99 protein-coding genes, 14 pseudogenes and 1 riboswitch (2 of these 114 running past the window's edge) are annotated in these 115,343 nt (G+C 57.7%); of the genes and pseudogenes, 39 read left to right on the top strand and 74 right to left on the bottom strand.

The window, feature by feature from the left end:
• The 11 genes and pseudogenes from cysN to QA644_RS34980 form a co-directional block, all read right to left on the bottom strand.
• On the bottom strand, positions 1-1,093 hold the 5' portion of the coding sequence (cysN, locus tag QA644_RS35030) for a sulfate adenylyltransferase subunit CysN (RefSeq protein ID WP_283074211.1). 800 nt of this gene lie to the left of the window's left edge; the window shows 1,093 of its 1,893 coding nt (coding positions 1-1,093); the start codon lies at positions 1,091-1,093; the stop codon falls past the left edge of the window.
• Positions 1,093-1,992 (bottom strand): sulfate adenylyltransferase subunit CysD, encoded by a 900-nt coding sequence (gene cysD, locus QA644_RS35025; protein ID WP_283074210.1) that lies wholly within the window; start codon positions 1,990-1,992, stop codon positions 1,093-1,095. The genes cysN and cysD overlap by 1 nt, the downstream gene beginning before the upstream one ends.
• A 5-nt stretch (positions 1,993-1,997) precedes the next feature.
• Entirely contained in the window at positions 1,998-2,759 is a 762-nt protein-coding gene (locus tag QA644_RS35020; RefSeq protein ID WP_283074209.1) for a sulfotransferase, read from the bottom strand.
• 173 nt (positions 2,760-2,932) lie between these two features.
• Positions 2,933-3,985, bottom strand: coding sequence for an NADP(H)-dependent aldo-keto reductase (locus tag QA644_RS35015; RefSeq protein WP_283074208.1), 1,053 nt, complete (start codon positions 3,983-3,985; stop codon positions 2,933-2,935).
• Positions 3,986-4,013: 28 nt separating this feature from the next.
• Positions 4,014-4,802, bottom strand: a complete 789-nt coding sequence (locus QA644_RS35010; RefSeq protein WP_283074207.1) for an ABC transporter permease — start codon at positions 4,800-4,802, stop codon at positions 4,014-4,016.
• 3 nt (positions 4,803-4,805) lie between these two features.
• Complete coding sequence (nodI, locus tag QA644_RS35005) at positions 4,806-5,720, bottom strand: nodulation factor ABC transporter ATP-binding protein NodI (RefSeq protein ID WP_040114452.1); 915 nt, start codon at positions 5,718-5,720, stop codon at positions 4,806-4,808.
• Positions 5,721-5,725: 5 nt separating this feature from the next.
• The gene (gene nodU / locus QA644_RS35000) at positions 5,726-7,435 is read right to left on the bottom strand and encodes a nodulation protein NodU (protein ID WP_283074206.1); all 1,710 of its coding nucleotides are present in this window, start codon (positions 7,433-7,435) and stop codon (positions 5,726-5,728) included.
• Positions 7,436-7,468: 33 nt separating this feature from the next.
• Positions 7,469-8,129 (bottom strand): annotated as a pseudogene (nodS, locus tag QA644_RS34995) (nodulation methyltransferase NodS).
• A complete protein-coding gene (nodC, locus tag QA644_RS34990; protein ID WP_283074205.1) occupies positions 8,104-9,462 on the bottom strand; it encodes a chitooligosaccharide synthase NodC in 1,359 nt (452 codons plus the stop codon). The pseudogene nodS and the gene nodC overlap by 26 nt, the downstream one beginning before the upstream one ends.
• Positions 9,463-9,474: 12 nt before the next feature.
• Positions 9,475-10,134: a chitooligosaccharide deacetylase NodB gene (gene nodB, locus QA644_RS34985; protein ID WP_283074204.1), complete on the bottom strand. Its 660-nt coding sequence runs from the start codon at positions 10,132-10,134 to the stop codon at positions 9,475-9,477.
• The gene (locus QA644_RS34980) at positions 10,131-10,721 is read right to left on the bottom strand and encodes a NodA family N-acyltransferase (RefSeq protein ID WP_283074203.1); all 591 of its coding nucleotides are present in this window, start codon (positions 10,719-10,721) and stop codon (positions 10,131-10,133) included. Before QA644_RS34980 ends, nodB begins: the two co-directional genes overlap by 4 nt.
• A 329-nt stretch (positions 10,722-11,050) precedes the next feature.
• On the opposite strand from QA644_RS34980, the pseudogene QA644_RS34975 reads away from it, so the two are divergent.
• Positions 11,051-11,200 (top strand): annotated as a pseudogene (locus QA644_RS34975) (LysR family transcriptional regulator); the annotation flags it as partial.
• Between the two features lie 148 nt (positions 11,201-11,348).
• Here QA644_RS34975 and QA644_RS34970 read toward each other — a convergent pair.
• On the bottom strand, positions 11,349-11,981 hold the full coding sequence (locus QA644_RS34970) for a helix-turn-helix transcriptional regulator (protein ID WP_283074202.1): 633 nt from the start codon (positions 11,979-11,981) through the stop codon (positions 11,349-11,351).
• Between the two features lie 783 nt (positions 11,982-12,764).
• On the opposite strand from QA644_RS34970, the gene QA644_RS34965 reads away from it, so the two are divergent.
• Together QA644_RS34965 and repC are read left to right on the top strand one after the other, a co-directional pair.
• A complete protein-coding gene (locus QA644_RS34965; RefSeq protein ID WP_283074201.1) occupies positions 12,765-13,238 on the top strand; it encodes a protein psiB in 474 nt (157 codons plus the stop codon).
• A gap of 990 nt (positions 13,239-14,228) precedes the next feature.
• Positions 14,229-15,521: a plasmid replication protein RepC gene (gene repC / locus QA644_RS34960; RefSeq protein WP_283074200.1), complete on the top strand. Its 1,293-nt coding sequence runs from the start codon at positions 14,229-14,231 to the stop codon at positions 15,519-15,521.
• Between the two features lie 270 nt (positions 15,522-15,791).
• Here the strand turns inward: repC and QA644_RS34955 are convergent, their stop codons facing one another.
• Positions 15,792-16,295 (bottom strand): helix-turn-helix transcriptional regulator, encoded by a 504-nt coding sequence (locus QA644_RS34955; protein WP_283074199.1) that lies wholly within the window; start codon positions 16,293-16,295, stop codon positions 15,792-15,794.
• A gap of 1,065 nt (positions 16,296-17,360) precedes the next feature.
• Here QA644_RS34955 and QA644_RS34950 point away from each other — a divergent pair.
• A complete protein-coding gene (locus QA644_RS34950; RefSeq protein ID WP_283074198.1) occupies positions 17,361-17,936 on the top strand; it encodes a hypothetical protein in 576 nt (191 codons plus the stop codon).
• Here QA644_RS34950 and QA644_RS34945 read toward each other — a convergent pair.
• From QA644_RS34945 to fixL, 3 genes are all read right to left on the bottom strand, one after another.
• Entirely contained in the window at positions 17,933-18,589 is a 657-nt protein-coding gene (locus tag QA644_RS34945) for a helix-turn-helix domain-containing protein (protein ID WP_283074197.1), read from the bottom strand. The two genes, QA644_RS34950 and QA644_RS34945, sit on opposite strands and share 4 nt — an antisense overlap.
• Before the next feature lie 172 nt (positions 18,590-18,761).
• A complete protein-coding gene (gene fixJ, locus QA644_RS34940) occupies positions 18,762-19,376 on the bottom strand; it encodes a response regulator FixJ (protein WP_283074356.1) in 615 nt (204 codons plus the stop codon).
• Positions 19,369-20,886, bottom strand: a complete 1,518-nt coding sequence (gene fixL, locus QA644_RS34935) for an oxygen sensor histidine kinase FixL (RefSeq protein ID WP_283074196.1) — start codon at positions 20,884-20,886, stop codon at positions 19,369-19,371. The genes fixJ and fixL overlap by 8 nt, the downstream gene beginning before the upstream one ends.
• A 258-nt stretch (positions 20,887-21,144) precedes the next feature.
• Here fixL and hemN point away from each other — a divergent pair, with 258 nt between their 5' ends.
• Both hemN and QA644_RS34925 read left to right on the top strand, forming a co-directional pair.
• Positions 21,145-22,497, top strand: coding sequence for an oxygen-independent coproporphyrinogen III oxidase (gene hemN, locus QA644_RS34930; RefSeq protein WP_283074195.1), 1,353 nt, complete (start codon positions 21,145-21,147; stop codon positions 22,495-22,497).
• Complete coding sequence (locus tag QA644_RS34925) at positions 22,494-22,682, top strand: hypothetical protein (protein ID WP_283074194.1); 189 nt, start codon at positions 22,494-22,496, stop codon at positions 22,680-22,682. Before hemN ends, QA644_RS34925 begins: the two co-directional genes overlap by 4 nt.
• A 128-nt stretch (positions 22,683-22,810) precedes the next feature.
• On the opposite strand, the gene QA644_RS34920 is transcribed toward QA644_RS34925, so the two are convergent.
• The 9 genes from QA644_RS34920 to ccoN all read right to left on the bottom strand — a co-directional run bounded on the left by QA644_RS34920 (position 22,811) and on the right by ccoN (position 32,228).
• The gene (locus QA644_RS34920; protein ID WP_283074193.1) at positions 22,811-23,494 is read right to left on the bottom strand and encodes an OmpW family protein; all 684 of its coding nucleotides are present in this window, start codon (positions 23,492-23,494) and stop codon (positions 22,811-22,813) included.
• A gap of 472 nt (positions 23,495-23,966) precedes the next feature.
• Complete coding sequence (ccoS, locus tag QA644_RS34915) at positions 23,967-24,116, bottom strand: cbb3-type cytochrome oxidase assembly protein CcoS (RefSeq protein WP_074070766.1); 150 nt, start codon at positions 24,114-24,116, stop codon at positions 23,967-23,969.
• 47 nt (positions 24,117-24,163) lie between these two features.
• On the bottom strand, positions 24,164-26,407 hold the full coding sequence (locus QA644_RS34910) for a cation-translocating P-type ATPase (protein ID WP_283074192.1): 2,244 nt from the start codon (positions 26,405-26,407) through the stop codon (positions 24,164-24,166).
• Positions 26,404-26,898, bottom strand: coding sequence for a FixH family protein (locus tag QA644_RS34905; RefSeq protein ID WP_283074191.1), 495 nt, complete (start codon positions 26,896-26,898; stop codon positions 26,404-26,406). The genes QA644_RS34910 and QA644_RS34905 overlap by 4 nt, the downstream gene beginning before the upstream one ends.
• Complete coding sequence (gene ccoG / locus QA644_RS34900) at positions 26,895-28,469, bottom strand: cytochrome c oxidase accessory protein CcoG (RefSeq protein ID WP_283074190.1); 1,575 nt, start codon at positions 28,467-28,469, stop codon at positions 26,895-26,897. Before ccoG ends, QA644_RS34905 begins: the two co-directional genes overlap by 4 nt.
• A 373-nt stretch (positions 28,470-28,842) precedes the next feature.
• The gene (ccoP, locus tag QA644_RS34895; RefSeq protein WP_283074189.1) at positions 28,843-29,706 is read right to left on the bottom strand and encodes a cytochrome-c oxidase, cbb3-type subunit III; all 864 of its coding nucleotides are present in this window, start codon (positions 29,704-29,706) and stop codon (positions 28,843-28,845) included.
• A 1-nt stretch (position 29,707) separates the two neighbouring features.
• Positions 29,708-29,860: a CcoQ/FixQ family Cbb3-type cytochrome c oxidase assembly chaperone gene (locus QA644_RS34890; protein WP_040114206.1), complete on the bottom strand. Its 153-nt coding sequence runs from the start codon at positions 29,858-29,860 to the stop codon at positions 29,708-29,710.
• An 8-nt stretch (positions 29,861-29,868) separates the two neighbouring features.
• Complete coding sequence (gene ccoO, locus QA644_RS34885; protein WP_283074188.1) at positions 29,869-30,600, bottom strand: cytochrome-c oxidase, cbb3-type subunit II; 732 nt, start codon at positions 30,598-30,600, stop codon at positions 29,869-29,871.
• Positions 30,601-30,611: 11 nt separating this feature from the next.
• A complete protein-coding gene (ccoN, locus tag QA644_RS34880; RefSeq protein WP_283074187.1) occupies positions 30,612-32,228 on the bottom strand; it encodes a cytochrome-c oxidase, cbb3-type subunit I in 1,617 nt (538 codons plus the stop codon).
• 404 nt (positions 32,229-32,632) lie between these two features.
• Here ccoN and QA644_RS34875 point away from each other — a divergent pair, with 404 nt between their 5' ends.
• Positions 32,633-33,094, top strand: a complete 462-nt coding sequence (locus tag QA644_RS34875; protein WP_283074186.1) for a pseudoazurin — start codon at positions 32,633-32,635, stop codon at positions 33,092-33,094.
• A gap of 501 nt (positions 33,095-33,595) precedes the next feature.
• Here the strand turns inward: QA644_RS34875 and glmS are convergent.
• A complete protein-coding gene (gene glmS / locus QA644_RS34870; protein WP_283074185.1) occupies positions 33,596-35,416 on the bottom strand; it encodes a glutamine--fructose-6-phosphate transaminase (isomerizing) in 1,821 nt (606 codons plus the stop codon).
• A gap of 507 nt (positions 35,417-35,923) precedes the next feature.
• On the opposite strand from glmS, the gene QA644_RS34865 reads away from it, so the two are divergent.
• Positions 35,924-36,091, top strand: a complete 168-nt coding sequence (locus QA644_RS34865; protein WP_283074184.1) for a hypothetical protein — start codon at positions 35,924-35,926, stop codon at positions 36,089-36,091.
• A gap of 826 nt (positions 36,092-36,917) precedes the next feature.
• Here the strand turns inward: QA644_RS34865 and QA644_RS34860 are convergent.
• Positions 36,918-37,364, bottom strand: a complete 447-nt coding sequence (locus tag QA644_RS34860) for a nuclear transport factor 2 family protein (RefSeq protein WP_283072282.1) — start codon at positions 37,362-37,364, stop codon at positions 36,918-36,920.
• 279 nt (positions 37,365-37,643) lie between these two features.
• A pseudogene (locus QA644_RS34855) lies at positions 37,644-38,397 on the bottom strand (carbonic anhydrase).
• A 426-nt stretch (positions 38,398-38,823) separates the two neighbouring features.
• Here QA644_RS34855 and QA644_RS34850 point away from each other — a divergent pair.
• Positions 38,824-39,027: a cold-shock protein gene (locus tag QA644_RS34850; protein WP_239600024.1), complete on the top strand. Its 204-nt coding sequence runs from the start codon at positions 38,824-38,826 to the stop codon at positions 39,025-39,027.
• Between the two features lie 129 nt (positions 39,028-39,156).
• Here the strand turns inward: QA644_RS34850 and QA644_RS34845 are convergent, their stop codons facing one another.
• The 3 genes from QA644_RS34845 to QA644_RS34835 form a co-directional block, all read right to left on the bottom strand.
• Positions 39,157-39,741, bottom strand: a complete 585-nt coding sequence (locus QA644_RS34845; RefSeq protein ID WP_283074183.1) for a hypothetical protein — start codon at positions 39,739-39,741, stop codon at positions 39,157-39,159.
• A 34-nt stretch (positions 39,742-39,775) separates the two neighbouring features.
• Complete coding sequence (locus QA644_RS34840; protein ID WP_283074182.1) at positions 39,776-40,384, bottom strand: hypothetical protein; 609 nt, start codon at positions 40,382-40,384, stop codon at positions 39,776-39,778.
• A gap of 144 nt (positions 40,385-40,528) precedes the next feature.
• Complete coding sequence (locus QA644_RS34835) at positions 40,529-40,966, bottom strand: SyrB-like regulator (RefSeq protein ID WP_283074181.1); 438 nt, start codon at positions 40,964-40,966, stop codon at positions 40,529-40,531.
• A 783-nt stretch (positions 40,967-41,749) separates the two neighbouring features.
• Between QA644_RS34835 and QA644_RS34830 the strand changes: the two genes are divergently transcribed.
• The 4 genes from QA644_RS34830 to QA644_RS34815 all read left to right on the top strand — a co-directional run bounded on the left by QA644_RS34830 (position 41,750) and on the right by QA644_RS34815 (position 47,820).
• Positions 41,750-42,001, top strand: a complete 252-nt coding sequence (locus QA644_RS34830) for an acyl carrier protein (protein ID WP_283074180.1) — start codon at positions 41,750-41,752, stop codon at positions 41,999-42,001.
• Between the two features lie 10 nt (positions 42,002-42,011).
• Entirely contained in the window at positions 42,012-43,223 is a 1,212-nt protein-coding gene (locus QA644_RS34825) for a beta-ketoacyl-[acyl-carrier-protein] synthase family protein (RefSeq protein WP_283074179.1), read from the top strand.
• Between the two features lie 455 nt (positions 43,224-43,678).
• Positions 43,679-44,674, top strand: a complete 996-nt coding sequence (locus tag QA644_RS34820; RefSeq protein WP_283074355.1) for an efflux RND transporter periplasmic adaptor subunit — start codon at positions 43,679-43,681, stop codon at positions 44,672-44,674.
• Positions 44,675-44,679: 5 nt separating this feature from the next.
• Complete coding sequence (locus QA644_RS34815; protein WP_283074178.1) at positions 44,680-47,820, top strand: efflux RND transporter permease subunit; 3,141 nt, start codon at positions 44,680-44,682, stop codon at positions 47,818-47,820.
• 484 nt (positions 47,821-48,304) lie between these two features.
• On the opposite strand, the gene QA644_RS34810 is transcribed toward QA644_RS34815, so the two are convergent.
• Complete coding sequence (locus QA644_RS34810; protein ID WP_283074177.1) at positions 48,305-48,511, bottom strand: hypothetical protein; 207 nt, start codon at positions 48,509-48,511, stop codon at positions 48,305-48,307.
• Between the two features lie 531 nt (positions 48,512-49,042).
• On the opposite strand from QA644_RS34810, the gene QA644_RS34805 reads away from it, so the two are divergent.
• From QA644_RS34805 to QA644_RS35320, 5 genes and pseudogenes are all read left to right on the top strand, one after another.
• The gene (locus QA644_RS34805) at positions 49,043-50,014 is read left to right on the top strand and encodes an ATP-binding protein (RefSeq protein WP_283074176.1); all 972 of its coding nucleotides are present in this window, start codon (positions 49,043-49,045) and stop codon (positions 50,012-50,014) included.
• Positions 50,015-50,025: 11 nt separating this feature from the next.
• Positions 50,026-50,580, top strand: coding sequence for a hypothetical protein (locus tag QA644_RS34800; RefSeq protein WP_283074175.1), 555 nt, complete (start codon positions 50,026-50,028; stop codon positions 50,578-50,580).
• Positions 50,562-50,963 carry a hypothetical protein gene (locus tag QA644_RS34795; RefSeq protein WP_283074174.1) on the top strand — a complete coding sequence of 134 codons (402 nt, stop codon included), beginning with the start codon at positions 50,562-50,564 and terminating at the stop codon, positions 50,961-50,963. Before QA644_RS34800 ends, QA644_RS34795 begins: the two co-directional genes overlap by 19 nt.
• A gap of 82 nt (positions 50,964-51,045) precedes the next feature.
• Positions 51,046-51,561, top strand: a pseudogene (locus QA644_RS34790) (IS630 family transposase); the annotation flags it as partial.
• 670 nt (positions 51,562-52,231) lie between these two features.
• Positions 52,232-53,242, top strand: coding sequence for a hypothetical protein (locus tag QA644_RS35320; RefSeq protein ID WP_349254150.1), 1,011 nt, complete (start codon positions 52,232-52,234; stop codon positions 53,240-53,242).
• A gap of 218 nt (positions 53,243-53,460) precedes the next feature.
• Here the strand turns inward: QA644_RS35320 and QA644_RS34780 are convergent, their stop codons facing one another.
• Positions 53,461-54,699: a Fic family protein gene (locus QA644_RS34780; protein WP_283074172.1), complete on the bottom strand. Its 1,239-nt coding sequence runs from the start codon at positions 54,697-54,699 to the stop codon at positions 53,461-53,463.
• A gap of 730 nt (positions 54,700-55,429) precedes the next feature.
• On the opposite strand from QA644_RS34780, the gene QA644_RS34775 reads away from it, so the two are divergent.
• On the top strand, positions 55,430-56,491 hold the full coding sequence (locus QA644_RS34775) for a hypothetical protein (RefSeq protein WP_283074171.1): 1,062 nt from the start codon (positions 55,430-55,432) through the stop codon (positions 56,489-56,491).
• Positions 56,492-56,951: 460 nt separating this feature from the next.
• Here the strand turns inward: QA644_RS34775 and fdxB are convergent, their stop codons facing one another.
• From fdxB to QA644_RS34745, 6 genes and pseudogenes are all read right to left on the bottom strand, one after another.
• Positions 56,952-57,263 carry a ferredoxin III, nif-specific gene (gene fdxB, locus QA644_RS34770; protein ID WP_283074170.1) on the bottom strand — a complete coding sequence of 104 codons (312 nt, stop codon included), beginning with the start codon at positions 57,261-57,263 and terminating at the stop codon, positions 56,952-56,954.
• Positions 57,260-57,463, bottom strand: coding sequence for a CCE_0567 family metalloprotein (locus QA644_RS34765; protein ID WP_283074169.1), 204 nt, complete (start codon positions 57,461-57,463; stop codon positions 57,260-57,262). Before QA644_RS34765 ends, fdxB begins: the two co-directional genes overlap by 4 nt.
• 24 nt (positions 57,464-57,487) lie before the next feature.
• Positions 57,488-57,971: pseudogene (locus tag QA644_RS34760) on the bottom strand (NifX-associated nitrogen fixation protein).
• Positions 57,968-58,348 (bottom strand): annotated as a pseudogene (gene nifX / locus QA644_RS34755) (nitrogen fixation protein NifX); the annotation flags it as partial. The pseudogenes nifX and QA644_RS34760, both read right to left, overlap by 4 nt.
• A gap of 2 nt (positions 58,349-58,350) precedes the next feature.
• Positions 58,351-58,857: pseudogene (locus tag QA644_RS34750) on the bottom strand (AAA family ATPase); the annotation flags it as partial.
• A gap of 457 nt (positions 58,858-59,314) precedes the next feature.
• Positions 59,315-60,283 carry a LysR family transcriptional regulator gene (locus QA644_RS34745; protein WP_283074168.1) on the bottom strand — a complete coding sequence of 323 codons (969 nt, stop codon included), beginning with the start codon at positions 60,281-60,283 and terminating at the stop codon, positions 59,315-59,317.
• A 743-nt stretch (positions 60,284-61,026) separates the two neighbouring features.
• Between QA644_RS34745 and QA644_RS34740 the strand changes: the two are divergent.
• Positions 61,027-61,437: pseudogene (locus QA644_RS34740) on the top strand (LysR family transcriptional regulator); the annotation flags it as partial.
• 38 nt (positions 61,438-61,475) lie between these two features.
• Here QA644_RS34740 and QA644_RS34735 read toward each other — a convergent pair.
• Positions 61,476-62,102 carry a helix-turn-helix transcriptional regulator gene (locus QA644_RS34735; protein ID WP_283074167.1) on the bottom strand — a complete coding sequence of 209 codons (627 nt, stop codon included), beginning with the start codon at positions 62,100-62,102 and terminating at the stop codon, positions 61,476-61,478.
• 692 nt (positions 62,103-62,794) lie between these two features.
• Here QA644_RS34735 and QA644_RS34730 point away from each other — a divergent pair.
• Entirely contained in the window at positions 62,795-63,070 is a 276-nt protein-coding gene (locus QA644_RS34730; RefSeq protein ID WP_283074166.1) for a hypothetical protein, read from the top strand.
• 234 nt (positions 63,071-63,304) lie between these two features.
• Positions 63,305-63,520 carry a hypothetical protein gene (locus tag QA644_RS34725; protein WP_283074165.1) on the top strand — a complete coding sequence of 72 codons (216 nt, stop codon included), beginning with the start codon at positions 63,305-63,307 and terminating at the stop codon, positions 63,518-63,520.
• Positions 63,521-64,393: 873 nt separating this feature from the next.
• Here the strand turns inward: QA644_RS34725 and QA644_RS34720 are convergent.
• From QA644_RS34720 to QA644_RS34695, 6 genes are all read right to left on the bottom strand, one after another.
• A complete protein-coding gene (locus QA644_RS34720) occupies positions 64,394-65,692 on the bottom strand; it encodes an NAD(P)/FAD-dependent oxidoreductase (protein WP_283074354.1) in 1,299 nt (432 codons plus the stop codon).
• A 69-nt stretch (positions 65,693-65,761) separates the two neighbouring features.
• Complete coding sequence (locus QA644_RS34715; protein WP_283074164.1) at positions 65,762-66,337, bottom strand: NAD(P)-binding protein; 576 nt, start codon at positions 66,335-66,337, stop codon at positions 65,762-65,764.
• A 251-nt stretch (positions 66,338-66,588) separates the two neighbouring features.
• Complete coding sequence (locus tag QA644_RS34710; RefSeq protein ID WP_283074163.1) at positions 66,589-67,797, bottom strand: beta-ketoacyl-[acyl-carrier-protein] synthase family protein; 1,209 nt, start codon at positions 67,795-67,797, stop codon at positions 66,589-66,591.
• Complete coding sequence (locus QA644_RS34705) at positions 67,798-68,073, bottom strand: acyl carrier protein (RefSeq protein WP_283074162.1); 276 nt, start codon at positions 68,071-68,073, stop codon at positions 67,798-67,800.
• Between the two features lie 88 nt (positions 68,074-68,161).
• Positions 68,162-70,003: an acyltransferase family protein gene (locus tag QA644_RS34700; RefSeq protein WP_283074161.1), complete on the bottom strand. Its 1,842-nt coding sequence runs from the start codon at positions 70,001-70,003 to the stop codon at positions 68,162-68,164.
• A 292-nt stretch (positions 70,004-70,295) separates the two neighbouring features.
• On the bottom strand, positions 70,296-70,886 hold the full coding sequence (locus QA644_RS34695; protein WP_283074160.1) for a NodA family N-acyltransferase: 591 nt from the start codon (positions 70,884-70,886) through the stop codon (positions 70,296-70,298).
• Between the two features lie 309 nt (positions 70,887-71,195).
• Here QA644_RS34695 and QA644_RS34690 point away from each other — a divergent pair, with 309 nt between their 5' ends.
• The gene (locus tag QA644_RS34690; protein WP_283074159.1) at positions 71,196-72,140 is read left to right on the top strand and encodes a LysR family transcriptional regulator; all 945 of its coding nucleotides are present in this window, start codon (positions 71,196-71,198) and stop codon (positions 72,138-72,140) included.
• Positions 72,141-72,152: 12 nt separating this feature from the next.
• On the opposite strand, the gene QA644_RS34685 is transcribed toward QA644_RS34690, so the two are convergent.
• Positions 72,153-73,109, bottom strand: a complete 957-nt coding sequence (locus QA644_RS34685) for a patatin-like phospholipase family protein (protein ID WP_283074158.1) — start codon at positions 73,107-73,109, stop codon at positions 72,153-72,155.
• A 1,065-nt stretch (positions 73,110-74,174) separates the two neighbouring features.
• On the opposite strand from QA644_RS34685, the gene QA644_RS34680 reads away from it, so the two are divergent.
• Together QA644_RS34680 and QA644_RS34675 are read left to right on the top strand one after the other, a co-directional pair.
• A complete protein-coding gene (locus QA644_RS34680) occupies positions 74,175-75,569 on the top strand; it encodes a pitrilysin family protein (protein ID WP_283074353.1) in 1,395 nt (464 codons plus the stop codon).
• Positions 75,566-76,909 carry a pitrilysin family protein gene (locus QA644_RS34675; RefSeq protein ID WP_283074157.1) on the top strand — a complete coding sequence of 448 codons (1,344 nt, stop codon included), beginning with the start codon at positions 75,566-75,568 and terminating at the stop codon, positions 76,907-76,909. Before QA644_RS34680 ends, QA644_RS34675 begins: the two co-directional genes overlap by 4 nt.
• 340 nt (positions 76,910-77,249) lie before the next feature.
• Here QA644_RS34675 and QA644_RS35315 read toward each other — a convergent pair.
• Positions 77,250-77,342, bottom strand: a pseudogene (locus tag QA644_RS35315) (ATP-binding protein); the annotation flags it as partial.
• Between the two features lie 51 nt (positions 77,343-77,393).
• Positions 77,394-78,395 (bottom strand): transcriptional regulator NodD2, encoded by a 1,002-nt coding sequence (nodD2, locus tag QA644_RS34670; protein ID WP_283074352.1) that lies wholly within the window; start codon positions 78,393-78,395, stop codon positions 77,394-77,396.
• Between the two features lie 125 nt (positions 78,396-78,520).
• Between nodD2 and QA644_RS34665 the strand changes: the two genes are divergently transcribed.
• From QA644_RS34665 to QA644_RS34655, 3 genes are all read left to right on the top strand, one after another.
• On the top strand, positions 78,521-78,805 hold the full coding sequence (locus QA644_RS34665; protein WP_283074156.1) for a hypothetical protein: 285 nt from the start codon (positions 78,521-78,523) through the stop codon (positions 78,803-78,805).
• A 368-nt stretch (positions 78,806-79,173) separates the two neighbouring features.
• The gene (locus tag QA644_RS34660) at positions 79,174-80,025 is read left to right on the top strand and encodes a sterol desaturase family protein (RefSeq protein ID WP_283074155.1); all 852 of its coding nucleotides are present in this window, start codon (positions 79,174-79,176) and stop codon (positions 80,023-80,025) included.
• Between the two features lie 691 nt (positions 80,026-80,716).
• Positions 80,717-81,661, top strand: a complete 945-nt coding sequence (locus tag QA644_RS34655; RefSeq protein WP_283074154.1) for an IS110 family transposase — start codon at positions 80,717-80,719, stop codon at positions 81,659-81,661.
• Positions 81,662-81,769: 108 nt separating this feature from the next.
• Here QA644_RS34655 and QA644_RS34650 read toward each other — a convergent pair whose 3' ends face one another.
• Both QA644_RS34650 and QA644_RS34645 read right to left on the bottom strand, forming a co-directional pair.
• Positions 81,770-82,648, bottom strand: coding sequence for a hypothetical protein (locus QA644_RS34650; protein ID WP_283074153.1), 879 nt, complete (start codon positions 82,646-82,648; stop codon positions 81,770-81,772).
• A gap of 537 nt (positions 82,649-83,185) precedes the next feature.
• Positions 83,186-83,278 (bottom strand): annotated as a pseudogene (locus QA644_RS34645) (transposase); the annotation flags it as partial.
• 482 nt (positions 83,279-83,760) lie between these two features.
• Between QA644_RS34645 and QA644_RS34640 the strand changes: the two are divergent.
• Positions 83,761-84,057: a hypothetical protein gene (locus tag QA644_RS34640; RefSeq protein ID WP_074070734.1), complete on the top strand. Its 297-nt coding sequence runs from the start codon at positions 83,761-83,763 to the stop codon at positions 84,055-84,057.
• A 386-nt stretch (positions 84,058-84,443) separates the two neighbouring features.
• On the opposite strand, the gene QA644_RS34635 is transcribed toward QA644_RS34640, so the two are convergent.
• The 13 genes from QA644_RS34635 to QA644_RS34575 all read right to left on the bottom strand — a co-directional run bounded on the left by QA644_RS34635 (position 84,444) and on the right by QA644_RS34575 (position 97,054).
• Positions 84,444-85,460, bottom strand: coding sequence for an AraC family transcriptional regulator (locus QA644_RS34635; RefSeq protein ID WP_283074152.1), 1,017 nt, complete (start codon positions 85,458-85,460; stop codon positions 84,444-84,446).
• 671 nt (positions 85,461-86,131) lie between these two features.
• A complete protein-coding gene (gene msuE, locus QA644_RS34630; RefSeq protein WP_283074151.1) occupies positions 86,132-86,692 on the bottom strand; it encodes an FMN reductase in 561 nt (186 codons plus the stop codon).
• Positions 86,693-86,809: 117 nt separating this feature from the next.
• Positions 86,810-87,406: a DsbA family protein gene (locus QA644_RS34625; protein WP_283074150.1), complete on the bottom strand. Its 597-nt coding sequence runs from the start codon at positions 87,404-87,406 to the stop codon at positions 86,810-86,812.
• Positions 87,407-87,467: 61 nt separating this feature from the next.
• A complete protein-coding gene (locus QA644_RS34620) occupies positions 87,468-88,502 on the bottom strand; it encodes an LLM class flavin-dependent oxidoreductase (protein WP_283074149.1) in 1,035 nt (344 codons plus the stop codon).
• A 17-nt stretch (positions 88,503-88,519) separates the two neighbouring features.
• Complete coding sequence (locus QA644_RS34615) at positions 88,520-89,458, bottom strand: ABC transporter substrate-binding protein (RefSeq protein WP_283074148.1); 939 nt, start codon at positions 89,456-89,458, stop codon at positions 88,520-88,522.
• Between the two features lie 70 nt (positions 89,459-89,528).
• Entirely contained in the window at positions 89,529-90,473 is a 945-nt protein-coding gene (locus QA644_RS34610; RefSeq protein ID WP_283074147.1) for an ABC transporter substrate-binding protein, read from the bottom strand.
• A gap of 92 nt (positions 90,474-90,565) precedes the next feature.
• The gene (locus tag QA644_RS34605; protein ID WP_283074146.1) at positions 90,566-92,341 is read right to left on the bottom strand and encodes an amino acid ABC transporter permease/ATP-binding protein; all 1,776 of its coding nucleotides are present in this window, start codon (positions 92,339-92,341) and stop codon (positions 90,566-90,568) included.
• A 35-nt stretch (positions 92,342-92,376) separates the two neighbouring features.
• Positions 92,377-92,928 (bottom strand): GNAT family N-acetyltransferase, encoded by a 552-nt coding sequence (locus QA644_RS34600; RefSeq protein ID WP_283074145.1) that lies wholly within the window; start codon positions 92,926-92,928, stop codon positions 92,377-92,379.
• A gap of 8 nt (positions 92,929-92,936) precedes the next feature.
• A complete protein-coding gene (locus QA644_RS34595; RefSeq protein ID WP_283074144.1) occupies positions 92,937-94,133 on the bottom strand; it encodes a M20 aminoacylase family protein in 1,197 nt (398 codons plus the stop codon).
• A 17-nt stretch (positions 94,134-94,150) separates the two neighbouring features.
• Positions 94,151-95,500: an LLM class flavin-dependent oxidoreductase gene (locus QA644_RS34590; protein WP_283074143.1), complete on the bottom strand. Its 1,350-nt coding sequence runs from the start codon at positions 95,498-95,500 to the stop codon at positions 94,151-94,153.
• A gap of 22 nt (positions 95,501-95,522) precedes the next feature.
• Positions 95,523-96,515 carry an MsnO8 family LLM class oxidoreductase gene (locus tag QA644_RS34585; RefSeq protein ID WP_283074142.1) on the bottom strand — a complete coding sequence of 331 codons (993 nt, stop codon included), beginning with the start codon at positions 96,513-96,515 and terminating at the stop codon, positions 95,523-95,525.
• 61 nt (positions 96,516-96,576) lie between these two features.
• Positions 96,577-96,843 (bottom strand): hypothetical protein, encoded by a 267-nt coding sequence (locus QA644_RS34580; RefSeq protein ID WP_283074141.1) that lies wholly within the window; start codon positions 96,841-96,843, stop codon positions 96,577-96,579.
• Positions 96,812-97,054 (bottom strand): hypothetical protein, encoded by a 243-nt coding sequence (locus QA644_RS34575; protein ID WP_283074140.1) that lies wholly within the window; start codon positions 97,052-97,054, stop codon positions 96,812-96,814. The genes QA644_RS34580 and QA644_RS34575 overlap by 32 nt, the downstream gene beginning before the upstream one ends.
• Before the next feature lie 94 nt (positions 97,055-97,148).
• On the opposite strand from QA644_RS34575, the gene QA644_RS34570 reads away from it, so the two are divergent.
• Both QA644_RS34570 and QA644_RS35310 read left to right on the top strand, forming a co-directional pair.
• Positions 97,149-97,991 (top strand): calcium-binding protein, encoded by an 843-nt coding sequence (locus QA644_RS34570; protein WP_283074139.1) that lies wholly within the window; start codon positions 97,149-97,151, stop codon positions 97,989-97,991.
• A 192-nt stretch (positions 97,992-98,183) separates the two neighbouring features.
• Positions 98,184-98,370: riboswitch (cobalamin riboswitch) on the bottom strand.
• Positions 98,334-98,759, top strand: a pseudogene (locus QA644_RS35310) (5-methyltetrahydropteroyltriglutamate--homocysteine S-methyltransferase); the annotation flags it as partial. Its footprint overlaps the riboswitch before it by 37 nt.
• Here QA644_RS35310 and QA644_RS34560 read toward each other — a convergent pair.
• A pseudogene (locus tag QA644_RS34560) lies at positions 98,760-99,086 on the bottom strand (hypothetical protein); the annotation flags it as partial. It abuts the pseudogene before it with no gap.
• Positions 99,087-99,275: 189 nt separating this feature from the next.
• Between QA644_RS34560 and QA644_RS34555 the strand changes: the two are divergent.
• Positions 99,276-99,380, top strand: a pseudogene (locus QA644_RS34555) (IS110 family transposase); the annotation flags it as partial.
• Positions 99,381-99,677: 297 nt separating this feature from the next.
• Complete coding sequence (locus QA644_RS34550) at positions 99,678-99,929, top strand: WGR domain-containing protein (RefSeq protein ID WP_074070721.1); 252 nt, start codon at positions 99,678-99,680, stop codon at positions 99,927-99,929.
• A gap of 388 nt (positions 99,930-100,317) precedes the next feature.
• On the opposite strand, the gene QA644_RS34545 is transcribed toward QA644_RS34550, so the two are convergent.
• From QA644_RS34545 to QA644_RS34535, 3 genes are all read right to left on the bottom strand, one after another.
• Complete coding sequence (locus QA644_RS34545) at positions 100,318-100,605, bottom strand: hypothetical protein (protein ID WP_283074137.1); 288 nt, start codon at positions 100,603-100,605, stop codon at positions 100,318-100,320.
• A gap of 108 nt (positions 100,606-100,713) precedes the next feature.
• On the bottom strand, positions 100,714-101,034 hold the full coding sequence (locus QA644_RS34540; protein ID WP_283074136.1) for a hypothetical protein: 321 nt from the start codon (positions 101,032-101,034) through the stop codon (positions 100,714-100,716).
• Positions 101,035-101,340: 306 nt separating this feature from the next.
• Positions 101,341-102,564 carry an ROK family transcriptional regulator gene (locus QA644_RS34535; RefSeq protein WP_283074135.1) on the bottom strand — a complete coding sequence of 408 codons (1,224 nt, stop codon included), beginning with the start codon at positions 102,562-102,564 and terminating at the stop codon, positions 101,341-101,343.
• A 556-nt stretch (positions 102,565-103,120) separates the two neighbouring features.
• Here QA644_RS34535 and QA644_RS34530 point away from each other — a divergent pair.
• From QA644_RS34530 to QA644_RS34515, 4 genes are all read left to right on the top strand, one after another.
• Positions 103,121-104,347, top strand: a complete 1,227-nt coding sequence (locus QA644_RS34530; protein WP_283074369.1) for a DegT/DnrJ/EryC1/StrS family aminotransferase — start codon at positions 103,121-103,123, stop codon at positions 104,345-104,347.
• 85 nt (positions 104,348-104,432) lie between these two features.
• On the top strand, positions 104,433-105,101 hold the full coding sequence (locus tag QA644_RS34525) for an HAD-IA family hydrolase (RefSeq protein WP_040114161.1): 669 nt from the start codon (positions 104,433-104,435) through the stop codon (positions 105,099-105,101).
• 210 nt (positions 105,102-105,311) lie between these two features.
• Positions 105,312-105,815, top strand: coding sequence for a GNAT family N-acetyltransferase (locus QA644_RS34520; RefSeq protein ID WP_283074134.1), 504 nt, complete (start codon positions 105,312-105,314; stop codon positions 105,813-105,815).
• Between the two features lie 280 nt (positions 105,816-106,095).
• Positions 106,096-106,815 (top strand): GntR family transcriptional regulator, encoded by a 720-nt coding sequence (locus tag QA644_RS34515; protein WP_074070718.1) that lies wholly within the window; start codon positions 106,096-106,098, stop codon positions 106,813-106,815.
• Between the two features lie 724 nt (positions 106,816-107,539).
• Here QA644_RS34515 and QA644_RS34510 read toward each other — a convergent pair.
• The 6 genes and pseudogenes from QA644_RS34510 to QA644_RS34485 all read right to left on the bottom strand — a co-directional run.
• Positions 107,540-107,743, bottom strand: a pseudogene (locus QA644_RS34510) (methyl-accepting chemotaxis protein); the annotation flags it as partial.
• A 181-nt stretch (positions 107,744-107,924) separates the two neighbouring features.
• A complete protein-coding gene (gene ugpC, locus QA644_RS34505; protein ID WP_283074133.1) occupies positions 107,925-109,091 on the bottom strand; it encodes a sn-glycerol-3-phosphate ABC transporter ATP-binding protein UgpC in 1,167 nt (388 codons plus the stop codon).
• Between the two features lie 78 nt (positions 109,092-109,169).
• Positions 109,170-110,195 (bottom strand): Gfo/Idh/MocA family oxidoreductase, encoded by a 1,026-nt coding sequence (locus QA644_RS34500; RefSeq protein ID WP_283074132.1) that lies wholly within the window; start codon positions 110,193-110,195, stop codon positions 109,170-109,172.
• Between the two features lie 31 nt (positions 110,196-110,226).
• Positions 110,227-111,057, bottom strand: coding sequence for a carbohydrate ABC transporter permease (locus QA644_RS34495; RefSeq protein ID WP_283074131.1), 831 nt, complete (start codon positions 111,055-111,057; stop codon positions 110,227-110,229).
• A gap of 1 nt (position 111,058) precedes the next feature.
• Positions 111,059-111,988 carry a sugar ABC transporter permease gene (locus QA644_RS34490; RefSeq protein WP_183927306.1) on the bottom strand — a complete coding sequence of 310 codons (930 nt, stop codon included), beginning with the start codon at positions 111,986-111,988 and terminating at the stop codon, positions 111,059-111,061.
• A 71-nt stretch (positions 111,989-112,059) separates the two neighbouring features.
• Positions 112,060-113,526 carry an extracellular solute-binding protein gene (locus QA644_RS34485; protein ID WP_283074130.1) on the bottom strand — a complete coding sequence of 489 codons (1,467 nt, stop codon included), beginning with the start codon at positions 113,524-113,526 and terminating at the stop codon, positions 112,060-112,062.
• Between the two features lie 271 nt (positions 113,527-113,797).
• On the opposite strand from QA644_RS34485, the gene QA644_RS34480 reads away from it, so the two are divergent.
• Both QA644_RS34480 and QA644_RS34475 read left to right on the top strand, forming a co-directional pair.
• Positions 113,798-115,057, top strand: a complete 1,260-nt coding sequence (locus QA644_RS34480) for an ROK family transcriptional regulator (RefSeq protein ID WP_283074129.1) — start codon at positions 113,798-113,800, stop codon at positions 115,055-115,057.
• 23 nt (positions 115,058-115,080) lie between these two features.
• A protein-coding gene (locus tag QA644_RS34475) for a hypothetical protein (RefSeq protein WP_040114153.1) crosses the window boundary here: on the top strand, positions 115,081-115,343 show its 5' portion. The gene runs 49 nt beyond the window's last position; only the first 263 of its 312 coding nucleotides appear in the window; its start codon is at positions 115,081-115,083; the stop codon falls past the right edge of the window.

Below are 115,343 nucleotides of genomic sequence, written 5' to 3'. Positions count from 1 at the left end.
TCAGCGCCGTGACCGTTGCGCTGACGCTGTCCGTTTCCGTCCGCAGGATACAACTTCGCCCGGGAAGCATGGGATTAGCGCCGAACCAGATGACATGTGCCTGGAACTGATCCGCTACAAACGGTCTCGATGAGGGTGCTACCAGCATGTTTCCGCGCGAGGCATCGACCTCGTCCGAAAGGACGAGTGTCACGGCCTCGCCCTCGGCCGCGGCGGCCAAGCTCCCGTCGAAAGTCACGATCGCCTTGACTGACGAACGCTGCCCGGAGTTTGCAACGACGACCGGATCCCCAACCGAGATCCCGCCCGAAGCCACCTGCCCGGCATACCCGCGGAAATCCGCATTGGGCCGCATCGCCAGTTGAACCGGAAAGCGGAACGGCCTTTCCTCAACGGGCGGGTCGAGTTGCACCGTTTCGAGGTACTCGAGAAGTGCTGGCCCCGTGTACCAGGGTGTGTTCTGTGATGCCGAAATGACGTTGTCGCCGAACCGCGCGGAGATCGGGATGGGCTGGATGCTGGCAAAGCCCAGTTCCTTGGCAATGACCATGTAGTCGGCGACCATTTCGTCGAAGACCAATTGCCGGAAGTCGACGAGGTCGATCTTGTTGATCGCCACGACGACATGGCGGATGCCGAGCATCGACGCAATATAGGAGTGGCGCCGCGTCTGCTGAAGGATGCCCTGGCGGCTGTCGATCAAGATTATAGCCAGGTCGGCCGTCGAGGCGCCGGTCACCATGTTGCGCGTATATTCCTCATGGCCGGGAGTGTCGGCGACGATGAACTTTCGCTTCGACGTGGCGAAGTAACGGTAGGCGACGTCGATGGTGATGCGCTGTTCACGCTCCGCCTCGAGCCCATCGAGAAGCAGGGCGAGGTCGATCTCCTTCCCGTTGGCGGCACCGACGCGCCCGAGATTTGCCAACTGATCCTCGAAGATCAGCTTCGCGTCGTAAAGCAAGCGTCCGATCAGCGTCGATTTGCCGTCGTCGACCGAGCCACACGTGATGAACCTCAGGATGGACTTTTTGTCGTGCTCGGTCAGATGCGCCTCGATGTCATGCGGCGGCACAGTTTGAAGATACGACATCAGAAGTACCCCTCCCGCTTCTTTTTCTCCATCGCCCCGACTTCGTCCGAGTCGATCAGGCGGCTTTGCCGTTCCGACGTGCGCACCGTCAGCATTTCCCGCAAGATGTCCGGAACCGTGGCAGCGTCGGATTCAACTGCGCCGGTCAGCGGATAGCAGCCGAGGGTGCGGAAACGCACCAGGCGCTCCGCGACCTCTTCTCCAGGCTGGATCGGCATGCGGCCGTCATCGATCATGATCAGCGCGCCGTCACGCCGCACCACCGGCCGGCGCGCCGCGAAATAGAGCGGCACGATCGGAATGTTCTCGCGCAGGATATATTGCCAGATGTCGAACTCGGTCCAGTTGGACAGCGGGAAGACTCGCATCGTCTCGCCCGGCCCGACGCGCGCGTTATAGGTCTTCCACATCTCGGGCCGCTGATGCTTCGGATCCCAGCCATGCTGAGCGTTACGGATCGAGAAGATGCGCTCCTTGGCCCGCGACTTCTCCTCGTCGCGCCGCGCTCCGGCGAGCGCTGCGTCAAAACCGTATTTCTCCAGCGCCTGCCTGAGCGCCGTCGTCTTCATGGCGTGGGTGTGGACGTTGGACCCGTGGGTGAAAGGTCCAATTCCCTGATCGATGCCGTCCTGATTGACGTGCACCAGAAGTTCGAACCCGAGTTCGCGTGCCATCCGGTCACGGAACTCGATCATCTCCCGGAACTTCCATTTGGTGTCAACGTGCAAGAAGGGAAAAGGTGGTTTGGCCGGGTAGAACGCCTTCATCGCCAGATGCAGCAAAACCGATGAGTCCTTGCCGATGGAATAAAGCACAACCGGGTTGGAAAACGTTGCAACGACTTCTCGAAGCACATGAATTGCTTCCGCTTCAAGACGTTGGAGGTTGCCAAGAGACATACTGATTATCCCTTTGGGACTAATGCGTCATCAATCTCGAAGAATCTCGCGTAAGGTCCGTCTGCGAAGTGGCGCCGCAACGCGTCGAAATTCTCTACCGTTTCGTCCAGCGGCCGCGATTCCTGGCGCTCAAGGATCGCGCGGCCAGAAAGCTGATGCGATGGAACGCCCAGAAAATCCCAAATCGTTGCCAAGCATGCGGCGGGTTCACGAAGGAGTCTCTCGTACTCGATCTCAAGTAAGCTGGCCGAAGCGAACGAATGCTCGACCCGAGCGTGGAAATCGTCGGCGGCCTTGAAGTAGGCCTCGCAGGAGGCGATCGGCAACTCGACCCGTGGCGGCGGAGCCGCATCGTCATCCGAACTGAATTTCAGCCATTGGCGGCTTTGCCTTGCCTGCACCAGCGACCGCAGGGACTCCAAGGTATTTCTGCGAGACAAGAAAATGACCTTGAGCTCCGGCCAACGGGACAGCTCGTCAAAAAAGCCCGGACGTTCCTGAAACTGAGGTTCGTTGATCTTGCACCCAACATGCGTCACCTTCTTGTCGCTACGCACGGGGAAGCGCAAATAGGCGAGCTCGAGGAGCTCGCGATCGCTGCGTAACAGGCGATCCTTATCGGGCCAATTTGTATCATACGTGTTGAGTAACTCGCCGTTGCTCAACACGTTCGGATGCTCGTTTAGCAACGCTTCGAGATAGTGCGTTCCAGTCCTTGGCATCCCAAGGATCGCAAATGGTTCAGGTGATAGTGCGGAGTGGGTCATTGCATGTGTTCCCAACATAGTTCGCGAAGGTGTGGGTGGCGAGCCAGCACTAGAATCTCGGGCCGCGCAGATCGGCGCGAGTTCTCAACCCGCGTGTCTCTTTTGGCAGTTCTCAAAAACGGTCACGGGACCAACCGGCGGCGTCACTTTGCACGAGGAGGCCGACATTCGGTTCATGGCGACGGCGTTCCATAACGCTGATAGATCGATTGGATTCCATCCAGGACTTCGCGCGACAGGCTGACTTCGACGCTGGCGATGCTGTGCTGCAGTTGCTGCACGGAGGTGGCGCCTACCAGGGTGCTTGCAACAAACGGCCGGCTTCTGACGAATGACAACGCGCCGTGCACCGGATCGATGCCATGTTCCCGGAAGAGCGTCGTATATGCGAGTGCCGCGTGCTGCGCCCTTTCACTACTGTAGCGGAAGAACCGTCCGAACAGGTTCAGGCGCGAGCCAGTTGGCCGCTGGCCCCCCAAGTATTTGCCAGTCAGCGTGCCCATTGCGAGCGGTGAATACGCCAGGTGCCCCACCTGTTCACGCAGCGCCATCTCGGCAAGGCCGTTCTCGAAATCCAGGTTGAGTAGATTGTATGGATTCTGCATGCTTATCACGCGGGCTAACCCCCATGAGTCGGCGTAATGCAGGAACCGGGCAAGGACCCAAGGTGTTTCGTTGCAGAGCCCGATGTGACGAACGCGACCGCTTTTGACGAGCGCGTCCAAAGCCTCCAGCGTCTCCAGGATAGGGACCGTGTCGTCGTCGAGTTCATACTGGTGGTCGATTGACTGGAAGACGTTGGTGCTGCGGTCAGGCCAATGCAGTTGGTAGAGGTCGATATAGTCCGTCTGGAGCCTTTGGAGGCTGGCGTCCACGGCCTCGAACAGATTGGCGCGCGTATCGCTGACGCGGCCGTCGCGCACGTATGGTAAGTACGCTTTGCCTGCGCGAGCAGGCCCTGCGGCCTTTGTCGCAAGCACGACGTCTTGCCTGCGACCATTCTTGCGTATCCAGCTCCCGATATAACGTTCCGTCAGTCCATGTGTCTCGACGCGGGGTGGCACAGGGTACATCTCTGCGGTATCGACAAAATTTATGCCCGCATCCAGGGCTGCGTCCAGTTGCGCGTGCGCCTCGGCTTCCGTGTTCTGCTCTCCCCAGCTCATGGAGCCCAGGCCAAGCATGCTTACTTTCAGGCCGCTGCGGCCCAGTTCGCGAGACTGCATCGCGCATCTCCTTCTTGTATGGGTGGCGTCAAGGCATCAGACGCCGACGAAACAGTGCCGCCGACAGGAAAAACGGCAATACCGCGTAGATGCAGAGCGCGCCGATATGCAGGCCCATGCTGTCGGCCGGACGGCCAAGCATGGCCGGACGAATGAGGTCGATTGCATGTGCCAGCGGCAAGAAACGTGCTGCCTGCTGGAAAACGTCGGGCAATTGAGTGATTGGAAAGACCGCGCCACACAGGAACAACATGGGTGTGAGGACGAGCGTCTGGTAAAACACGAAGTAGTCGTAACTGGGAGCAAGCGCGGTGATGACCATTGCCAGGCTCGCGAAGGCTAACCCGGTGAGCGCGATGACTGGCAGCGCATAGAGGATGGACGGCCACGCCGCATAACCCAGCACGGCGGCAACAATTGTTATTCCGGTACCGGCGAGAAAGGCCTTCGTGGCTGCCCACGCCAATTCGCCAAGAACGATGTCGCCCAGCGTAAGCTGTGTGTAGAGGATTGCTTCCCATGTGCGCTGAGCGTGCATGCGAGCGAAAGCCGCATAAATCGTCTCGAAGGTCGCAGAGGTCATTGCGCTTGTCGCGACCATGCCGCCTGCCAAAAACGCCACATACGGAGTACCGTCAACGCGACCTACAATCACTCCGAGGCCAAAGCCGAGACCGAACAGGTAGATCATAGGATCGGCCAGGTTGCCGAGAATTGACGCGAGCGCGACCTTCTTCCACGCCAGATAGTTGCGGCGCCAGACTGCGATCCAGTTCCAAGCGTTGGCGGGCAGTGCCGCGGCACACAGTTCACGCATCGTTCATTTCTCCATCTCGCGCCCGGTCAGCCGCAAAAAAACATCCTCGAGATTTGGCGGCCGCTGCAGAAGACGCAAACCCGCATGCCCGCGCAGTTGCAGGCGCACCTGTTCCGGATCGGGCGCATAGCAAAAGAGTGTCTCGCCACTCACCTCGATACGCTGCGCATAGGGGCTGATGAGCGAACGCAGTTCATGCGGATTGCCGCCGTAGATCTCGATCACCTGGCACCCGATCTGCTCGTCGATCAGCGCATGAGGGCGGCCTTCGGCGATCTTGCGACCTCTTTCGAGCACGCACAGCCGATCGCACAACCGCTCGGCCTCTTCCATGAAGTGGGTCGTCAAGATAATCGTTATGCCGCGCGCCAGTAGGGAACGCAGGCGCTCCCAAATCAGGTGGCGCCCGTGCGGATCGAGCCCGGTGGTCGGCTCGTCCATTACAAGCAACTGCGGATCGTTGATCAACGCACGCGCCAGCGTCAGGCGCCGCTTCATGCCGCCGGACAGTTCAGAGACGCGCGCATGGGCCTTGCTCTCCAGGCGGGCGAACTCGAGGAGCGACGGGATCACCGCTTCGACCTCGCGTGTGCTCATGCCGAAGTAGCGCCCGAACACCAATAGATTTTCGCGCACAGTAAACTCGAGGTCGAGATTGTCGAACTGCGGGACCACGCCGATGCGCGCGCGGGCCAAGCGAGCGCGAGCCGGCACCGGCACGCCGAGCACCGTAATCTCCCCCGCATCAGGCGATGTCATGCCGAGGACCATTCGCGCAATCGTGCTTTTGCCCGCGCCGTTCGGTCCCAGCAGGCCGAAGCATTCCCCTGCGGCAACGCGGAACGACAACCCGTCGACAACCACCTTGTCCTCATATGTCTTGCTTACGCCCGCAAGATCGATTGCTACCGTGGACATTGCGTTCATCTTACCGTGAAGGTCGCGTCGTCTGGCGATCGCTCAGTTACCTGCGTTTTCGTGAACAGCTGGCCGTCGCACCATATGTGTTCAACGCGTCCCCACTCGCAGGCTGCAGCTGCATCCGGGAAAAAGCCACGTCCATGGTAATTGGCACTCGTGTTGCAAAGCAGCGGAATGCCCGTGAGTTTTTCATATTCGACGAGTAGCTCGGCGACTTTGTGTTGAGAGCCTCTGGATATCGTTTGAAGTCGCGCAGATCCGTCGAGATGGACAACAGCAGGGATTTTGTCCTGCCATTCCATTCGCGTGTCGTGATCGAACAACATGTAGGGATCCGGCGTTCCGGGGCTGAATATTTCCGGCGCACGGTCCTCCAGGCATATCGGCGCTACAGGCCGGAAGTGTTCGCGAAGTTTGACTTCGTTCAGAAAATCCTTCATTTCGGGCGAAGTCGCGGCTGCGAGAATGCTTCTACCTCCTAACGCCCGTGGTCCAAGCTCGGCGCGCCCGGAAAGGAAAATGACGGGCTTGTTGCCGGCGAGGATGCTGGCGAGTTCCGGCATACTGCACGGCGTGGCCTCCCATCCGGGCGGCGCATGGCCACTTTGCAGGACCGGGCCACTGTAGACCGACCATTCCAGCGGTATGAAGCCTTGCTGCGCCACCATTGCGCTGCAAGCGGCGCCGATTGCCGAGCCGCTGTCATTCGGAAAAGGCGGTACCCAGACGGAATCGAAAAGGCCCGACCCCCGCAGTGCACTGTTCCATTTGATATTGAGGCCGCAGCCGCCGGCTATACATAAATTTTGCTGTCCCGGAAACGGATGGCGCTTCAAGGCAATTGTCATTTCGCGGACGAGGAGACGCTCAAGGAAGAGGTGAAACGATGCCAGCACGTCTTCGGGTGGCTTTTCTCCCAATCGGAGGACGCTGGCATCGAAGAAATCATGCACAGCCGCAAGCGTCGTATCTGCGCTGTTGATATCCGCGCGGTAACGACGGGCAGGCTCGGTGTTGGCCGCAAAGCGCTCCTCGTAGAGCTCCTGAAACACCGCCACGATGTCTTCATCAACCGACCCAAGTGCTATATAGGCCATCAGCTTGCCGGCGACACCTAGATCCCAGCCACCGCGGCTCGCCCGCTTATAAGGTCCGAAATAATGGCCTGCGGCAGCGTAGGCTTGGCCTATCACCGGGAACAGGCATTCGAGGAACCGCGCGCCCCGGCCGTCCACATAATAGAGGCGCGGAAAGATGCAGCCATCCCACACCAAGCAGAACGCGGGTTGTCCGGCCGTCGCAAAGGGGCTGGTGCAGTATGCGGAGGCCACATGGCCCGTCACATGGGGATAGCTCTTATAAGGAAAAACCCGGTCATCCAGCAGCAAGCCGGAGCCGTCGAGGCAATCGAGAACGCCCTCGGCATGGCGTTCAACATAAGGCGCCCCCTTGAGTGTTAGGGGAACCACCCCACTGAGGACCTGGAACTGCGACTCGTCCTCACCGTCCCAGCCGTCGATAACGAATTGATCAACATCGCACGCATTCAGACCGTGTTCCGCCAAAGCGGTGACAACAGCGTCGAGATTGTCGATCGTTTGATATCGTGGATTGTTGTCCCGCTTCTCCTGCTCAATGCAGAAGACGAGCCGTCCGTCTTCGATAAGGGCGATCGCCCCGTCATGGGTCAGCTTGATACCACAGATGCGCATAGTGTCTCCATGTCTAGTCGACCGTTCGATTCATCAGGAACCGGAAACCGGATTCCGGAAACGGGCGAGCAAGCAGTCTTCGTTGATCGATTCACCCCGGCACTCAAGACGCTCTACCTCGATCAAGGTTTCGTTCAACATGGCGATGACCGTCTCAGCACCGGCAGCGTGACCCCAGCGCCGGCAATTGGCATCGCGTGCCGATCCGAAAACCAGGTGCCCGCCTGGCGCAAGCAGTCGCATCAAATTGCGGACGGCCGCGCGCATCTCGGCTATGTCTCCGACATAGTAGAGAACCTCCGCCACAACGATCAGGTCGAACAGCTCGTCAGCCGAAAACTGCTGAACATCGGAGACTATCCAGCTGATGTGCGGCGGCTCCTTCATCCGTCGGCGTGCTAGAGCAATCGCTCGGGGCACGACATCGATCACCGTGAGCCGTTGGCAGGAGGGCGCTAGTCTCTCCGTGAATGCGCCGGCAGCGCACCCCACTTCGAGTGCATTTGTGATAGAACCTTGGTCAAGAGACAGTCGGAGCATTTGCGTGTGACGCTCGCGCTCGAACGGATTGCCGTCGAGCCGCCACGGATCGTCTGCGGCCAGTTCCCGACTCAGCAATTCATGATTCATGTTCTGGGTCAAACTCGTCCACCTAGGTAAAGTAACTATCACTCGTCGCTGCAAACGACGTCAGATGTCATTGGCCTCGCGGAATCCCGCGCGAGACTGAACCTGCGAAGCGGAGTCGCACGGCTCGAGTATTCGGCAGTCCCTGATTCAGGGATCGGACTTTGGATGGGGCTCTGCTTTCCCACCTTGTTTGAAGGGTTGGCAGTAGAACCGCGCGACAGCCAATCGCTATTGCTCAATGTGCACAACGCATAGGCTTTCAAGGGCAGTAGGAGAAAGATGTTGATGAATGTGTGCAGCGAAAAGCCCAAAAATCGAAGTTGGCGAGCACGAAACGCTACAACGGTGCAGCGAATCATCGTCATGGATACAATCATCAGGCATGTCCACCAAGGGACGGTGTCTGTCAGTGCGAGCTCTGCAAGCCCAGTTAGTACCGATAGCGCGAGAAGCAGTGGCCCGAGATTCTGTCCGACCACGTCCAACGTGAGATAGCGATCGAGGCCGGGCAGTAGGCGCAGCCCAAGCAGCGTGTCCCGGAACGTGCTGCGTGCCCAGCGAAGTTGTTGGCGCAGATACGGTCCTAGTCTGTCCGGAACGACTGTAGCCGCGATAGCGCCTGGAACGTACTCGGTTCGAAATCCTGCCCTCAGCATGAGGATAGTGAGATGGCGATCCTCGCCGAAGTCGCTTGGCTTGCCCCGAAAAAATTGCGACTCGTATTGATCGAGCAGCGAAAGGAGCGCGGACCGGCGATACATAGCACATGGGCCGCAGCAGCACATAACGGCACCGAAGCGAGCCTGTGCCGCACGCTCCTCGTTGCAAGCCAGCCAGTACTCCATATCGATCAACCGGGTCAACCAAGTGTCGCTCCGATTACTGGCCGTCAACTGCCCCATGGCCGCGCCGACCGCTGGATCTTGCATCTTCGGTACGAGCTTCGCGATGACGTCGGACGCGAGTATCGTGTCTGAGTCGACGTTCAGCACCAAATCTCCGGAGGAGCGGCGTATCGCGGCGATCTGCGCCTTGCGCTTTCCAACGTTCTCGGGAAGCAGAATGATTGTGAACATAGGATCGAGCGCGTAGGCGGTATGTACAGGTGCGACAGCGTCGCGATTTCTGGAACCGTCATCAACCACATAGACTCGGACGTCCCCGGCGTATTCCTGGTTTGCAATGGAAGCCAGACACTCCGAAAGCGTGCGCGGGTCTTCGTTGAAACAGGGGACGATGACATCCACACTCGGCAGCTGGTCGAAGCCGATCAGGTCCTCCGACTCTGATGAATTGTTTGCCGGCGCAGCGTAAACGACCTGCATGCTTTTATAAGCAGTCGAGAGCAGCGCATAGAGTGAAATGGCGACAGTGCTAGTTGTGTCAAGCAGATTCATGGAATATCGCTTTCAGTGGTCTTGAGGAAGCGCGCTGATTACAAATCCGCGGTCATGCAAAGCTGGAATGATGCTAGATAGCGCCGCGATGGTCTGGTAGCGCAGACTGGCGTCAGTGCCCGGTTGCAACTCGCTGGGAGGGCATCCGTCGTGCAAGAGCACAATTGCGCCCGGCCGGATAGAGTCGAGCACTGCATCGACAATGGCGTCCACCCCGGGAAGAGACCAATCTCGCGGATCTACCGACCAATGGACGGCGGCCAGTCCAGCGCTCGCCGCCGTAGTGAGCACTTCTTCGGTCCAGATCCCATATGGTGCGCGGATGTGCCGCACTGAGGCTTGCGGGGACGCCATTGTGATGGCTCTGTTCGCCTCGAGTATTTGACGTTGCACTTCGCCGGGTTCGCATGTGGACAAGTCCGGATGCGTCATCGTGTGGTTAGCGACTTCGTGCCCTTCTGAAATCATTCGTTGGATCAGTTTTGGCTGATCTGCCGCGTACTCGCCGATGACGAAGAAAGTCGCCGGTACCCGGTGTTCAGCCAACACGTCGAGAACTTCAGGTGTGCAAAATGGATAAGGACCGTCGTCGAACGTCAAATAAACGCTGCGCTGGCCGGTGCCGTCAGCGCACTCGCTGGGCACTTCGGATAAGCAATCGAGGTGTGTCATAGCTCTGGTCCGTTCCGATCGATCATCGTACCGGTGGGCCAATCGGACATCGAACGTCCAACTGGCAGAACGATGACCAGTGGATCCTCGACGCGCGTGGGCGGCAGATCGACACGCGCGTGTGGCAGCGTGGACCTTACGCTTATTCCCGACAACACGGTCACCAGGCCGTGTCGGCCGAACCTCTCAATATGTTTCCGCAGCTCTGGCCGAACCGTGCCGAAAGCGAATGGAACTTGAAGCTCCTGCAGTGTCGGAAACATGACATGGATCGAATGGGCGATTCCGAGTCCCTCAAGATTCGGACGGACCCCATACAAGCCTAGTTCAGCCACCAGCTGGTCGACTCCGTCAACCTTGATGAAACGGCGCAGCAATCCCATATGAGCCGCCACGCCACTTGAGTCATAGGCGATTGCCCGAAGTTCAGGTCTTGCTCCGGCCCAGCTTTGACTACCTTCGAACGGCTTTGCATTAAAGACCCCAGTCGGCCCATAGGTTTTGCGAAAGAACTCGGCAAGTTCTACATGGTCGGCGAGTTCCAACTCGTTTTCCCAGCACAGCCTCCACCGCACCTCAGAGCGCATGCAAAGACCTCCTTTTTCTTGCTGTTGTTTTGAAGCACGCATTGTGCGATCGAAGCAGCGGTCCGTTCGCTGCACGTCAGACACTGTCGCCAGAGATCGCGATATCAGCCAATCGGGATGGTAGAACTTTTCGACAGTACTCGCGCTTGAGATGATAAGCTCTCTCAATACTTCCGACCTTCCTGAGCCGTTCGTAGACTTATGCCGACTTACTTGTCCGGCAATTGCCAAACTTGTCGGGTTATCGACATTTTCCTAATGCATCATCGGGAGATTGGTAAAATTGATTGTTTGGATGGCATGCATCCACGTTATGGATAGATGGAAACATGCGTTTCAAGGACTTTGACCTGAACCTCCTCGTTACGCTCGACGCGCTGATGACCGAGCGTAACCTCATGGCGGCGGGACGCAGCACCAACTTAAGCCAGCCGGCCACCTGTGCGGCCTTCGCCCGGTTACGCGCCTGTTTCCGCGATTGAGCTGTTACGATGAATGGCTAGGAATTTGTCCCAACGCCGCGTGCGCAAGGCTCGCCTCGGCAGCCTGCGACGGCGCGGAGCGTTTGGTCTTGGTTTTCTGATAAAACTTCATCCGGGACCGACGCCGTTCTATTTTTTGACGCTGTCATCTGCTTCCCGTTTCGCCATCGACTGCAGTGGCGCACGAAGGCGCGGCGTTCGCCGCACCATCGCCGCTATCGCCACAGGTCTCTTCTATGCGGCTTAGTAAGCTGAAAACATCCCGTAAAATCTCTTCATCAAAAGTGCGCAACTTCTCGATAGTAGCCAACAGCAGAACCGCTTTGGTTTCAGTCTCGCCCCAAAGGTGGCGTGCTGCCGGCGCGATAATCTCTTCCGGAGTTGCATCCAAAACCTCACAGAGATGAATCAGTCGGCCCACCGTGAGACGGGAGACTTTATTTTCGTAGCGGCCGTAAACCTGCTCGCTGATACCAAGCAAGGGCGCTAGTTTCGAGCGAGGCAGTTTTCGCTTATTGCGCGCTTCGCGAAGGCTGATACTGATTTGTTTTTCCAATTCGGCGCTAAGTGCAATCTGCCCGTCAAAAGGTTTTCGATAGACCGGCTTGTCTATGCCCGGATCATCGACTTGTTGCAAACCGAGTTCATTAATCCATTGCTTCAATGATGGTCCTGACATTGCTCCGACTGAGGTTGATGCTCCAAGCTCTTTATACGGAAAAGTGATGTGCTTGGAACCATTAATATCGCGATTTCGATCATATTTGGCGCGTTTCAATGTGGCGGAGCCCCATTCTCGCGGCATCGTGCGTATAAAATTATATTTGTTATCAATGATATATATGCCTGGCACACCGGAGTTGCTTCGTGTTCGGAATGTCCAGTTGCGCCAAATTGGTTACCAATGCATTTGGTGAGGCTTGGCGAAAATTGTCGTGCATTTCGTCGTCTAGCACCAGGCACGTCCTTTTTGACAGGCATGGTGGCCTTTTGCCTTACACCCGCATGGACCCTTCTCGATTCACGGCCATTCACTGACGGCTGCGTGCGTCGGCTGTTGGACGGCGATGTCCACAGGCCTGCTTCAGAAAGACGACGGCCGGAGTGGCGGTTCGTTGATTGCCGACAAAGGCGGCGGCCATGAAAGGCGGAGTTTTTCCAACTGCCATGGATTGAATTGTGCAATCAAGTTCTCAAAGGACAGTGGCTCCGTTATCTACCTTGGATTGCACACCAACTGGGCGATATACCTTGATCGAAATAATCGCTCGAAAACTCTTAACAGAACTTTTGTTTACAAAATTGGCGCAGTCAGGATGCAGCCTCGCTCCTGTTTTCATCGCGATATCGCCGGGAATATTGTGTCTTTTCAACATTCCCTAATATTGTTTTCCCCAGCCGCGGGCAAATCAATTTGGCGCATAAGCCGTTTGCACAACCGGATGAAAATCAGCATATTGCGGCATGGCGTTGCTATGCAGGGTTGGTCACGCAAATTGCTGAACCTCCCTTGTCATGCGTTAGAGGACGAGATCGCTTTAAGGAAATTGAGGGCCACGACATGAACAATATCGCATACGTATTGGAGTCGGATACGACACTCTTTCGAGCTGTTGAGCTTCAAATTGGCATCAGCTTTTCGCCAATCTATGATTTGGTTGGTAGTTCACTGATCGAGATGATCCGCTTTGACGATATGCACTCGCTATTCTTAGATGAAGAAGCATTGCGAGATGGGCTCACCGCCTTCACAGTTTTCGATGGCTGCCTCAAACCTCTTGCCGGCAAAATCGTTCTTGTCGGAGGCGACGGAAGGGAGCCTTATCACTCCCCCCTGATAACGATTGCAGACGCGGCGGCACGTTTCCAGTGTTGCCGCCCGGTGCTCGACCCGGTTTTTGTGGAACCTGATGACGTGATGTCGAACGGCCTCATTTTTCCGAGCGCATTGGCGGGACTGCAATTCCGCATCGATCGTCGCCCCCCGATACTTGTGGAGGGGCCGCATGATGAAAATCGCGGTTCGGGAAAATAATACCTTCTCCATTCGCGGGAACTTTCGCAGGCGTGGCGGCAAAGGATATCGAGCCGAAACTTAACGGCTCATCCAAATCGGCGATCCATTGCCGAACTTGGCCGACTGGCGCAACGGCTAAAATGGATTCGCCGAGTGGAATGGAGCCGTGGGAAAGGGCGAGCACCGATTCGGGAGCTCGAAATGAAAGCCCTGCGTACTGTCACGCCCACTCATCCAACCGCGTTGGGCAGCGGAACCCAATGTGTGAATTGAGTTTATCATGGGTCTCGCTGTCGAAGCAAAAGCGCATGTGAATTTCGAGTGTCGCTCGCCGATCTGAAAGCACGCAAGGAGAAGGCGGGCAGAGCCGTCCAGCGGAGGCCGCTCCGTGCGCCAATGACTGGGCCAATGCGTCCAAGCGATTCGTCAGCCGTGCAGTGGATCGTTGCCTGACTCGAAGAGCTGACGCCAAGCAGGCCTACCACTCGCGTGGACCTGTGTCCCACTGCTCAAACAATAAGTACGACAGGGGGAACTTTGCTTTCCCTTGCGTCGATGGTCATCGACTCGAACTGCAGGCGCCGAAGGCCCCGAAACTGCCGCCCCCCGTCATCAATACCGCGAAGCAAAATGGATCGTCGCGAATGCAATTTTCGTGCGCACTGTCCATCCAAAATACTCATAAAATTTAGACGTATAGGTGCTGTATAGGTCAAGCTCGCATCGTGCGGCAACCCATACAAGCCCCGCATCTTGCGCCAAATTGCTTTGTTGCGATATGCTTTCTCGTATTCAACACAACGGTTCCGACGCGTAAGTCGGGCTTGAAACGGAGATGATGAAACCGACCAGAAAAAGAAAAACCGCTCCCGAAGAAATCCGGAAGCGGGTCTGTAAGAGAATAATTTAAGCCAAAACCTTTCTCGCAGACCCATACTTCCTTGTCAACAGAAAACACCGTTTCGGTGAACGGCGGAGCTTTACCTGGTCCTCAACGGAGACGAGGGCATGGAAGATATCATCGCGTATCGGCGGCCAGTAGGCCGCAGGATAACGCCTCAACGCACCGAATTCCGCCGACTCGCACAATCGGCCGAAATCGGAACGGTGACACGCGCTCAACTGGCAGTGCTTGTTCAAAATCTGACCTGCACAGGGGTGATAAATGGGACAGAAAGCCATCTTTTGCTGGCATTGATCAACACCGCTCCCGCCGAGTCTTTCGATCGATCGGGGCGACCGATTGTGTTCAAATCGAACCGGCAATTGGCTTTTGAGATCGGCCGTTCAGTTGGTCGGGTCAGCCGAATGCTTTCCCGCCTTTTCGATGTGGGTCTGATCACGACGCAGGACAGCGGGAATTACAAACGATATCCGATCCGAAACGCTGATGGCGAGATAACGGATGCGTGCGGAGTCGACCTTCGAATTCTGATCGTGCGTTATGCCGAGCTTCATGAGCTCGTGAAGGAGGTGCGTGCGGAAAAGAAGGCAGCAGAGGCCGCGCTTCGGCGCTATCGAGGAGCGTTGCGCAATACCCGTTATGCCCTCGCTGCTGCTGCTGATCTTGGCGCAGCAGCGCGCCAACGTGTCGCCGGTCGCATCGAGCGCATCAGCAGTTATGTGGAAGTGCCTGCCAAGGCACCAAGCGAGTTGCTGCGCCGCGCTACATTCCTTCTTGAGTGGACCATCGATCGGCTGATGCAGCTCGCTCCCCGATATCGAAGTGAGCCCGCCGCTCGAAAAACGACATGCGTGTATGTCGAAAACGGCATGCACAAACAGATTACACTCTCCTATCAATCTAAACGTAGTAATGATGAGCAATGTCTGGCTCACGCCGAAGAACCTAATTTCTCGAAAGCTGGCGCCAGCAAAGGGGCTTTTGAAAAAAGTCTGGGGAGCCGGCAGAGCTCAGTCAACGAGCAATATGATCAGCGGAAAGCGCTGGTTGCTCTTCAGGAAGTCTTGCGCGCAGCGCCGGCGCTTAGGGAGCTTGGGTACAAACCCAACACCTGGGCGGATCTGGTCCGGCTGACACCGATGTTGTGCCGCTATGCCGGGATCTCGGAGGATGCCCGCCGCCGCGCTGTCGAGAAGATGGGTGAGCAGCAAGCCGCCGTGGCAGTGGCGATTACCCTTGAAAAAACAAATCGCCAGGACGTCAGCTCGCCGGGCGGATATTTGCGGGCAATGACTGAGCGAGCCGCCGCGGGCAAATTATACCTTGCCCGCTCTGTTTTCGGGCTCGCTGCCCGCAACTCCCTGGAGGCCAAACATCGAGACATCGGGCAAACTTAGCAGGTCAGTTCGCCGCTTCGCCCTCGGGGATGGCCTTGCCAACCGGCAATGATTTTCGCACGCACGTCCAGAGGGATCGACGGCGACCATCAATATCGGGTTTTCGGGCAATCGGCGTATGCGGTGATCAAACGGAAATGAAGAGTGCAAGGCTTGTTGTTGGGGTTGGGGTGTCTATCCCGGCAAACCGACGGAAACACGTCGGCTGCTACATCGATAAGCACCAATACCGCCAGCTGGTCGACCGGGGCTTCATAGTACAGATCAAGCTCACTTGGCGGTCTCCGTTCCGCCATTGATCCCTCTTTCGTTCTGGTTTTCATCGGGGATCATTCGCTGCAAGAGCCGAATGAGATCGCGCGTCGTGTCGCTCGGAAGGCTCCTAAGTATCCGAGCCAGCGTTAGACAATCCTCTGCTTCCTCTGGTGTTCGCCCCCAAAGATGGGGCGCAGCTTCAAAGATCATATCTATAGGCATGAAGCCGAGAATCTCGCAGAGATGAATCATCCGAGTGACAGTCATTTTGGAAAATGCCCGCTCGTAACGTCCGTACACAGGTATCGACAGACCAAGCATTGGGGCAACGTCGGCGCGAGAGAGGCCTTGAGCTTCGCGCGTTTTCTTCAGAAATGCGCTGATCAGTTCCTCCATGTGCCCCAGGGTTGTAATTCTGCCATCAAAACCGGGCTTTCGATAGATTGGCTTGTCAACTTCTGGATCGGCGGTGCTGACGAGGCCTCTTGAACTTCTGTAACTTGCTAGATCTTCCGTCACCGCCCGTCCCTTTTTTCCAGCCACTCGTTGGTTGGCATGCACCAGCTTGAACCGATTTGAATCACTTTGTCACCGCCACATTTCAGTCGTTTCTTATACCTTTTGGAGATTTTTTGAGTTATAGCAATTTTTGAGGTCTTAGCCAAATTGCTTCAGTAATCCACGCCCCACGAACACAAATCAGGGGCGCGGAAATTGGTCGCTTGGTTCTGGAAAAGATCCGCCGGTCTTTGCTGCAAACGCCATCCAATCATCTAGATTAACTTGAATTTTGGTCCAAATTCACGTTTAGCCCTTCGGCCAGCTCAGGGTCGCCTTCAGCCGTTATCGTCGATCTCGATATTCATCACCCATGCGAAGGACCGATCCATTTCCGTGTCCATTGATATCCCATTTGGCTAGCTGGGAAAGCCCGGCCATGGCCTGAGCATCACTCGGCCAGGGGGCCTTATCGGCTCTCACTCTTGCAATCCCTGTAAGTCAATTTGATTTCTGAAAACTCCGCCTCGTTCAACTAAGAGGCAACCGAAAGAAAGCGCTCTATAGATCCAAGACGCGGCCGAAGGAAAGGCAAAAATTCAGCGTGATCTAAATGAGATTCGTGAAAACTGCGGTATGAGGAAGCAACCTACGCGCTATCACCCCGGCTTTCGTGATGAGAAATCAAAGAACGTAGGATATCGATTTATAATCACTTTTCACCGGGTATATGGTCGAAGACCTGATTGCCCGCCACATCATCGTCACCGGCCTGTAAGACGATTTTGCCGCCGTGGTGAGGCTTGGCCCACAGGGCGCCACCGACTTCAGCCCTGCCGACGATCTGGCACTCGCCAATTCTGTGCGCTCAAAGCTGTGATCGCCGTCGCCTCGGCTCGCGGGTGCCCATCGGGAGCATGAGGCGCTGAAGCCCAGGCAGGCGGTGGAGCATTGTCTATATCAGCATCGGCTGCATCGCCAACGCAGTCCTTTCTTTCGACGTCCTATACATGACGCTGACGTGCATGCCAGCGTCCATGAAGGCGCGGCTAGCAAGGTATCGGCGATCTGCTTAACGCATAGATGATGTCGAAAGCTCCGCCGACAGCATATGACGAAAGCGGCATAAGCATCTGTGGATCGTCGTCGAAAGTCCCTATTCAATGGCTACCCGATGCGCTGATCGCCTGGTTTGGCGAGCACGGCGTGGCCATGGAGCAGATCGGTCTTGACGCAGTGGCTCGGCTCCATGCCGGGATGACAAAGGCGGGTCCGGCGGTCGAACTGATCGAGACGCGCCACGTGCGTGCGGCCTTCAAGACGATGCCCGTGGAGACCGACAAGAAGGATGCGCGGGGTATTACGCAGATGATGCGGCTTGGCTGGTTCAGAGCAGTCCACTGCAAATCTCTTCCAGCCCAGGAAGTGCGCGCGCTGCTGACCGCCCGCAGGTTCATTCAGGGCAAGCTTCACGACATCGAGATGAGCTTGCGGGGCATTCTGCGAGGCTTCGGCCTCAAGGTGGGGCCGACGACGCGGCGTACCTATGCGGCACGGATCCGCGAGCTGATTGAAGGTCATCCGACCTTGGAGGCGATTGCCGCGTCGCTGCTTCCTGACACGGATCAAAGATACCGACGGACCGGCATAATGGAGGGCTAAGATCGCAGTGCGGCCCGATGACAAAGCGAACGGAGCGCGTCCGGCTTTATGATGTCGACTGTCCTCACATGTCGCAGGGCGATCACCTTCCGCTCCTTCAACTCGGTCATGGCACGCGATACGGTCTCGATTGTCAGGGCGAGATAGTCCGCAATGTCCTGTCGCGACATCGGCAATCTTAGCTGCCGAACACCACCTAGACGGTCGGAGAGATCCATCAAGAATGCGGCGACGCGTTCAACCGCACATTGCCGCCCGATAACCAAAAGATGTTCCTGAGCACGCTTCATGCCGACCAATGCAAGTGCAAGAAGTTCCGGCGAATGCTCCTGGATAGGGCGCCGCGCAAACACGATTATTCTTGTCTCGGCGATAGCCTCGGCAAAAAAGCGATGCTTTGAGGCCGCTTCAAAGCCGAACGTCTCCCCTGCGAGATGGAAGGAAACAACCTGCCGCCGTCCGTCCGAGATGAGGCCGTATTCACGGACAGCTCCGGCACAAACCTGATAGCATTTATCCACTCTATCGCCTTCGGCATATATGACTCGGCCGCCCTTATATGTCACAACGAGGTGCGCCCCGGGAAATTGTGCCCGCGCAACGTTCTCCGGCATTACGACACTCTGCGCTGCGGGTTTGAAAGTGGCATGCATGTCGTATTCCTCATGGTTTCGGGGAAGATTGCCAGTTCTTGCCACGGCGAAAAACTCGGTTACCTCACTACGGGAAATTACTTAGACGGGACGCCGTGCGGTTTGCGCCAGCGAGCCCCATTAAAAAGGCCTGCGGCACGACGGCGCATTGCGCGAGGTCGACACCGCGAAACTAAGAAGGCCCGAAACCGGCAGCGAGAGCCATGCGCACGAGATGTGGGAGGTTTTTTGCTTTCATTTTTGACATGGCGCGGGCGCGATGCACCTCCACCGTGCGGGCACTGATATCGAGATCATGGGCGATCGATTTGTTCGGAAAGCCGGCCACTACGGCACAGAGCACCTGGCGCTCTCTCTCGCTCAGGGTTTGGAGGCGCGTTTGAATGTCGGTGATCTCGTCGGCGTCGGGCCCTGGAACGATGAGATGTTCTGACGCTCGTTCGATTGCCTCTATGATCACGGTGTCCTCGAAAGGCTTTTCGATGAAGTCGACTGCGCCCGCTTTCATGGCCTCGACTGCCATCGGTACATCGCCATGTCCGGTAATCACGATGGAAGGGATGGGGATCTTTTTCACACCGAGTTGCCTGATGAGATCGAGACCCGAGATCTCCGGCATCCTGAGGTCAGTGACCAGGATTCCGTTATGGATGCTCGGGGCGAAGGAAAGAAACGAGGCGGCCGATTGATGCAACTTCACGGCATAGCCGTTGATGGCCAGCATGAAGGCAAACGATTTCCGCACCGGCTCTTCGTCGTCGACAATATGAACTGTGTAGTCAGTCATTTCCACCCGTTCGTCCTTCCCCATAGGCGGGCAGCGTGAACCGGAACGTAGCTCCGCCAGCCGCATTTTTCGAGACTGTCATTTCACCACCATGGGCTTCGACAATCCGTTTCGAGATCGAAAGGCCGATGCCCATTCCGCTTGCCTTGGTCGTGACGAACGGCTTGAAGAGGTCCGCGGCAATTTCTTCCGGAATGCCTCCGCCGGTGTCTTCCACAATGACGGCGACTTCGCCGGCATCGGTGGGCATCGTGCGGATCGTGAGCTCGCGATAATCGACATGGCGCATCGCCTCGATGGCGTTTCGCATCAGATTGATGAGGACCTGTTGGATCTGAACACGATCGACCATCACCATCTCAGCACCGGGCAGGTATTCGAACACAGTCATGACGCCGTTCGCGCGGGAACCGACGAGCGCCAGCGCGCCCGCTTCCTCCACCAGTTTGCGAATGTCTTCGAGTGCCTTTTCCGTTTCGCCTTTCGTGACGAACTCCCTAAGACGTTTGATGATCTGTCCCGCCCGCAGGGACTGGCTCGCAATCTCTTCCAAGGCACCTCGCACTCTCGTTGCGAGGGTGTTGTCCATGTCGCGCAACAGCCTCGTACACCCCTGAGCGTAATTTGCGATCGCTGACAAGGGCTGGTTCAGTTCGTGTGCAAGCGTCGATGCCATTTCGCCCATTTCGCTCAGGCGGGCCAATCTCGCCAATTCAGCCTGAATTTGTTCGAAGCGAGCGGCAGATTCTTCTCGCTCCGTCAGGTCTCTGATGAAGCCTGTGAAAAACCGTTCACCGCTCGATTTCATCTCGCCCACGGTTAGCTTCATGGGAAAGGTCGATCCATCCTTCCTGCGCCCGTCGACAACACGATCGATGCCGATGACGCGCTTCTCGCCGGTTCTAAGGTACCGTTGCATATAGCCGTCGTGGTCGCCTCGATAAGGTTCAGGCATCAATACTCGCAGGTTCTCGCCGATGACTTCCTGTTCCGCATACCCGAACTGCCGGACGGCGGCGGCATTGAAGGAAACAATCGTGCCATCGGCCGCAATGACCACCGTCGCGTCGGGCAATGTGTCCAAGATCGATCTCAGATGCGCATCGCGGGCCGCCACGAGAGTTTCCATCTTGGCGATGGCGTGTCTCGTCGCCTGGAGCGACTTTCCCAGACAAGCAATCAGAAACACCGACGCGCCAAAGAAGACCAATTCGACGCCAGTCGGATCGACGGCATCATGCCATCGCTGAACAAAGATAGCTGCGGCAAGCGACGCTGCCGCAGTAAGCACGACTGGCTTCAAGCCGCCGACCATTGCGACGATCAGAATTGCGGGGATAAACGAAAACAGAATAAGCCTGTCGCCGATAAGCTCCGAAAGTGCCAATCTCAGTGCAAGAATAACCAATGGAGCCGCGGTGACGATAATATAGGTCGCGATCGGCTTGCCTCGCCACCTGACGAACATCCTGCTGAGTCGCGTCCTCCCACCAACGCTTTGTGAATGCATTCCGTGATCCACCATAGGATTAGTTACTGTGGCTACGCCGCCTCTCGACTGGCAGAGCGCAATTGAGCCGCATGCTTTTCATAGACCATGCTGCTGCCATCAGTCATCCCGCCATTTGCCTATGTGTCCGCGCTCGACCGCGGAGATAAATCACCGGAAGCCCGAAGCACTCCTTTGTTTTCGATCAACGAACTAAGCGAAGCGCGCACCTAGAATGCGACACAATGCCCAAGCACCCTCTGGAGAGAAGGATTTCAAATGCAATCGGCTCTTGTTGCAAAATATGGCGAGGAGCGCTTGCCTCGCTATACCAGCTACCCGACATCGCCGTGCTTCTCACTCGGTATTGATGCCAGCACCTATGACGACTGGCTTACCGCCATCCCTCTGGAGAAGGCGGTGTCTCTTTACGTGCACATACCGTTTTGTCAGTCGATGTGCTGGTATTGCGGCTGTCATACGACCGTCACGCGCGGCGACCAGCCGATCCTCAACTACCTGCAAATGCTGCGAGAGGAGATATGCCTTGTATCTGAAAGGACGAAGGCGCCACTCAATATCCATCATCTGCACTTCGGTGGAGGAACGCCAACAATCATGGGGCCGCAAAAAATGCTGGGCCTGATTGGGCTTCTGCAAGAGCATTTCGACTTCACCAGTACCAGCCAGATCGCGTTGGAAATCGATCCAAGGACGCTGGAGGAGGAGATGGCGGCGGTTCTCGGGGAAGCGGGGGTCCACCGAGCAAGCCTCGGGGTGCAGAGCTTCGATCCGGTGGTGCAGAAGGCGATCAACCGGACTCAAAGCGATGAACAGACGATGCAGGCGGTGTCTCGCCTGCGTCGGGCGGGCGTCGACAGCATCAATTTCGATCTTATCTACGGTCTGCCGCACCAGACGGTCGAATCCTGCATCGAGACGACCAAGGTCGCCATCGAGATGCGCCCTGACCGTTTGGCCGTCTTCGGCTATGCGCACGTACCTTCCTTCAAGAAGCATCAGCGACTGATCGACGAAGGCGCGCTCGCCAACGCGGAAAGCCGTCTTGCCCAGGCGGAGGCAATCGCGGAAAACCTTCTTGCAGCCGGCTATCGCCGCATTGGGCTCGACCATTTCGCTTGGCCGGGAGACAGTCTAGCGGTTGCACAGGCAAACGGCCAACTGCATCGCAACTTTCAGGGATACACCACCGACGCCTGTGAGACGCTCATCGGTTTCGGTGCATCGGCAATTGGCCGCATGGCAGGCGGCTACGTCCAGAACGAGGCACTCCCCGGTCGCTACGCGCAGCGGATCGCATCCGGGCGCTTTGCGACAATGAAAGGCTATCGCTTGTCGGCCGAGGATCGGCTGCGAGCAAACGTCATCGAGCGCCTGATGTGCGACTTCCAAGTCGACATCCCGGCCCTCGCGGCCGAACATGGCTTCGATTCTGGCGCACTTCTCGACGATAATGACAGGCTCACCATGCTGGAAAGCGACGGAATTCTTGAAAACGCGGGCGGCGTCATTCGTTTGCGGGAAGAAGGGCGATTTCTGATCCGCGCCGTTGCTGCCGCTTTCGATTCTTATCTGCTGCAATCGGCGCGGAGCTACAGCAAGACGGCTTGAAGTTCCTCTCTGCACTGCCGGAACCATGCCGGGCTCTGGTTCGCGACCTGCCCCAACTCGCCAACCGGTTTGATCTGTTGCTGGGAACGATCAAACAATTACAGGGCATCGCAAACTGTTACTTTAAGGAGAAGACCGGCATGGAATGCGACAATAAATCCCTCACCCCGCTCAAGACAGTATAGGAGGGTCATTGGCGTTCGCTGTGCGCCTGCGCACAATCATCTGGACAGGGTGACATCCTCTAACTTCGTTGCTTTCAGGAGAAGGTCGAACCAAAATTGGTACTCGAGCCGCCCAGAATTTCACCGGACTAAAAACGGTAAGTAACGCCGGCGCCGATTAGCCATGGATCGAGCTTGGCCTTGCCGCTGACGCCGGCGCCGCCGACATTGGCATCGAAATCAGGTCTCAGGAAGATTTTCTTCGCGTCAAAGTTCACGCCCCAATGATCGTCGACCATATAGTCGAAACCGGCCTGTAAGGCGACGCCGAAGGTGTTCTTTACATCAAGGCTGCGGGCACTCTTGCCGGACTGGTTGTAGAACACCGTGTAGTTGACGCCGGCGCCGACATAGGGCCGAAAAGTGCCGAAATCGGTGAAATGGTATTGTAGGGTCAGCGTTGGCGGCAGCAGCCATGTCTTGCCGACCTCGTCGAGCGCTGAAATCGAGCCACCGCCATAAACCTTGGCGTAAGTTGTGCCGAGGATGAGTTCTGCAGCGATATTATCGCTGAAGAAATATGAGATGTCGAATTCCGGTATGACCGTATTCGAAAAGGAAAGGTCCGAACCCGGCAATCCGTCGACGCGGCCGGAGTCGTTGGTGATCACGTCAAGTGCCCGCAAGCGTAACTGCCACGGGGTCGGCTCTGCCTCTGCAGCAGCACCAGGCGCCGCACCATGTGCGGTCGTCGTATCCGCCGCTTCCGCGGTACAGGCGGCAACCAAAGCTGTGACGGCCATGATGGCGCGGACGATGTTGCTGGATTTCATTTTCCTCTCCTTTGATCGAGTTTCGTAACGGTCGAGAGAAATAACACCGTTTGACGTGTAGTGACTTGAGCTGGATCAAATGGAGAAAACTAGTCTTATTCTAGCCTCAGATATCTCTCATTCGCTCGCTGATATCGACGATCATTTCCAATATCAGCGTTAGCGCATTCCACTTCCGGCGCACAGATGCTGACCTGACGGCAAATCGCCGCCTGTCGACATTCCTCGCCTGTCCACGCCTCTGCGAAATATCGGCAATTGAAATTATGCACCGAAGGTGCCTCTGCAAAATAACTGCGGACCTTTGCCCGTTGAACGTCGCCCTTTCAACACCGCGACGGGTTGCTAAGCCTGAGCGACATACGCTTTAGATCGGCCAGCAAAAAAAGTGGCTCCAAAGTCGAACAGCACCAGCAGCGGCAGCGATGAACCTCATGCTACCACCAGCAAGGGCAGCGCTTCTGCTTGCGGTTCACGGTGCATCGTCATCATCGGCCAATATACGGCATGAAGCCCCGTCCAAATCATCGTACTGCCCGCTCTTTAGCGACCACAAAAAGGCTTGCAGGCCAAGCGCACCCATGAACAATGCGAGCGGAATGAGATAGATCAGTATGCTCATGGTAGCGAGACCTTCTTCAGCGAGGCAAAATCCTCGACATCAAGTGTTCATTTTCTTGGCCGTTTCCAGCCGTTGAGCCGCAGCGCATTGGTCACGACAATGAGCGAAGACGTTGACATCGCCACAGCAGCGATCAGTGGCGTTGCATAGCCAGCGATCGCGACCGGGACGGCCAATACATTGTAGCCAATGGCAAGCGCGAAGTTCTGGCGGATCAAAGCGGCCGTTCTTCGAGCAACCAGGAGGGCTGCGGGAACAGCGTCGAGGCCTTCGCCCAGGAAGACGATGTCTGCCGCCTGCCGGCCAACGTCGGAGGCGGTCGCGGGAGCCATAGACACATGCGCCGCCGCCAGCGCCGGCGCGTCGTTGATGCCATCGCCAACCATCATCACCTTGCTGCCCGCCTCGCTTAAACGGCCGCATTCTTCCACTTTCTGTTTCGGATTCAATTCCGCAATCGACCGGTCCACATGCAATGCCCGTGCCGTCGCTTCGACGACGGCTTGCCGGTCGCCCGAAAGGATCATCGTTTGCAATCCCGCACGACCGAGCTCGCGAATGGCGCGAGCCGCTCCCGGTCGAAGCGTGTCTTCAAAGTAGAAGCGGGAAAGTATGATGCCGTTCCTCGACAGCACAACCTCGGAAAGCGAACTACTCGCTTTTTTTTCGCGGGTCGGATTAGAACAAGCAAACTCCATCTTGCCGAGACGATACAGGCCGTCGGCGGTATCGACCCAAAGGCCGGCGCCCGCAAACTCGACAACGCTGTCAAACCGGCGCGCGTTGCTGCCGGCGCTACGCAGCAATGCCTGAGAGAGCGGATGGCGGGAATGCGCCGCAAGACCGGCTGCGATCGCCGTTTCCTCTGGGCCTGCATCCATCACCTCAAGGAGACGTGGCCGGCCAAATGTCAACGTGCCGGTCTTGTCGAACGCGACAGCATCGACTTCCGCGAGCCGTTCTAAAGCGGAACCGTCCTTGATCACGATGCCGCGGCGAAACAGGTTCCCTGCGGCAACGATCTGCACGACCGGCACAGCAAGGCCAAGCGCGCAGGGACAGGTGATGATCAGCACCGCGACCGCGACAAGCATGGCGTGCTTCCAATCGCCGCCAGCAAATCCCCAGGCAAGAAAGGAAACCAGCGCAAGCAAATGAACCGCCGGAGCATAAAGGCCGGCGGCGCGGTCGGCGATCCTGCGATAGCGCGCCTTTCCCCCTTCTGCCGCCTCCATAAGGTTAATGATCTCTGCAAGCAGCGAATTTTCCGCCGTCTTCGTGGCGCGAATGGTCAGCGAAGCCATGAGGTTCATCGCACCCGATCTCACCTCCGCGCCGGCCGCAACGGCGACTGGCGTGCTTTCTCCGGTGACGATGGAAAGATCCATCTCGCTCGTGCCGACGGTCACGACGCCATCGATCGGGCAGCGTTCGCCCGCAGCGATGAAGATGTTGTCACCAATGCCGATGTCCTTTACGGCAGTGTAGCGCTTGCTGCCATCGGCGGCCATCACCAGGGCGCCGCGCGGCGCAAGTCTCGCCAGGCTATTGATGGCAGCTCGCGCCTTTTCTCGCATGATGTGGTCGAGCGTGCGGCCGATGAGCAGGAAGAACAACAGCGACGCGGAGGCGTCAAACCAGGTGTGCTCGCCGTGATGGACAGCCTCCCAAAGCGATACGGCATAGGATAGGATGACCGCGAGCGAGATCGGCACGTCCATGTTGGTGCGCCCGTGCTTCAAGCCATTCCAGGCGGACTGGAAAAAGAAGCGCCCGGCATAGACAAGCGCCGGAGCGGCGATCACCGCCGAGATCCAGTGGAACAGGTCGCGGGTCGCCGCTTCCGCGCCGGACCAGACAGATATGGACAGCAGCATGATGTTTGCGGCCGCAAAGCCCGAGACAGCGACAGCCATCAACAGTTGGTCGCGCTGGGTATCGGTCTGGTCCAATACCGAAGTGGGAGTGAATACATGTACGCGATGGCCTGCGCCCATAATCGCCGACAGAATACCGGTTGGATCGACGGCGACATCCCCCAGTCGCTCGACATAGGTACAGCTGACCCGCCGGGCCGTCAGGTTGACCCGCGCGCCCTTCACGTAGGGAAGCTTGCGCAAAGCCCGCTCAATCGTTGAAATGCAGACTGCGCAGCGCACGTCTGGGACACTGAGGTCCAATTGACGCAATCCGTCCGCAAGCGGGTGGCTGGCCAGCGCGATCTCCTCGGCACTGACCGAGTGGTTGCCCAAGGCCATGACGCCTTCCGCATCCATGGTACAGCACGTCATCGCCCGTACTCCGCCATATCGATGCGCACGGCTTCCTGCATCACCGTGACATCCTTCTTCCGTGAGATGATTTCAACGATCCAGTCGCCTGACCGAACGTGATGTTCCACTTCGAAACGGCCTTCGCTTTTCTTCGTGAGGACGAGTTGGAAATCCTCACGGTCGCCGACGGGCCTCCTGAACCTTACCGTCACATCCTGGACCGTTGCCGGCGACCCGTCGCGATTGTGAATATCGTAATGGATGACGTCATGGCTGAGAGAAAGGTTGCCCGAGATGCCGCTCGCAGCCATTGCGCGCATCGCGGCGGCCTTGCTGTTGAATTCCTGACTTGCGACATAGGTGTCTTCAACCACAAGCCCGCTCCAACTCCTTGACGCGAACGTTGCCATCATAACGTTCATTCCAATCACCACGGCGAAGAACGCGGCCATGACGTTGAGCATATGATGGCCGGTGAAAGTGCGATGGACGGCGGCTTTGTCCCTCATTTTGGTGCTCCCGGCGTGTTGAAGGCGGCTTGGTAGGTTGCCTGGTCCGAATGATTTTCGTCCTCTATGACAAACCGGAATTCGCTGACGGTCGCAGCCTTGGCGTGTCGTGTTACGAACACTTTGAACGTCGTGGCCGCATCCGGATCCGCTTCAACCCTGAAGCGCCGGCCCTTCGCCTTGGAGTGTTCTGGGATTTTCATCGTCGCGCCATCCAGGCCCTCGAGCCGGATATCGATCTTCCTCGGTATCGGCACCATGTTGAGCACGCGAAGCGTATATCCGTTACGGATCGAGCCATCCGACTCCATCACATATTGTGGATTCCGGTCGTGAACCACGTTCAGTCCCAGCCGTTCCCGGAGCGCTAAATGCACGAGCAGGGCTATTCCGATCGACGCCCAGATTGCCGCATAAAAAAGGACACGCGGCCTGAAGATCACCCAGGAGGTGAAGTGCCGGATCCCCGCAACGAAGCTTCCGTCAGCGTGTCGGATGAGATTCGGCTGCACGGCGTTCTTTCCGCCATCGGTCGCAAGACTGACGTTGCCCGCATACTCACTCAGTGTCGCATAGGAGACCAGAGCACGCTGCCTGGCGAGCTTGGCCATCACACCGTTGCAGGCATCGATGCACAAGGCGCAAGTTATGCACTCCATCTGCTGGCCATTGCGGATGTCTATCCCCATGGGACAGACCGCAACGCAGGCATTGCAGTCCACGCAGTCGCCGACCAGCCGCCCCGATGCGCGGGCCTTCTTGGCATGACGCGAACGAGGCTCTCCGCGCCAGTCGTTATAGGTGACGACAAGGGAGTTTTCATCGAGCATAGCGCCCTGTATGCGCGGCCAAGGACACATGAAGATGCAGACCTGTTCCCTCATCAGCCCGCCGAGAATGTAGGTGGCCGAGGTGAGAACGGCGACGGTGGCGTAGGCAACGGCCGGCGCCTCGCCTTTGAACATGGCGGAAGCCAGGGAGCGCGCGTCCGCGAAATAGAAGATCCACGTGCCACCTGTAGCAGCGCCTATCAGCAGCCATATGAAGTGCTTGGCAACCCGCTTCACAATCTTGTCCAGTGTCCAGGGCGCTGCGTCAAGTTTGATGCGCGCGTTACGATCGCCTTCGATCGCATGCTCCACGGCAAGAATGAGATCGACCCATACGGTCTGCGGACAGGCGTATCCACACCATGCTCTTCCCACCGCAGAGGTCACCAGCAAGAGGCCGAAGCCGGCCATGAGCAATAGACCGGCGACATAGTAGAATTCCTGTGGCCAGAGCTCGATGAAAAAGAAAAAGAAACGGCGGGACGCCAGATCGACGAGGATCGCCTGATCCGGCGCATAGGGCCCGCGGTACCAACGGATCCACGGCGAAACGTAATAAACACCAAGCGTGATGAGCATGACGATCCATTTGAACCGTCTGAACCGACCCTTCGCCCGCTTCGGAAACACCTTCTTTCGCGCCGCATAAAGTGGCTGACGCCTGCGCCGGGTGCTGACCTTTTCGCCGTCGAACGGTTCGACGCGATCGTCAGGTGGGCCCGGAGCAACGTCAAGGTTCATCGCTTAGCACCCTGTTGATGATCCTCATCTCGCATTCGACGAGCCGAGCGTTCTTGACGTAAATCAAGGAGAGACGAACAAGCCGTCGGCTTAACCAAAAGAGCCACACTCCCTCCCGGAGCGTGGCTCGGAGGAACTACGGGGAGAGACCGCAGGGAACGTCCTCCAGCCGCGGACCATATCGTCTTGTGATGCTTCGGTCTTTAATCGAAATCAAATTCGCGATGAAACTTTCTCGTTTTTCGCGGTGGCCTTCTTCCCGCGCCAAAGGCAACGGCATTGCTTGATCGCAAACACGTTGGCGAACGACCGCGCGGCATTGCACATAGGACGTGTAGAGGATGGTGATATGGTTGGCTGTTCTTCTTTCTTCCTATTTCCCCCCGCCCAGCGAACGAACAAACACCGTCAGTTCCTTCACGACGGCGTCGCCCAAGCGGTCCGACCACGCCGGCATGACGCCGTGTTTAGGCGCGGTCACCTGGCGGATGATCGCCCCCTCCCCCCGCCCCTTGAGCCAGATGGCGTCGGCGAGATTCGGTGCACCCATCTCCTGCTTGCCCTTTTCATCTTCACCGTGACAGACGGCGCAATTGTCGATGAAAACCTGCTTTCCGGCTTCCGCCAATGCCGGATTTAAAGGTGTGTTCGTCAGGCCCCACACATAAGCGGCAACCTGTCGTATCTGCGTGGTTTCGAGCACGTCACCGAAGGCGGGCATCTCCGACACGCGCGTCTCGGGATCCGCGTCAAAGCGGATGCCGTGAGCGACAGTCTGTTGAATGGCGGTAAGATCGCCGCCCCAGAGCCAATCGTCGTCGTTCAGGTTCGGAAAACCCGGCCCACCTGTCGCACCCGAACCATGGCACGGGGCGCAGTTGACTTTGAAAGCAGACGCACCGCCTGCGATCGCCAATTCGCGCAGAGACGGATCCGCGTCAATTTCCGCTACGGTCTTTGCGGCGATCTGCTGCTCGAACTGTGTCTGAACAGCCTTTGCCAGTTGCACTTGCTGCTGCAGCTCCGCGCGGCTGGAGAAGCCGAGCAGGCCCTTTGTCGTTTCCTTGATCATCGGTATCGACGGATACGCGAATGCATAACCGATCGCCCATAGAATGGTGGCGTAAAACGTCCAGATCCACCAACGCGGCATGGGATTGTTGAGCTCTCGGATTCCGTCCCACTCGTGACCGGTCGTCTCGACGCCGCTGATTTCGTCAACGTGTTTCTCCGTCATCTCATTCATCCTTCAGCGGTATGATCGCGGCGTCGTCGGCGATCTGTTTGCTGCCGGGCCGGAGGATGAAAAAGAGCGCGCCCACAAAGAACACCGCCATTGCCAGAAGACCCCAACTGTCGGCGAAGTGACGTATTGCGTCGTAGGTTTCCATGGTGATCCTCATCGATAGCCGGTCGCGTCGTCGTACGTCGAAAAATCAACCAGGGTGCCGAGCATCTGGAGATACGAGATCAGTGCATCCATCTCGGTCAGCCTTGAGGGATCGCCGTCGAAGTCACCCACTTTTGCTTTCGGGTAGCGCGCAAGCAAATCGGTCGTGTCGGCGTTCGGATCGGCTTGAGCCCGCATGTCGGCTTCGGCGTTTGCCAGCATGTCGTCGGTATAGGGCACACCCACGACTTCGTTGGCCTTCAGATCCATGGCGATGTTCTTGACCGTCACCTCCCTGTCTTTGAGGAAGGCGTAGCTTGGCATGATCGATTCCGGGACGACGGCGCGCGGATCGGACAGATGCTGCACATGCCATTCGTTCGAATAACGACCGCCCACCCTGGCGAGGTCAGGCCCCGTGCGCTTCGAACCCCATTGGAAGGGATGGTCGTACATGGATTCGGCTGCGAGCGAATAATGTCCGTAGCGTTCGACTTCGTCGCGGAATGGTCGGATCATCTGGCTGTGGCAGACGTAGCAGCCCTCGCGCACGTAGATATTTCGTCCGGCGAGCTCGAGCGGCATATAGGGCCGCATGCCCTCCACCTTCTCGATCGTGTTCTGGAGATAGAACAGCGGTGCGATCTCAACCATGCCGCCAATACTGACAACCAGGAGAGACGCTACGAGCAGCAGCGTGGCATTTTTCTCAAGGATCTGATGTTTTTCCAGGATGGACATCTTGTTTTACCTCACTCTCCGGCGTGGGTGATGAACGCCCCGGGGATGGCGGCTTCGTCGCGCTGGTGTCCGCGGATGGTCATGGTGACGTTGACGGCCATGACCACGCCGCCGGCCAGATAAAGGCCGCCACCGACGGCGCGCAGCAGGTAGTAAGGGAACATCGCTGCGACAGTCTCGGCGAAGGAATAGACCAGGAAGCCTTGGGTATTGTACTCGCGCCACATGAGACCCTGCTGGATACCGGCGACCCAAAGGGCGACCGCGTAGATGACGATGCCGAGGGTGGCGAGCCAGAAGTGCCAGTTGACCATGCGAAGGCTGTAAAGCCGCTCGCGACCCCACAGCTTCGGCGTCAGATAGTAGATTGCACCGAAGGTGATCATGCCGACCCAGCCGAGCGCCCCTGAATGAACATGGCCAATCGTCCATTCCGTGTAGTGGCTGAGGGAATTGACTGTCTTGACCGCCATCATCGGACCCTCGAAGGTCGACATCCCATAAAAGGCGATTGCCATGATCATCATGCGGATGATCGGGTCTGTGCGGATCTTGTCCCAGGCGCCCGATAACGTCATTATACCGTTGATCATACCGCCCCACGAGGGCATCCAGAGCATGACGGAGAAGACCATGCCGAGCGTCTGCGCCCAATCCGGCAGCGCGGTGTAGTGCAGATGATGCGGACCGGCCCAGATATACATGAAGATCAAGGCCCAGAAGTGGATGATCGACAGGCGGTAGGAATAGACCGGGCGGTTCGCCTGCTTCGGCACGAAATAATACATCATGCCCAGGAAGCCAGCAGTCAGGAAGAAGCCAACCGCGTTATGGCCGTACCACCACTGGGTTAGAGCGTCCTGCACGCCCGAAGAAAGCGAATAGCTCTTCGAGCCGAGCAAGGAAACCGGCACGGCCAGATTGTTGACGACGTGCAACATGGCGATCGTGACGATGAAGCTCAGATAGAACCAGTTCGCAACGTAGATATGCGGTTCCTTGCGCTTCAGGATCGTTCCCAGAAAGGCGACGAGATAGGCAACCCAAACAAGGGTGAGCCAGACATCGACATACCATTCGGGCTCCGCATATTCTCGCCCCTCGGTGATCCCCAGGAGGTAGCCGGTTGCGGCCATGACGATGAAGAGCTGGTAGCCCCAAAATACGAACCAGCCGAGATTGCCGCCGAAGAGGCGGGCCCGACAGGTACGCTGCACGACGTAGAAGGAAGTCATTATTAAAGCATTGCCGCCAAACGCGAAAATGACGGCGGAGGTATGAACGGGGCGGAGCCGACCAAAGTTAAAATGTGGCGCAACATTCAAATCTGGAAAGGCAAGTTGGAGGGCGATGACGACACCTGCCAGGAAGCCGATCACGCCCCAAAAGACGGTGGCGATCAATCCATACCGGATAACCTCGTCAAAATAGGGCCCCGATCCGGCCTTGACGCGAGCTCCCCCTGGCGAAAAATCAACCCGCAGCAGCAGCAACACTGTGCCTGCCAGGAGGCAGAAGAACAGGACCCCCATGTGGGCCGCAAAAAGCTGATCATGAGCGGCCCCCGCACCAACCAGTGCCAAGAAAGCGCCGACCGCAACCAACACGGTTTCAGCGGGGTAATTCATGTCATGGCCTCCAAGCCGCAGATGACTGCGCCATGGACAGCCGTCTTTCTTGCCACTTTGGGGAACAGTTCCCACGAGAGGGGCAACAAGTCCTTGATCTATATCAACGAACGCTACAGTTTTTCCCGCTTTGCTGACTTTGGTTACAGACAATCGCGCTTTTCAAGCCGATGGCTGTTGCCTGAGGGCCGACATTCCGAAGGCTCCCATCGACAACGCGAGCCGGTCCGGGTGGGGCGCAAGAATACCGCATTCGAGAGGAGACAATAACCGGCCGCGAGCTCGCTTGCCGCCCGCCCTCAAGAATATGAACCGGAATTTGCTCGATCTCAAAGAATATATGCCGATCCGCACCTAACGTCGGGGGCCGACGGCTGATCGGCCTTCGACACAGGAGATAAGAAATGCCTTTTAAAATCGGTCCGATCGTTGCAACGGCAGCGCTGGCCATTTCGACGATGCCACTCATGGCGGCGGATCACCAGATCCGGATGCTCAACAAAGGCGCCGACGGCGCAATGGCCTTCGAACCGGGATTTGTGAAGATCACACCCGGCGACACTGTCACCTTCATACCCGTTGACAAGGGCCACAATGTCGAAACCTACAAAGGTTTGATCCCCAACGGAGCGCCCGAATTCAAATCCAAAGCGAACGAAGAATATCGGGCAAAATTCGACATTCCGGGCGCCTATGTCGTGAAATGCACGCCGCATGCAGGTATGGGAATGGTGGCCCTCATTGAGGTTGGCGATAACCCCGCCGATCTCGACGCCATTAAGACTGCCAAACTTCCAAATCTGGTGCGCAAGCGCCTTGATGCCCACCTCATGCGTGCAGATAAGAAAGGGCCGAGCGAACAATAGATCGCTTGCAACAACCCTGCGTAAAGCCATTAGCAATGGGGAGGTTGAGGCGTATGTATTAGCTGAGGCGGCATTGCCTCGCTCCGCACGCGCGCGCGGCCGGTTGAGCTAGAAACGGGAGGAACCTGAGTTAGAGCTTGCAGCTTCCGCTGACAAGAGATCGGTCTGAAGTCGCTGAACCCGCTCGGAAACAGCTGCCCGCCACTGTTGCGGAACTTGACAGCTGTTTTCTACTGTCGTCTTTTCGCTGTCGTCGGAATTGGTGGCACCGCAAAGTTGTAGCGGCTCTTGCGCTTGTGCCGTGGAGCTTAGTCGGTTGCAGTGCCTTGGTGTCAGAGAGCATGCAATACCTCAGTTATCGCAGACCAACACATCGATGATCCTGATCGGCATTACCTCAAGAAAACCCCACGTCCGCAATCTCCTCCCGTCGGCCGGGCAAGGCGCCGCCGTCACAGCTACCGCGGACTCCCGACTTCGTCCCTTTTCGGGGGTTGATGATCATTCGACAGTGACTGATTTTGCAAGATTGCGGGGCTGGTCGACATCGGTGCCCAAGAAGACAGCCGTGTTATAGGCAAGCAGCTGTATCGGTAGTGAGAATATCATCGGCGCAATAATCTCATCCACATTCGGAAGTGCGATTGTCATCCCGAGTTTCGACACGGCCGCACCACGCTCGTCGGTGATCAGGATGATCCGGCCGCCGCGGGCTGCCACCTCCTGCATGTTGGAGACGGTTTTATCGAAAAAGCGGTCATGGGGCGCGATGACGATGACGGGCATGTTCTCGTCGACGAGAGCGATCGGCCCGTGCTTCAGCTCACCGGCGGCATAGCCCTCCGCGTGGATATAGGAAATCTCCTTGAGCTTCAGGGCGCCTTCGACGGCCAGTGGAAAGCTGGTGCCGCGGCCGAGATAGAGCACGTTCGGACACTTCGACAGTTCCCGCGACAGGAGTTCGATCTTCGGCTGGATGCTGTTCAGCACCTGGCTCATGATGCGCGGCATCTCGGCAAGGCTCCTGACGAGCGCCTGCTCCTCTTCATCGCTGACGTAGCCGCGCACCTTGCCCGCGCCGATCGCGAGCGTAGCAAGGACCGCAAGCTGACAGGTGAAGGCCTTGGTAGAGGCAACCCCGATTTCCGGGCCGGCCAGGATCGGAAAAACCGCATCGGATTCCCGTGCGATCGTCGACTCACGGGCGTTGACGATCGCGCCGATCTTCAGACCGTGCTCCTTGCAATAGCGGAGCGACGCCAGCGTGTCGGCGGTCTCGCCGGATTGCGAGATGAAGAGTCCTGCCGATTGTCGCGACAGCGGGATTTCGCGGTAGCGGAACTCCGACGCCACATCGATTTCCACCGGCAGGCGCGCATAGCGCTCGAACCAGTATTTGCCGATCAGACCTGCCAGATAGGCCGTGCCGCAGGCGGAAATGGCAAGGCTCGGCAATTTGGCGAAATCGATCGCGCCGGACACGGGCGCGACCCGGTTGTCGATGAAGTTGACGTAGTGACCGAGAGCGTGAGCCACGACCTCCGGCTGCTCGTAGATTTCCTTCTCCATGAAGTGGCGATGATTACCCTTGTCGACCATAAACGCGGCGTCCGAGGAAACCTGCCGCGGCCGGGAGACGATATTGCCGTCGATATCAAAGATAAGGACACCGGCATTGTCGATCACCGCCCAGTCGCCATCGACCAGATAGGTGATTTCATTGGTAAAGGGCGCCAGGGCGATGGCGTCGGAGCCAAGGAACATTTCGCCATTGCCATGGCCAATCGCCAGCGGCGGTCCGTTACGGGCCGCCATAATGGTGGACGGATCATCTTCGAAAAGGACAGCGAGTGCGTAGGCGCCCCTCAACCGCCTCAACATCGCAAACATCGCCTCGAGACGTCCAGTGCCATCCCGGCGAAACCTTGCCAGGAGATGCGCGACAACCTCGGTGTCCGTCTCGGTCTGGAACTCGGCGCCGGCCACGGCCAGTTCGTCCTTCAACTCAGCAAAATTCTCGATAATGCCATTGTGTACGACTGCGATACCGTCAGTGAAATGTGGGTGCGCATTGCGCTCCGTCGGCGCGCCATGGGTCGCCCAGCGCGTATGGCCTATGCCGATGGTGCCGACCAGAGGCTGCTCTTTCAGCCTTGCCTCTAGATTGACGAGCTTGCCCTCCGCGCGCCGGCGATGGAGGGCTCCATCGTCGATCGTCGCGACGCCGGCCGAATCGTAGCCGCGATATTCCAGGCGTTTCAACGCATCGACCAGCCGTGTCGAGACAGGCTGCTTCCCGACGATGCCTACAATCCCGCACATATCTCTCTTCGCGTTCCTTCCACGCCGCTCGCGGCGTACTCAAATTCTCGTCTAAGCGAGGCTATATCACTCGCACCTGGTCGCCTCACACAGGGGCTGTCCTCAATCGTGACTCCGACGAATGCCGGCTGGCGGGAACCTTCGTACCCATAGTCGGCCTACCGCGACGGACTTGATTTTGGTCAGTTTCAGCGCGTTTTAATGGCGCTCAACGGATTGGCAAAATTGATTCTTTGGATAACACCCATTCGTCTCATGGATGCACCACGCTGGTATGATGCTCTTTTGCGTTTTTTCCTCGGTTGTCCCGCGGAGAGACCATGGGCGGTCTTCGGAGGACAAGTCATTAAGGAGACGCTGACATGAACAGGTTTGAATAGATTCCGCATCCGAAAGGCCTTCCGATCCTCGGGCACATCACTGCGCTCAATCCCAAGGCACCAGTCGCCTGAAGCGCCTGTCGAGGAGTTCGGTCCGATCATCCGTCTGCAGAACTGGGGAAGCAACGTGATCATCGTCACAAGCCAGGAACTGACCGCGGAGCTCTGCGACGAGCCCAGATTCCGCAAGGCGCTGCGCCCGCCCCTCGCGGATCTCAGGATAATCGGCAAAGATGGTCTTTTCACCGCCGTAACGACGATGAAAGGCATGTCAACTGGAACTCCGAAGGCGTAGTCGTCGGCCGGCGCGGCGCGGCGATCGGTGCGTAGCCCCGAGTCGCAGCTTCGCTTCCGATCTGTTTCGCGGAGGATTCTGACGTGCCTGAATTACTACCATGGAGTACGAGCAGCGGTCTCCGGTCGGCGATCGATGGCGTCCTGCGAAGATCAACCGCCGAACAACGCCGGACGGTTCGTTGCCTGGGCTGAGAGCCTCCAGCCGGACACGCTCAAGGGCCGGCCCTTTGCCCTGGTCGGGTGCGGCAACCGTCATCGGGCGCGGACTTGGTGGCTCTGCGGTGAACGACTGGGTTAAAATCCATAGGGTGGCGGAGCCAAGCGCTGCTTGGTTGTTTGAGAGACCTAATCTAAGCCCATCGGGTCTTGCGCTTCGGAAGGAACGCATTTCGTCAAGCCGGAGTAAGCGGAAATGCCTTACTATTGCTACATTGTCTGCACACGACGAAACGATCGCCGAAAGCGGCCGTCATAAACCATTGCCATCCGCTGGCCGTCGGCAGGTCTGCATCAAGATGGTCGTGAGGCGAAAATCCTGGAAAGTCCAGCGGGAAAGCCGCTGCATTTTCACCAACTCGCCGATAAACCTTCACGTTTCCGCCGACGTCTCCTCCCTCAAGAGGGCGCCCTGAGCAGCTTCGTCAACCGTTGTTGCAGCCGGAAACGACCTGGTGCAACCATATGACCCGACGCGGAGTTAATGGACAGTGAACGACTGAACTAGTGGTCAAAATCTGACGCTTGGTACCGGAGCCGTAGGCCCGCTCAGGGTGGGAAGCGGACATCAGAGGCGATTCGCATTGAGCTCCCCTAGTCCGCCACCGTCACGCCCGGCTTGCGGCGGCCAGCGCCGCCTTGATCTGCGGTCCGATCTTGTCCCCTACCCCATTACCGAGGGCCATGACGCCCTTGGCCGGCCGCGCGATCAGGTCGATGTCCAAGATCTCCCCATCGGCGTTGAAGCGGATGAGATGCGCGCCCTTCATCTGGATGTCGCCGACATGCGCGGCGAATTCGAGCATGGCGCTGTCGCCGCCCGCCATCTGGCGTTCATACCTGAAGTCCTCGAATACCCCCGCCGCGGTTCGGACCAGAAGGCACACCAGGTCATGTCCCGGATAGGGGTGCCACTCCACCGGCGAATGGTAGATCGCCTCGGCGGCAATGATCGTGTCCAGCTCGCCAAAGTCACCGCTTGCGACCATGGCGAGCCACCTCGCCAGAGTTGCCCGCGCCGCCGAACCGAGCGGTGTCGTCGTTTCAGTGGGCATGGCAGTTCATCCTTCCGCTGAGGACAAGATAGGGATTCCTCTTTCGCGCCCATAGGACGAACGGCACCGACGCATTCCGACACCGAGGACGAATTATTCCTCGGCGGACGCGCGGGGCTTCCGCGCACTGCCACGGCCGCTATCGCCGTGGCGCAGGCGGCCGCTGAACGTGGCGGCCGTGAGCAGTGTCCTTCTCAAGACGCGACCGCAACGCTCGAATGGCAGCTCAGGGTCGGAACAGGTAATCCGCATCGGGTACCAAGCGTCAGATTTTTACCACTAGCTGGAGCTCAGAATATAGCGGCGATTGGTGACGAGCGCCGGCCGGGCATTCATCGAATACAGTGCCGTGAACTTCTTGATGTCGGCAGCATCGACCTCGACTGGGTGCATTGCCACCATCCAATCGACGATTTCGCTGCAAGGCGGCGTGGTCAGTGATCCCTCGTAAGCCCAGTATCCGAGGGTGGATGGCAGCAACCCGCTAGGGTCCACCCCGGCGATTGCGGCTTCCTCACCGGGCTTGTGCGGGAAAGCTGCCGCGAGGTTGGAGAAGACCGCATTGGAAGGCCCAGGAACAAGGAAAATGCCTAATACGCCCAGCGCACCCGTTTCGGCATGCTTGTGGACGAAATGTGCTTCCATCGGAAAGGCCTTTCCTTCAACCAGATGTTCACTCGGCGCATGGAAATGGTACTGTACCAGTTCATAGGTCCTGTCGCCGCGGCGGAGCGTGCCGCCGGGCGCCGCTTTCACTTGGATCGTATGCCCATTGTTGAGGATTGTGCCGCCGCTCTTCCAATCGGGCACAAGGTCTGGAATATCGGCCTTGATCGCCCCCCCCGATGTCGAGCGGCGATTGCTGTTGACCCACCGAGCAGGCGTTGTTCTCCTTCCTGAGCGAGCCCCAATGTTCAGGACCCGCGTCACCTTCATAGCCCCAATGGACACCTTCTGCCGCAAATGTTGTCTTAGTGCAGAGTGGACAAGCGGCAAGCAAAGCCAGGCCCCTAAGAAAGTGACGCCTTTCCATATTTTATTCCTTTCCTAACGAGGATGAATACAAAAAGTGTTCGTAGCTCGACATCTCTGGATCGGGTTCGCCTGTCAATCGACAGACATTCCCCTGGGGAAAAGATCACACTGGCACTTGCTGAATAAGACCGTCGGCCGGTTGCGATGACTGACGTTGAGGGAGCGGTCTCGCGGTTCCGCGCACAACTCAAGTGTACTGTCAATCGGCGTCCAAATTGCACGCCGGAACACACGGCTGGCCTCATTTCTGAAGAGGAAATGAGAACAGACACGGGGTGGAACTTGATTTCTAGTGCCACCGTGTGCTCGTCGGATCGACGGTTTTTCGACGTACGAGCAAGAAACGAACACATTGCAGGCGACGCCTTCGCGCTATAGGTTTTTCGTAGCGGCAAATCAGCCGCGGGAGCGTCGAGGATTAGTTATGGCCACTGGAACCGTCAAGTTTTTCAATGGAGACAAAGGATTTGGCTTCATTACGCCCGAAAATGGAGGAACTGACGTGTTTGTGCACGTGTCAGCTTTACAGGGGGGCAGTTCGCTAAGCGAAGGGCAAAGAGTGAGCTACGAGGTCGGCCAAGATCGCAAGACTGGAAAATCGAAGGCTGAAAACGTCCGTGTGCTTTGATTGATGCTGTTCAGCTAGAGGATCAGCCGCGAAGGCAGGCCATCCTCTTTTGCTGCCGACAGAATCCTTCGCCTGGATAGGGATCCGGATCGCCGATACGCAAACCAGACGATCAATCCACAAGATGGTTCAAATAACGCCAAATCGCGCAAGCATCGTTCGAAGCTGCATATTCTGTTGAAGAAGATGTCTTGTCAGCAAGCCAGTTAGTCGCCGATTCTCTTCGTCAAGCGCAACTAACTCATCGACAGGTGCTTCGACCCGCGTGGCGGTTGATCGCGCCCTGGGTGCGCTTTTCGTGCCGTCCGCACGATGGTTGACACTCGCCTCGCGCCGACGCTTCGCCGCCCTTGGAGATCGCCGCTGGGAAGAGTCCTCTTGCGATTGTGGAACGGCGTTGAAAGTTGGATCATTATCTTGCAGAGGTGGATCAGCTTGCTCTGCCTCGATCGATGAAGGCGAAATCTGTTTGTCGTCGAAGGTTTCAGAGGTGTCGTTGAGGTGTGTTTCTGGCGTTGGATCCGTCCGCAGCTCGCTGTCTTGGCCCGGAGTCTCTGAGACCATGTTGGGAGCGAAAAGATGCGGCGCGTCAGCTTCCGCCTCACGCACAAGAGCCTTGAGATCGGTGCTGGCCCAAATGGAATCTGGCCGCATTACTGACCGCCGGCGCGCCGATCTGAGTTCGACGACGAACTTTCGTTGCTGTGTTTTCATATGTGTTTCCAATCTGTGAGATTGTAAGGCAGGTTCACGTTATGTCGAATCGCACAAGCATCTTTTTAAGCTGAATATTCTGCAAATGCAGCTTTCGCGCCAATTGAATTCTCAGTTGCTTGATTTCCTCGTCCAGGCCGGCCATTTCGTCGAAGAAGGCTTCACTGGAGGACGATGATAATGCACTTTCATCCCTGTTCGCGACGGCAGTCTTCCGTGCAACCATGTCGGTGCGGGTTCTCTTAGCGCGTCCTGTCCTCTTGGTCCGCCGTGTTCGTGGAGACTCGTCGCTTGTCTCGCTTTTCAGCCATACCGCATACGCTTCAGCACTCGACTGGCTGACTTCATGACGCGCGGCTGTTTGGACCTCTTCAACGTCGACTGGCACCGAGAATGCCCGCTTAGCATCGTCTTCGCGTTCGGTCTCGTTCGGAGTCGTGGTGGCCACGAGCTCAACAGATCGGTTTTCACCCTGCTCAGATCCAAGAGATGCTTCCGCTGGGTTTAACGGAAGCGCCGACGGTTGTTGCGCATCGCTTTCACTTGCCTCGCCATCGGCATCATGCCCAATAGAACTCTCTCGTGTTTTTGGCGGCCGTCGCTGCGACGTCAATTGAGCTAGAAATTTCCATGGTGATTTCATAGTGCTTCAACCTCGTGCAATCCCTACCACGACGTTGCCGCAGTTTCAGGTCCGGGCTCGCGACCTGAGCCCGGAGAATGTGTTTCCTACCCAGAATGTAATTGCTTTGGTCGATCTCGCAACCTCCCAGCGATTGCTCGGTGATCAATCGAGCCCGAGTCGCCTGCGCAGGTCGGCATTTTCCGCACGCAGTTTATCTGTCAAGGTTTTACGGAGCCTTTTATTCTCTTCTTCAAGCTGAACGAGATCTGCCATCTCATTCGCCGCCGGAATAGGCGCCTTAGTCGATCGCTCGGTTTGCTTTGCCGTCCTCTTTCTTGCAGTGTCCTTGATGTCCTTCGCCGTGCTCTTGCCCGCAACTTGCGTTTCGACGCGGGCAGGCTTAGCGTCTCCAGCTTGTTCGCCACGCTTCCCGACACCCCTCGGCATCTTCGCAGTCTTCGCAAGTGGTGTGGCTCCCGTTGCTTCGGCAGTTGCCTTCGAACGCCGTGGTGCGCGTTGCTTTTTGGGTTCCGGCGGTTTTTTCGGTGCATCCGTCTCTACAACATCGGCAATAGAACCCGTATTATTCTGATCAGCCATGAGTTATCTCCCTCTGTCGGCAAAAGTTCTTTTCGGCTGAGTGAACGACGGAGTCAACATGAGGCTGCGGTGCTGGATCAGAAGTCGAGATGGACTTCGGCGTCACAGACGATGCCGCCGAAAGACGCGTCAGCGTCGACAGCCAGATACTCGTGCACCTAGCGGCCCGCGTTGTCTTTGAGTTACCGTTCGGCGCCAGGCTCCGAACGCTGCTTGTGGCATCGGCTGGGTCGCTTAGCCTGCGAGCGCGGCTCGACACACGGTCCACGTCCAGACGTTTGGCGATATTATCGTAATAGGTCGTCTATTCGCACCAACCGCGACCGCGGGGAACGGGCATCCCCGATTGATTCCGCTGACAGCGCCCCGGGGACCAGCCGGGCCACCTTCGAAAGGGGCGTTGCAAAGTGCAAGCGTGTTTCAATGTATCCATGGGATCGATGTATGTCATCCAAACAATCAATTTTTAAGATCCTGCTGAATGCTGCATGAAGCGAAGGTGCTCGTTCTAAGCACCCAGCTGAACCACTAATGCTAGCTGGGAAACGCCAGGAAATGCGAAAGCTGGACAAAATAATGCGGAATTTTTTTCAAGTAGCTGCGCTTCACTTCACAGACGGGATCTTACATGAGGTTCTTTGTGGTTTGGGGACTTTGACCCGCCTTCGCCACAATTAAAGCGGGAACACAGACCGACAGTTTTTATGAAAATAAAGAGTTCCATTGCGGAACGTCGAAGGACCTGGCGCGCCGGTCCGACGATTAAAATTGGGGGGAAGAACAATGGCCGATAGGTTGGCAATCGAAATTATCGAAAAGATAAAAACTCTTACGGACACCGACAGGGAAATTACTGTCGACACTACACTTGGAGATCTCGAAATCCAATCACTCGAACTGACCGAAATCGTGTTCGATCTGGAAGTGGCCTACGGCATCGAAATCGAGATGGATACTTCCGAGGCCTGGAGCAACCTCAAAAAAGTAGGCGACATCATCGAGGCCACGCGCGCGTTGGTCGCAGCCAAGAACTAAAGTGATCAGCATGGCCCGTTCTCGCATCGTTATCACCGGAATCGGCGGCATCTGCGCCATGGGCGTCGGCGCGCCCTCCATCTGGGAGGGGATGCGCGCAGGCCGATCAGCGATCGGCGAGATCGCCGTGGCGCCGGTCAATGACCTGAAAATCCGCATAGGCGCGGAGGTCAAGCAACTGCCCGGGGTGGAGTTCGACCGAAAGCGCCTCGTGACGATGGACCGCTACAGCCTCCTAGCAGTTCTTGCCGCCGGCGAGGCGCTAAGGCAATCCGGTCTCGTGGTGGACGAAGCCAACACGAGCCGCATCGGCGCGGTTGTCGGCACGGCGATCTTCGGAGCCGAGACACTTGAAGACAACTACCGCGGGCTGTTCATCGACCGGAAACCACGTACGAATGTCTTTGCCGTGCCTCGCGCCATGCCCGGCGCGCCAGCCGGCCAGGTCAGCATAGTCTACGGGCTACGCGGGCCTGTTTTCGGCGTCAGCTCCGCCTGCTCGTCGTCCAACCACGCTTTCATATCGGCGTGCGATCAGCTGAGACTCGGCAGGGCTGACGTCATGTTAGCTGGGGGCACCGATGCGCCGCTCACTTTTGGTATATTGAAGGCTTGGGAGGCGCTGCGCGCCGTCGCCCGCGAAACCTGCCGCCCATTCTCCGCCGACCGTGACGGACTGGTGCTCGGCGAAGGTGCGGGCATCGCCGTGCTGGAAACCTACGAGCACGCCGCAGCGCGTGGCGCTCCAATCCTCGCCGAGCTTGCCGGTACCGGCATGTCCGGAGACGCGTCCGACATCGTCGCGCCGACCATCGAAGGCCCGGTCGCTGCAATAAACGCCTGCCTTGCCGATGCCGGGCTCCTCCCCGAAGACATTGACTATGTCAACGCGCACGGTACGGGCACCAAATTCAATGACCATTTCGAGACCCAGGCGATCCGCCGCGTCTTCGGCAAGCACGCGGACGCCCTGTCGGTGTCCTCGACCAAGTCGATGCATGCGCACTGCCTGGGGGCATCCGGCGCCATCGAGTTGATCGCCTGTGTTATGGCGATCCGTGAGGGGACCATCCCGCCGACCGCGAACTACCGCGAGAAGGATCCGGATTGCGATCTCGACGTGACGCCCAACGTAGCCCGGGAGCGCAAGGTGCGGGCAGCCATTAACAATTCCTTCGCCTTTGGCGGTACGAACGCCGTGGTCGCGATCAAGGAAGCCTGATCAGTTGACCCGGTAGACGTTGCGCCTTTCATGCAGGTGAAAGCGATTGCCCATCGACTGCGTATTTACCGAATACGCAACAGAAACTTGTTTGAGGCTTTAAAGCGGTGAGAAGCATTGGAGCCTGGGTGGAGACCGGCAATGTTCATTTTGCGTCGAATCCATCATCCCTGCGCTCAACCACTCGGGCTACAGATGCCGAACGCCGCCTCCAACCAGTTCTCCAGCCCGCCCGACGCTCCTCCCCGGCTTCGCTGCTCGCGGAGGCGACATCGGTCGTGGGGCATCAGGGCCCCGCCCCCACATCAGCGCGATCGACCGAAAGAACGACTCCATCGCGATGCGGATTGGCATGTGCCGGTGCCGTGAACCACGAGGTTTCATAGTTGAGAAAGCCACTTACCCCACTCGCCAACGTTCTTGTCTGCGTAGCACTACTTCCGTTCCGCATTGCCATGGCGGATCAGCCCGCAGCACCCGCCCTTACCGTCTCACTGGTGAAGCCGGCGCAGCGGGAATGGCCGGAAATCGTCCCTGCGAGTGGCTGGCTGAAACCGTGGCAGGAAGCAATCATCGCCTCCGAGACGAGTGGCCTGCGCATAACCGATGTGCTTGCCGATGTCGGATCTATTGTCACAAAGGGGCAGACACTCGTTCAGCTTTCTAAGAACAGTATGCTGGCCGACCTCCGTAAACAGGAAGCGGCCGTTGTGACCGCCAAGGCAAATCTGACGAGGGCCAAGGCCAATGCGGACCGGGCGCGGCGGCTTCGTCCTTCGGGCGCCCTTTCCGACGAAAAGATCGCCGAATATCTGGTCGATGAGGAGACGGCAACCGCAAGCCTTGCATCCGAAGACGCCGCGCTGGATAGCGCCAAAATCAAGCTTGCCCAGACAACCATCACGGCAGTCGACGACGGTCTCATAACCTCGCGCTCTGCCGAACTCGGTGCAGTCGTCTCCGCCGGCACCGAGCTGTTCCGCCTGGTTCGCCAGCAGCGTGTCGAGTGGCAGGCTGAAGTTTCGCCGCGCTATCTTCCGCGCCTTTCGGAAGGGTTGAGCGTGAAGATCGACGGGCCGGATGATCACTCCATTCCGGGGAAAGTGAGGCTTGTCGGGCCTCTTGTCAGCACAGACACCAGCCGGGCGATCGTCTATGTCACGCTCCCTGCCGACGTCCGTCCGCGCGTCGGCCTTTACGTCACGGGCGAGATCGAACTGCAGACCACTCCGGCCCTCACCGTTCCCGAGACGGCGGTCGTGTTCCGTGATGGGATAAACTATGTGTTCGCCGCGGGCGACGACAAGCGGGTGCGGCGTATACGGGTGGAAACGGGGCGTCGCAACAATGGCGAAGTCGAGATTATCTCCGGCATAGACCGATCGTCGAAGGTCGTGATGTCGGGCGGAGCGTTTCTGTCGGACAACGACTTCGTGAGGATTGCGGAGTAAGGCTGATGAATTTCTCCGCCTGGTCGATTCTCAATCCCATACCGGCGATACTGCTCTTCGCGATGCTCACGGTCGGTGGGATATTGGCTTTCGAGCGCCTGCCGGTCCAATACTTCCCGGATATGGACCTTCCGAGGATCAACATCACCGCGACACTCGAGGGCGCCGCGCCGGCGCAGCTCGAGACCGAAGTTGCCCGCATTATCGAGGACCGGGTGGCCTCGTTGAGTGATCTCGACCACATCGCCACAACGATCACCGACGGAACCGTCTCACTCAGCGTCACCTTCGATCTGGAAAAGAACACCGATGAAGCCTTGAACGAGGTCCGCAATGCTGTCGACAGTGCAAAGGGGCATCTGCCGGCGGAGATGCAGACGCCGAGCGTCACCAAAGTGACCCTGCAGGGCGCCGCGCTGGTCACCTACGCGATCCGTTCCGCTCATCTTAGCGAGACCGAGCTTTCCTGGTTCATCGACAACGACATGACGAAGGCACTCCTGTCGGTGCCGGGAGTGGGACAGGTGAGCCGCGTCGGCGGGATCGATCGCGAGGTCCATGTCGACCTCGATCCCGCAACGATGGCGTCGCTCGGGGTCACTGCGGCGACTGTTTCAGCACAGTTGAAGTCGGTCCAAGCTGATACGTCGGGTGGGCTTGGAGAAATCGGCGGAGCCCGACAGACGTTGCGGACGCTCGGCGCCGTAGCGTCGGTCGAGGCGCTGAAAGGGCTCCAAATTCCGCTGCCCAACGGGCAGCAGGTCCGTCTTGACGATGTCGCTTCCGTCACTGACAGTTTCGCGGACCGATCCTCGCTGGCCTATCTCGACGGCCAGCCCGTGATCGCTGTCGCGATCAAGCGCTCGAACGGGTTCTCGGACGCCGGCGTTGCCGCCGACCTCGACCAGACGGTAGCACAGTTCGCCGGCGAACATCCCGAGGTGCAGATCGATAAAGTCTACAGCACCGTCGGGGCGGTCCTCGAGAACTATCATGGTTCGATGCGGATGTTGTTCGAGGGGGCGATCCTCGCCGTCGTGGTGGTCTGGCTCTTCCTCCGGGATTGGCGCGCGACGATCTTGTCGGCGGTGGCGCTGCCTTTGTCGGTCATACCGACCTTCCTCTTAATGTACGCCGCTGACTTCAGCCTCAATATCATCACTCTACTTGCACTATCGCTGGTGGTCGGCATTCTTGTCGATGATGCCATCGTGGAGATCGAAAACATCGCTCGCCATCTCCAGATGGGCAAACGACCGTTTAATGCAGCCCTCGAAGCGGCCGATGAGATCTGGTTGGCAGTTATCGCGACCACACTCACGCTCGTCGCGGTCTTCCTGCCCACGGCCTTCATGGGCGGCGTCTCAGGGCTGCTCTTCCGCCAGTTCGGCATCACCGCGGCAGTCGCCGTACTCGCGTCGCTAATCGTTGCGCGCCTGCTGACGCCGATGATGGCCGCCTATTTCATGAAGCCGCATTCCACCCAGGAAAAGGATGGGCGAATCATGCGGGTCTACATCGCGCTTGTGAAGGCGTCTTTGAAGCACAGGAAGAAGACGCTCCTAGGCACCGCAGTCTTCGTCGCACTCTCCCTTTCCACCATCCCTTTCCTGAAATCGGGCTTCCTACCGGCTGCCGACGACGCCCGGACCAAAGTGACGCTGACCCAGCAGCCCGGAGCGACAATCGACCAAATGGACACGACGACCAAGAAGGCGGCGGACATCGTAAGCAAGCTTCGCGATGTGACACATGTCTTCTCGTCAGTCGGTTCGGCATCATCGGATGATGGCACCGAGGTCAGTATCGGAACAGCCGCGCTCGACGTCATGCTGACGCCCATTAACGAACGAGACCGCAAACAGTCAGAGATCGAACAGGATATCCGGTTGGCCCTCTCGGCGCTCCCCGGCGTGCGGGTTGCGGTCGGCAGCGGCGGCCACGGCACGCAGCTCGTCATCACCCTTGCCGGCGATGACTCCAATGCCCTTGACGAAGCAACCAAGGCGCTTGAGGAGCAACTCCGAACGCTCAATGGCATCGGAGCAGTCACCTCAACCGCATCGAGGCAGGCGCCCGAGGTTCAGATCACCCCGGACTTTGTACGCGCAGCCGCACTCGGGGTGACGTCAACCGCCATCGCGGAAGCCGTGCGCGTTGCGACGCATGGAGACTACTCTTCCGCCCTGCCAAAGCTCAATCTGCCTCAGCGGCAGATCCCCATCGTCGTCCGTTTCAACCCCGAGGTACGCACAAATCTCGACGACATCAGGAACATAAGGGTGCCCGGAACCCATGGCAGCGTGGATCTTGGATCAATCGCCGACATACGTATCGGCGGAAGTCCTTCCGAGATCGACCGCATCGATAGAATGCGCAAAATGACTGTTTCCGTCGAGCTCAACGGCCGTATCCTGGGTGAAGTCTATCGCGAGGCAAAGGCACTGCCGGCTCTTGAGCACCTGCCGGCGGGCGTCACGCTCGTGAAGCAAGGCGAACTTCAGCGCAGTTCGGAGCTGTTCCAAAGCTTCGCTCTTGCAATGGCGATCGGCGTGTTCTGCATCTATGCGGTACTCGTCCTGCTCTTCCAAGATTTCCTGCAGCCGTTCACCATCCTCATGGCCCTCCCGCTTTCGCTCGGAGGCGCGCTCCTGCCTCTGTTGGTAACCGAAACTAGCTTCTCGATGCCGGTCGTCATCGGGCTGCTGATGCTGATGGGCGTGGTGACGAAGAATTCGATCCTGCTCGTCGAACACGCAATCATGTCGCGCCGCGAAGGAATTGGAAGGTTCAATGCTCTCGTTGGTGCCTGCCACAAGCGCGGGCGCCCCATTGTCATGACGACCATCGCCATGGCATCGGGCATGCTTCCGGCTGCTCTTAGCCTGACGGGAGGCGATTCAAGTTTCCGACAGCCGATGGCTATTGTCGTGATCGGCGGCGTAATGACCTCAACGCTACTCAGCCTTATTGTCATCCCCATCATCTTCACGTTCGTCGATGACCTGCTTGAGGCACTGAAAAGGCTCGGAGGCCGGACCGGCCTACGCAACGAAACCGCGGGGCAGGAAACGGATACATTCAAAAATTTCGAGCCGATCGCCTTCAAACGTAGCCCTGCGGCTCGAGGACATGGCCAGAGATAACCATCTCTCAGCGAGAAATCCACGAGGCTATTCCTGTCAGCTTGACTTAACCCGGCCAGCCGACGAGCAGCGCACGTTTGCTTCGCTCCGTCTCAGAAAGGATCGACCCATTACGGCCTGATCTTTTTGCCCAACGCAGCAGCTAAACCGCTGGAGCTTTACGACCGGATCGATCTTCAACCCGGCCGGACGGTCATGGTCGCTCCCGACATGAAAAGGGTTCACTTGTTTTCATCGCAGGGGCTACGCGCAAACTGATTGGCCCTCCGCGCACCGGGAAACTTGGTAACAACAAGCGTTACGGCAACGCCGTGGGATAATGACTATCAGGTTCCTCTGGCTACGCTATCTCGCGAATACTCCGCTGCGTTCGTTGCCGGACGCGCCATTGCGCCGGAATGGCAACTCCTCACCAGGCGGTGTAATGCCAATCGGTCAACTCAAAAGCCATCGAAGGAGGCCGCCTTCGCGAAATTCCGGCAGCTTAGGCAAGGGAGGCGGTACCGTTGTCAAACATGGAGGGGTCTTCGAGAACATTCGCCGTCAGCATCGCGCCTTCTAATGTCGCAAGAACCCGCAGCGCGTCGTTTTGCGACAATCCTCCCCTCGTCAATTTGTCAATTCCGAGCAGGAAGAACCTTTTCACTTCGTCCCTGACTTCACCCGCCAGATCTTGCGACGTCGCCCCCAATGCGCCGCCTTGTAACTACAGCCGTAGCTGGGTGTTGGAATCGAACCACGGACCCGGCTATTCTAATCTCACGCCATAACCAGCATTCGTGGAATATTATGGGATGAGCGGTGGGTATTTCTCCCGTTGTCGAGCGCCCTAAGGCGCGGGAAACGAGCCCCTTTTCTCACAAAGTTACCACGGGATCAGGTCAGGACGTCAAGCCCTGCCACCCTCGACAGGTGGTCGCGGTACAGCCGAGAGGCTGGATCACTGGCTTAGCCTGACGCGCGCGGAAGAAGAGCTATCATCTTCTTCACCCTCGGTCGCTCCACGTCGAGATGGTAAGACAGGGCAGTGATTGAATTGAAATGGGTCGTGTTCCTCGCGATTTTCCGTCGCAGTCGGCTTTGCGGCAGGCCTTGTTCGTCCAATGATAGATGCTTACAGTTGACGAGCACTCTGTTCACGTAACAAATGGGTTAAGCCTGTGATGACAGGCTGATTCTAGGCAGAAAGCTCTTCAGGCGACCAATGGCACGCGGCGAATTGATGAAGAAATTGCTGGCAAGCTACGGTCGGGACGACGAGTTCCGCGCCGTTGCCGAACAGATCATCACAGAAGAGGAAAAGAAGAACAATCTGGCCTTGGCAAAGACCTTGAGGAAGACGCTTGAGGGTGGGTCAAACCGTCCAGCCGCTCCGAAAGCGCTCGCACCTCTCCTTCCTTTTCCGGAGGCGGCATCCGACTTCATAGAACGGATCGAGCCTCAGCACACGAAGGGGGATATTGTCCTTAGCGCAACGAATGTTCGCGTGTTGCTGGGGTTAATCAAAGAATTCCGGCGCGGTGAGGACCTTCGCCGCCATGGATTACAGGTCCGCTCGAAGGTGCTTTTCTGTGGGCCACCTGGCTGCGGCAAGACGCTTTGCGCAGAAATTTTTGCGGCCGAACTCGGTCTGCCATTATTCGTCGTCAAACTCGACAGGCTTATATCATCCTATCTCGGTGAGACAGCCTCCAATATTCGCAAGATTTTCGAGTTCGCGCGCAAACAGCCCTGCGTTTTGTTCTTCGACGAATTCGATGCGCTTGCTCGAGCACGCGACGACAGCGGTGAGCACAATGAGCTGCGCAGGGTCGTGAACAGCCTTTTGCTGTTCATAGACCAGATCAGGCCCAAGGGTTTCCTGATCGCGGCCACGAATCTTGACCAGTCACTTGATCCCGCGGTGTGGCGCCGGTTCGACGAAGTCGTATGGTTTGAGCGGCCCGATCGCAGGATGATTGATCGCTTCCTGCGCATGAAGTTCAAGAACGTTGCAACCGCGTTCGAGCCCACGGCCTTCATTTCATCGCTTGAGGGCTACTCTTACGCAGAGATCGAGCGGGTCTGCATTCAGGCGATCAAGTCGATGATCGTCGAACGCCGCAAACAGGTCCAGGAGCGTGATTTCAATCGAGCTCTGAAAGACGAGACGCGTCGGCGCTCGAACTCCGCGCGGTTGAAAGCCGGCTCCTGATCGGCTGATACATGGCACGGTATGACCATATACAACTCGTCCGTCTTCCAGAACGCTTTGAACGGCGCAAGCACGGTGGCGGGTCACCGCCGCCAAACAGAGACCTCGCGGCTCATAGCACGAAACTTGAAACCGAACTGGACGCGGCGACCGCCACGCAGCAACGTCGACGCAAAGCCGAATTTGTCGATCCCTCTCTGATCCTGCGTGTCCACATGAGCAGCCAATTGCTCGAGGAGCAGTGGGAGCAATTGGGTCTGACGGTCCTGTCGAGCGATCTGGATCGTTCACTTGTCCTGTTTGCATCAACCGACGAGATGCAGGAGTTCCGGCGCCGGCTTGCAGCATGGAAGGCCGGAATACCTGAGGGACAGAAAGCTCCCCCTATAACAGCTTCATCGCAGCGATCGAAAGCATCGGCGCTATCGAACCTCGAGATCGCATCGGCGTCCGCTTCCGTGAGGAAGGTTTCAACGAATCGTCGGATTTTGAAGACGACGCCATATACCTTGTTGACCTTGAGCTCTGGGATCTCGGCGAGCGACGGTTGCGCGAGCGCAAGCTAGAGCAAACTGAAGCCTACATTGAGGCCAGGGACGGTGAAGTCCTTGATCGTTATATTGGCCCGTCAATCACAATGGCCCGCATTCGGGTGTCGGGCTCGCTTCTAAAGACCTTGCTCGCCGTAGAGGCCGTTGCGACGATTGACCAACCGCCCCAGCCCGACGTAACGACGAGCGAGGCTTATGATCTCACCTTGGAGAACGTTCCCCCGTTGAATGGGATTGCGGCCGATGCCCCACTTATCGGAATTCTCGATAGTGGCATCAACGCCCATCCTTTCCTCGATGATATTCTGGTCGGTTCGATCGGCGTTCCCGCCCGCCTGGGAACTGCTGATGACTTCGGGCACGGCACGCGGGTCGGTGGGGTCCGCCGTATTCGGTGATTTGCGCGCACAGCTCGCGGCAGGCACGCTTAATCGAGGAGCCCGGCTTTGCTCGGCAAAGGTCGTCAATGAGCAACATCGACTTGATCCGCGCCGCCTGGTGTTCGTTGACGAAACCTGGGTCAAAACCAACATGACGCGCACCCGCGGCTGGTGTCAGCGCGGCCAGCCGCTGATCGCCAGAATACCGCATGGCCATTGGAAGACGCTGACCTTCCTCGCCGGCCTGCGCCACGACCGCATCGTCGCGCCCTTCGTGCTCGATGGCCCGATCAACGGCATCGCCTTCACCGCCTGGGTCGAGCAATGCCTGGCACCAACCCTCAACCCCGGCGATATCGTCATCCTCGACAATCTCGGTAGCCACAAGGGCAAGCCGGCGCGCAACGCCATCCGCGATGCCGGCGCCCATCTGTTCTTCCTGCCGCCCTACAGCCCCGATCTCAATCCGATCGAGATGATGTTCGCCAAACTCAAGACCCTGCTGCGCAAGGCCGACGAGCGGAGCGTCGACGCGACATGGAGGCGCGTCGGCGAAGTCCTCAAAGCCTTCAGCTCACACGAATGCGCCGCCTATCTCAGGTGTCAGGCGAAATGAGAAACTGACCCCCGCATTGCCTCAAGCAAAATGTTACCGATAGTGTTGATGCTCCCGATGGGATGGTCATGGTTCGCTGTCCCGGCTCGGGGGATGGATGGCACGGCGGATCAGCATGGCGACACGGACGGAACTGATTGAGGCAATCATTGAGCGCTATCGATCGAGCTGTCGGGCGGACAAGCATAGAATCCTAGATGAGTTCGTCGCAGTTACCGGCTACCACTGCAAGCATGCGATCAGAGTGCTCCGCCATCGTGGGTTCGAGCCGCCTTCCGCTAGGCAGCACGTTGTCCAGTATGGTCCCGACGTCAGGGAAGCGCTGGTGGCTCTATGGGAAGCGTCCGATCGTCTTTGCTCGAAACGCCTGAAGCCGCTGATTCCGATTTTACTGCCAGCCCTTGAGCGTCACGGCCGGCTCGAGCTGAACAGCGAGCTTCGCGATAAACTGCTAATGGTCAGTGCAGCGACGATGGATCGGTTGCTGTCAGAGATACGCGTGGTGGCTCGCGGTGGCCAGCGTCGGCGTTCCGGAATGAGTTCCGCGGTTCGCCGGTCGGTCCCGGTGCGCACTTTCGGGGACTGGAATGATCCGTTGCCCGGTTACGTCGAGGTCGATTTCGTGGCCCATTCGGGTACCTCTTCGTCCGGCAGCTTCGCGCAGACGATGGTGCTGACCGATATCGCCACGGGCTGGACCGAGTGCGTGCCGGTGCGGACGCGCGAAAGCGGCCTCGTGATCGCTGCCATCAAGCAGGCCCGCTCGCAGTTTCCATTTCCGCTGCTTGGCGTCGACTTCGACAATGACAGCGCCTTCATGAACGAACTGGTGGTCTGCTGGTGTCGAAGCCAGGGCTTGGAGGTGACCCGTTCGCGCGCGTATCGAAAGAACGATCAAGCCTGGGTCGAGCAGAAGAACGGTGCGATCGTGCGAAGGCTGGTCGGTTACGGAAGGTTCGTCGGCGCGGAGGCGACGACAGCGCTGGCTCGCCTCTATGAGGTGGTGCGTCTGCATGGCAACCTGTTCCAACCTTCGTTCAAGTTGCGGGAGAAGACGCGGATCGGCGCTCGTGTCATCAAACGCTACCATCCGCCCGTGCCGCCTGTTGCGCGGGTGCTGGCCCATTCCGGTGTGGCCGAGGCCGACAAGGATCGGCTCCAGGCGATGTTGGAAAGGGCGGATCCAGTGATACTGTTTGCCGGGATCCGCGCCGCCCAGGAGGAGCTCGGAAGGCGGGTCGATCGGCGTGGCCTAAACGCCAGATCCGAAGAACCGGTCGCCGTCGATCTGCAGCGTTTCACCTTGAGCCTGAAGACAGCCTGGCAGGTTGGGGAGAAACGGCCGACACATCGGAGACCATATCGGCGGACCAAGCCTTACCCGAAAAGGCAGAGCATGCTGGAGCCATTCGAGCCCCAGATTCGAGCGTGGCTTGAGGCGGATCCGGCGGTTTCGGCAGCCTCGGTCCTAGAGCGTCTAATGAGCGCAGATTCGTCACGCTTCACGAAGAAAAGCCTGCGGACGGTGCAAATGGCCGTCAAGGCTTGGCGCATCGAAACAGCCGGGCAGATTATTCTCGATGGAGACTGGATGAAGCGCGCGTCGTTATCTTCTCCCGCCGCGGCGGGAGAAGATAACGACCATTTCAGTGCACACAACTTCGGTAACATTCCTGGGTGAGGCAATAGGTGGGGTCAAATCTTCAGTTCGCTTGACATCAGGCATGCAGGATATGCTTCAACGTAAATCTGACAGACTCTAGCGGATCGCTCGCGCTTGTGCCGATCGTTCAGCAAACACTCAGTTGAAGTCTTAGATATCGAACAGAATGGCAGGGTTGCCGCGTGTGGTATGTTGACGGAACACTTCTTTTGACGGTCCGCCTATGCGCGAAAAGGTCATGCGTCCTCGGGATAGAGGCGAGGGAAAAGAGTATCGAGCGCCTGGACCGGGAAACGCAGCGACACAGGCCCCTTTTCGGTAGTAGATGCGAGCAGGCCCTCATCGGTCAACGCCTTCAGCACGCGCCGCGCCGATCGCTCTGGCAGGCCAGTGATACGCGAAGCCTCTCCCCGCTCGAATTCCCCACGTACAAGCGCTTCCTGAAGCAAGGGCGCGCATTCGTCCGGCAACGTTTCCTGACGATGGACATAGCGCTTGAGGCGTCCGCCCAGCGTCTTGAGGTCGAACAGGCTGTCCATGTAATCGAGTTGATCGAGACACACGCGCAGAAACCAGGTGGTGAATAGTTCCAGTCCCTTGAGCGAAAGGTTGCCCCGTCCATCACGGTCGCCCTGGCGTGGTTCGTCGGCCCGGGCCATATGCTGCTTATATTCGGCGCGGCCTTCTGGCCCCCCCGCCAGGCCTCTCGCCAGACCGCGGGAAACTGACCAGAGACCATGAGCTCCCACTCCGGCCGCTTGTGCCATCGCATGACTCATCAAACGGCTGACCCGGCCATTGCCGTCCGGAAATGGATGGATGTAGTTGAAGCGATGATGCGCGGTCGCCATCGCAAAAAGGCGGGCGCTACGACTCACCCCGACGGCCATCATCGCTCCTCCTGGAGCCGGCTGAAAGGCGAACCGCTGGTGGAAATAGGCCATGAAATCGGGCACTCGATCGCTCGCGGGAGGCAGATGCCTGCCGACCTCGACGTCCTGCTCTTGCCCCTGCCGCCATTCGCCAGGCGTCATGACAAAGCTGTGGTGGTTACCGGCGATCGTCAGCATGTTTTCTGTTGCACCGTCGTAGAAGGCGCGGTGGAGGTACCGGATGAATTCTAGTGATGCCGGATCGGGGAGCGTCCCCGCCGCCGCCCGCTCATCGATCTCCTGCTGAACACGATAGTGTGCAACGGCTTCGATCTTGAGGTCGCGCCTATCGTCCTCAGGTTTAATTCCGTGAAGGGCCTGCTCGATCTCGCGTGGCCGGGTGTTGTGGCCTTCGATCAGGTTGCTGTAGTAGGTATTCATGATCCTGACTGTTCGGGCCAGTTGGGCTGCCGTTTCAGGATGGAGAGCCCGGCCAAGACTTTCGGCCCTAGCGACAATCTCAAGCGAAAGGTCGAGTAGTTCGCCATTGGGATGCTCGATACGCGCAGGCTCGATGCGTGTGGGTGCTTCCACGATATCCATTTTGGCCGATATCCAATTTTCCTATTATTATCACATATAAGGATTTTTCCCAATTATCCATTGCATTTGGCCGATCCGTTGGCCGATATTCTGCGCATGGATTAACATGGCCCCCAACCCGCAATCGATCATACCGTCGGGCACCGTCACAGAACGTGGGACGATCATGGCGATCGTGAGAGGGGCATGCCGTGGGTGGTCTCTTGATCGCAATGAACCCACCGCCTATCACGCTGCCGGCTTTCTGCATGCACTTTGGCCGATACTCAATCGCTGATTCTGAAATCAACTCAAGTATTTCCAAAGATTTCCATCAATCCTGGCCGATCGCTTGGCCGATGCCCTGCGCGCGCAACCGGCCTCATCATCGCAAGATACTTTGCCTAATAACCAAAATCCCGTTCTGACCATCAGAAGGAGAGAAAGAGTATTGGCGATCACGTACCGTCGGTCTGGCTATCCCGTGAACTTCTGCTCTCGCCACATGATTTCTGTTCTTCTGCTCGCCCTGAACGGAATCGAACCAAGGGCACGCTGTTTAAACCCATAGCCCGCGGCAAAACCCAAATCATGTGAATTAAGACCAAAAAACTCACGGAAGGTATGCAGCCAGCGCAACTTTGACTAGAGCGGCACGCGAATCTGTGTAAGCTTTCACTCGGGTTGGGGAGTTCGCCGTTGGTCAACAGCGTCAGCGCAATATTCTCCCTTATGAGTGAGCGCAGAATAGATGATCAGTACCCTCGGGCTAAGTCTTATTGCAGAGCTTATGCAGTGGGATAATGATGAAGCGACGGCTGAGTACGGCTGGCTTCAACTCATGTCCTCAATCAAATACGATGGCTATGCCGACTTCAGAGCCGGAGTTCGCTTCTTTGAGAGTTTGGCCACCTGGCTTCGTCAATTCACACAAGAGGACCGTAAGACCGCATACGCCTTCATCCGCAAGCGCTTGGTCTACATCTCGGCCGCAGAAATGCAACGCGTTATCGAGATCTTCGTACCGGAAACGGTCACGCCGTTCCTGCGAAAGGCCGCGGCGATCGAAGCGAGTATCAAGCCATACGAAGTTTGGGGACGCAAGGAAGGTGTCGAGGCCTTCAATCGCGTCCTGCGACGCTCGCTGTTCATTGGATTGAGTGACGGCAGCCGCATCGATGTATTGCGCAGAGCCAACGCCGGCCGCCTTTCGCAGGAGCAGATCGTTCCCATGATGAATATCGGCCGGGAGAAATGGGCGGACCTCGGCAAGGAATTGCGTAACGAGCAGGGCGAAGACGCCCGCTTCGACGATGTCTACCTGATTGACGATTTCACGGCGTCCGGAACAACATTCATTCGGCAGGTCGATGGCAAGTGGAAGGGCAAGCTGAAAAAGTTCAATGACATGATCTGCGACGCCCGCAAGCATGACGGCTTTCCGATCGCCGAGAACTACCGGCTGCACATTCATCACTACGTCTCGACCGATCAGGCGCAGATCGCGTTGAGGGACCGCGTCGCTGACGCCAGCGCGAACTGGGCTGAGAAATCGTTCGCCGATGTCGATATCTCGGAGGGATGCCTGCTCCCCAGCCGTCTGAAGCTCAGCCAGCCTGACGACGCCGCCATGTTGAAACTGTGTGAAGACTATTACGATGACCAGCTTTACATTCGGCTGAAGAAACATTGCGATGAAGCCGGACAGAGCCATATGAAATTCGGATATCGACGGCGTTCGCGCAATAGGTCAACCGCTAGAGTGACACTTACGAATGGCGATCAAGGCGCATGGTCCACAGATTGCGTTTGAGAGCAACTTGTGCACTTGCGGAAATCCCCTCGAACAGCAGGCCCGCGACGGAATGGTAGTCGCGAACCAGCGCTATTTATAAGTCGGCAGGGAAGTCAGGCCCAAGAACTTAGACCTGAATAAGTCAGGTTTCCGGAGTTCGGTGGAGGTGGAGGTGGAGGACGTTTGATCCATTGACGCCTTCATGACCTCTCCTTCGCAGCTCTTCAGCTGCCTTCACGCTTGCTGGATAAACCGGTCTTGGGTGGCAAAAATCAGCGTTGCCTGACCGATATACGGCATACACGAGGCTGATGAAGTAGGCGACCTGGACTACCAAAAATACTGGAAGCAGAACGAAAATCGTCCGAGTTATGGACAGTGAGGCTGCGTATGCTGACCCCCCACTCACGATAACAATCAGCAGCGGGATACGAAAAAATGCTCGAAAGGACACGATGAACTCTCCTAATCATGCGTATCAGTGATCGACTCTTGAAGCGCCGACGTGGGTTTGACAGTTCTTTGGGCAGACACGCGCGCAGGCTCCACAGCCAATGGAGCGCCCTGGCTGGTCGACGACCATAATCATACGATTTAGCTGATCATCTAAATCATCATCTTCGGACACCTCGAAGATCTCCCCCAGCTCGTCGACCCCGTGAAGACGCATCACTTGTCGTGAGCAGACCTTGAAGCAGCGCCCGCATCCAATGCAGGTAACCGCATCGATGCAAGTCAGGTATTGAGGTTCCCAGCTTGAACCATCGCGCGTCAGGAATGGTCCTGTCATCGCGACTTCTCCGACATTGACAGCTTCTTTCGAGCGGCGTCCAACTCTGCAAAAGCATCGAATGTCTTTTCGGCCACGCGCTTGATGTCGGTCCAGCGAACCGGGAGGTCCTCAGCCAGGTCATGCAGCTCCAGCTTCGCCGACGCGGCCCGGAACTGCAACTTGCGTACGATTTTGAGCTGCTCATCAAGGTTCACCATGGTTCCCTCATTTTACGTCGAACGTTATGCCCGCGCCATATCCGGAAAGGTAAAGAATGATTTTCATGGCATCGTCGAGAAACCCCTCACCGCGTCTCGATAGCTCCTGCAGGGAGCCAAAACCAAAGCGATGGACATCGCGTAGTGTCTTCGACAAAACCACCAGACGTCCTGTCGTTAGAACGACACGCCCGAACACCTCGTGGTTCATTGTCATCAACGAAGATGTTTGGAGGCCGGTACGTTCCTCCACTCCGAGCGCTACGCAGGTGTAGAAAATTTGAAGCCTGGAAAGCACGTCCGGATCGGGATCGCCGATGATCGCCATTGCGCGACGCTGTTCCTTCGTAACAATGAAATCGGAAAGAAGCTCCTGGTCGTTCTTTCCATCACAGACGCCGTTCGTATCCTGGGCTCACACGAGGCGAACCAAGCATTCCATGAAGGGGCCTGCAATCGCGCTTCGATCGTCGGGTGCTGTGCCTTCGGAGATTGCGCCGGAGGTCATGGCGATCTCCCTTCAGTCTTCTTCGTCGAAAAAGGGCTTCGGATGCCCATACCGGCATCGGCTAACGCCTTCCTCAACCATGGCGGGGGCGCGGTTTTCAGCATCTTAGTGCGCAGCAATACATCTTCGATGACGACTGGCTCCGGAACCTGGATTGGGTGAAGTTTTGCTGCGACGACCCTCGCGGCGGAGGGGCCGCCAATTGCTTGGCAGAATAGCAGGTGGCAGCCTTTCGGGGCTTCCACCCTTGTAGCGATGCGGCTGTCACGCTCGCCTGCGTGTTTTCCTGTTTCGTGTGACCCATCGCCAAAATCAACCACCTCCGCGATTTCCCAGCCTGTCGGTCCGACGTCATAGACGGCAAAGAGCCTCGCCGATCGATCCCTTTCGCGATATTGTTGGCAGCATAAAGTGCCATCATCTCGCCGGACATGACGATGTAAATTTCTTGAGCTTTGTTTTCGCGGATTGGCATCGCAAAGCCGCCGCACACAACGTCGCCCAGCACGTCGTAGGAGACATAGTCAACATTGTCATAGGCGCCGTTTTCTTCGAGGAAGTTATCGACATTATAACGCCGCGGCCGGCGCATCCCACGCCCGGTTCGGGCCCTCCCGATTCCACACACTTGATCCCTTTGTAGCCGGACTTTCAGAACGTCCTCGAGTTCTAGGTTTTCCACGGAACCCTCTTGCGCTGCGAGGTGCAGAACAGTGTCCTGGGCCTTGGCGTTTAGAATCAGGCGCGTCGAATCAGCTTTCGGGGCGCAACCGACAATGAGAATTTTTTGCCCGAGATCGACGAGGGCCGCTAGCGTATTCTGGGAGGTAGTGGACTTGCCGATCCCCCCTTTGCCGTAGAATGCGATCTGACGCAAATCTGACATCTTTGCCTTCCTTTTTCGTTCCATCGGCTTTCGGCGTGCGGTCGGCAGCTCACGCCGCCCCGCTCGCAGTGTTTCGAAACGCGTTCCACGTGCAAGATCAGCTTCAAGAGCGATCCAAACGGTGTTTTTAGGCAGTACAGAGACAACTGCAGCCGTATTGCGAACAACCGGCTGTCGCAGGACGGACAAAATGGACACAACTGTTTGGAGCGGACCCGTCGATCGAAAGGGTTGCCTCGAAAGGATGACCAGCGGAGCTAAGACTTTCGCCTTTCCGCCCAGCCACGAGGTCAAGCAAAGCGACTGCCTCGTTCTGTGGTCCAGATTATGAATGTCACACAAGGGGTGTTTCTGCTGTTCGGGAGGCCGCGTCGGCAGACGTCGCGCCCGACCAGCTCCGGCTCTAGACTGTTGAGAATGCCGGGAGCGAACGCAATGCGCCGCCTTTGATAGGTGATCAGGCGGCTGTGCTTTCTAGAGACACGGACTCCCGTTCGAGCGCGGGAAACAACTGCTCAAAAGGTGCCATCCTTGCGGCCACTTCAAGAAGCGTCTGACGCATCCAGAGGCTGGCAGGATCGGTATTGTGAAGCATCGGCCACTGAACTGCCTCCGTCAGCTTTGGTATCGGTAGCGGTAGATCCAGAATGCGCAGTGGCGTAGTCTTCGCGCAATCCTGAGCAAGTCTCAGAGGCATCGTTCCGATACGAGTCGTTCCAGAGAGCATCCCCGGTATCATGCTGAAGGACTGAACCACGACCTCTACGCGCCTCGAGTAGCCGCTTTCGCGCAAATACCATTCATCAACAGCCGGTTTTAGGGAACAGCCGAATTTGACGGCGACATGTCCCATCGACATGTACTGATCGAAGGAGAAGGATTCGCTGATGCGGCTGTTTCCTTCGCAAGCCACGCATACGAAGACATCGTCGAAAAGCCCTGCGTGGGGGTGCTTCGACATGAATGGCTCAGGCATAATCAGAAAATCTACGTCGACGCGCTGTAGGAGCTCCTCAAAATTTTCCGTGATCGGCATGAATTCAAAACTTACACCTGGAGCCTCTCGCGCTACCCGCTCGACGACCTTCTCGATGAATACCAGCGTGACGTAGTCGGACAGGATCACTCTGAACCGACGTTCGCTTTGAGCGGGATCGAAAGGCTGCCATGAAATAACCGATAGCTGGATGTGCACCAACGCTTCACGCACCGACGCAGCAAGCCCTTCGGCTCGGGGAGTCGGGACGAGCTCGCGGCCCACCATCATAAAGAGCTCGTCTCGAAAATATGTTCGTAGCCTGGCAACCGCCGCGCTCATCGCAGGCTGGCTAAGGTTGATGCTACGTGCAGCAGCGGTAAGATTTCGCTCCGTCATCAGCGCGTCGAGCGCGACGAGAAGGTTAAGATCAAGACCTTTAAATCGCATAGATTTGTCTCTGCCTGTAACGCTAGAACGCCTGCTGCTCAGGCCCTTTCCTAGTAAAGTAATATAATTGACAGAAATCAAGCCCAATAAGTTTCGCGTCGTGGTAGCCTCCACATTTTCAGGTAGTAAAGCAGTTGTATAAACGCATTCCAGCCTATCGTCTTGCCCCCTGTTACGGGTGTTAATGTTCTTACACATCTACGTCGAGATTTTGGGCCGAGTTCATCTCAGCGTTGCACGATTCAAAACATTTGGGTTAGCAGAAGCTGCTGACAGGCTGCATCGGCGGCGACACCTTCTCCCGGATGGGGCTTGAACAAACTAAGGCTCGACATTTTGGTTACACATTTCAGGGGATGCTGATGAGGACGAAGATTCCACACAGACCACCACCGGAGCCTTGCTCGGCTTGCGGCCTACGACGGATCTGTCAAGGAGGATGGAAGGTGTAGCGCTCGCCAGGATCCGCGTCGGGATTACATATTTCTGTAAATCATTCGCCGAACGACGGTTGCTACCCCACGCGAAGGGGCGTCTCAATCGCTTCCTGGGAATTGTTTCGACGGTTAAGATTGCTGAAGGCAGCGGGTGAAGTTCCTGTCGCGGATGTGCCTGACCGCCACCTCACCAAGGGACGGCAAGCCCACAGCATCGCACCCGCCTAGAAAAGAAGGTCCTGGTCGAGCTCTTTCACCTGGATCACCAGCGGTCCTCACGTCCAGGGCCAACAATCTCTGTCAAAAAACGAGCAACTTTTAGAGCCACTTACATTTGACAAATACATTTCCTTGGGGCACGTAGCCGCCACGTTCGGCAATGCCCGCAGACCCTCTATCGAAGAGTGGTATCTGCTTCAGCACGGATTCAAACGGCGCATCGAGGTCGTTGTACAGGGCCTGAGCATGATCCCGCCGGTGATATCCAACACGAACCGAATAGGTACCATGCCATCGCGGCTCGCGGAACATTTTTCGCAAACCTTGCCGCTTGCGATAATGGAGCTACCGCTACCGCTTCCTTCCTTTATTGAGGCCGTGCAATGGCCTGCCCTCCATAATAGCGATCCGGCCAGCGTTTGGATGCGCGAGATTCTGGCGGATGAGGCGTCGCGATTGTTCCCGGCATCGATGCAGAAACTGAATGGCGGGGCCTAAGCTTCGGGGCCTCCGCCAAAGGATCCTGCTCGGCATTCTTAGACCTCAGGCGACCTCGGCTCATGAGGCATGATTTTGAACGCATCATCGGCCGGCCTCTCGTCACCCTCGCCTAATCGGGCTAACAAGCTAAACACGTCACGCAACGTCTCTTCATCAAAGGACCTGAGCTTTTTAATGCATGTTAGGATCAGTTCCGCCTGATCTTTAGTTCCGCCCCACAAATGGGGCGCGGCGGGCGCGATGATCTCTTCAGGCGTCGCGTCAAGAACTTCGCAAAGATGTATCAAGCGACCGACTGTTAGGCGTGACACCTTGTTCTCATAGCGGCCATATACTTGCTCGCTGAGACCAAGCATGGGAGCAAGTTTTGATCGTGGTAGCTTTCGTCTATCACGGGCTTCGCGGATGCTGAGCCTGATCTGCCTCTCGAGTTCAGCGCTTGAGGCAATCACTCCCTGAAATGGCTTTCTGTAAACCGTCTTGCCTGTAGCTAGATCGTCGACCTCCCGCAAGCCGTGCTCTTTGACCCATTGCTTCAATGATCGTCCCACCCATTGGTTACAAATAAACGTTATAATCTTTATAAGCGAAAGTTCGCAGGGTGAAACCATTAATGTGCTCCCCGTGATCATTTTTGGCGCATTCTTGATAGCTTTCGCCAACCCCGCATGCTCGTTCCGCCCCTTACACATCGCGCGAATGGATGCTCGCTCTGGCAACGCCTGAGGAAAAAGCAGGCTGAAAAGCAGCCAGAAAGCCTCAGGATCAGCCGAAGACGGCCGAGGAGCCGACCGACGGGGAGGAAACACGATCAAACCGACCAGCGGATTTTCATGGCGCCAATTTGGCGCAAATCCGATCCGCTGCGGTCTGAAGCCTGCGCTCGCGGTCCACACACGATGACAGAGGCATCAAGCGCTGGAACCAAAGCCCGACGGCGCACGACTGCCATGTCCAAATTTAAATTAAGGGGCGGTGGCCCATGCGTCACCGCGTTCCTGGCCGACCGGCGCCCGCTGTTGGTCGAGTAGCCGTTCAACGCGCAATCGAGCGTGGGAGCACTCACTTGTAGGAGAAGATCATCATCGAACATTCGAGATTTTGACAGCGGAGCCGGTCAAGTCTAGACGGAAGCCGGTTGTGTGCGTCAAGTTCTACAAAATTGGGCGGCCATAGGGCTGGTCATACGGCTTTGATCTCGGCGGTTTGCTCACTCCGCCAGTTCATCAGCAATTGCTTAAAATGCAATCGCGCCGCTTGACTCATTTTGCGGATGAGAACATTTAAGGAACAGGCGTAGCGACCGCCGTCACGAAAACAGGATAGAAGAACCCTTCACGGGGAAGAACGACGCGTGGCCGAGACGATTGGCGAAGCGATGGATGAGGGATGGGATTTGAAGGCTCGCTGCGCCTGGGGAAAGCATGAAGGCCTGAAGACCGTTCGCGCATGCCGCTGCAAGCGCGATCTCGACCTGGTGACGACGGTCGCGATGCGCGGCCGCGATTTTCCGCTGTCGATGCTCTCCGAACGTCTTCGCTGTCCGGTCTGCGGCAGCCGCGAGATCGCCGTGATGTTCGCTGCCGGGCGCACATCCGCCAATGGCCATGCCGATGAAGCGCAAGCATAGGTGGCGAGCCGGAGCGCGTCGCCGCCGGCGAGATGCTGAAGCAGATGGCCAATTGGGAAAATCCTGTTCGCGATCTGTCGCTGCCATAGCACGATCGACAAGAACCTCCTGTGCTGGAAGTATTGCGTAGACGTCGTCTTGCGCGAGCTGGAGCCAAAGCTCCGCTGCCGCCGGTGCAGCGAGCTGCGGTCGCGCCGGTTTCTACGTGAAGAAAATCGCCGAGATAGGAAAAACATGGCAGAGATCGACAGAACAACGGCACAAGGCGCCACCATCCATGTAAACGACCTGTGCGACCATGAGGACGCGACCGGCATTCGCTGCAACGGAATGGGGCGGTTACGGCTTCGGGAGAGCAAGACGATCACGCTCTGGGACTGCGGAAAACATCAGCCGTTGAATTATCGTGGACTGCCGCCGCACGGCAGCGCGCCATCCTTTACAAAGTGATCACTTTCCAGCCGATCAAAGCCGATGTAGGGCTATGCTCAACACCCATACGGATCATGTCTCATTTGGAAAACCTGAAGGGAAAGCGGCACATTTTCCAATTTTACGTCGACAAGGCCGAAGCGCGAGCTGCAAAGGCTACGGAAGATCGTGACTTCGAACTGGCTGACCTTCAGCATTACTCGCGAGGATATCCAGGTCCTCGACGATGAAATTGCTGATCAGCAGTATGAAGGCTAACAAGCGCCGGCTGTCGCTGACAACTTTTACCCGTTCGGCAGTCCGGCCGAGCTTCGGAAACTCCCCATGCGGCCGGTGCTGCACAAACAAAAGGATGGCTTCGTTTGCCTTATGGGGTACTTAAGCGTATTCTTATTTATCGGCTCGACAATTCAACCGGGTGCCCCGGGCCGCTTGAGAGACGATCTGCTCTTGCCTGAAATAGGAGAGCTGTCATGTCTCTTTTCGAATTATTTTCCTTTACCGATCGAAGAAGCTTTTCGATGGCGGCGGTGTCGATGAGAAAGCAGCGAACGGTGCGGTCGATGCCCACGGCCGCTCATCTCGTGCGACATTCCACAGGCGGCCGGTTTTGGTTTTGCCGCGTGTGTCGCTTGACAGCGTCCAGGATCAAGAACCCGAACGGTGTATCGTACGCATGCACTCGCCTGTCCTGTCATGGGCGCCTGCTTGCTTTGCGACGGAAGGCGCACTCCGTTCTCGATGCGGTAACTAGCCCTGCTAGTGGACGCCTTGGCGGCGGCGACCTCAATGGAATTTCTTTTGTCGGAACTCTTAAAAAGCCTCGTCTGATGATCGGTTACATGGCGGTCCGGCACAAAGGAAATTCTCCATTCTCAGAAAATCATCCATCTAGGCCAAACGCGCCGAAGCCTTTGATTGGGCGCCGACGTGAGCCACCGTGTGATAGTCACCCAGGTCCGCCTCCTTCGTCAGCTTCCAATAATCGATCAGGCGCCAAGGGCTGTTGGCTACAACTCGCCCTCGGTCGTTTCGGAAATAGGTGGACATGCCGGGATGGCTCCAGATCATATGCTGGTGCATCTCTTGGATCGTCCGGTTGTAGCGTTGATAGACGTCTCGCCGGCATTCCACCTCGACGAGCTTCTTCTCTCCCATCTTGCGCAGAACGCTCAGCACGTAATCGATCTGGCTTTCGATCGTGAAGATGAAGTTGCCGCGATGGCCGAGCGCCGTATTGGGGCCGTACACCATGAAGAAGTTCGGGAAACCCGTTACGACGGTGCCAAGATAAGCCTGGCAGTCGTCATCGTCCCAGACCTCTCGTACCGTCACGCCGTTGCGTCCGATCACCTGAACCGGAAGTAAGAAGCGTGTGATATCGTAGCCCGAGGCGACGATGAGAACATCTGCCTCATGCGTGTCCCCGTTTGTCCCATGGATTGACTTGCCTTCAACATGCGCAGCAGCGCCGTCCACCAGCCTAACATGCGGCATCAGTAGGGTCTTGTACCAGCCGTTGTCTAGGAGCATCCGCTTGCCGAATGGCGGGTACGGCGGAATGACCTTGGCCAGGAGGTCGGGGCGCCCGGCCAGCTGTTCTTCGATATAACGTGTACAAGTCTCGCGGTAGCCGTCGTTTACCGCATTCACAGAACGGTCTGGATGCGGCCAGGCCGGGTCCTTTTGCAGGCCCTGGTGCACTTGGCTGTCGAAGATCCAACTCAGCCGGAGCCTATAGAGCCATTCGTAGTGTGGCACCTCGCGGAGCAAGAACTGCACCGGCTCCGGAACCGGCATTCGCAATTTCGAGAAGGGCGCCGCCCATTGGCGTGACCGCTGGAAGATTGTCAGGGCACCCACCCGATCTGCGATGGCCGGAACAACCTGCATTGCCGAGGCCCCATTCCCAATCACAGCCACGCGTTTGCCGTCAAGCGTAACCTCTGGATCCCATTTCGAGGTATGTATTACCGGGCCGTCGAAGTCAGGCAGGCCCGGAATATTCGGCCACTTCGGCGTGGTGAAGCCTCCCACGGCCGAAATCACCACATTGGTCACAAGGGTTTCTTCCGCACCGTCGGGCAGGCGTAACCGGGAATGCCAGGTCCGGCTCTCTTCGTCATAGCGAGTGACCACGCACTCCGTGCTGTAGCGAATTGAGCTCTCGATCCCGAATTCGCTGGCGATCCGATTGAAATAGTCGTCGATTTCCTGCTGCAGCGGGTAGAACTTGCTCCAGTTGCCACCGGCAAAGGTTTAGGAGTAGAGATGTCCCGGCGTGTCCACCCCGCAGCCAGGGTAGTGATGTGAGTGCCAGACCCCGCCGGTGTGGTCTTGCATTTCGATCTGGATGTAGGAAATGCCCAGTTGTCGTAGCCGAATTGCGGCTGCTACACCGGACATGCCGGCCCCGATGATAAGTACGCGGAAGCCCTCCGGCAAGCACACCGGATCGGGAAGCGCGCCTGAATACCTGCGCAGCTTGTGGATCATCATGTCAGCGTATTCCGGCGGAATAGGCTCGGCCTCTGACGTAGACAGCATGCGGATCAACTCTTCTGCCGACAGGTCCGGCTTGGCGATGTTTGCCCTCTGGCGCCAAGCCATGATGGCGGCCAATGCTGCATCGCGAATCTCCGTCTGCAATTCGACCGCTAAGCCGCCGGAATCGTTGTCGTCCCAGCGACTCTTCACGGGAATAAATGGCGGGTTTAACCAGTACTCTTGTCCTGTAAACTGGTACAGAAGGAGTAGCAGGGTGGGAATGTTGGCCGAAGGGAGTGCCTCGGCGATGCGTTGGCGGAACGGGTCGAGGTCCGTCGAGTCAGCCATGATTTATATCCCTGCAGTTGCAAAAATCCGGACCAACCCACCAAGGCGCTAATCTGGAAACCGGCAATGAAGCCGTGGAAACCGTTCGGGAAGAAGCCGTCAAGAGATGCGAGAGCGATGCCGTGCTTCCGTCAGGAAGTGTGAAGGCATGGCCCAAATCGCCCGGCCATGCGCGGCAGCCATCGGTCGGTTTACCAGGATTGGAGTTAAGCATGGCATATTAAAAGTCAGACGGTGAAGCGTCTGTCCTGCTATACCTGCTTGAATGCCACAACTGCGTTCGTGCCGCCCATGGCGAAGGCGTTGCTCAGCGCAACGCGCACCTTGCGCTCGCGCGGCACATTGGGAGTAACGTCGAGATCGCAATCGGGATCTGGCTCACGATAATTTGCGGTCGGCGGCACGAGGCCCTCGCGGATCGCCATCACACAGGCGATCATTTCGAGCGCGCTTGCTGCGCCGAGGCAATGCGCGTGAACGGACTTGGTGGAAGAGACGGACATCGAATGGGCATGATGACGGAAGACGCGCTTGATCGCCGCAGTTTCGATCTGATCGTTGGCCCTGGTGGCAGTGCCATGCGCGTTTAGGTAGTCCACATCCTCGGCATTCAGCCCGGCATCAAAAAGGCAGGCGCGCATCGCTGCCTCCGGGCCTTCGACGGCAGGCGCGACGATGTCGAACGCATCAGCGGAGAGGCCAGCACCGGCGATCTCAGCAAGAATTGTGGCACCGCGCCCTGCGGCGTGCTCATAGCTTTCCAGCACGGCCATTCCCGCCCCCTCACCCAACACTACCCCCTTTCTGTCGGCCGAGAAGGGCCGGCAGGTATCCGGTGAAAGTACGCGCAGTGCTTCCCATGACTTCAGCACGCCCCACACAAGCGGCGCATCGCTGCCGCCGGCGAGCATTACGTCGGCACGGCCAAGTCTAATCTGATCCACCGCCGAAGCGATCGCATGGTTGGCCGAGGCACAAGCGGACGTGACGCCGAAGACCGGCCCGCGCAAGCCGAGGCTCATGCTGACCTGAGCGCAAGCCGCACTCGGCATAACCTTAGGTGCAGTGAGGATGGCAGCGCGCTTCGCGCCGTTCAAAAGCATAGCACGGTAGTTTTCTTCAATCGCATCCCAGCCACAGACGCCGACGCCCACTGTTGCGCCGATGCGATAGGTGTTTCCTCCATCAATGGAGAGTTCGGCCTGTCTTGCGGCTTCGCGTGCGGCAATCACCGCGAGCAAGCTGAAGCGGTCCATGGAGACTGATTGCTTGCGGTTAATGTCATGCTCCGGCAACGCCTTGATCTCGGCGCCGATCATGCCTTTCAACTCATGAAGTTCTGAATTGGCGATGGGTCCGATAGCGGAACGTCCTTCACGCATTGCTTTCCAGATGGAGGCGGCGTCGGTTCCTAGCCCGCACAGCCCGCCAATTCCGGTAATGACGACACGCCTTTCCATTCAAACCTCCTTAGCGGCCAAGCCGCGGACGGCTTCAACCAGATCGCCGACACTCTGGAGATTTGACCAGTCATCGACTGTGCTAACCTCGATCCTGATGCCGTAGGCCTCCTCTATCTCCCAGAGGATATCTGCCAGTCCCAATGAATCGATCCCCAGCGACGTCAGTTCGGTTGCAGCTGTTATTTCGTCATGGCCCAAGGCGGAATCAGCGCCGTTAGATGCGGCGCTTTTCTTGATCATGGCGATGACGTTATCTGCGATTTGATCTGGCATCTTGTCTCCTATCGGTTTTTGTTTCGGCGCCAGGGTGCGCACTACATTCCCTCGTCACTGGAAGGGGATTTCCATTTGCCAACATGCTTTAACGAGCAGCCCTGATGCCGTCGATCTCGGTCCTGCATGTTGTGTCGTCGCAGAGAAAGTCGTGGTAAGAAACAACCTCTACGCCAGCCTTCAAGGCCACTTGGTTCAACAGCTCGAGAGTGCGGGATCGGAACCGGCGGTAGTCGCTGACATATATTTTACAGTCGCTGTAGCGCCCGAGAATAACGCTTCCCCGTGCCTTTCGCTCAAGGCAATCGCCGATATCGAAACTTGCGACTGGCGGAGGAGCAACAACAACCACTTGCTTGCCCAGGGAGCGAACGGCTTCGACGAGAGCCTTGATGCCCTCGACGGCTATATCCAGAGAAGCGTCAACCTCCGTGAAAGTATCATTGTTCCTCTTAAGCAGCACAAATTCGCTCGATACAGGGGCATCAAAAGGGCTTGAAATGGCAACCGTCCTGATCTCCGGTCGATTTTTCAGGGTAGCCAAAACACCGTCATTGAAACGAATACAGTCCTCGCCGAAGGCATGGGAATAGGGCGACGCTGACGCCTTCGAGAATGCAGCAATGCCAATGGCGGGGAAGCATCCGCTCATCGTGAGCTGAGCCAGTCCGGCTTCTCCGACTGTCGTGGCCAAGCCGGGAACCAGTGCCATGGCAAATGAATCGCCCCAGACTAGCAATTCGGGTCTGTTTGTTGTCTGGCAGTTCTTCGGGATTTCCTGAGGAGGCGATCCGGGGCTGAAATCACATGCTCTTCCCAGGCCGAAGTTGATCCGCCGGATCTTCGCAAAGTCAACGGTGCTGTCGGTTGTGGCGATAGCGACTGAGGGCGAGAAGCCAAGAAGAACCGATGCCCCAACGAGTCCTGAGGCAAGCCGTATGCGAGACATAACGTGCCCCCGCCGGAATGGCTCCTCCACGAAATGGTAAAGAGCCCAGCTCGCAACAAATGAGAAAGCAACTGCCGCATAGATCGCAGGGGCAGGAGGCTCTGCCATCCAAACCGCTCTCACGTAGACAAGCATGGGCCAGTGGATCAGATAGAGCGAGTAGGAGACGTCACCTACCCTTGCCATGCCTCGAACCGCCAGATTATCCCTGCTGGGCGCAAGCAAGAGGATCAGGCTTGCCAAACAAACCAAAGCGGCATCCACTACGGGATGTGCGAAACCCATAGGGGCGACGATGATAAATGCGAGCGCCGGGAGGCGCAGCTTCGCAAGCCTGGCAGTCACGAGTGAGGTGGTGGGAAGCAAGGCTCCGAATGAACCAATGGCCATTTCCCAAAATCGGGTCGGCAGAAGATAAAATGCAGCGGATGGGTCACGAGGGACCACATATCGACATAGAACTAGGCTGGCAACGAGGAGCGAACTAACGCCTGTCAGCCACCATCTCCGGGGAACCAAGGCCAAGAAGGCCGGCAGCAGCAGATAACCCTGCTCTTCGACAGCAAGCGACCAAAAATGCAGGAGGGGCTTCGTTTCGGCGGCTCCGCCGAAATAGTCCTCCTGGAACCAGAAAACGATATTGCCGGAAAAAGAGAGCGCCCCGTAGACTTGATTTTGGAACTCCCGCAGGCCCACGTCTGACAGGAAAAAAGGCGCAGCGATCGTCGTAAGCGCAATGACGACATAGGCGGCCGGCAACAGGCGCTTCGCACGCCGATAATAGAATTCCGAAAAGCTGAACCGCGATTGCTCAAGCTGCGTCCTGATCAGATTAGTGATCAGAAAGCCCGAAATCACGAAAAAAATATCCACCCCAAGATAACCCGCTGCGAAGGGTCCAATATGTGCGTGGTAAAGGACAACCAGCACAACAGCCAACCCCCGCAGAGCTTGGATATCAGTTCGAAATTCTCGCGGCATTAGCTGGACCTATGATTTTTCGATTGGCTGGATTGACTGAGGGCTCCGCCGCAGGGTGGCAGCTAGAGCTGCCCTGCAGCCAGGATGCAAAGTTCGCGCCCTTGAGCAGCCTGCCGTTGGATTAAGTTCGGCTGGTCTGCCCGGACCTGCCGATGCCGAAAAAATCAGCATCTGGTGTGGGCAGCACGTCGAGGATTTCCGGTGTGCGATATGGCGCGATCGTCAATAAACGCTGCCTAGTCGGCGCCATCGGTGCACTCACCGTGCACTTCGAAGGTGCAATCAAGGTCAGTCATAGCTCCGGTCCGTTTCGATCAATTATTTCACCTGTGGGCCAGTCGGAGATCGGCCGTCCAACTGGCAGAACGATGACAAGTGCGTCATCGATGCGCGTGGGCGGCTTATCGAGACGCGGCTCTGGTAGGGTGGACTGTGTGAGAATGTCCGACAAAACGGTCACCGGCCCATGTCGGCCGAACCATGCAATATGTTTCCGTAGCTCGTGGCGAACGGTGCCAAAAGCAAATGGGACGCCGAGCTCCTGCAGTGTTGGAAGCATGACACGGATTGAATGGCTGATGCCGAGCCTTTCAAGATCGGCACGCACCCCGTACAATCCCAGCTCAGCCACCAACAGATCGACTGTGCCAACCTTTATAAAACGGCGCAGCAATCCCATATGAGCCGCTACACCATTAGAGTCATAACCGATTGCCCGAAGCTCAGGCCTGGCTCCGGCCCAACTTCGACTACCTTCGAACGGCTTTGCATTAAAGGCCCCAGTCGGCCCATAGGTTTTGCGAAAGAACTCGGCGAGTTCTACATGGTCAGCGAGTTCCAACTCGTTTTCCCAGCACAGCTTCCACCGCACCTCAGAGCACATGCCGACCTCCTTATTTTTGCTGTTTTCCTGAGGCACCAGATCACACAATCGAAGCAGCGGGTGATTGTGAACGTCCAGAGGCTGTCGTCAGTCATCGTGATGCTAGCCCATTGAGGTGGCAGAACCATTGTGAGCGCCGCGTTTCCGATATGATATGCGCTCTAACAACTTGCTACCTCCTGCACCGCTCGTAATAGGCGGTCGATGTACTTGATTTTGATCAATTGATGTTCTTCTAATGGCATCCCGTTTAATTCGTAAAATCGATTGTTTGGATGGTATACATCCACACCATGAATGAAGGAAAATATGCGTTTCAAGGGCCTTGACCTCAATCTCCTCGTGGCGCTCGATGCGCTGATGACCGAGCGTAACCTCACGGCGGCGGCACGCAGCATCAACTTAAGCCAGCCGGCCATGAGCGCGGCCGTCGCCCGGTTACGCGCCTATTTCTGCGATGAGCTGTTTACGATGAATGGCCGAGAACTTGTCCCAACGCCGCGTGCGGAAGAGCTCGCCTCGGCAGCTCGCGAGACACTGCTGCACATCCAGCTCTCCATTATTTCCTGGGAGCCATTTAATCCCTTCCAATCAGATCGCCGCTTCAGGATCATCCTTTCGGATTTCGTCACCCTCACGTTTTTTGAAAAGGTCGTGAAGCGTGTGGCGCGAGAAGCTCCCGCCGTCAGCTTCGAATTTCTGCCGCTTGCCGACGACCACGAGGAGCTTCTCCGGCGCGGTGACGTCGATTTTCTCATTCTGCCGGAATTGTTTATGTCGAACGCGCATCCTCGAGCGAGACTGTTCGACGAGACACTCGTTTGCATAGGCTGCCATACGAACCAGCAGCTATCACAGCCGCTTACATTCGAGAGATACATGTCGATCGGGCATGTTGCGGCAAAATTCGGAAATGCGCGGAGGCCCTCCATCGAGGAATGGTATTTGCTCGAGCACGGTTTCACGAGACGTGTTGAAGTCGTCGTACAGGGCTTTAGCATGATTCCACCAATGGTGTCGGGTACCGACCGTATAGGGACCATGCCCTTACGGCTAGCGCAGCATTTCGCGAAAACAATACCCCTGCAGATCGTCGAGCTTCCCCTGCCAGTTCCTGCGTTCACTGAGGCCGTTCAATGGCCTGCACTTCACAATGGTGATCCGGCAAGCCTCTGGGTGCGGGGGATCTTATCGCAGGAGGCGTCGCGCATGGTTTCGCCGCGTGACCTCGGCGCAGGGCCTCAGGTGATCTAGGCTAAGCTGAGTCTAGCGTGGCCATAGCGATCCGCCCTCGAAGAACCAAGGTGCGCGTTCCTGCCCCATCCGCAGGAGCCGCTCGATCATCGGGCTGGAGCGGTCCAGCTTTGAGGGATAGTCTAGGTCATCTTCGAGTTCGACGACGCGGATGTTGATAGGCTGGTAGCGTTCGCGAAGTGAAGGATGCTGGGCGAGCAGCTCATTGATTTTCGTAATGAAGAACAACTCCTGACTGAGTGCCAGGTTGGCAGATAGCTCATTCCGACGGTCGATAATCTCCGGCATTGCCCGTGGCTCGCGTTTCCGCTGCTGCGGGTTGATCTGCACCACCCAGATTTCGTCTGGCGGCTCCGGCAAGTCGGTGAATTCGCGCACAGGTGGATTGCGGCTGAAGAGCCCATCCCAGAAGAGAGTGCCGTGAGCCTGCACGGCACGGAAGAGCGGGGGAACCGCAGCCGATGCGATCAGTTCATCATACGTCAAGCTCTCGCCCTCAAACGCCACCCCGAGGCCGTGAATGATGTCCGTAGCCCCGATCAAAAGCTTGGGACTCGCGCGACGATGGGGCTCGCTCGGCAATGACGCAAGGTCGAGGTGACGAGTAAGAAGGCCGCGCAACCGCGGCTCGGCTATAGGACTATAGAGATAAGGGCTGACCTCGGCGCTGACTGGGAGGCGTGCCGACGACACTGCCCAAAAATTAGCGACCGCATCAAGAATGTCATTCACCTCAAGGTCGCGCCAAAAGTCAATCAAGCGGCGCCTAGCCTCGTCCGCCCCACCGCGGATCAGCCCGGACCACACCAAGGCAGCGCATATGGCGCCGCCCGACGTCCCACTCAAGGCAATGAGCTGATAGCGATCACGAAACTCGGGCGCCAGTAAGGCGCTCAACACACCGGCCGCAAACGCAGCGTGGCTTCCGCCCCCTTGGCAGGCTATCGCGATTTTGGGAGCCAGCGACATGAAGAAACACAACCCTCGGGAAGTAATTACGTGACCGCGACAGTAGCAGCGGTGCCCGTCGAAGACTAGATCAGAACCCATTCAAATCTGACATCCTATTCGGCGACCCTTCCGCGGACGGAATCGCAAATAGGATGTCTTCGTTGGTGGTGCGAGCTGTCAAAGACATACCTCGATCAAACCGTGGGTGGATTATGGAGATAAGCTCGTTCGTAGCGGATGGATGCCATAGACCTGCATCGAGAGGCCAAGCAGAGGGTGCCGCAGGTCGGTGTCATCGCTGTGGACGGCGGTCCAGTTTTGGCGAACCGACGTGCAACGGGTCAATGTCGCTTGGCATTGTCCGGTGTACGACAATTTCGGACATGCGAGACAGCCGGTTCGATCGATTACGTTGTATCAAAAGAGTTTTTCCTTTGGCACGCATATTGCGTCCAGGCATTTGCAGACGCGGAACGGACCAACGAAATTGTGGGGAGATCTCGAAATGTTAGCGCAATGCTTTCTGCCGGGGCCGACGTCCGCTCGGCCTACTACAGGACGTTCCAGTTGCAGAAGAAGTAGTCGAGCCGAGGCTGCACAAGCGCTTTTGCCGCGGTTGTCCTCGTGCGGATGCCAACTCCGCAATCGGTCCAATCCGGCTAGTCCATGGATATTCGCAAACGAACTGTCATCGTGGCGACGCTCAACGCTGCTGCAACACGGTCAGCGCTTTAAAGCTCGCGCTATTCGTTCAGGGGGAATCGGGACCGGCAACAGCTCAGGCGCTGGCGAACGCGCCGAGTGTTACGCATCCGCCGCCAGCACCGACCGGTTTCGAGCGTGCACTCACGGCCAACGCCGCCATGGCCTGCTTACCGTCAATGTCCCAGAGGTGCCGTTCTGGCTGAATGGGGACGACACATTCTACCGCCGGACCACCCATGGCGAGCAGCGGTTCATGCTGGTCGATGTCGCCACCGGCGTGCGGCTCGCCGTTGATCAGGCCCGCCTAGCTGCGGTGCTAAATAAGGCGAGCCACAAGAAATATCGGCCCTAGAATCCTGCCTTTAGGGAGACAAAATGATGCATGTTGGAATGGTTTCGCGTATCCGCGCATTTGCGCTGAGCATGGTTGCGCTGCAAACTCTGATGACCTGGGAAGCGGCGGCTGTCGAGCCCCCGCGAGGCGAATCCGAGATCGGAAATTTCCTGCTGAGCAACGGCATGGAGGTGGTCATCATACCCGATCACCGGACGCCGACCGTCACGCACATGGTCTGGTACAAGGTCGGCAACGCCGATGAGCCACCCGGCAAATCCGGCATCGCTCATTTCCTGGAGCATCTGATGTTCAAGGGCACGAAGAACCACCCGGCCGGCGAGTTTGACGCAAAGATCTCAGAGATCGGCGGCAAGCAGAACGCCTTCACGTCGTCCGACTACACCGCCTACTATCAGACGGTCACGCCCGAGGCGCTCGGGACGATGATGGAATTCGAAGCTGACCGGATGCGCCATCTCGTACTCACCGACGCGGTGATCGCGCCGGAGCGCGATGTCATTCTCGAAGAGCGGCGCTCTCGCGTCGAGGATAATCCCGAGGCGCTTCTCGACGAGGAGATGCGGGCGACCCTCTATCAGAACCATCCTTACCGCATCCCGGTCATCGGCTGGATGCACGAGATGGAACAGCTCAATCGTGGGGACGCCGTAGCGTTCTATGATCGCTACTATGCCCCGAACAACGCCATACTGGTCGTGGCAGGCGACGTGGACGCCGCGACGGTGTCGTGGCTAGCGGAGAAGATCTACGGAGCCGTACCGCGCGGCCGGGACCTGCCGCAGCGGGTGAGGCCGCAGGAGCCGGAGCAGAACACCAAGCGGACGGTCGTGCTCACCGACCCGCGCGTGACCGTGCCGAGCTTCCAGAAGTCCTGGGTGGCGCCTTCCTACAGAATAACCGAGCCGGGCGAAGCGGAAGCCCTCGATCTTCTGTCGGAAATTCTCGGCGGAGGAACGCTCAGCCGGATCTATCAGGAATTGGTGGTGAAACAGGGAATAGCCTCCGGGGCCGGCGCCTATTTCGACGGAAGATCGCTCGATGCGTCGAGCTTCACGATTTATGGCTCGCCGCGGGGCGAGGCAAAGATCGAGGCGGTGGAAGACGCGATCGACGCTGAAGTTCGGAAATTCATCGACGCCGGCGTTACCGATGTCGAGCTCGAGAAGGCCAAGAACCGCTTGGTCCGCTCGATGATCTTCGCACGCGACAGCCGGGCGGATATGGCCCACATCTACGGGGAAGCGCTTGCGACCGGCAGTACTGTTTACGACTTAAAGCAATGGCCGTTGAGGGTCCGCGCTGTAACGGCGACGGAGGTGCAGGCGGTTGCCAGGAAATATCTTAATTCGGACCGCTCGGTAACGGGATATCTGCTGCCGCGGGAAAGCGCGACCTCAGGAGATAAAAGCCAATGACGATGTTCAACCGCCTGCCGATCGGGGCCACCAAGCCACTGCTGGTCGTGCTCGTATTGCTGGGTCTTGCCGCAATGCCGGCGCGGGCGGCCATGGCCATCCAGGAAGTCAAGGGTTCGAGCGGGATCAAGGCGTGGCTGGCGGAAGACTATTCGCTGCCGATCGTCACCATTCGTTTCGCGTTCCGGGGCGGCAGCACGCAGGATCCTTCCGGTAACGAAGGCCTTGTCAATCTCATGACCCAATTGTTCGACGAAGGGGCCGGCGACCTTGACAGCGAAGCCTTCCAGGAGCAGCTAGACGATGCTGGCGCCGAGATGCGGTTCAACGCCGGGCGCGATGCGCTCTACGGCTCCATGCGCGTGGTCGCCGATCAGAAGGATGTTGCGTTCGATCTTCTCCGGCTGGCCGTCGAGCAGCCGCGCTTCGACCAAGCGCCCGTGGATCGCATCCGCGCGCAGATCGTCTCCGGCATCATGGCGGAAGCCAAGGATCCGGAGGCGGTCGCACAGGTCGCATGGAGGAAAGCGCTCTATGGCGATCATCCTTATTCCCGGCGAGACGAGGGCACCGAGCAAACCCTCGCCGCTGTCTCGACCTCCGATCTGAAGGCGCTTCATAAGCGGCTTTTCGCGCGCAGCAACCTTGCCATCGCCGTGGCGGGAGCGATCGATGCCAGCGCACTCAAGCGCGATCTGGATCGGATATTCGGCGGATTGCCTGCCGAACCGTCGCTGATGCCGATCGCCGACACCGCGCCGAAGCTGGCGCAGGAAATTCGCGTCCCCTATGATTTACCTCAGAGCCGGCTGCGCCTGGCCTATTCCGCGATCAGCGACAAAGAGCCGCAGTTCTTCGCAGCCTATCTGATGAACCACATCCTCGGCGGAGGAGCGTTCACTTCCAGGCTCTGGAACGAGGTGCGCGAGAAGCGTGGGCTCGCCTACGGCATCGGATCTACCTTGGTGAACAACGACCATGCCTCGGCGCTCGTGATCGACACGGGGACCCGCCCGGATCGGGCCGCAGAGACGCTCGCCCTCATTCGCGCCGAGGCGAGGCGGATGGCGGCGGAGGGCGTCAGCCAGGAGGAGCTCGAAGCGGCGAAGAAAAACGTGATCGGCGGTTACGCGATCGACAATCTCAACTCATCCAGCGCGATCGCCAACACTCTGGTCGGAATCCAGATGAAAGATCTCGGCATCGACTATATCGCGCGGCGGAAACAGCTGATCGAGGCGGTAACCGTTGAGGATGTCCGGTCGGTCGCGAGACAGCTTCTCTCCGCCGACCCCGCCGTGATGATCGTCGGACCGCCGCTCAAGGAAAGGAAAGAATGATGGCACAAAGGGTAAGCACGCCCGTCTTGCGGCAGCCGAGGCGACCTTCTGCGTAACTGCTCGCTAGAGCAAAAGATCGGAGCCGGGAGTTCTTCTACACGAGCGCACGCACATGTCGCCGAGCTATACCCCTCGGAGGATACGACCGGCACAGGTGATCGCGCACTTACGGCCGGAACGGTGACATCGCTGCGACATTCAACTCCCAAAGGTGAATTGAGGCGATGCGCGGCGTAGACGCCGACGCGCTGCTTCCGGCGACTGGCCTGCTCTTCCGCGGCAGCAGCGTTTACTTCCGGACGTGGGTTCGCTGCGATCGGTCGATTTCGCCCCTCTACCAGCTGAACGGTAGATAGCCGAGTTCATCGAGGACCATGAGATCGGAATGGACAATCCGATTGGTGATTTGGCCGGAGGGCCTCTGCGCGTTTTCTGCCCGAGCGCTGGTTCGAACACTCCATGAGAGCATGTATGGATGGCCTTTTTATGCCGCTGGCCCCAATGAAGTCAGCGGATAGAAGGTGAGTAGGTCAGCACTCGTGCTGGTCCGGTCGATGAGGGGCTCGGACAGGGCAAAGGGCGATACCATACGGGACGCTTCCTGCAGCAATATCTCCCGCATCCAGATGCTTGCCGGGTGACTGTTGTGAAGGGCAGGCCATTGAACGGCCTCAGTGAACGCAGGAACTGGCAGGGGAAGCTCGACGATCTGCAGGGGTATTGTTCTTGCGAAATGCTGCGCTAGCCGTAAGGGCATGGTCCCTATACGGTCGGTACCCGACACCATTGGTGGAATCATGCTAAAGCCCTGTACGACGACTTCAACACGTCTCGTGAAACCGTGCTCGAGCAAATACCATTCGTCGATGGTGGGCTTCCGCTTATTCCCAAACTTGACCGCAACGTGCCCCGTCGACATGTATTGCTCAAATGTAAATGGTTCTGATAGCTGCTTGTTCGTGTGACAGCCCACACACACGAATCTATCCTCGAACAGTGCTGCGTGAGGATGCTTCGACATGAACACTTCCGGCATAATTAGAAAATCGACATCGCCGCGCCGGACGAGCTCCTCGAAGTCGTCGGCAAGAGGCAGAAATTCGAAGCTGACGGCGGGAGCTTCCCGCGCCACACGCTCCACGACCTTTTCAAAAAATACGAGCGTGACGTAGTCCGAGAGGATGATCCTGAAGCGGCGATCCGACTGAGCCGGGTTAAACGGGTCCCAGGAAATGATGGAGAGCTGGATGTTCAGCAGAGCCTCGCGGACTGCCGAGGCGAGCCCTTCTGCACGCGGCGATGGAACAAGTTCTCGGCCAGCCATTGTAAAGAGATCATCGCGGAAATAGGTGCGCAACCGGGCGACGGCGGCGCTCATGGCCGGCTGGCTCAGGTTGATGCTGCGCGCCGCCGCCGTGAGATTACGCTCGGTCATCAGCGCGTCGAGCGCCACGAGGAGATTTAGGTCAAGGCCCTTGAACCGCATGTCTTCATCTATCCATAACGTGGATGTATGCCATCCAAATTTATCAGCATTGTTCATTAGTAATATATTTTGACATTTCACAGCACGGAGACCGAGTATGGAAACTTTCATTCGCGAATTGCATATTGAACGCGAATTTGAATATGGCGGTGGCGGATTGCGGTCGCGCGGTGTTCGGCCAACGCGGGCGATCCATCCACCTTGCGTCGCGAATAATCTTTGCCGATCTTGCGGTGCAGCGCGGCTCAAACTGGGTGAATGCGCCCGCGGACGATGCTCACGTGGAACTTCGCCCCATATACAAGCCCATCATCCTTGAAATCATAGGGCAACGGCGCCGACTCCTTTCCGTTGCCGAGGAAGACGAAGCACCCGGGTACGAAACTGAAGAAGCGGGTGAAATCCTCTGAGCCCGTTATCCGATTTTGCGGACCGCGATGCTCCCGCGGTTGAACACATCACGCGCAACCGCAGAGGCCTCCTCAACCAACGCCGCGTTGTTCAACAACGGTACGAATTCCTCGTATTCTAACCTCGGCGACGTTATAGGTCCGCCCGTCCCGTCGGCAATCACACGCATCTGGTTCTCGATCTCGGCACTCACATCGCACTGAAAAGGAAAATTGCGTGACGTGGCTATATGCAATTCGTGCTTTCTGCGCGGGCCGCGCTGGAAATTCATACTATTGGACTCGCCCTCGTGACGAAGACGACCGCGGTGATGAGAGTCACTCCGACCTGAGGTTGGCGCATTTTAACAATTCGCCGGAGCAAACAAATGCACGTTCTCGACATTAATCAGATGATCCAATTCTTCGTGAGATCGCTTGAGCTGGTTGTGATCTTCGCCACCTTTTGCGCCGCGCTGGAGCTAACCTTTCCGGCTCATCGATACAGTTTTGCCTCATACGTGCGCGGCGTGCGGAATTGGATTATTCGCCTCGGATGGGGTGCGTTGTTCTGGCACCTCTTCGCTGTGGGTTTGGGCTGGTTAGGGATAAAGCCGCTCGTAACGATCAATTTCGGTACGTTGCTTCACTCTGACAACGCAATCATTAACAATGGATTAGCCGTCCTTTCAGGGATTTTAGTCGCGATTGCCGACGACTTCTTTGTCTACTGGATGCACCGCGCTCAGCATGCTGTTCCATTCCTCTGGCGCCTGCACGCTACTCACCACTCGATCCGCGAATTGACGGCATGGAATTGCAATCATCACGTTTCCGAGCCCCTCATTTACGCAGCGTTAGTAGCACTGCCACTCGCGCTGATCCACTTCGAATCTGGCGTAGTGCCCGTTGTTGCCATGACACTGATTACCTTTCAGGGCCATCTTTCACACTCTAGCACCCGCATCAATCTTGGGCCGCTTCGAGATATCATTGGCGACAATAAGTTCCACCGCATTCACCACTCGATGGAACCGCATCACCGGCACCGAAACTATGGGTTCTTTACAACCATCTGGGATACGGTTTTTCTAACGGCATATTGGCCAAAAGAGAATGAGTGGCCGGAAGTTGGCCTCCGAAACCAGCCCGAGCCGCTCACCGTGCGCGATTACATTATGTTCCCATTCGATCGACGTCGTTGGCGTAGAGGTAAAGTCGGAAGTGGTGTAGAGGCGTAGAGGCTGGGGATTGAACGAGCGGAGATTTGCGCTTCGAATCTGATTGGGTCGCGAAAACACCAAAACAAGCAATCCATTATGGAACAGCTGCCTCAAACCCCAAACAAGCCTCGATTTAAAGTAGCGGATGGAAGGACTGTGGGGTGCAACACAAGCATAAAGTTTCCGTCGGCGGCGCATTACATGCTTTCCTTTGGACTCTCTAACGCTGGAAAGCGCGACACCGTTAAGTTAATGATGCAGCCGTGCGCCGAAACTCACGCGCGCGGCCGGTTCGTTCGCGCGTGCCCGACTGCGTATGCAGATTATGGTCAGGTCTGACCCTAGCCGCCATGAAGCGCTGGATTGCAGGGCATGGCGCTCCACAAGAGGCGATCCGCATAATTCAGGATGGCCCTGCGCTACTGGACCGGGCCCAAGAGGTCCTCAGGCGGACTCACGGTCATGCCAAAGCGGGCAAAGCAGAAGTTCTGAAAAACCCGGCTTATACATTTGAGGCCGGAACATCGTAATGATGTCCCGGCCTCGTTTGTCATTGGGGTGATTGCAACATCCCAATGGCGTTGCGCAAAGCGGTTGGGCCTCCCGGCCTGAACTTTCGTTCGCAAAAAAGCAGAACCCTTTGCGCATTTCGAGGCTTCGTCGAACCGTTGAGAGAGCTTTGCGCTCGCGTATAAGGGAGACCAGCCTCATGACTTATACTAACCGTTTTGTCGGCATCGACATATCGAAATCATCTTTTGACATCTGCCTTCTGCCCGATGAGCAGTCTGCGACCTTTGCCAACACGGCTGCGGGCACTGCCGAAATGATCGCCTTCCTTGCGGCTTTCGATGCTATCAAGCGCCTGGTTCTGGAGCCGACCGGTGGCTATGAGCGTCGTGTCGTGAAAGCGCTGCAGGCAGCGGGCCTGCCTGTCGCGCGTGTCAACGCCAAGCAAATCAGGCAGTTCGCTCGCGCCAGCGGGCAGCTTTCCAAGACCGACAAGATCGACGCCTTCGTTCTGGCCGACTATGGACGGCGCATGGAAACACGCCTGCTTTGTCAGCCCAGCGTCGAGCAAGCCGAGCTGAGCGATCTGGTGTCACGCTACAAGCAATTGTCGCACATGATCGTCCAGGAGAAGAACCGCCGGGAAAAGCTGAACGACCGGACGAGGGATTGGATCGAGCAGACGCTGCAGTTCTTGCTCAGCCAACGGCAGGCCGTGGTGGACGCCATGACGGCCTGTCTTGCATCGGACCCAGAATTGTCAGCCAAAGCCGACGTGCTGATGTCGCTGAAGGGAATCGGCCTGCGCACGGCATGCTTTCTTCTCGCAGGTCTGCCCGAACTGGGGCTGATGGAAAAGGGGCAGATCGCCAAGCTGGTCGGCGTCGCGCCACTCAACCGAGACAGTGGCCTGATGCGAGGCAAGCGCATGATCGCGGGAGGAAGGCAACCAGTTCGAGACGCGCTGTACATCGCCGCTCTGCCAGCCATTCGCTTCGATCCCGCCATGAAGGCCTTTTATACAAATCTCCGAAACAGGGGCAAACCCGCCAAGCTCGCTCTTGTCGCCGTCATGCGAAAGATGATCATCATCACCTTGAACGCAAGGATGCGAGAATACCGCGAAGCGTCCCTTGACGCCTAACACCGTTGCTTTTTCTATCCCGTCGCAGTCAACAAATAAGCTGTGGCTGTTCGTCACACTCACAAAGCAGCACCGCTGACATGCCCAATAGTGCAAGTCTCTTGAGGACTAATCTTCATGCTGTAAAAACTCAAATCGTACTCGGAATTGTTGCTCTTCTCCTGGGGCAAGATTGACATTATATTCCCGCTCGTCAAATGGAATGCGTCGGTCCTCTATGTCACCGTGGCCCGTACATGGTTCTAACGCCAGAAAATCCTGCTGTGGAAGAGACCATACAACCCAGTGACGTGCGTCTGGCGCGTCAATTCTGATTGTGGCCTTCTCTCCAACGAGCGACAGCCTTTTACTGTTCGCGTTCAAAAAACAGAGGGCCTCATTCTGGAAAAGGCTTTCATTTAGATGAAGGCAACGTCCGTGGAATGAAAGTTTCCGTTGATTACCTCGAATTAGCCCTTGGGAAGATATGCACGGGACGAGAGCGGATTCCGATTTCTCGAATTGCAGCCGCCAACTGTCTTTGTGCGGAGACAGTAACGGCCATCTAAATCCGGGATGTATGCCGATGGAATAGGGCAAGAAAGCACTAAAGGACTTGTTTGTTACGGAGATCTCAATGTTCAGTTGACTATCTACAATTTTATACGAAATCCTGAAAAGGAAATAAAATGGAAACATTGTTTTCGTGAATTCATTGTCAGATGCTTCTAGTGTTACCTCACTTTCTGAGTTGGAAACCACGTCAAATTCCTGCATGCTGATAAAGCCGTGAACAGGCATCGGATAATATTGCCCTTTTATTTCGACAAGCGAAGACTCACTCCATCCGCATGAAGGAAACATCAGGGGACAAGTTTGGTTCCAACCTGGGGAGCCTCGCGGCCAAAGGAGGTCGTTTGCACCGACCTGCCACCCAATTAGCTCTGCTCCTTTTCGGTTGACAGTTGCCTGTGCAATACCGGAACGAATAACGACAGCATCATGCATGAAATGTTGTTACCATAGAACCTTCGGAAGCGGCAGTCAGGGTCTTTGCCGTCTGCAATCGTCGCGCGACCGGATTAAACAACCTCTGGATCGGCATCACGATGGCCAGTGGACACTTTGACTGGGCGTCATGAACAGGTTCACGGGAGTTTCTCGATGACCTAAGCATTATTCGTGCCAAGAAGAACCTCTTATAAATACAATGGCGGTTGGTCGAAACCGATATGTCGCATGCCTAACATTCGTCGAGCATTGGACATGGCGTTTGGTCGCCGCGCCCTCCGACGAAAAGCCCCGGCTGACCAGCGCGCCACGGCTGGCAGGCTGATGAGCGGATCATCGCTCATCTGGCTGATAGTTTCCAGTGTCATGTAGCGGGCCCGCTGCACGACCCCACTTGGTGGCATGGACCGCTCCCTTCCCCTCAGCGAAGATGGCTGAGGTCTTTTTGCAGAAGGAACGTTTCCATACCTGTTGTCGTCGTGGTCTTGATCTCGCAAGACAGTCTTCCAAGCTCAGCGTTGATGACGCCAGTCAAACCGTTCTACGGTGCGAGTAGCCGCCGTAGGCATCGACCTGGATCGTGCCGTTGAAGCCGTCGAGGATTTCTGCGACATATTCGCCTCTACGCCTCCATGCGTCGGCACTTCGGCTAGCGGTGGTTGTTTGTCCTGCTCAAACGGGAGTGAAGCTGTCCGGGGCGAACCGCATACACCGCCAACACATTCCGGCCGCACTCGTCAGTCGGATACCACCAGGCCGGTCTGAAACGCGCATCCGCGAGATTTGTGAGACCCGTGCGCGTTTATGCTATCGTCGCGTACATGTGCAACTGGAGCGCGAGGGATGGGGCACAACATCAAGCGACGTGAGTATGCCAGCGGGGCTGGGTGTCTATCCTTGCAATCAGCCGGGAAGATCGCGCCTGATCAACAAGAATGTTGAACATCGATTGCGAATCAATGAACCTATCCGCGGGGTACGTGAATCCTCGTGCACCAAGTGTGCGGAGGAGCCCGATCAGGAGACGGCGCACTGCCCACATATGTGCAAACGCGGTTTGCGCCATCATGAATGTCGCCTTTGGATTGACGGCGCGGAAAGGATGCTACATGCGTGCGCCATCAGGTGCTGTTGCGGGACTTTGCTCTGCCTCCGCCACCATGTTCGCAGTGGGAATGGCGTTCCTTGGCTACTGGGGTTTGTATGAGCCCGGCGGCTGGCGCAGCGCCGATTTGGTCATTGTGATTTTGGCGCTCGTCGGATTTGCAGCGCTTGGCTCGGTGCCCTGGATTGTGACAACCCCCGTTGTAGATGACGGCGAGGAGAAGGTCATAGCCGCCAGGCGAGCGTTGGCGTTGGGAGTCGTCCTGATCTGGCTGTCCGTTCTCGTCTCAGTATTCACCTAGTCTAGTGTTCTGGAATTAACAGAAGGATTCCCTATAGGCGAGTCTGGATCCATGGAGAGGGACAAGAGGTTGTTGCTGTCGCCTGAGGATTGGGTGCGGCTGGAAGGTGGGTGGCGGACCTGAACACGCCGCAGAAGCTGGTTTGGCGGGCGCGGAGATGTGGGCGGACGCTATCTCGCTTGCGAAGTTCCTCCGTGAAGCGGACAACAAATTGGCCGATCAAATGAAGGGCTGAACGCGACGGATGCTAACGAGGAGAAAGTCAGGCGCACCAATAGCGATCATCCGCCGCGCAGAGGCTTATCTAATATCTACGGCATGGCCGTCTTCCGATTCGCGCAAACTGGGCCTGTTTGCCTGGTGAGCGCCTTCGTCAATCCGCTTTGTCAGGAGGACCTACGAGGATATGATCCGCAGACGCGTCTCCTTGTTTCGGACGGATTTTCTCCATAGTATGCCCTATAAACTGCGGAGAACCTCCCGAACTGAAAGAATCCCCATTTCAGGCAGATTTCTTTCAAAAGCATATGGTTCTCAGGGTCGAGCAGGTCCTCCCGTGCTGCCCGTAACCGAAGCATCTGTAGATACGCTGCAGGCGTTGTGTCCTTGAATCCACGAAAACCCGCTTCGAGTGCTCTGGTGGAAACACCCGCTGCATCTGCCACCATTGGCATTGTAATCGGCTGGTTGATATTGGCGCACATGAACTCGATCCCGCGGCGGACATGTCCGGGAGCAATCATGCAAGGCTTCTTATCCAGCAGATGCGATAATCGATGAGGTACCATCCGTATCACGACATCGGCTAGCGCCTGCGTAATATGAGCCATGGCTATGGGAGACTGACAGAGGGGACCATTATCGCGTATTCCGTCTATGATCGCTTCTGTGAGATTGCCGATTGTTCGACCAACTGGTGTTGACAGATCTAGTTCGGGCGACAGGTCGAGCGAGCCTCTAAACGGCACATCGAAAGTTTCGCCAATGGTCCGTTGGATCAATGGCCAATTAAGCACCAGCTCATCTATTAGATTGGATTGCCCATGCATTGAGATGCTGTCAGGCTCAAAATTCCTGTAAAGAAGCAATTCTCCTTGTCGGGCCTCGGCCATGCGCGAACCATACGCAACCGCCATGCCACCTCTGCGCGGCACCACGATCGATAGATGCTCTGTTGCCTCGGAACACCACTGAGCGCGGAACTGAAACCCTTCATTATGGTAACCCGTAATCAATGCTGCGCTTTCAGAGGCCGTAAGATCGAGCCCCCAACGGAAGTCTTGAGAACGACCGACGAGATTGGCGTCGAATGTGCCGAAAACCTCTCCGAGGGTTTCGATCATGCTGTCGAACGTTGAGCCACGATATCGAAAAACGGCATCACCGGGGCTTTTTTCCGTCATGTATTCTCCAGGTTCATTGTTGCCGCTTTATCGCTCCTTCAATGGCCGAGGACCTGACCGAGAGATGTGCGTGTGCATTCCGATTGCGGCGCGCTGTCGATAGTGCCGGGATGTGCGCCCAGGACACCTGATTGCCGCTGAAGAGCCACCTTGACAAGAGTTTCTTGCAGCCGACAAAAAAACATTGTCAATTTTGCGGTGAAGCGCGGCTCAAACTGGGGACGTGTGTCGAGTTGCCGACGATCGAGAGCGCCTTTTCCGGATCCACATAAGGATCCTCGAACGGGCCCTGTCGAGCTTCTGGATCAAATCCGGATCGCGGATTGATCGAGGCGCTGTTCGCTATGCGTCCCGAGGCCGCTTCGCGGCGATCTCCTCGGCCACGGCCTTCGCCTGCACCCGAATGTCAGGGGCGGCCGTAATTTCCCAGAATTGTCCCGCCGTCAAGGCGCCAATCAAGCTTCATGCGAACCCCCTGTCAAGGACCGATATTCTTCGGCTAGGAAATCAGCGAATGACGTCGCGCATTGGCAAGAAGATCGCGAAGCGATGCGGTTGGTCCGTACAGCATCAGGAGGCGATTCTCCTCGCGTTTGGCGAGGCGATATCGTCGTGCGAATTCCACAACTGCTCGCTCACCGCATCGTCGCCTCGAACCACGGCGACGAGCGTTACTCGGCCGCCGCCAGCGCCGGGTTTGCGTCCGGAAAGAAGGCCGCCAATTCGCCGATCACTTCGTTGATGCGGCTCAAAAGCGGATCGGATGAGACCGCATAGTCTGCAAAATCGCGATCGGACGCATAAATGGCGGTCGGAAGCGTATGGGACATGAAAAAACCGAACAGCGGCCGAAGCTGATGCTCGACCATCAACGCATGCCGGTCACCGCCGCCCGTCGCCGTGATGATGATCGGCTTGCCCCGAAGCTCGTGCGGGTCGATCAGATCGATGAGGTGTTTGAAATGACCGGGATACGAGCCCTTGTAGGTCGGCGAGCCGATGATCAGGGCATCGGCCTGCACGATCTCTTCGATGACACGTCTGGCCTGCTCGTCGAGATCCCTGCGCCACAAGGCCCCACCCAGCGACGGTCCGATATCGTTCAGATCATAGGTCCTGCTCATAAAGCTGTATCGAAAGCTTGCGCGTTCGGCGACATGCCGGACAAGTGCCAGTGTCTTGGATGGACGGTTGAAGCTGCCAGCGATGCCGACGAGTTTGAAACCTGACATGGGGTTTTTCCTCTCCTTGGATTGCCCCAACTATTGTTAACAAAATTACTAGATTAAAGGAATGGGCGTCTGACCTTGCTCGCGTCGTTGAAAAAACATTCGTCTTGATGATCCAAGCTAAGGCCTATCGCCTCGAAGATGACGTTCGAGGAAAGGCAAACTGTCCTGTCCCCAGTAGATTTCGCCATCGTAGACATAGGTGGGAAACCCGAAGACGCCGCTGTCGCGCGCATGCACGCGGTCCGCCGACCACTTGTTCTGGACGTCGTCGTCGGCTTGGCGCCGGAGAAGTGCCGCGCCATCGAAACCTGCAGCGGTGACGATCGCTTCGCGCACATCGGGCTTGCCGATATCCCTGGCCGCGACCCAGAAGGCATGCTGCAGAGCCCGGGCAGCGCCGATCCAGTCCTGTCCGTCGAGATAGGCCGCAATCACGAAGAGGGAGGCCGGCGTCGGATCGCTCAGCTCAGGGCGATGTTCGAGCTGCAGTTCCTTCCCGCGCACGCGCGCCCAGCGTTTGAGATCCCGCGTCCAGTAAGCGCGGCGGATCTCCGGCCGGTTGCGCGAGAAGATCCCGCCATTTTCCTCGACCACCGTCGTCAGATAGGGCGTGATGACGACGTCGTTCTTCGCCGCAAGTTCGACGAAGGCATCGAAGCCGATGTAGGACCAGGGCGAGCCGATCGAAAAGTAATATTCCACCGATTTTGTCACTGATGAATGTTCCTCGTAAGGTGATTGTTCTGGTGTCGAGTGGCCGTTGCCCGACGGTATTTCAGGAAGCGGCCCGAATTTCGGGCTGTGCCTTCCATCCGAGCTCCGGCGCGATGAGCGTCACGAAGTCGTGGAGAATCTGGCGATATTCCTCGTGCTCGAACTCGTAAGGAAGCTCCAGCCTCAGCTCGCTGACCTCGGGCAGGATCGGATCGGCGAAAAGCTGCTCCAGTATTTCGTCCGACGTGCCGACGACATCGCTAGCGAACAAGGTGCGCCGCTCGCCCTGCGGCGAAAGCGTTCGCTCATAGCGGCCATCGGCATAGTCTCGATATCGGCGGCGCGTTGCCGCATCGGCGCTGTCGAAAGGTACGATGACGCGGCCCAGCGCGACGCGGCGGTGCGTGTCAGCAGTGCGATAGGTTTCGATCAGCCGCGATTGGGCGATGAAGAAATCGTCGGTCCCCTCCCCCGTAATCACATTCCCGGTCAACAGGTTGAAGCCGTTGCGGCCCGCCCAGCCGGCCGAGCGCTGCGACCCGCCGCCATACCAGATCCGGTCGATCAGGCCCTTGGCATAAGGTTGCAGGCGCGGCCGTTGCGGGCCGAAGGGCGTCTTGATGAAGGTCTCGTCGTCTCCGAGATAAGCCCCGCGCAGATTGTCGGCAAAGCGCAGCACACGATCATGCGAGAAATCGTAGCTCGTCAAGTCGCCGTCAAAGGCGAGCGGGCCAATCAGTTCGGCATGCACCGGCCGGCTGGCGCTGACGCCGATATTCAGCCGTCCGCGTGAGAGGATATCGACCGTCGCAAGGTCTTCGGCCAACCGATACGGGCTTTCATAACCGATCGGAATGACCGCCGTTCCAATCTCAATCCGGCTGGTGCGCTGGGTGGCCGCCGCCAGAAAGGCGCTGGCGGACGAGATCCCCGGCTCCAAGTGCCGCTGGCGGACCCAGGCGCTGTCGAAGCCGAGTGCCTCACCGTAGTGCAACTGTTGAAGCGTCTGTTCCAATCCCGACAAGGGATCATCATCGGAATAATTGCCGGGAGTGAGGAAGCCGATATGGCTGATGGATATATTGCGGCCGCTCATGTCGTGCTTTCCGATGATCAATATTTCGGCAGACCGGGCGGATTGGTCTCGGATGCGGGCAAGGCTTCCTCGGAAAGATGCCAATGATCGAGTATCCCCGCATAGGTGCCGTCCTTGATCAGACCATTGGTGGCGATGGTCAGCGCATCGGCGAGCCCGCTTCCCTTGCGGGTGGTGATCGCGACGTCCGATCGGTCCGGCCAGCCGGCACTCAGCGTGCCCACCCGCTTGATGTTCTTGTCGCGCGCCGCGATGAAGACGAGCTGCGCGTGCGGCTGGACGATGACATCGGCCCGACCGGAACGCAGAGCGAGAAGGCTCGCCGCCTCGTCATCGTAATATTGCAATTCGATCGGCTTCAGACCAGCGGCGACGTCCTCTTCGCTCCACTTGACCAGGATACGCTCCTGATTGGTGCCGGCGCCGACGATGATCCTCAGGCCCGCCGCATCCTTCGGCTCCTTGATCGACGTGATGGGACTATCGGATTTCACGAAGAAACCGTGCAGGCCCTGGCGATAGGTGGAGAAATCGAACTTCTCCTTGCGCTGCTCGGTCACGCCGACATTGGAGATGACGGCATCGTACTTGCCCGATGTGAGGCCGAGCGGCCAGTCGATCCAGGCGACCGGCACAATCTCCAGCGTCAGGCCGAGACCGTCGGCGATGGCATAGGCATAGTCAGGATCCGCGCCGACCACGGTTTTGGCGTCGGTGGCATAAGTCGCGAGCGGCGGGCCGCCAGGGCTGACGGCGATGGTGAACTTGCCTGGTGTGACGAACTTGAAATCCTCAGGGATCGCAGCGATCGCCGCATCGTTTCTGGCGGCATGAAGCCTATCCGGTTGCTGCCGGCTCAGGTCGAAATCATCGGCCGCATGGGCCGTCCCGAAGCCCGTCGAGGCTGCCGTCAGCGCCGCGAAGAAAAAGGTGCGGATATCAAGAAAGATGGCCACGTTCGATATATCTCCGTTTGCAGTAAAGGCAGGGACGGACCGGCTCGAACGGCCGGCCGTCCCATAAACATTACGAACCGCTCTTCGGCAGGCCGGGCGGATTGGTCTGGGCCTTGTCGATCGCCTCGGGGCCGAGATTCCAGGCGTCGAGGATCTTCTTGTAGGCGCCGCTGGCGATCAGGTCGTTGACGACATCGGTCAAGGGAGCCGCCAGACCGCTACCCTTGCGCGTGGTGACGGCGATTTCGGCGGTGATCGGCCAGCCGCCGCTGACGGTGCCTACAAGTTTGGTCTTGCCGTTGATTCCCGCCGCATAGGCCTGGGTGGCGTTGACACTGAAGACGGCGTCGGCCCTGCCGGACTGGACGGCGAGATCCTTGACCGCATCGTCGTCGTAATACTGCACTTCGATCGGCTTGAGACCGGCCGCAACGTTCCGTCGATCCCATTCCAGAAGGATCTTCTCCTGGTTGGTGCCGGCATCGGTGATGACCTTCAGACCGGCAATATCCTTCGGCTCCTTGATCGCCGTGATCGGATTGTCGGCCCTAACGTAGAAACCAAGCTCATCCTTGCGGTAGGTCGAGAAATCGAATTTTTCCTTGCGCTCTTCCGTGACCGTCACGTTTGAGATTACCGCATCGAACTTGCCGGAAGTGAGTCCGAGCGGCCAATCAGCCCAGGCGACGGAAACGAGGTTGAGCTTCAGGCCCAGGCTGTCGGCGATCGCCTGGGCGAGATCGACGTCATAACCGATAACCGTCTTGGAATCGGAGGCATAGTCGTGCAGCGGTAGATTACCGCTCGAGCTGATGCCGACGGTGAAGACACCGTTCTCGACGAACTTGAAGTCCTTGATTTCAACGATGCGCTTCTCGTTCTTTTCCACCCGCAGCCGGTTCGGCTGTTCGGGGCTAAGATCGAACTTCTGCTGCGCTTGAGCGGAACTGAACCCAATCGCGCCAATGGTGACAGCTCCCGCTATGAGAAGCCTTACTCTATCTGTAAATGCCATGCCCCTTCTCCATTTCGTCTTAAGGTTGTGATTGTTGTCATTCGACCGGAGCAGCCCGTCGCGGCCCGGCATTTCACCAGCGCTGTTCGGCGCTAGAGAACCTTGGCAAGGAATTCGCGCGTTCTAGGATGCTCCGCCTGCGTGAAGATCCGGGCCGGCGGACCGGCCTCCAGAATGCGGCCGCTTTCCATGAAGACGACGGTATCGGCGACTTCGCGGGCAAAACCGATTTCGTGCGTGACGATGACGAGCGTCGTGCCGGTGCGGGCGAGCTCCTTGATGACGTCGAGCACCTCGCCGACAAGTTCCGGATCGAGTGCGGAAGTCGGTTCGTCGAAGAGCAGCACCTTGGGGCGGAGCGCCAGCGCCCGGGCGATCGCGACGCGCTGCTGCTGGCCGCCGGAGAGCTGGCGCGGATAGGCATTGATCTTGTCGCTGAGACCGACGCGCGCCAGCAGTTCCTGCGCCAACTGCACGGCTTTCTCGCGGCCGACGCTACGGACCTGGACAGGCGCCTCGATGAGGTTTTCGAGCACGGTCAGATGCGGGAAGAGATTGAAGCTCTGGAAGACCATGCCGATATCGGCGCGGCGTTGGAGGATCTCTTTTTCCTTGAGCTCATAGAGCGTGTCGCCCTTCCTGCTGTAGCCGACGAAATCGCCGTCGACGGAGATGAAGCCCTCGTCGACACGCTCCAGATGATTGATTGATCGCAGCAGCGTCGACTTGCCCGAACCGGAGGGGCCAAGAATGGCGGTCACGCTGCCGGCCGGCAGGTTGAGCTCGACATCGTCAAGTACCTTCAGCGAGCCGAAGCTTTTCGAGATGCCCTGGATGCGCACAGCACCGCCTGCCCGCAGAGCCGTCGCATCATGGAAACCAAGATTGCGCACTTTGTCGGTCGCGCTCTCGAGAGCCGGCAGCGGACGGCGGAAGCGCTCCAGGAATGACTGGAAGGGCAGCGGTGTCGGATTGCGCACGGCGCCCTTGGAGAAATAGCGCTCGATATAGTGCTGGGCGACCGACAGCACGGTCATGATGATCAGATACCAGACCGTTGCGACCATCAGCAGCGGAATGACTTCGAGATTGCGGCGATAGATCACCTGGACCGTATAGAAGAGTTCCGGCAGCGCCAGCACATAGACGACGGACGTGCTTTTCGCCAATCCGATCAGTTCGTTGAAGCCGGTCGGCAGAATGGAGCGCATGGCCTGCGGCAGCACGATGCGGAAGGCCTGGCGGCGGCGTGGCAGGCCGAGTGCGGCTGCGGCCTCCAGCTGCCCATGATCCACCGACAGGATACCACCGCGGACGATCTCGGCGAAGAAGGCCGATTGGTTGAGCGTGAGGCCGAGATAGGCAGCGGCGAAGGGCGTCAGCAGCTGTACGGTGGGATAGTCGAACAAGACCTTATCGGTGAACGGGATGCCGATCCTGATCGTTTCATAGAGATAACCGAGATTGTTCAATATCAGGAGCAGCACGATCATCGGGATCGAGCGCAGCAGCCAGATATAGCCCCAGGAAAGGCCAGAAAGCAGCGGCGACCTGGAGACGCGGGCAAGCGCCAGGGCTGTTCCAAGGATGGAGCCCGATATGGCGGCAAGCGCGGTCAGGAGCAATGTCCTGCCGAGGCCGACGAGCACCGGCTCGGCGAAGAACCATTCGGCAAAGACACCCCAACCCCAGCGCGGATTGGTGAAGGTGGAATAGAGCACGGCGACGATGACGACAGCGGCGAATATCGTGCCCGCCAGCCGCTCGGGATGGCGCGCCGGCACGATGCGGTAACGGGAATGATCCTGCTTCGGTTCTGCCGTTCTGCTGCCGGGCTCAATGCCCGCGAAATCCGTCGTCAGTGCCATTTTGCTTCCCTTTTATGGTTATCGTCTCGTCGCTTTCAGAGATTTGCCCCGGCCACGCGCAGGCGCGGTCCGGCCGCCTCGGTTGCGAAAACCGGCGGAACGAGATGGCTAATGTCCTTCTCGAAGGGCAGGCTCTTGTAGATCTCGGGATCGGCTGATGTGTCGAAGAGAGGGGTGTAGCCATAATTCAGATAGAGGCCGACGGCCTCGGGCTGGCGGAAACCGGTCGTCAGATAGATCCTCGTATAACCTTGGCGGGCCGCTTGAGTTTCCAGCTCCACTAGCACCTTGCGGGCAAGGCCCTGGCGGCGCAGGTCCGTGCGTGTCCAGATGCGTTTGAACTCGGCCGTGCGATCGTCGTAATGTTTGAAGGCGCCGCCGCCGATGGTCTGGCCATTGCGGATCAGCAGGAGAAAATTGCCGTGAGGCGGCGCGAAAGCTTCGGGGGGATAGCGGTTCAATTCGGCTGCGGCGCCTTCGGCATTGAAATAGGTGCCGTAGCGGCTGTCATATTCGTGGATCAATTCATCGATGAGCGGCTTGGCGCGGGGATCGAGGGGGCTCGTATAGAGAAACGTATCGCTCATATCGTTCGTCACCCGTTGTCATCAGTGAGGAAGGTTTCGGCGAGCCGGACCCAATAGCGGGCGGCCGGCGCAATGATCGCGTCGTTGAAATCGTAGTGGGCGCTGTGGAGAGGCGCGCTGTCGCCATTGCCGACGAAAAAATAGCTGCCGGGGTTGGCCTGCAGCATGAAGGCGAAATCCTCGCTTGCGGTTCTCGGGCGGAAATCCTTCTCGATTGCAGCGAGACCGAGCGCGTCATAGGCGACGTCGCGGGCAAACGCAGTTTCCTTGGGATGATTGACCAGCGCCGGGAAACCCAGCCGGTAATTCACATCGGCCTCGGCGCCGAAGCTTTCGGCCTGGGCGCGGGCAAGGGCTGGAATGCGCTCCTGCAGTTGCTGGCGTACGTTCTCGCTGAAGGCGCGCATGGTCAGTTTCAGCTCCACGCTTTCCGGTATGACGTTCGAGGCGGAGCCGGCATGGATGGAGCCGACGGTGGCGACCGCCATCTCCTGCGGATCGACGTTGCGGGAGACGACGCTCTGCAGAGCAGTGATGAAGGAGGCCGAGGCCAGCACGGGATCGACGGCCCGATGTGGTTCGGCGCCATGGCCGCCCTTGCCGATGATCCTGATGATGGCCTGATCGACGGAGGCCATGGCGGGGCCGGCGACGAAGCCGAACTGCCCGGCAGGCACGCCCGGCCAATTGTGCAACCCGAAGACGGCATCGACGGGAAACCGTTCGAACAGGCCTTCCGAGATCATCTTGCGGGCGCCGGCGCCGATCTCCTCGGCGGGCTGGAAGATCAGCCTCAACGTGCCGCTGAAATTGCCGCTCTCGGCGAGATAGCGGGCAGCCGCCAGCAGGATCGCGGTATGCCCGTCATGGCCGCAGGCATGCATGACGCCGGGATTGCTGCTGGCATAGACAAGGTCGGACGCCTCCTCGATCGGCAGCCCGTCCATGTCCGCCCGGATGCCGATCCGCCTGCCTTCGCCGCGCCTCAGGGTGGCGACGATGCCGGTGCCGGCAATGCCCGTCGCCACCTCGTAGCCCCAGGAGGAAAGGCGGGATGCCACGAGCTTGCTGGTCCTGAGCTCCTGAAAGGCAAGCTCCGGATATTGATGCAGATCGTGGCGAAGCGCGATGATCTCGTCGAGATAGGCGGCGATGCCCTCTTCGACCGGATCGTTGCTGCGCGGGTTCTGAGCGATGCTGTCCATGGCGGTTCGCCGGCGCCTCAGGCGCCGACAGCCCTTCCCTGCTCGACTTGATCGGCGCTGGCCGCATACCGGCTTTCCCGGAAGGGCAGGCCCAGATGATCGCGCAGCGTCTCGCCCTTCAGGACCGGATCGAAATAGCCGCGCTCGGTGAGGATCGGCACGACGTGCTCGGCGAAGTCGTCGAAGCCTTCGGCGATGACGGGGAAGCCGAGAATGAAGCCGTCGGCGGCGCCATGATCCACCCAGCGGATGATCTCATCGGCAATATGCTCCGCCGTGCCGATGAAGGCGGTGCGGGGCGTCGCGGAATCGAGCGCGACCTGCCGAAGCGTCAGCCCCTTCTCGTGCGCTGTCCTCTTGATGCGGTCGGTGGTGGCGCGGAAATTATTCCTGCCGATATCGCCAATGTCAGGGAACGCCTCATCGAGCGGGTAGACGCTGAAATCATGGTGATCAAAGAAGCGGCCGAGATAGAGTAGCGCCTCCTCGATGGTGACGAGATTGCGGATCGCCTGGTACTTGGCTTCCGCTTCCTCGGACGTCTTCCCGACGATGGGGCCGATGCCGGGATAGATGCCGACTTCCGCCGCGGGGCGTCCCTGAGCGATGACACTGTCCTTGAGCTGTCGATAGAAGCCTTGAGCCTCCTCGAACGGTCCGCCATTGGTGAAGACGGCGTCGGCATGCTTGCCGGCAAGCCTGATGCCGGAATCCGAAGCGCCTGCCTGGAAGACGACGGGCTGGCCCTGCTTCGAACGGCCGATATTGAGCGGCCCTTCGATACGGAAGAAGCGGCCCTTATGGTTGAGGCGATGCATCTTCGCCTTGTCGACGAAAACGCCGGTCTCGCGATTGCGCACGAAAGCGTCATCGTCCCAGGAATCCCAGAGACCCTTGATCGCGTCGATATAGTCCTCGGCGATCTCGTAGCGCACCTCGTGCTCGGGATGTTCACGGCTGTAATTGCGTCCCGAACCCTCGAGCGGCGAGGTCACCGCATTCCACCCTGCCCTGCCGCCGCTGATCAGATCGATCGAGGCGAACTGGCGGGCAATGGTGAAGGGATCACTGTAGGAAGTCGAGACGGTGCCGACGAGGCCGATTTTCGAGGTCGAGGCCGCCAGCGCCGAGAGAATGGCAATCGGCTCAAACCGGTTGAGGAAATGCGGGATCGACTGCTCGTTGATATAAAGCCCGTCGGCGACGAAGGCGAAAGCGATGCCGGCCGCCTCCGCCTTGCGCGCCGTCTTGACGAAGAAGTCGAAATTGACGCTGGCATCGGCAGGGCCGCTCGGATGTTTCCAGGCATTCATGTGACCGCCGGGACCCTGCAGCATGATGCCGAACGTGACGTGTTTCTGAGCCATAAAACTATCCTCTTTGGAAGTGTCAGGCGACGAGGGAGAGCTGCTCCTTGGCGAGCAGCTCGATGGAGGCAAGGCGGTCAGCGGTTGAAAGCGCCGGCGTGTCGAGCACGAATTCCTTGACGCCGTAGCGGTGGTGAAGCTCGTCCAGTTCGTTGCGGATCTGCTTTGCAGTGCCGTGCAGCACGTTCGGCACCTTCTCCTCAATCCGGTAATCCGTGACACCGGCCTGCCGGGCGAATTCGGCCGCCTGCTCCTCGCTGCCGACATTGACGGTCTGGCCGTTCGGCAGGAACAGCTTGACGATGCGCAAGTCTCCGACACGCTCGCGGGCATAGTCCTCGCTTTCGGCGGCGAAAGCTGCGAGAGCCAGCAGGGGACGCTTGCCGCCCGAGGCCCGTTCATAGGCTTCGAAGGTCTGGCGCAGATTGTCGGGATCGCCATTCAGGTGGCCGGCGAAGACAAGGTTCCAGCCCTTCTCGGCCGCCAGTTCGGCGCTTTCGACGCTGGCGCCGAGCAGGAAACGATCGGGCGCCGTCGGCGGGAAAGGAGTCGCCCGCGCACCGTGGTAGTTCGGATCGGCGGCAAGATAGGTGTTGAGATCTGAAAGCTGGCTGGCAAAATCCGGCTTCCTCTCTGGGTCGAAGGCAAACTGCAGGGCGCACGTTGCGAACGGAAAACCGCCCGGCGCCTTGCCGACGCCGAGATCGACGCGTCCCGGGGCAAGCGATGCCAGAAGATTGAAGGTTTCGGCGACCTTGTAGGCGCTGTAGTGCTGCAGCATGACGCCGCCGGAGCCGACGCGGATCCTCGATGTCCTGGCGAGAAGATAGGCGATCAGCGCCTCCGGCGCTGAACTCGCCAGGTTGGACATGTTGTGATGTTCGGCGACCCAGAAGCGGTGATAACCGAGTTCCTCGGCCCGGGCGGCAATCTTCACCGTCGCCCGCAACGCATCCACAGCGGTGAGACCCTGTTCGATTGGGCTTTTGTCGAGAAGGCTGAGGAGGTAGGTCATGACACCACGATCCGCTCGCTGGTTGCAAATTATAGTCTATAAAATCAGTAGACAAACTTCCTTATAAGAAATGACATTCTCTTTCGACGGCGTTGCGTGAAAAAAGCGCCGCGCCCAAGATGCAAAATTGGATGCCGGAAAGCTGTAAGAACAGGTCAAGCCGATCAGCTATCTCTTCATCAGGCCTGTTGGCCGGTCGATCCGGCCGGCAGGGCTTCGATAGGTTGTTGAATAAGTCGGCATCATCGTAGCCATCGAGGCAGATTTGTCCGTTGATGATGCCGTCTGATTGGATTTCAGCCCAGCCGTCGCCTTGCGCTTCGTCCATTTCGTCTTGCCTTGCGAGGAAAAGGTGACGTGTTGCCGTCGCCCGCGCCGAAGATCTGCCCGGTGACGCAGCCGAAGGCGAATTCGCCGTGACCGTTGGCCGCGAACTCGATGTAAGCGGGCTCGATCATGTCGGGATAGTCCTCGACATAGTAGGGCATCGCGACGATGAGGCCAAAGTGCGCGGCGATCCATCCATGATGCGGATGCATTCGATCAATACAAACGATTATGCTGATTCACCGACGAAGGGTATTGAAGGCATCACACGGGCGTTTGGGCGGCTAGATCAAAAGGACCATTGCGATGGAAAATTTCAAGTTCTGGGAAAAGTTCTTCGAGGGCAGCGAGGAGCCCGATACCCTCGTCGGCAGCGATCGTGACGATCTGCTCTGGGATCACGGCGGCAATGACTGGATCGACGGTCGCGCGGGCACTGACCGAGCCTTCGGTGGCGCCGGGAATGACCGGGTGTTTGGCGGCCCGGGTAATGACCAGGTCTACGGCGAAGACGGCAGCGACGTTTTATACGGCGGCAATGATCGATACCACCCCCGCGTGGCCGGTCAGGACAATGACTATGTCCGCGGCGGTGGCGGCGATGATGTTCTGTTCATCGGTGACGGCAGGGATTGGCTAAGTGGTGACGGAGGCCGCGACACGTTCGTGTTCCAGTTCCATGACCCGATGCCCGGGCAGCATAACCCAATGCCCGGGCTTCCGAAACAGGGGCCCGACCCGGATATCACCACCATCGCGGATTTCGACCCGGAGCAGGATACTTTCGCCTTCGATGCGCCGGGGCTCTACAACGATGGCGTTGGCGCAAACTTCATCAACCACGCCAGCGTGCAGTCAGGTTACCCGGTGGACACCTTCTACAGCGGCGATGCCTCGCGTGCGAACGGCGAGCACGTCGTGGTTATCACCGACCGTAGTTTCGCCGATGGCTCTGCCGCCGCGAGCGCGATATCCAGCGAGAGCGCCGGCGACATCATCGTCTACCACAACTACAAGACCCACACGGCTGATCTCGCCTATGTCACCTCGGGAAATCACGTGGATGTGTTCGCTCACCTGTCTGCGGTGGACAGTGTGTCCAACCTTGCCAGTCTGCACCTGAGCGCTTCGGACTTCACCTTCGTCTGATTCCGCTTCTTGGTATGGTCCGCAGCGCCTAGTAGGGCGCAGCGTTTTCAGCTTGCCCGCGCGGCTCCGCTCGCAGCCCCAGCCCTCTGGAAGGTTTGCGGTCGGAGGCGCGCTCGCTCACATGATTACATAAAGCTATCTTTATGCAGTCTTGACGCGCGGTAGCCTGTCGTGAGTGTCTGGGTGCCGTGGATCTCCGTACAGCACTGCCGCTCGTCTCCTGGCTCGCGGGTCATCGCTTCGCCCGTCTTCCCAAGGCTGTTCGCGTCAGTGACATGAGTGGGTTGGCGCGGCGCTGACAGTTGCGGGGGCATGCCGGCATCGCCCCGGGCTCCCTCTTAGCTCCCGCGCGGCGAGCAAGGTCAGACAGGAGATTGCGGGCACTCTGGTCATAGCATGCGGCTGGTCCTGCCCTAACCGCGATGGAATGGCCAAAATGGTTTGACACCAACTATCACTACATTGTGCCGGAACTTGACGATGATCTGACCTTCACCCTCTCGTCGACGAAACCGATTGATCACTTCCCCGAGGCTAAGGCCATCGGCATTCACATACCCCTGGTCATCCTGGGACCGATCGCTTTTTTAAGCTGGCTAACTCCCCTGCCGAAAAGTTCAAGCCCATCGCGCTGCTGCCACGGCTTTCGTCCGTCTACGAGCAACTCCTGCGGAGGTTGAAATTCTCGTCGCCGATTGGGTGCAGGTCGATGAGCCGGCGCTTGTGCTCGATCTAAACCCGAACGAACGAGCTGCGTTTGAATTCGCACGCCTTGAGACGAAGCTGGGCGTTTACGCCGGTTCCCATCGTTTCCGACGAGCTGATCAGGAAGCGGATCTTGCCGGCGCGAACGTCAGCGAACAAACGCTAGTTTGCCTCGGAGTTCTTGTAGGCCTGCATGAACGCGACCTCCGATGCCGAAACGCCAATGCGCACGAGCTCGCCGCGGATCCAGCGGTAGGCGGAAAACGTCTGCACTTCTCGACATTGATCGTGCCGAAATCGGAAAAGATCATTTGCGCCGCCCCAGGGAGATCGAATTAGCTTGCCGTCCGGTCGAACAAACGTGCTTTGCGACGTCTCCTGCCAGATGCGCTAGTCGTTGACCCTTGGAACCTCTCGCCTCGTAGGCTGAACAGGCAGCCGTAAGTGATGCGCCATACATCCTCGACGACCTAGCGGCCGCGCTGCGGCGCATGGGGAGATGGGGTATTCGGCCCGCGCCCAGCAAGCGGCTATGCTGCACGCTGCAACGCTCACCAACCCATCTCAGGAGATATGCACATGCAGTATTTTGCCGGCCTCGATATTTCCGTGAAAGAGACATCCGTTTGCATTGTGGATGCGGAGGGCAGGATCGTTCGGGAGACAAAGGTGCCCAGTCATCCACGGCGCCGCCAGGCGCCGTGACCGTTCCCGGCGACCAGCCGGCCATGCAGCCGTTCCTTTTCGCCGCCGCCGGACGATCGCGTTGACGATGCGGCTGGCGCGAGATGGGGCGTCACCCGAATGGGCGGAGACCGCTTGCGGTCTCCGTGAGCGATAGCGCATAGCGCCGTCCGCCGCAGGAGGCTCGCCCGAGGACTACATCCGTCCACTAACGCATCACCGTCATGAATCAATCGCGGCCGACCGATTCAAATGTCTCGTTGGACGCGGAATCGGCAATCGGCGATTCTCTGCTCCATGATCGCGCAGCCCTATCAGCTTTATGTCGAACGCACGGACGCCACGAAGAATATGGCCCGCTACTATGCCATGTCGATCGAGCCGACGCTGTTCGGGGAAGCGTGCCTGATCCGTCGATGGGGACGCATCGGTGCTGGCGGTCAGAGGCTGGTGCATCATTTCAAACGCGAGGAGGAGGCCGTTGGGCTCTTCCTCCAGCTCTTGCGACAGAAACGATCGCGCGGCTATCGTCCGAGATCCAGTATCTGACGCGACAATTCCAACTGATCGAGCGTCAAGGTCTAGCCAAGATTGATCCGTTCAATGGACAATCGCCTTGCCGGTTCAGGGCTGGCGACGAGTTATTGGCGTTTCTCGACAAACTTTGGTCCCTGCCGGAGCTGTTGACATCGCGGTGAGGGCCACGATGTCCATGCCGAGCCCACCAATCATCGAGGAACTTTCACTTGGCAGGAAAGCGCCATTTGCGGTGATTGGCGCCGTCCCGAGTGGCCGCCCGGGACAGAAAGGCACTCACGGTCAATCCGATGCACAGTGCTTGAAGTAGCGCCTCGACCATCGCATTGCCCTCGACGCTGAACGCCACCGAATTGGACAGATCGACCGGATCGGAGATCAGGCAGATCGTTCGACACGGTCAGCTTGCGATCTTTTGTTGCTCGTTGAAGTGGTGACGGATCTGCGGAAACCGACTTTCACCGAGAGCCATGAGGGCTTTCCGGACTTCGGTTGTCAAGCCGAAGGTGACTTTCGAATTAATCGGCCGGTCGACATAGCGGTACTTGACGTCAACCACCAGGATTGGATCGAAATCGCAATCCGGCCGGATTTCCGCACCTTCAAATCCGTCCGATGCCAGGCGGTCGCGGAGAACCTTGTCGACCGTCTGCTCTACCTTGCGCGAAATGTCCTGTTCCTGGGTCATGCTGCCAATATAATCGACGACGTCGATCTCGCCACTGGGAAGGCAAATGAAAAACCGGCCGCTACGGCTTATCGACAGTATGAGAAGAACCCCTCATGACTAGGCGGCCTAGTCGCCGCCGGCCCGCCAGACCGGGATGCCGAGCCGGCGCGTCTTGTCGGCGAGATTGCCGGTGATACCGCTGCCGGGGAAAGCGATCAGCCCGGCCGGCATGACCGAGAGCATTTCGTCGTTGCGCCGGAAGGGGGCGGCCTTGGCGTGTTTCGTCCAATTCGGCTTGAAGCTGATCTGCGTGACCTTACGGGCTTCAGCCCAGAGGCGGCGATGCGCTCGGCACTCTTGGGCGAACCTCCGTGCAGCAGGACCATGTCGGGATGCTTGGCATGGGTCGAGTTTGGCCCAGATGCGCTCACGGTCGTTATAGTCCATGCCGCCGGCAAATCCGCATCGCCCGCATGTCTGTCTGCTGATCCCGCCACGGTGCTGCGCATGACCTTCTCGAACATCGCGTAATCGTCGCTTAGCCGGCTGCCGGAAGGTTGGGCTGCGAGGACGCCGATGAATGTTTGCTGTCTCTACCGAACTGCCTTAGCCGCCGACGCCCGCCTAAGAGCGCTTCTTAGTATGACTTTACGCAACGATACATCCTCAGAGATTTTCCAGCGCAAGATTTGTCAGCTTCTGCGAGATCAGGCTTTGTACCCTTCTTCACATCAAGGTCTTCGGAATCTCTGGTCAGATTATGAAATTTAGCAATTCACAAAGAACGAGGCCTGCGGCACCGCGCAGGCCAGCTACGTCTTCACTATCGCCAAGAGCGAGGGTGATCTCCTCATCCGCGAGATTGAATGTCAGTTCTTGAAAGCTCGCTTCAATAAGATCTAACATCGATTTTCCTCCACGCACGACATCACCATGCAGAATAATGCAGTTGGGTGCCGTCAGCTGCTGAAGGTTCGCCAATCCAACAGAAATATTGAATGCGTACTCTTGAAGTAGTTTTTTTGCCCCTTTGATGCCATTCTCGGCTAGCGACACTAAGCGGCCCGCATTCAACGAGCCAGGTCGCGGCAACCTCCTGGCTTGTGCTTCGTTTCTCAACCATCTCAATGTGGCGATCGTTTCCCAACATCCTCGTCGTCCGCATTGGCACATCTGGCCATTAAGTTGCACGATGGTATGACCAATTTTTCCGGCTTCACCCGCTGTCCCCCTATAAAGATGTCCATCAACGTATAGGGCCGCATCCAACGACTCACCGATATAGACGACAGCAAAATTTCTCTGTCCACGTCCTTGCCCAAACCAACGATCGCCAACAAGCAAAGCTCTGGTATCTTGGTCGATGCAGGCCGGAACCCCGAACCTTTTCGTTAACTCTGCGCCTATCGGAAATCCATCAAGGTATGGCGCAAGGCTCATAGACACGATAGAATCTGTTTCCGTGTTAATCGGTCCTGCGACCGCCACCCCGATGCCTAAAACCGGTACGTGGGCGGAAGCGATAGTCTCTTCAACACAAGCACTGACGATCCGAAATGCATCGGAAGCATCTGTTCGGCCTTTAGCCAAACCGGCGTGATGTTGGGCATAGATCTCGCCCTCCAGAGAGACCAAGCATGTACGGACACGATCGTGCATCAGGAGGACTGCGCATATTGGCTTGGCCTCCTTCGAGAACCACAACTTGGTAGCCGGTTTTCCGCCGGCCCGGTCAGCAGGAACCACTTCGCCTTCGACAAGAATACCTTGATCGATCAATGGTTGGACAATGCCGCCGATAGTTGCTCGACTTGCTCCGGTGACGCGCGCTAGATCCACCCTGCTAGATGGGCCAATGTCGTATAAGGCCTGGAGCAAGCGTCCCCGATTTGCCGGCCCTAGTGTCCCCGCTGAGATTAGAGTATGAGCCGGCTTAAATCGTTTGGAGCCGTTTTTATTGTTGGCGAGCGATCCCATGAAACAGAGCTTTCTGGTTCCACTAGGACTATCCGCATTTTCTCCAAATGATCGTTTTCCTAATCTTTTTATCATGGACTCCATTAGATCCAACCCTCTCTTCATCGAACGCGAATGCCTTCGCGCCGAATTCCTCATGACCATTGTCTGACGTTTCCCAGAGCCTTGGATTGTAATTTGGGCCTGTGTGGCTAGCCGGTTGAGAATCTCCTTTCCGTCCGATGATCTTGGTTGGTGTAGGCGACTATCAAAAAAGCCGAAGCTCTCCACCAGGCCAATCATCTCACATCGCAAGTAAGAAGTGTTATTTCCAGTATATATAACGCTTCTCATACATACATCTTTAGCAAAATCCAGATCAAAATCGGAACCTCTGTCATCCATAAAATATATTTAAAAATATATTTTTGCTATCTGTTGTTTTACCTCCGGAAAACATTAGACATATTTCGGAAATCGCCACAGCATCTATCGCGACTAGCGGTGGGAGAAGCAAATGAACGGACATACCAGCAATAATCTGGACGTTTACAATACCAGAGGGCCCTGGCAGGAAATGGATCTCGCCTTCCTCGGCGGGGAACCCGTCGTCCCTCCAGGACGGATCACGCCTTGGCCAGCTCCAAAGAAGGAGCATTTGGATGCTCTCCGCGAAGTTGTAGATAGTGGAAGGTATCATCGGGTTAACCACCCAATCGTGGCTGACTTGGAGCAAAATCTCGCAACATGGACCGGTAAGTGGAAAGTCCGCGCCGTCGGCAGTGGTACGGCGGCGATCCATATCGAACTCGATTATGTCAAAGACCGAGGCGAGAGTGTGGTTACCGCAGCGCTGAACTGGCCCGGCGCGGTTGGACCAATTGCAATCAGTGGCCTCCAGCCGGTCTTCGTTGATGTTGACCTGAACTTGGCCGGCATCGATCAAGAGGCGGCAGCCGACAGGTTCGGACCAGGCGTCGGAGCAACTCTCATCACCCACCTCTTTGGGAATAATATTCTTGTTCCTCATGCAAGGTCTGCCGCGCGTGCTCAAGGGGTTGCAGTCATCGATGACGTTTGCCAATCGATCGGCGCCATTAAAGCGATCGTAGATGGGGCATACATTGATACCGACGCGCTCGCTTTGTCCGGCAACGGCGCAAAGCACCTTGGAGCCGGCGAACTAGGGTTTGTGATTACGGAGGACCCAAATCTGATTAAACATGTGGACCGCGTTTCGCTGACAAGCTCATCTCGCAATGGAGAACGAACTTTTTCCCCCTACTCAGAAGGATATAACTACCGCCCCAACGTCTTCTCTTCATCTATCGCAAAAATGCGAGTCATTGATCTGGAAACACAACTTCAGATTCGAAGAAATAACGGAAAACTTCTATGGGAGATGATCCGAGATCTGTCAGGTATTTTTCCTCTCTTCGACCCATTTGACTGCAATCAGTCCATGCTCAACTTCCCGCTTCGAATCGAACCGGAAGCACTCGGTTTCAGGCCAGGTCCGGCCGCAAGGGATACCGTGGTGAAACTGCTACAGGCCGAAGGTGTGCCCGTTTTGGTTTGGCTTACGAAGCCCGTCTTCGAATATCTGCCGACCATTGCCAACGATTGGAGGGCCAGCGACTTTCCCAATACGGTAAAACTCTTGGATACGATGTTTTACGTATCGGAGATCGCGCCACCCAATGAAGCCGAGGTAATGGCACTTTACGCGGAGGCGTTTCACAGGGTTTGGAAGGCTCTTTCCAAGTTCGGCCCAAAGATTTCCGATATCGCAACAACCATTTAAAGAAGACAGGGATGGGAAAATTTAGCCTACATTTTCCGGCTTGCTGTTCTTGCAGCGTTGATTGTGTCGACAATGGTGTAATCCTATGGCCACTTACAAAACTCCAAAGCTCCTAATTTTCGATTGTGATGGAGTTCTAGTCGACAGTGAAATCATTGCTACCGCTGTGCATGTCGAAGCTCTGGCCGGATACGGATATAATATTTCCGCCGATACTTATAATAGTCGCTTCATAGGCATGACCGATCAGCAAAGTTACTCAATCATCGAAGCCGAGTCTGGCTTACGTTTGCCGAAGGGTCATCATGAATGTGTGATGGCAGAGATTGGCAGACGGTATGCCAGCGATCTCAAAGCCATTTCGGGCGTTAATCAAGCTTTGGACGCCATCAATGTGGAGAGATGCGTGGCATCGAGCAGCGATCTGGAAAAGCTGCATTTTGCACTTAAACTAACAGACCTGTACGATCATTTTTCGCCTTGGGTTTTCAGTGCTTCCCAAGTCGCATGTGGCAAGCCCGCCCCAGATCTTTTTCTGTTTGCATCTCAGAGAATGAATACATCGGCTGAGGCCTGCCTAGTCATCGAAGATAGCGTTGCTGGAGTTCAGGCGGCAGTGGCGGCTCGAATGCGGGTCATTGGTTTCGTCGGGGGTTCTCATTGTCCTCCCGGACATGCTGAGAAATTGATGGAAGCAGGTGCGATGAGAACATTCAGCCATATGACAGCGTTACCAAAGATCCTAGCAGATTGATTGTCGGGCCGCTGGACGCCGTGGAAGCTAATCCGAATATGCCACGAACCAAGCGCCGAAGCGGCTGATGCACTAGTGACTTTGCGCGTGAGGACTCATATGCTTATTAGTTGCTGCGAATCCCATTTGGCGAGAGAATCATCGCGCTTTAAGGTCCCGATGGGCCTCGATCTAAAAGCGTCTGGCACGCCGGTAAAATAGGGAGAAACGATGGCCGCGAAGCAAATACATACTCGATCTCCGATAGTGATCGAGTATCTGGAGAGTTGTCGGGATTGGATCCCCGTTTGCACAAGCTGGTCGTTTGGACAATGGGGTTGCCAAGCCAATGGATCATTCGAGCAGACGAAGCATGAATTCGAAGCCTCAACAAAAAGTTCTCTGCCGCTGACATTGGTTGCCGTCGAAGATGGCAGACCTGCGGGAATGATCAGCCTGAACGAGAGCGATTTTAAAGGAAGACCCGACCTTTCCCCATGGCTCAAGTCGCTATACGTCCATCCATTCCACCGCAATAAAGGAATAGCTTCGTTGCTGATCAAGAGGTTGGAGCACGAAGCTGTGCGCCTCGGCTATGAAAGGCTTTACCTTACAACAGAGGACGCAAAGGGCCTCTACATGAAGAATGACTGGCTGGACATTGACCGAGTGCGGACGCCTTATGGCGACGCGGCTTTAATGACAAAGATTTTGCTGGGCGCCCGGACTGGCTAAATCAAGCAACTTTATCTGAGTTGAATTGGCTTTCGAGTGCTCAACTTGCCTCCGAGACTCAGGTGACGTGCCCACGTTGAAGGTATCGGAGGCTGCAACAGATGTGCTTCAGCGCGTCAAAAAACCGCAGACTTTAACCTCAGCCCGACTGTCGTCTATATTAGACCTCAAAAATCATCGCCCATACGAAATCCCTAAGCTGGGCAATTAGTTGTGTAGTGTTTTGAACTTGCCGCGCGCTACGCGGTCTTCAAAGCACATCGACAGAGGAAATTAAAAAATGTGGCTCTGTGAGAATTCGCTCCAATGTCGTGGGATAGCCGTTCCAGCTTTCGCAGGTGAACCGATGCCGGCAAAGGCTGACACTGCCTACAATGCTGTTCTTCAATTGCTCTACAGCTATGCCCGCGTGCCGGCGCAACATCTCAGTGACCAGGAGCTTGCCTCCAAACTTAACCTTGGTCGGACCCCGGTACGCGAAGCGCTTATCCGACTTGCCGCGGAGGGCAAGATTCTCTCCATCCCTCAAAGAGGCTATTTCACCAGGCCCCTCGTGGAAGGGGCGCTATTGGACTTATATGTTGTCGCACGTCAAACCCTCAGCTCCGCACTAAGGCGTGTGCCGCCGCATATCCCGGACAGTGGCCGGCGTGCGCGTGATAACCCGCCCCGCGACCAGCTCGCAGTCTATGCGGAAACCATCTTTGCCAATATCGCCCAGCTGTCGGCAAATTGCGAGGTTTGCAGAATTATCGACAAATTCTGTTTTTGCTCTCATCCTATCCGGATGGAGATAACTAAGACGGAGCTTAGTCCTTCTTACGAAAAGAGCCTCGCAAGACTGATGGGTGCGATCCCCCAGCTAGGCAAGGCAACAAGTGTGGTGGAGTCCGCATTAATGAGCCACCTTGACGTGGAACAGAGCGCTCTCGCGCGCGTCGTACACGAGGCAAACGAACGACGGTCAACAAGTCTTGCTTGGCTGGTGAGAAGTTTGTAAATACGCGGTCCTGATCGTAGCGAGTAGCTCAGCCATTCGGCTTTTGCCTTCACAGAAGCGGACGGGCGGATTCCCGCTCTGGGCTCTTCCCGAGAAGCATCCCAAGGCATATCCGGGTCTCCACCAAAACTACCCGCAGGACAGACGGCCAGCCTCATGCCGAAGGAGCTCGATGATGGCGCGTGAACGATACATTGTGACAAGACGAACTCCTCATCCGCGCCCTGCCCCATATCGCCAGCAATGAGGCATACGCGTAAAGGCCAGGAGCCAAAAGCGTGTAACGTTACCAATGTGTTAGCGGGGCACTATCAGGCGATCAGACCTAAGGAGATTCGCCTTCTTGAGCGCATCCTCCATCGAGGTCGCACCGAGGGAGACAACCGCTCGGTCCAAACATAGACGAATTTCGGCTTCGCCCTTGCCTTCAAGCAAGGCAATTTCGGCGACACTCCTGCCCACCGATATCCACCAGAGGCACGATCTTTCAAAGGGCGAGAGTTTCCACGTCATAAACACCCGGTAAAAATTTGGTCTGTGATATCGTGATCGGAACCAATTCTCAGCTTGAATTGCGAAATCGAAATTCGACGTGCCCCGAATGGCCGGCGCACAGGACAGCGAAGGCACCGGTCGTGGCGTCGCGCTTGCAGCGTTCCCAAGTTTCCCTGCCAACGCTCAGCAGCGTTGTTCGATGGCTTGCATGGGAGAAAACGCCTTACATCACCCTACCAGAACTGCGTGCCGACTCATTCGCCTCCATTGCTACCTGGCGCGCCTCCTCGGTACGTCTGGAGGAACTGGAGATCTTCCGCGTGATCTGATCGAGAGCAGCGGCAGTTTCTCGCAGAGAAGCAGCCTGTTGTTCCGTGCGCTTCGATAGATCCTGGGCACGTTGGCGTATTTCCGATGCGCTATTGTCAATCGCTGCTCCACTCCTACCCTTAGGGTGCCATTAGTCTCGAAATTTGATCCCGATGTGCCGACATCCCGCCGTTCGAAAAAATGGCTGCCGCCGAGCTTTGCTCGACGACAGCCAAAGCGCCTTGGGAGGCAGACAAACAAAGCCGGGACAGTTTCAGACGACATTTTTGCATGGAGCACCTGGATCAGTCGCGAATTGCGGTTCCTGTCAGAGGATCGAACCAGTGCAGCTTTTGCAAGTCGACGTTCATCGGAAGTCGCTGGTTGGGAGCGGGCGTCGCTGCTGGCGGGATACGCGCCACCAACCGGTTCTTGCCCTTGTGTTTGAACTCGTCCGGTTCCTCGGCGTCGCTGACGGTGACGGCGGGGGAGGCAATGTCGAAGAAGACATAGGTGTCGGCGCCGAGCGCCTCGGCCACCGGAATCTGCTCGTTGAACAGCGCCTCCTGCTCGGAACACACCTGAAACATTTCCGGGCGTATGCCGGCGATGACCTGGCGCCCGGCATAGGCTGACAGCGCAGCGCTGGCGCGAACCGAAAAGGTGATGCCGGTTCCCACGATCGTGGCGCGCAGCGACTGCGCTTCGACCCGAAGCTCGACCCCGACGAAATTCATTGCCGGCGAACCGATAAAGCCGGCGACGAAAATATTCGCCGGCCGGTCGTAAAGCCGTTGCGGCGTGTCGATCTGCTGCAGGTTGCTTTCCTCGTTATTGCCGACGGGCTTGAGCACAGCAACCCGATCCCCCATCGTCATCGCCTCGACCTGATCGTGGGTCACGTAGAGCGTCGTGACGCCAAGGCGCTGGTTTAGAAGCTTGAGCTCGGCACGCATCTGGACCCGTAGCTTGGCGTCGAGGTTGGAGAGAGGCTCGTCCATCAGGAAAGCCATGGGATGCCGGACGATCGCCCGCCCCATCGCAACGCGCTGGCGCTGGCCGCCTGACAATGCGCCTGGCTTGCGGTGCAGGTATTTCGACAGGTCGAGCATATCGGCCGCATCGCGGACAAGCTTCTCGATCTTGTCCTTCGGCATTTTGCGCTGCTGCAGGCCGAAGGCCATGTTTTCGTAGACCGTCATATGCGGATAGAGCGCGTAGTTCTGGAACACCATCGCGATGTCGCGGTCCTGCGGTTCGGTGTTGGTGACATCCTGATCGTCCATGAGAAGCCGGCCGCTGTTGAGCAGCTCAAGCCCAGCCGCCATCCTCAACAAGGTGGATTTACCGCAGCCCGACGGTCCGACCAGCACGACGAACTCGCCGTCTGCAACCGTGAAGCTCACATTGGCGACGGCAACGGTCCCGTCCGGATAGGTTTTTCCAATCCCGTCAAAGGTCATGGACGCCATAATAGATCTACTCCCAGTATCAAGTGGCGAGGCAATTCATCCCATGGAATGAAATGCCTCGCAGGCTTGGTCACGACATCAGCCGATGTTCACAGGTTTGCCGCTGGCGACCGACTCCTCGATCGCGGCCAGAACCTTGGTGTTGGCGAGGCCATCGTTTGCGTCCGCAAGCAACGGGACGTCGCGCACCACACTGTCGACGAAGCGCGCGATCGACTCCTGCACGAAACCTCCGATCCGGGTCGCCCCCGTGGGCGTTACGCCGATGTAATCGTTGTATCTCAGGCCGCCCTCCATAATGCGGCGGAGACCGCCGTTATGGGTTGGATCGGCCTGAACCTGACCCTTCTCGCCAACGAACTCGATCTTGAAATCGACAAGAGACGGATTGTCGCGCGAGAGGATCCAGCTGTTCTCCATGGTCACGACCGTGCCCTTGGAGAATTCCAGGATCGATGCGTGGAAATCCTTGGTATCGACGCCGCCGGCTGACAACGTGCCGGAGCGGGCAACGGCGTAGACGCGGGTAACCTCGTCTGCGAGGATGAAGCGCAGGACGTCGACCAGGTGGCTGCCCAGGAACCAGAGTGCAGAGGATTTCGCGGCCCAGCTCAGCATCTGGAACGGAACGAATGTCGTGTTCGACAGCCGTGCCGTGCCGTGTTTGGCAAGACCGATCTGGCCATCCTGGATCATGCCGCGGACCTGGGCGAGAATCGGGTTCACCCGGTTGTGGAAGTCGATCATCAGCTTGCCGCTGGACTTCGCGGCAGCCTCGGCGATCTCCTCGGCTTCTATGACGGTCGTTGCCAGCGGCTTTTCGCTGAGAACGTGCTTGCCGGCCTTGAGGGCGGCAAGAATGATCGGCGTGTGCGTGAAATCAGGCGTCGCCACGGACACTGCGTCGATGCGATCGCTGGCGATCACCTTCTGGTAATCGGTGAATGCTTCCGCCGCACCGAAGCTCTCCTTCATCTTGAGCGCCCTGCCCTCATCGAGGTCGCAGACGCCGACAAGTTCGGTCTCCGGCAGGACGTTGAACGTGTGGGCGTGGTTGTTGCCCCAAAGGCCGGCGCCGATGACGCCGATGCGAAGTTTGCTCATTTTCTATGACTCCATTCAAACAGTAGAAAGATCAGCCCTTCACCGAACCGAAGGTGAGGCCCCGGACGACGTATCGATCGAAAACCAGGAAGATGATCATCGGCGGGATCATGGCGAGCACCGCCGCGGCGGCGATGTAATTCCACGTCACGCCGCTGGTGGCGAAGTATCCAAGCGTTCCGATCGGAAGGGTGGCGGTCGAGCGCGAGCTCAGGACCAGCGGAAAGGCAGCATTGTTCCAGGCAAAAACGAAGGCGAACATCGAAGTGACGATGATGCCGGGGCGAACGATCGGGAGCGTGATGCGCCACATGATCGTGTACCAGCGGGCGCCGTCGACCCGGGCGGCCTCCTCCAGCTCTGCCGGCACCTCGTCGATGAAGCTTTTCATCAGCCAGACCGAAAACGGGATCGTCAGTGTCTGCAGAACCAGCACCATCGAAAAGTAGGAGCCCTGCAGGCCGATCCGCGTGATCAACACGAAATACGGGATCAGGAATGCAATCGGCGGCGCCATCAGCAGACCGAGATACCAGAGCATGATGTTCTTCTTGCCGCGCATCTTAAAACGCGAGAGCGCGTAAGCCGCAGGAACGGAGAACGGCAGATTAAGCAGCACGGCGCCAATCGCGACGATCAGGGAGTTCACCAGTTGCGGCGCGTTGGTGCCGGGATCGACGAGGATATGGCGGACGGCATCGAGCGTCGGCTCGAAGGTCAGTTGCGGCGGCATTGCAAAAGCCGTGTCTGCCGGACGGATCGCGAGCGCCAGGAACCACAGGATCGGGCCGATGAAGATCGCCAGGAAAAGCAGGCCGGCAGCATAGGTAAGAGCGGTATAGAACGTCGTGCGGTTTGACATATCACCACTCCTCATTGCGGAAGGCGAAGAACACGTAGAGGGCGACAATGACGTTGACGATCAGCACTGTGATCCAGGTCATCGCGCTGACGAGCCCGACATTGAAGTTGACGAGGCCCTGCTCGTAGAGCGAATAGCCGAGCGTACGCGTGGTGGTGCCCGGCCCACCGCGTGTCAGCACCAGCACGGTGTCGAAGGTGTTGAAGATCTGCATGAAGCGCAGCATGACGATGATGATCGCCGTGCGCCGGATGAGCGGCAGCTTGATGCGCATGAGGATCGTCCAGGCCGATGCGCGATCCAGCCGTGCGGCCTCGATGATCTCGTCGGGAACAGCGAGCAAGCTTGCATAAAGGACGATGGCGAAGAATGGCGTCCACTGCCAGATATCGACGAACAGGATGGCGGCCAGCGCCGTCGAGGGCGAGCCAAGAATACCTTCTGCTGGAACCGGCAGCCAAAGAGACTGCAGCACCCAGGTCAAAAGACCGCCGCCGGGATCGTAGAGATAGCGGAACAAGAAGCCGACAACGATCGGCGCGATGGTAGTCGGCAGGATCAGAAGTGCGCGCACGACATTCATGCCGGGCAGCGTCTTGAGCAGGACCAGCGCGATCGCCAGGCCGAGGCCAAACTCGATCGCAGTGCCCAGGACCGAGAGGATCAGCGTGTTGGTGAGTGCCGCGCGAAAATCGAAGGCATTGATGGCCTGGACGTAGTTGTCAAGGCCGACGAAGGCCATCGGCTCCGGCCCGACCTGCAGGTTCCAGAAATAGAAACTCGATTTGAGGGCAAAGAGCAGCGGGTAGGCGATCAGGGCAAGCAGCATGATCACCGAAGGCGCAATTAGCAGGTAGGGCAGGTTCCGGCGGACAAAGCCCCGTCGGACAGGCGCAAGCGCCTGCGGCGAGCGAATGATTGTAGAATGCATGATCGAGATCCAGTTCTTCTTCACCCGTTTTGCCGGCGCGAGCGTTGCCGCGCCGGCCCGAGGAGAATTTATTACGCCTTGCCGAGCGTGCCGATCAGGGCGTTGGCACCGTCGAGCGTGTCGGCGAAGCTTTCCTTCTGGTAAGGGATCATGAGATTGCCCTTGAGGATGCTTTCAAACAGACTGTTCGTCCGCTCGAGCGCCGTCTTCGGATCTTCGCTGCCCGTCAGAAGCTGGTTGAGCGTGAGACCGAGCACGCTTTCAACTGCGGTGTAACCGGGAACCGGCGGACGCGTGATCTTGCCGTTGCCCTGCTTCATCATCGCATATTGCACGTCCAGGTAAGGGTAGATCGCCTTGACCTCGTCGTCCTCATAGAGCGAAACGCGGGCGAAATCCGAGAACTGGTAGTTGAGATCCGGCCATTGGGCCATCTTCTTCTGGGTCACCTTCGATGTCGCCCATTTGATGAAGGCGTAACCGTTGTCCTGCCGCTCGGAACTGGACGGGACACCCAGGCTCCAGCCGCCAAGGCTGACCGTCTGTGCCACGCCGTCGGCCTTCGGCAGTGCCGCGGTCGCGTATTTGTCCATGACATCCGACTTCTTGCCGGTCATGTAACCGGAATTCTTGACCAGGTAAAAATATGGCGTCCACCAGTAGAACATGCCGATATCGCCCTTGGCAAAGCGGGTTCCGGCGTCGAACCAAACGTAGTTGATCGCCTCGGGCGGCGACAGTTTATAGAGCTGCCGGTAGATCTCGACCGACTTCGCCCATGCCGGAGCGGTGAGCTGCGGGGAGAAGTCCCAGGGCGCACCCGGGAAGGATTTGAACCAGTTCGCGCCATGGCTGACGGAAAGCTGCGTGAACATGTGGGTGATCGGGGACGGCTGCGACCCACAGATCACCGTCGGGAACAGCGGCTTGCCGTCGAACGACTTTCCTTCGAGCGACTTCAGCGTCTCGACGTATTTCGTCCAGGTCCAGTCTTCGGAGGCCTTGGTCGGAGGTGCGGCGATGCCGAAGTTGTCGAAGATATCCTTGCGGTACATGACGCCCTGCGCGTAGGCCGCGACCGGCAGCGTGCCGATCTGCCCGCGCCACATGTTCGACGAATAGAGAACCTCGGGAATGAAGTCCAAAAGATCGATGTCGCTGTCCTTGGCAATGAAGTCGTTGAGCGAAATGATCCAGCCGTTGTCGAGATACTGCCCAAGCCACATCTGGTCGACGGCGATGACGTCTGCATCCGACGTCTTGGCGACGAACGCGGAGACGAGACGTGTCTGCAGGGCATCATAAGAGAGGCTTTCCAGCTCGACCTTGATGCCGGTTTCCTTTTCAAACTCCGGGATCATCGCCTTCATCGAGAAGAAGAACGGATCTTCGACCGACAGAACGCGCACAGTGTTGGTGTCTTGAGCGCCTGCGCCCCGTGGTGCGACCAGCGAGCCGACGCCGGATGCCAAAAGAGTGGCGACAGACGCTGATTTCAGCATGTTCCGGCGCGACATGTTTCCGATATCGAATGTCATGAATTCCTCCTCAATTGCCTGTAATCCAATCCCACTCGATACCGGAGAGCCAGTGGGCCCCTGCTCGCTTGTGATCGTTATCCCTCCATCCTGCTTTTTGCAGCAGTATGTTTGTACGTCGCACAAACTTATGGTACTGTCAAGAAGTCGACACATGGAATCTTACGAGCCCCGTTGATGACAGTGTTCACGCTAACGAAGCAAGCAATCGCCATCTGGTCGAGCAAGCGCTCACAGGGTAGAAAGACGAGCAGCAAATCGGAGCGAAATTTTGAAGTTCGAGAATCAGCCATCCTACTCGCTTGGGCAGCGCAGTCCTTCCAGCAAGGAAGTTCTGCCTGGCGAGGGTGGCGTCAACGTTACCCTCGTCTCCCAATCAACTCTCGGCGAGATCAATCGTGGCCGGGTGCTGCAGGCACTGTACGACAACGGTCCGAAAAGCCGTGCGGAACTTGCGCGTCTGGCAGGGGTGAACCGTACGACGATTACGGGCATCGTCCAGCCGATGATCGAAGAGGGATTGCTCGTTGAAGGCGACGCCGTTCCCTCCGACTTCAAGGGCGGCAAGCCGGCGCGTCCGATCTATTTCAATCCGGAAGCCCCGATGCTCGGTGCAGTCCTTCTCTTGCCCGGCAGGATCCAGACATGCCTGGTCACGCTGAGCGGAGAGATCAAGGCGCTGAGGAAGGCGCAATTCGATCCGCGGGGGGACAGGGACGCGTTCCTGACGATCATGAAGGATACGCTGTCTGCAACGCTCTCCCAGGCGAATCGGGCGCCGTTCGGAATCGGGATTGCGTCGGGCGGCATGATCGACAGCGACAACGGAGTGATCCTTGCCGTCAACCTGGCGCCCGTTTTAACGGGCCTGCCCCTGGTCGACATCCTGCAGGAACATTACGCATTGCCTGTTGTCATCGATCACCATCCGCGCGCGCTGCTTGTGGGGGATCGATGGTTTGGGCCGGGACGGGGCCAGCAGACTTTCGCGGCGATCTATACCGGTGAGGTTCTAGGTGGAGCCTTCTATATCGACGGGCGCGTCTATCGGGGGCTTGCCGGCTCCGGAGGTGAACTGGGGCACACGGTGGTCCAGATCGATGGCGAGCTCTGCAACTGCGGCAAGCATGGATGTTGGGAAACCGTCGCCGCCCTGCCGTGGTTGCGGCGGGAGGCAGCACAGATGGGCTTCGAGGAACCCGAAAGCATCACCGCTGCGCGCCTGGTAAACGAAGCCGCCGAAGGATCGAAAGCGGCCGATGACCTGCTGGACCGCTATGCACGCAACGTCGCCTTCGGGATCCTGAACCTGCAGCAGACCTTGTCTCTCAATTCCTATGTCTTGCATGGAGACATCGCAGGCGGCGGCGATATCGCGGCCGAGCGTGTCAGGCAGCATGTGGAGCGGTTGGTTCGAAAGCGACCGAACCAGGAGATCTCCATCACGGTAAACGGTATCGGCGAGGGCCATACCGCGTTGCGCGGCGCGGCGGGCCTGGTCCTGTCCAGCCATCTGAAGCTGGTCATCTAGACGGGCATAATTGGAGACCTTTGATGGCTACGGATCTCGAGCGGCAGTTTGATAGTGCGATGATGGCAATCTACCAACGGGCCAAGACCGAGGCCAAATACAATGCCAATGTGTTCCTCGGCATGCTGAGTGATCGCGGTGGTCTTGCAACGGCGCGATATCTCATCAACTCCGCTTCTGCCTCGGAGGGTTATACGAACCTGTGGGAACGGAACCGGCTCGATCTGACTGTCGAAGCCTTGGTGCTGGAGAACGGCAAGTGGCATCCGCTCTTCACTGCGGAGGA

It is taken from the genome of Rhizobium sp. CC1099 (genome assembly GCF_029714385.1).
Taxonomy (GTDB): Bacteria; Pseudomonadota; Alphaproteobacteria; order Rhizobiales; family Rhizobiaceae; genus Rhizobium.
This window is presented reverse-complemented; position numbering and strand designations above follow the sequence as displayed.

Bases quoted from the DNA above. Each gene is read 5' to 3' on its own strand.
- cysD (WP_283074210.1), bottom strand. From the start codon at position 1,992: ATGTCTCTTGGCAACCTCCAACGTCTTGAAGCGGAAGCAATTCATGTG.
- QA644_RS35020 (WP_283074209.1), bottom strand. From the start codon at position 2,759: ATGACCCACTCCGCACTATCACCTGAACCATTTGCGATCCTTGGGATG.
- QA644_RS35015 (WP_283074208.1), bottom strand. From the start codon at position 3,985: ATGCAGTCTCGCGAACTGGGCCGCAGCGGCCTGAAAGTAAGCATGCTT.
- QA644_RS35010 (WP_283074207.1), bottom strand. From the start codon at position 4,802: ATGCGTGAACTGTGTGCCGCGGCACTGCCCGCCAACGCTTGGAACTGG.
- nodI (WP_040114452.1), bottom strand. From the start codon at position 5,720: ATGTCCACGGTAGCAATCGATCTTGCGGGCGTAAGCAAGACATATGAG.
- nodU (WP_283074206.1), bottom strand. From the start codon at position 7,435: ATGCGCATCTGTGGTATCAAGCTGACCCATGACGGGGCGATCGCCCTT.
- nodC (WP_283074205.1), bottom strand. From the start codon at position 9,462: ATGAATCTGCTTGACACAACTAGCACTGTCGCCATTTCACTCTATGCG.
- nodB (WP_283074204.1), bottom strand. From the start codon at position 10,134: ATGACACACCTCGATTGCTTATCCGAAGTGCCCAGCGAGTGCGCTGAC.
- QA644_RS34980 (WP_283074203.1), bottom strand. From the start codon at position 10,721: ATGCGCTCTGAGGTGCGGTGGAGGCTGTGCTGGGAAAACGAGTTGGAA.
- QA644_RS34965 (WP_283074201.1), top strand. From the start codon at position 12,765: ATGAACAATATCGCATACGTATTGGAGTCGGATACGACACTCTTTCGA.
- repC (WP_283074200.1), top strand. From the start codon at position 14,229: ATGGAAGATATCATCGCGTATCGGCGGCCAGTAGGCCGCAGGATAACG.
- QA644_RS34950 (WP_283074198.1), top strand. From the start codon at position 17,361: ATGTCGAAAGCTCCGCCGACAGCATATGACGAAAGCGGCATAAGCATC.
- QA644_RS34945 (WP_283074197.1), bottom strand. From the start codon at position 18,589: ATGCATGCCACTTTCAAACCCGCAGCGCAGAGTGTCGTAATGCCGGAG.
- fixJ (WP_283074356.1), bottom strand. From the start codon at position 19,376: ATGACTGACTACACAGTTCATATTGTCGACGACGAAGAGCCGGTGCGG.
- fixL (WP_283074196.1), bottom strand. From the start codon at position 20,886: ATGCATTCACAAAGCGTTGGTGGGAGGACGCGACTCAGCAGGATGTTC.
- hemN (WP_283074195.1), top strand. From the start codon at position 21,145: ATGCAATCGGCTCTTGTTGCAAAATATGGCGAGGAGCGCTTGCCTCGC.
- QA644_RS34920 (WP_283074193.1), bottom strand. From the start codon at position 23,494: ATGAAATCCAGCAACATCGTCCGCGCCATCATGGCCGTCACAGCTTTG.
- ccoS (WP_074070766.1), bottom strand. From the start codon at position 24,116: ATGAGCATACTGATCTATCTCATTCCGCTCGCATTGTTCATGGGTGCG.
- QA644_RS34910 (WP_283074192.1), bottom strand. From the start codon at position 26,407: ATGACGTGCTGTACCATGGATGCGGAAGGCGTCATGGCCTTGGGCAAC.
- QA644_RS34905 (WP_283074191.1), bottom strand. From the start codon at position 26,898: ATGAGGGACAAAGCCGCCGTCCATCGCACTTTCACCGGCCATCATATG.
- ccoG (WP_283074190.1), bottom strand. From the start codon at position 28,469: ATGAACCTTGACGTTGCTCCGGGCCCACCTGACGATCGCGTCGAACCG.
- ccoP (WP_283074189.1), bottom strand. From the start codon at position 29,706: ATGACGGAGAAACACGTTGACGAAATCAGCGGCGTCGAGACGACCGGT.
- QA644_RS34890 (WP_040114206.1), bottom strand. From the start codon at position 29,860: ATGGAAACCTACGACGCAATACGTCACTTCGCCGACAGTTGGGGTCTT.
- ccoO (WP_283074188.1), bottom strand. From the start codon at position 30,600: ATGTCCATCCTGGAAAAACATCAGATCCTTGAGAAAAATGCCACGCTG.
- ccoN (WP_283074187.1), bottom strand. From the start codon at position 32,228: ATGAATTACCCCGCTGAAACCGTGTTGGTTGCGGTCGGCGCTTTCTTG.
- QA644_RS34875 (WP_283074186.1), top strand. From the start codon at position 32,633: ATGCCTTTTAAAATCGGTCCGATCGTTGCAACGGCAGCGCTGGCCATT.
- glmS (WP_283074185.1), bottom strand. From the start codon at position 35,416: ATGTGCGGGATTGTAGGCATCGTCGGGAAGCAGCCTGTCTCGACACGG.
- QA644_RS34860 (WP_283072282.1), bottom strand. From the start codon at position 37,364: ATGCCCACTGAAACGACGACACCGCTCGGTTCGGCGGCGCGGGCAACT.
- QA644_RS34850 (WP_239600024.1), top strand. From the start codon at position 38,824: ATGGCCACTGGAACCGTCAAGTTTTTCAATGGAGACAAAGGATTTGGC.
- QA644_RS34845 (WP_283074183.1), bottom strand. From the start codon at position 39,741: ATGAAAACACAGCAACGAAAGTTCGTCGTCGAACTCAGATCGGCGCGC.
- QA644_RS34840 (WP_283074182.1), bottom strand. From the start codon at position 40,384: ATGAAATCACCATGGAAATTTCTAGCTCAATTGACGTCGCAGCGACGG.
- QA644_RS34835 (WP_283074181.1), bottom strand. From the start codon at position 40,966: ATGGCTGATCAGAATAATACGGGTTCTATTGCCGATGTTGTAGAGACG.
- QA644_RS34830 (WP_283074180.1), top strand. From the start codon at position 41,750: ATGGCCGATAGGTTGGCAATCGAAATTATCGAAAAGATAAAAACTCTT.
- QA644_RS34825 (WP_283074179.1), top strand. From the start codon at position 42,012: ATGGCCCGTTCTCGCATCGTTATCACCGGAATCGGCGGCATCTGCGCC.
- QA644_RS34820 (WP_283074355.1), top strand. From the start codon at position 43,679: ATGGCGGATCAGCCCGCAGCACCCGCCCTTACCGTCTCACTGGTGAAG.
- QA644_RS34815 (WP_283074178.1), top strand. From the start codon at position 44,680: ATGAATTTCTCCGCCTGGTCGATTCTCAATCCCATACCGGCGATACTG.
- QA644_RS34805 (WP_283074176.1), top strand. From the start codon at position 49,043: ATGAAGAAATTGCTGGCAAGCTACGGTCGGGACGACGAGTTCCGCGCC.
- QA644_RS34800 (WP_283074175.1), top strand. From the start codon at position 50,026: ATGGCACGGTATGACCATATACAACTCGTCCGTCTTCCAGAACGCTTT.
- QA644_RS34780 (WP_283074172.1), bottom strand. From the start codon at position 54,699: ATGGATATCGTGGAAGCACCCACACGCATCGAGCCTGCGCGTATCGAG.
- QA644_RS34775 (WP_283074171.1), top strand. From the start codon at position 55,430: ATGATCAGTACCCTCGGGCTAAGTCTTATTGCAGAGCTTATGCAGTGG.
- fdxB (WP_283074170.1), bottom strand. From the start codon at position 57,263: ATGACAGGACCATTCCTGACGCGCGATGGTTCAAGCTGGGAACCTCAA.
- QA644_RS34765 (WP_283074169.1), bottom strand. From the start codon at position 57,463: ATGGTGAACCTTGATGAGCAGCTCAAAATCGTACGCAAGTTGCAGTTC.
- QA644_RS34745 (WP_283074168.1), bottom strand. From the start codon at position 60,283: ATGCGATTTAAAGGTCTTGATCTTAACCTTCTCGTCGCGCTCGACGCG.
- QA644_RS34725 (WP_283074165.1), top strand. From the start codon at position 63,305: ATGGCAGAGATCGACAGAACAACGGCACAAGGCGCCACCATCCATGTA.
- QA644_RS34715 (WP_283074164.1), bottom strand. From the start codon at position 66,337: ATGGCTGACTCGACGGACCTCGACCCGTTCCGCCAACGCATCGCCGAG.
- QA644_RS34710 (WP_283074163.1), bottom strand. From the start codon at position 67,797: ATGGAAAGGCGTGTCGTCATTACCGGAATTGGCGGGCTGTGCGGGCTA.
- QA644_RS34705 (WP_283074162.1), bottom strand. From the start codon at position 68,073: ATGCCAGATCAAATCGCAGATAACGTCATCGCCATGATCAAGAAAAGC.
- QA644_RS34700 (WP_283074161.1), bottom strand. From the start codon at position 70,003: ATGCCGCGAGAATTTCGAACTGATATCCAAGCTCTGCGGGGGTTGGCT.
- QA644_RS34695 (WP_283074160.1), bottom strand. From the start codon at position 70,886: ATGTGCTCTGAGGTGCGGTGGAAGCTGTGCTGGGAAAACGAGTTGGAA.
- QA644_RS34690 (WP_283074159.1), top strand. From the start codon at position 71,196: ATGCGTTTCAAGGGCCTTGACCTCAATCTCCTCGTGGCGCTCGATGCG.
- QA644_RS34685 (WP_283074158.1), bottom strand. From the start codon at position 73,109: ATGTCGCTGGCTCCCAAAATCGCGATAGCCTGCCAAGGGGGCGGAAGC.
- QA644_RS34680 (WP_283074353.1), top strand. From the start codon at position 74,175: ATGCATGTTGGAATGGTTTCGCGTATCCGCGCATTTGCGCTGAGCATG.
- QA644_RS34675 (WP_283074157.1), top strand. From the start codon at position 75,566: ATGACGATGTTCAACCGCCTGCCGATCGGGGCCACCAAGCCACTGCTG.
- nodD2 (WP_283074352.1), bottom strand. From the start codon at position 78,395: ATGCGGTTCAAGGGCCTTGACCTAAATCTCCTCGTGGCGCTCGACGCG.
- QA644_RS34660 (WP_283074155.1), top strand. From the start codon at position 79,174: ATGCACGTTCTCGACATTAATCAGATGATCCAATTCTTCGTGAGATCG.
- QA644_RS34655 (WP_283074154.1), top strand. From the start codon at position 80,717: ATGACTTATACTAACCGTTTTGTCGGCATCGACATATCGAAATCATCT.
- QA644_RS34650 (WP_283074153.1), bottom strand. From the start codon at position 82,648: ATGCATGATGCTGTCGTTATTCGTTCCGGTATTGCACAGGCAACTGTC.
- QA644_RS34640 (WP_074070734.1), top strand. From the start codon at position 83,761: ATGCGTGCGCCATCAGGTGCTGTTGCGGGACTTTGCTCTGCCTCCGCC.
- QA644_RS34635 (WP_283074152.1), bottom strand. From the start codon at position 85,460: ATGACGGAAAAAAGCCCCGGTGATGCCGTTTTTCGATATCGTGGCTCA.
- msuE (WP_283074151.1), bottom strand. From the start codon at position 86,692: ATGTCAGGTTTCAAACTCGTCGGCATCGCTGGCAGCTTCAACCGTCCA.
- QA644_RS34620 (WP_283074149.1), bottom strand. From the start codon at position 88,502: ATGAGCGGCCGCAATATATCCATCAGCCATATCGGCTTCCTCACTCCC.
- QA644_RS34610 (WP_283074147.1), bottom strand. From the start codon at position 90,473: ATGGCATTTACAGATAGAGTAAGGCTTCTCATAGCGGGAGCTGTCACC.
- QA644_RS34605 (WP_283074146.1), bottom strand. From the start codon at position 92,341: ATGGCACTGACGACGGATTTCGCGGGCATTGAGCCCGGCAGCAGAACG.
- QA644_RS34600 (WP_283074145.1), bottom strand. From the start codon at position 92,928: ATGAGCGATACGTTTCTCTATACGAGCCCCCTCGATCCCCGCGCCAAG.
- QA644_RS34595 (WP_283074144.1), bottom strand. From the start codon at position 94,133: ATGGACAGCATCGCTCAGAACCCGCGCAGCAACGATCCGGTCGAAGAG.
- QA644_RS34590 (WP_283074143.1), bottom strand. From the start codon at position 95,500: ATGGCTCAGAAACACGTCACGTTCGGCATCATGCTGCAGGGTCCCGGC.
- QA644_RS34585 (WP_283074142.1), bottom strand. From the start codon at position 96,515: ATGACCTACCTCCTCAGCCTTCTCGACAAAAGCCCAATCGAACAGGGT.
- QA644_RS34580 (WP_283074141.1), bottom strand. From the start codon at position 96,843: ATGGACGAAGCGCAAGGCGACGGCTGGGCTGAAATCCAATCAGACGGC.
- QA644_RS34575 (WP_283074140.1), bottom strand. From the start codon at position 97,054: ATGCATCCGCATCATGGATGGATCGCCGCGCACTTTGGCCTCATCGTC.
- QA644_RS34570 (WP_283074139.1), top strand. From the start codon at position 97,149: ATGGAAAATTTCAAGTTCTGGGAAAAGTTCTTCGAGGGCAGCGAGGAG.
- QA644_RS34550 (WP_074070721.1), top strand. From the start codon at position 99,678: ATGATCGCGCAGCCCTATCAGCTTTATGTCGAACGCACGGACGCCACG.
- QA644_RS34545 (WP_283074137.1), bottom strand. From the start codon at position 100,605: ATGACCCAGGAACAGGACATTTCGCGCAAGGTAGAGCAGACGGTCGAC.
- QA644_RS34540 (WP_283074136.1), bottom strand. From the start codon at position 101,034: ATGGACTATAACGACCGTGAGCGCATCTGGGCCAAACTCGACCCATGC.
- QA644_RS34535 (WP_283074135.1), bottom strand. From the start codon at position 102,564: ATGGGATCGCTCGCCAACAATAAAAACGGCTCCAAACGATTTAAGCCG.
- QA644_RS34530 (WP_283074369.1), top strand. From the start codon at position 103,121: ATGGATCTCGCCTTCCTCGGCGGGGAACCCGTCGTCCCTCCAGGACGG.
- QA644_RS34525 (WP_040114161.1), top strand. From the start codon at position 104,433: ATGGCCACTTACAAAACTCCAAAGCTCCTAATTTTCGATTGTGATGGA.
- QA644_RS34520 (WP_283074134.1), top strand. From the start codon at position 105,312: ATGGCCGCGAAGCAAATACATACTCGATCTCCGATAGTGATCGAGTAT.
- QA644_RS34515 (WP_074070718.1), top strand. From the start codon at position 106,096: ATGTGGCTCTGTGAGAATTCGCTCCAATGTCGTGGGATAGCCGTTCCA.
- ugpC (WP_283074133.1), bottom strand. From the start codon at position 109,091: ATGGCGTCCATGACCTTTGACGGGATTGGAAAAACCTATCCGGACGGG.
- QA644_RS34500 (WP_283074132.1), bottom strand. From the start codon at position 110,195: ATGAGCAAACTTCGCATCGGCGTCATCGGCGCCGGCCTTTGGGGCAAC.
- QA644_RS34495 (WP_283074131.1), bottom strand. From the start codon at position 111,057: ATGTCAAACCGCACGACGTTCTATACCGCTCTTACCTATGCTGCCGGC.
- QA644_RS34490 (WP_183927306.1), bottom strand. From the start codon at position 111,988: ATGCATTCTACAATCATTCGCTCGCCGCAGGCGCTTGCGCCTGTCCGA.
- QA644_RS34485 (WP_283074130.1), bottom strand. From the start codon at position 113,526: ATGACATTCGATATCGGAAACATGTCGCGCCGGAACATGCTGAAATCA.